The sequence below is a fragment of the Agrilactobacillus composti DSM 18527 = JCM 14202 genome (genome assembly GCF_001436375.1).
Classification (GTDB): domain Bacteria; phylum Bacillota; class Bacilli; order Lactobacillales; family Lactobacillaceae; genus Agrilactobacillus; species Agrilactobacillus composti.
On record NZ_AZGA01000016.1, the window covers coordinates 1 to 115,343 of the forward strand.

General features: G+C 42.1%; 113 protein-coding genes and 1 other annotated feature (1 of these 114 running past the window's edge). Of the genes, 35 read left to right on the top strand and 78 right to left on the bottom strand.

The features are described from left to right. Positions 1 to 79 precede the first annotated feature (79 nt). From FC83_RS04215 to FC83_RS04225, 3 genes are read right to left on the bottom strand one after another with little or no spacing between them, the layout of a single operon-like run. Positions 80 to 1,384 (bottom strand): MFS transporter, encoded by a 1,305-nt coding sequence (locus FC83_RS04215; RefSeq protein WP_057002435.1) that lies wholly within the window; start codon positions 1,382 to 1,384, stop codon positions 80 to 82. Between the two features lie 28 nt (positions 1,385 to 1,412). Continuing rightward, on the bottom strand, positions 1,413 to 2,318 hold the full coding sequence (locus tag FC83_RS04220; protein ID WP_057002436.1) for an isocitrate lyase/PEP mutase family protein: 906 nt from the start codon (positions 2,316 to 2,318) through the stop codon (positions 1,413 to 1,415). Next, positions 2,305 to 3,036: an isocitrate lyase/phosphoenolpyruvate mutase family protein gene (locus tag FC83_RS04225; protein WP_052004761.1), complete on the bottom strand. Its 732-nt coding sequence runs from the start codon at positions 3,034 to 3,036 to the stop codon at positions 2,305 to 2,307. Before FC83_RS04225 ends, FC83_RS04220 begins: the two co-directional genes overlap by 14 nt. 396 nt (positions 3,037 to 3,432) lie before the next feature. Between FC83_RS04225 and FC83_RS04230 the strand changes: the two genes are divergently transcribed. The 3 genes from FC83_RS04230 (at position 3,433) to FC83_RS04240 (ending at position 6,843) form a co-directional block, all read left to right on the top strand. After that, positions 3,433 to 4,971 carry a multicopper oxidase family protein gene (locus FC83_RS04230; protein ID WP_057002437.1) on the top strand — a complete coding sequence of 513 codons (1,539 nt, stop codon included), beginning with the start codon at positions 3,433 to 3,435 and terminating at the stop codon, positions 4,969 to 4,971. Between the two features lie 128 nt (positions 4,972 to 5,099). Next, entirely contained in the window at positions 5,100 to 5,687 is a 588-nt protein-coding gene (locus FC83_RS04235; protein WP_035453635.1) for a TetR/AcrR family transcriptional regulator, read from the top strand. A gap of 58 nt (positions 5,688 to 5,745) precedes the next feature. Then, a complete protein-coding gene (locus FC83_RS04240) occupies positions 5,746 to 6,843 on the top strand; it encodes an Mbeg1-like protein (protein ID WP_052004760.1) in 1,098 nt (365 codons plus the stop codon). Between the two features lie 69 nt (positions 6,844 to 6,912). Here the strand turns inward: FC83_RS04240 and gltA are convergent, their stop codons facing one another. Both gltA and FC83_RS04250 read right to left on the bottom strand, forming a co-directional pair. Beyond that, positions 6,913 to 8,331, bottom strand: a complete 1,419-nt coding sequence (gene gltA / locus FC83_RS04245; protein WP_057002438.1) for an NADPH-dependent glutamate synthase — start codon at positions 8,329 to 8,331, stop codon at positions 6,913 to 6,915. Between the two features lies 1 nt (position 8,332). Next, entirely contained in the window at positions 8,333 to 9,166 is an 834-nt protein-coding gene (locus FC83_RS04250) for a sulfide/dihydroorotate dehydrogenase-like FAD/NAD-binding protein (RefSeq protein ID WP_035453634.1), read from the bottom strand. A gap of 371 nt (positions 9,167 to 9,537) precedes the next feature. Here FC83_RS04250 and FC83_RS04255 point away from each other — a divergent pair, with 371 nt between their 5' ends. Genes FC83_RS04255 through FC83_RS04265 form a run of 3 tightly spaced genes read left to right on the top strand, consistent with a single transcriptional unit; the run spans position 9,538 to position 11,829 of the window. Next, a complete protein-coding gene (locus tag FC83_RS04255; RefSeq protein ID WP_057002439.1) occupies positions 9,538 to 9,918 on the top strand; it encodes a VOC family protein in 381 nt (126 codons plus the stop codon). 23 nt (positions 9,919 to 9,941) lie between these two features. Next, the gene (locus tag FC83_RS04260; protein WP_035453633.1) at positions 9,942 to 10,412 is read left to right on the top strand and encodes a PH domain-containing protein; all 471 of its coding nucleotides are present in this window, start codon (positions 9,942 to 9,944) and stop codon (positions 10,410 to 10,412) included. Continuing rightward, positions 10,405 to 11,829 (top strand): PH domain-containing protein, encoded by a 1,425-nt coding sequence (locus FC83_RS04265; RefSeq protein ID WP_035453632.1) that lies wholly within the window; start codon positions 10,405 to 10,407, stop codon positions 11,827 to 11,829. Before FC83_RS04260 ends, FC83_RS04265 begins: the two co-directional genes overlap by 8 nt. Here the strand turns inward: FC83_RS04265 and rfbB are convergent. Beyond that, a complete protein-coding gene (gene rfbB, locus FC83_RS04270; RefSeq protein ID WP_057002440.1) occupies positions 11,805 to 12,767 on the bottom strand; it encodes a dTDP-glucose 4,6-dehydratase in 963 nt (320 codons plus the stop codon). The two genes, FC83_RS04265 and rfbB, sit on opposite strands and share 25 nt — an antisense overlap. A 106-nt stretch (positions 12,768 to 12,873) precedes the next feature. Here rfbB and FC83_RS04275 point away from each other — a divergent pair, with 106 nt between their 5' ends. Continuing rightward, positions 12,874 to 13,788: an AEC family transporter gene (locus FC83_RS04275; RefSeq protein ID WP_035453630.1), complete on the top strand. Its 915-nt coding sequence runs from the start codon at positions 12,874 to 12,876 to the stop codon at positions 13,786 to 13,788. Between the two features lie 42 nt (positions 13,789 to 13,830). Then, positions 13,831 to 14,286 carry an NUDIX hydrolase gene (locus FC83_RS04280; protein WP_035453628.1) on the top strand — a complete coding sequence of 152 codons (456 nt, stop codon included), beginning with the start codon at positions 13,831 to 13,833 and terminating at the stop codon, positions 14,284 to 14,286. A gap of 44 nt (positions 14,287 to 14,330) precedes the next feature. Here FC83_RS04280 and FC83_RS04285 read toward each other — a convergent pair whose 3' ends face one another. Beyond that, the gene (locus FC83_RS04285; protein ID WP_035453626.1) at positions 14,331 to 14,804 is read right to left on the bottom strand and encodes an S-ribosylhomocysteine lyase; all 474 of its coding nucleotides are present in this window, start codon (positions 14,802 to 14,804) and stop codon (positions 14,331 to 14,333) included. Between the two features lie 199 nt (positions 14,805 to 15,003). Between FC83_RS04285 and FC83_RS04290 the strand changes: the two genes are divergently transcribed. Next, positions 15,004 to 15,705 (top strand): AzlC family ABC transporter permease, encoded by a 702-nt coding sequence (locus tag FC83_RS04290; RefSeq protein WP_035453624.1) that lies wholly within the window; start codon positions 15,004 to 15,006, stop codon positions 15,703 to 15,705. A 226-nt stretch (positions 15,706 to 15,931) separates the two neighbouring features. Here FC83_RS04290 and FC83_RS04295 read toward each other — a convergent pair whose 3' ends face one another. Next, entirely contained in the window at positions 15,932 to 17,254 is a 1,323-nt protein-coding gene (locus FC83_RS04295) for an IS1380 family transposase (RefSeq protein ID WP_052004758.1), read from the bottom strand. Between the two features lie 157 nt (positions 17,255 to 17,411). Between FC83_RS04295 and FC83_RS04300 the strand changes: the two genes are divergently transcribed. The 6 genes from FC83_RS04300 (at position 17,412) to trpA (ending at position 22,596) form a co-directional block, all read left to right on the top strand. Further along, positions 17,412 to 17,720, top strand: coding sequence for an AzlD domain-containing protein (locus FC83_RS04300; protein ID WP_035453622.1), 309 nt, complete (start codon positions 17,412 to 17,414; stop codon positions 17,718 to 17,720). A 496-nt stretch (positions 17,721 to 18,216) separates the two neighbouring features. Continuing rightward, positions 18,217 to 19,242, top strand: coding sequence for an anthranilate phosphoribosyltransferase (trpD, locus tag FC83_RS04305; RefSeq protein ID WP_035453620.1), 1,026 nt, complete (start codon positions 18,217 to 18,219; stop codon positions 19,240 to 19,242). Continuing rightward, positions 19,239 to 20,030, top strand: coding sequence for an indole-3-glycerol phosphate synthase TrpC (gene trpC, locus FC83_RS04310; RefSeq protein ID WP_057002441.1), 792 nt, complete (start codon positions 19,239 to 19,241; stop codon positions 20,028 to 20,030). The genes trpD and trpC overlap by 4 nt, the downstream gene beginning before the upstream one ends. Continuing rightward, positions 20,023 to 20,607, top strand: a complete 585-nt coding sequence (locus FC83_RS04315) for a phosphoribosylanthranilate isomerase (RefSeq protein ID WP_035453618.1) — start codon at positions 20,023 to 20,025, stop codon at positions 20,605 to 20,607. The genes trpC and FC83_RS04315 overlap by 8 nt, the downstream gene beginning before the upstream one ends. After that, the gene (gene trpB, locus FC83_RS04320; RefSeq protein WP_057002442.1) at positions 20,607 to 21,812 is read left to right on the top strand and encodes a tryptophan synthase subunit beta; all 1,206 of its coding nucleotides are present in this window, start codon (positions 20,607 to 20,609) and stop codon (positions 21,810 to 21,812) included. The genes FC83_RS04315 and trpB overlap by 1 nt, the downstream gene beginning before the upstream one ends. Beyond that, a complete protein-coding gene (gene trpA / locus FC83_RS04325) occupies positions 21,805 to 22,596 on the top strand; it encodes a tryptophan synthase subunit alpha (RefSeq protein ID WP_035453615.1) in 792 nt (263 codons plus the stop codon). The genes trpB and trpA overlap by 8 nt, the downstream gene beginning before the upstream one ends. 158 nt (positions 22,597 to 22,754) lie before the next feature. Here the strand turns inward: trpA and FC83_RS04330 are convergent, their stop codons facing one another. The 8 genes from FC83_RS04330 to FC83_RS04365 all read right to left on the bottom strand — a co-directional run bounded on the left by FC83_RS04330 (position 22,755) and on the right by FC83_RS04365 (position 32,636). Further along, positions 22,755 to 23,555 carry a 2-keto-4-pentenoate hydratase gene (locus tag FC83_RS04330; protein WP_035453614.1) on the bottom strand — a complete coding sequence of 267 codons (801 nt, stop codon included), beginning with the start codon at positions 23,553 to 23,555 and terminating at the stop codon, positions 22,755 to 22,757. Positions 23,556 to 24,069: 514 nt separating this feature from the next. Next, entirely contained in the window at positions 24,070 to 25,449 is a 1,380-nt protein-coding gene (locus tag FC83_RS04335) for an amino acid permease (RefSeq protein WP_035453612.1), read from the bottom strand. Between the two features lie 316 nt (positions 25,450 to 25,765). After that, positions 25,766 to 26,674: a lactate/malate family dehydrogenase gene (locus FC83_RS04340; protein WP_035453610.1), complete on the bottom strand. Its 909-nt coding sequence runs from the start codon at positions 26,672 to 26,674 to the stop codon at positions 25,766 to 25,768. 75 nt (positions 26,675 to 26,749) lie between these two features. Beyond that, the gene (locus FC83_RS04345) at positions 26,750 to 27,631 is read right to left on the bottom strand and encodes an aldose 1-epimerase family protein (protein ID WP_035453608.1); all 882 of its coding nucleotides are present in this window, start codon (positions 27,629 to 27,631) and stop codon (positions 26,750 to 26,752) included. A gap of 11 nt (positions 27,632 to 27,642) precedes the next feature. Further along, positions 27,643 to 29,061: a glucuronate isomerase gene (uxaC, locus tag FC83_RS04350; RefSeq protein WP_035453607.1), complete on the bottom strand. Its 1,419-nt coding sequence runs from the start codon at positions 29,059 to 29,061 to the stop codon at positions 27,643 to 27,645. Positions 29,062 to 29,229: 168 nt separating this feature from the next. Then, positions 29,230 to 29,877 (bottom strand): bifunctional 2-keto-4-hydroxyglutarate aldolase/2-keto-3-deoxy-6-phosphogluconate aldolase, encoded by a 648-nt coding sequence (locus FC83_RS04355; RefSeq protein ID WP_035453606.1) that lies wholly within the window; start codon positions 29,875 to 29,877, stop codon positions 29,230 to 29,232. Between the two features lie 40 nt (positions 29,878 to 29,917). Next, positions 29,918 to 30,991: a mannonate dehydratase gene (gene uxuA / locus FC83_RS04360; RefSeq protein ID WP_035453605.1), complete on the bottom strand. Its 1,074-nt coding sequence runs from the start codon at positions 30,989 to 30,991 to the stop codon at positions 29,918 to 29,920. Between the two features lie 28 nt (positions 30,992 to 31,019). Then, positions 31,020 to 32,636, bottom strand: a complete 1,617-nt coding sequence (locus tag FC83_RS04365; protein WP_035453604.1) for a mannitol dehydrogenase family protein — start codon at positions 32,634 to 32,636, stop codon at positions 31,020 to 31,022. A gap of 204 nt (positions 32,637 to 32,840) precedes the next feature. Here FC83_RS04365 and FC83_RS04370 point away from each other — a divergent pair, with 204 nt between their 5' ends. Continuing rightward, on the top strand, positions 32,841 to 33,500 hold the full coding sequence (locus tag FC83_RS04370; protein ID WP_035453602.1) for a GntR family transcriptional regulator: 660 nt from the start codon (positions 32,841 to 32,843) through the stop codon (positions 33,498 to 33,500). A gap of 59 nt (positions 33,501 to 33,559) precedes the next feature. On the opposite strand, the gene FC83_RS04375 is transcribed toward FC83_RS04370, so the two are convergent. The 8 genes from FC83_RS04375 to FC83_RS04410 all read right to left on the bottom strand — a co-directional run bounded on the left by FC83_RS04375 (position 33,560) and on the right by FC83_RS04410 (position 43,026). Further along, positions 33,560 to 35,686 (bottom strand): ATP-dependent Clp protease ATP-binding subunit, encoded by a 2,127-nt coding sequence (locus FC83_RS04375; RefSeq protein ID WP_035453600.1) that lies wholly within the window; start codon positions 35,684 to 35,686, stop codon positions 33,560 to 33,562. 255 nt (positions 35,687 to 35,941) lie between these two features. Then, on the bottom strand, positions 35,942 to 36,862 hold the full coding sequence (hemH, locus tag FC83_RS04380) for a ferrochelatase (protein ID WP_035453598.1): 921 nt from the start codon (positions 36,860 to 36,862) through the stop codon (positions 35,942 to 35,944). Further along, positions 36,852 to 38,240, bottom strand: coding sequence for an MFS transporter (locus FC83_RS04385; protein ID WP_035453596.1), 1,389 nt, complete (start codon positions 38,238 to 38,240; stop codon positions 36,852 to 36,854). Before FC83_RS04385 ends, hemH begins: the two co-directional genes overlap by 11 nt. Next, the gene (hemQ, locus tag FC83_RS04390) at positions 38,237 to 39,004 is read right to left on the bottom strand and encodes a hydrogen peroxide-dependent heme synthase (protein ID WP_035453594.1); all 768 of its coding nucleotides are present in this window, start codon (positions 39,002 to 39,004) and stop codon (positions 38,237 to 38,239) included. The genes FC83_RS04385 and hemQ overlap by 4 nt, the downstream gene beginning before the upstream one ends. A 283-nt stretch (positions 39,005 to 39,287) precedes the next feature. Continuing rightward, complete coding sequence (locus FC83_RS04395) at positions 39,288 to 40,472, bottom strand: pyridoxal phosphate-dependent aminotransferase (RefSeq protein WP_035453592.1); 1,185 nt, start codon at positions 40,470 to 40,472, stop codon at positions 39,288 to 39,290. A 32-nt stretch (positions 40,473 to 40,504) separates the two neighbouring features. Continuing rightward, complete coding sequence (locus tag FC83_RS04400) at positions 40,505 to 41,167, bottom strand: methionine ABC transporter permease (RefSeq protein WP_057002443.1); 663 nt, start codon at positions 41,165 to 41,167, stop codon at positions 40,505 to 40,507. Continuing rightward, positions 41,164 to 42,186, bottom strand: coding sequence for a methionine ABC transporter ATP-binding protein (locus FC83_RS04405; RefSeq protein ID WP_035453589.1), 1,023 nt, complete (start codon positions 42,184 to 42,186; stop codon positions 41,164 to 41,166). Before FC83_RS04405 ends, FC83_RS04400 begins: the two co-directional genes overlap by 4 nt. A gap of 12 nt (positions 42,187 to 42,198) precedes the next feature. Then, complete coding sequence (locus FC83_RS04410; RefSeq protein ID WP_035453588.1) at positions 42,199 to 43,026, bottom strand: MetQ/NlpA family ABC transporter substrate-binding protein; 828 nt, start codon at positions 43,024 to 43,026, stop codon at positions 42,199 to 42,201. 522 nt (positions 43,027 to 43,548) lie between these two features. Between FC83_RS04410 and FC83_RS04415 the strand changes: the two genes are divergently transcribed. The 4 genes from FC83_RS04415 (at position 43,549) to FC83_RS04430 (ending at position 49,203) form a co-directional block, all read left to right on the top strand. Then, positions 43,549 to 44,481, top strand: a complete 933-nt coding sequence (locus tag FC83_RS04415; protein WP_035453585.1) for an L-lactate dehydrogenase — start codon at positions 43,549 to 43,551, stop codon at positions 44,479 to 44,481. Positions 44,482 to 44,817: 336 nt separating this feature from the next. Continuing rightward, positions 44,818 to 46,203 carry an amino acid permease gene (locus tag FC83_RS04420; RefSeq protein WP_035453584.1) on the top strand — a complete coding sequence of 462 codons (1,386 nt, stop codon included), beginning with the start codon at positions 44,818 to 44,820 and terminating at the stop codon, positions 46,201 to 46,203. Between the two features lie 191 nt (positions 46,204 to 46,394). Then, positions 46,395 to 47,615 (top strand): MFS transporter, encoded by a 1,221-nt coding sequence (locus tag FC83_RS04425; protein ID WP_057002444.1) that lies wholly within the window; start codon positions 46,395 to 46,397, stop codon positions 47,613 to 47,615. A 202-nt stretch (positions 47,616 to 47,817) separates the two neighbouring features. After that, positions 47,818 to 49,203 carry an amino acid permease gene (locus tag FC83_RS04430; RefSeq protein WP_420805619.1) on the top strand — a complete coding sequence of 462 codons (1,386 nt, stop codon included), beginning with the start codon at positions 47,818 to 47,820 and terminating at the stop codon, positions 49,201 to 49,203. 169 nt (positions 49,204 to 49,372) lie between these two features. Here FC83_RS04430 and FC83_RS04435 read toward each other — a convergent pair whose 3' ends face one another. The 3 genes from FC83_RS04435 to FC83_RS04445 form a co-directional block, all read right to left on the bottom strand. Continuing rightward, entirely contained in the window at positions 49,373 to 49,687 is a 315-nt protein-coding gene (locus FC83_RS04435) for a carboxymuconolactone decarboxylase family protein (RefSeq protein WP_035453581.1), read from the bottom strand. Between the two features lie 12 nt (positions 49,688 to 49,699). Next, the gene (locus FC83_RS04440; RefSeq protein WP_035453579.1) at positions 49,700 to 50,443 is read right to left on the bottom strand and encodes an SDR family oxidoreductase; all 744 of its coding nucleotides are present in this window, start codon (positions 50,441 to 50,443) and stop codon (positions 49,700 to 49,702) included. Between the two features lie 93 nt (positions 50,444 to 50,536). Next, a complete protein-coding gene (locus FC83_RS04445) occupies positions 50,537 to 50,956 on the bottom strand; it encodes a MerR family transcriptional regulator (protein ID WP_035453577.1) in 420 nt (139 codons plus the stop codon). Positions 50,957 to 51,276: 320 nt separating this feature from the next. Between FC83_RS04445 and FC83_RS04450 the strand changes: the two genes are divergently transcribed. Next, positions 51,277 to 52,659 carry a sugar porter family MFS transporter gene (locus FC83_RS04450; RefSeq protein ID WP_035453642.1) on the top strand — a complete coding sequence of 461 codons (1,383 nt, stop codon included), beginning with the start codon at positions 51,277 to 51,279 and terminating at the stop codon, positions 52,657 to 52,659. 85 nt (positions 52,660 to 52,744) lie between these two features. Continuing rightward, positions 52,745 to 53,569, top strand: a complete 825-nt coding sequence (locus FC83_RS04455) for a TIM barrel protein (protein WP_057002445.1) — start codon at positions 52,745 to 52,747, stop codon at positions 53,567 to 53,569. Between the two features lie 56 nt (positions 53,570 to 53,625). On the opposite strand, the gene FC83_RS04460 is transcribed toward FC83_RS04455, so the two are convergent. Further along, a complete protein-coding gene (locus FC83_RS04460) occupies positions 53,626 to 55,062 on the bottom strand; it encodes an NAD-dependent succinate-semialdehyde dehydrogenase (protein WP_057002446.1) in 1,437 nt (478 codons plus the stop codon). A gap of 221 nt (positions 55,063 to 55,283) precedes the next feature. Between FC83_RS04460 and FC83_RS04465 the strand changes: the two genes are divergently transcribed. Continuing rightward, complete coding sequence (locus FC83_RS04465) at positions 55,284 to 55,904, top strand: hydrolase (RefSeq protein WP_035453575.1); 621 nt, start codon at positions 55,284 to 55,286, stop codon at positions 55,902 to 55,904. Positions 55,905 to 55,949: 45 nt separating this feature from the next. Here the strand turns inward: FC83_RS04465 and FC83_RS04470 are convergent, their stop codons facing one another. From FC83_RS04470 to FC83_RS04485, 4 genes are all read right to left on the bottom strand, one after another. Further along, a complete protein-coding gene (locus tag FC83_RS04470) occupies positions 55,950 to 56,879 on the bottom strand; it encodes a magnesium transporter CorA family protein (protein ID WP_057002447.1) in 930 nt (309 codons plus the stop codon). After that, positions 56,876 to 57,724 carry a hypothetical protein gene (locus FC83_RS04475; RefSeq protein WP_035453569.1) on the bottom strand — a complete coding sequence of 283 codons (849 nt, stop codon included), beginning with the start codon at positions 57,722 to 57,724 and terminating at the stop codon, positions 56,876 to 56,878. The genes FC83_RS04470 and FC83_RS04475 overlap by 4 nt, the downstream gene beginning before the upstream one ends. Positions 57,725 to 57,954: 230 nt before the next feature. Beyond that, the gene (locus tag FC83_RS04480) at positions 57,955 to 58,365 is read right to left on the bottom strand and encodes an iron-sulfur cluster biosynthesis family protein (protein WP_035453567.1); all 411 of its coding nucleotides are present in this window, start codon (positions 58,363 to 58,365) and stop codon (positions 57,955 to 57,957) included. A gap of 127 nt (positions 58,366 to 58,492) precedes the next feature. Then, positions 58,493 to 59,491 (bottom strand): ketopantoate reductase family protein, encoded by a 999-nt coding sequence (locus tag FC83_RS04485; RefSeq protein WP_035453564.1) that lies wholly within the window; start codon positions 59,489 to 59,491, stop codon positions 58,493 to 58,495. A gap of 78 nt (positions 59,492 to 59,569) precedes the next feature. Beyond that, positions 59,570 to 59,815 (bottom strand) — a binding site (T-box leader). A gap of 194 nt (positions 59,816 to 60,009) precedes the next feature. Here FC83_RS04485 and nrdI point away from each other — a divergent pair. Further along, positions 60,010 to 60,456 (top strand): class Ib ribonucleoside-diphosphate reductase assembly flavoprotein NrdI, encoded by a 447-nt coding sequence (gene nrdI / locus FC83_RS04490; protein WP_035453636.1) that lies wholly within the window; start codon positions 60,010 to 60,012, stop codon positions 60,454 to 60,456. A gap of 54 nt (positions 60,457 to 60,510) precedes the next feature. Here the strand turns inward: nrdI and FC83_RS04495 are convergent, their stop codons facing one another. Next, positions 60,511 to 61,242, bottom strand: a complete 732-nt coding sequence (locus FC83_RS04495; protein ID WP_035453560.1) for a DUF4811 domain-containing protein — start codon at positions 61,240 to 61,242, stop codon at positions 60,511 to 60,513. Beyond that, complete coding sequence (locus FC83_RS04500) at positions 61,242 to 62,705, bottom strand: MDR family MFS transporter (protein ID WP_035453558.1); 1,464 nt, start codon at positions 62,703 to 62,705, stop codon at positions 61,242 to 61,244. Before FC83_RS04500 ends, FC83_RS04495 begins: the two co-directional genes overlap by 1 nt. Before the next feature lie 149 nt (positions 62,706 to 62,854). On the opposite strand from FC83_RS04500, the gene FC83_RS04505 reads away from it, so the two are divergent. Then, entirely contained in the window at positions 62,855 to 63,295 is a 441-nt protein-coding gene (locus tag FC83_RS04505) for a MerR family transcriptional regulator (RefSeq protein ID WP_035453556.1), read from the top strand. Between the two features lie 50 nt (positions 63,296 to 63,345). Here the strand turns inward: FC83_RS04505 and FC83_RS04510 are convergent, their stop codons facing one another. Beyond that, positions 63,346 to 63,825: a low molecular weight protein-tyrosine-phosphatase gene (locus FC83_RS04510; RefSeq protein WP_035453554.1), complete on the bottom strand. Its 480-nt coding sequence runs from the start codon at positions 63,823 to 63,825 to the stop codon at positions 63,346 to 63,348. Between the two features lie 195 nt (positions 63,826 to 64,020). On the opposite strand from FC83_RS04510, the gene FC83_RS04515 reads away from it, so the two are divergent. After that, positions 64,021 to 65,385, top strand: a complete 1,365-nt coding sequence (locus FC83_RS04515) for a DUF2252 domain-containing protein (RefSeq protein ID WP_035453552.1) — start codon at positions 64,021 to 64,023, stop codon at positions 65,383 to 65,385. Positions 65,386 to 65,431: 46 nt separating this feature from the next. On the opposite strand, the gene FC83_RS04520 is transcribed toward FC83_RS04515, so the two are convergent. Further along, positions 65,432 to 65,689 carry a hypothetical protein gene (locus tag FC83_RS04520; protein ID WP_035453550.1) on the bottom strand — a complete coding sequence of 86 codons (258 nt, stop codon included), beginning with the start codon at positions 65,687 to 65,689 and terminating at the stop codon, positions 65,432 to 65,434. 111 nt (positions 65,690 to 65,800) lie between these two features. After that, positions 65,801 to 67,483, bottom strand: coding sequence for a glycerol-3-phosphate dehydrogenase/oxidase (locus tag FC83_RS04525; RefSeq protein ID WP_035453548.1), 1,683 nt, complete (start codon positions 67,481 to 67,483; stop codon positions 65,801 to 65,803). A 183-nt stretch (positions 67,484 to 67,666) separates the two neighbouring features. Here FC83_RS04525 and FC83_RS04530 point away from each other — a divergent pair, with 183 nt between their 5' ends. From FC83_RS04530 to FC83_RS04550, 5 genes are all read left to right on the top strand, one after another. Further along, the gene (locus tag FC83_RS04530; RefSeq protein ID WP_035453265.1) at positions 67,667 to 68,230 is read left to right on the top strand and encodes an ECF transporter S component; all 564 of its coding nucleotides are present in this window, start codon (positions 67,667 to 67,669) and stop codon (positions 68,228 to 68,230) included. A 151-nt stretch (positions 68,231 to 68,381) separates the two neighbouring features. Continuing rightward, positions 68,382 to 69,194 carry a transporter substrate-binding domain-containing protein gene (locus FC83_RS04535; protein WP_035453262.1) on the top strand — a complete coding sequence of 271 codons (813 nt, stop codon included), beginning with the start codon at positions 68,382 to 68,384 and terminating at the stop codon, positions 69,192 to 69,194. An 81-nt stretch (positions 69,195 to 69,275) separates the two neighbouring features. Then, entirely contained in the window at positions 69,276 to 69,977 is a 702-nt protein-coding gene (locus FC83_RS04540) for an amino acid ABC transporter permease (protein WP_035453260.1), read from the top strand. Continuing rightward, positions 69,974 to 70,711, top strand: a complete 738-nt coding sequence (locus FC83_RS04545) for an amino acid ABC transporter ATP-binding protein (RefSeq protein ID WP_035453259.1) — start codon at positions 69,974 to 69,976, stop codon at positions 70,709 to 70,711. Before FC83_RS04540 ends, FC83_RS04545 begins: the two co-directional genes overlap by 4 nt. 180 nt (positions 70,712 to 70,891) lie before the next feature. After that, complete coding sequence (locus tag FC83_RS04550) at positions 70,892 to 72,469, top strand: putative polysaccharide biosynthesis protein (RefSeq protein ID WP_057002448.1); 1,578 nt, start codon at positions 70,892 to 70,894, stop codon at positions 72,467 to 72,469. A gap of 33 nt (positions 72,470 to 72,502) precedes the next feature. Here FC83_RS04550 and FC83_RS04555 read toward each other — a convergent pair whose 3' ends face one another. After that, complete coding sequence (locus FC83_RS04555; protein WP_035453257.1) at positions 72,503 to 73,138, bottom strand: SDR family oxidoreductase; 636 nt, start codon at positions 73,136 to 73,138, stop codon at positions 72,503 to 72,505. Between the two features lie 16 nt (positions 73,139 to 73,154). Continuing rightward, positions 73,155 to 74,435: an SLAP domain-containing protein gene (locus tag FC83_RS04560; RefSeq protein ID WP_057002449.1), complete on the bottom strand. Its 1,281-nt coding sequence runs from the start codon at positions 74,433 to 74,435 to the stop codon at positions 73,155 to 73,157. Positions 74,436 to 74,599: 164 nt separating this feature from the next. On the opposite strand from FC83_RS04560, the gene FC83_RS04565 reads away from it, so the two are divergent. Next, positions 74,600 to 75,478, top strand: a complete 879-nt coding sequence (locus FC83_RS04565) for a polyphosphate kinase 2 family protein (protein WP_057002450.1) — start codon at positions 74,600 to 74,602, stop codon at positions 75,476 to 75,478. Positions 75,479 to 75,806: 328 nt separating this feature from the next. On the opposite strand, the gene FC83_RS04570 is transcribed toward FC83_RS04565, so the two are convergent. From FC83_RS04570 to FC83_RS04725, 32 genes are all read right to left on the bottom strand, one after another. After that, positions 75,807 to 76,229, bottom strand: a complete 423-nt coding sequence (locus FC83_RS04570; RefSeq protein ID WP_035453253.1) for an Hsp20/alpha crystallin family protein — start codon at positions 76,227 to 76,229, stop codon at positions 75,807 to 75,809. Positions 76,230 to 76,287: 58 nt separating this feature from the next. Then, the gene (locus FC83_RS04575; RefSeq protein ID WP_035453251.1) at positions 76,288 to 76,938 is read right to left on the bottom strand and encodes a TetR/AcrR family transcriptional regulator; all 651 of its coding nucleotides are present in this window, start codon (positions 76,936 to 76,938) and stop codon (positions 76,288 to 76,290) included. An 11-nt stretch (positions 76,939 to 76,949) separates the two neighbouring features. Further along, positions 76,950 to 78,563: an ABC transporter permease gene (locus FC83_RS04580; protein ID WP_035453248.1), complete on the bottom strand. Its 1,614-nt coding sequence runs from the start codon at positions 78,561 to 78,563 to the stop codon at positions 76,950 to 76,952. Beyond that, a complete protein-coding gene (locus FC83_RS04585; RefSeq protein WP_035453246.1) occupies positions 78,560 to 79,486 on the bottom strand; it encodes an ABC transporter ATP-binding protein in 927 nt (308 codons plus the stop codon). The genes FC83_RS04580 and FC83_RS04585 overlap by 4 nt, the downstream gene beginning before the upstream one ends. 175 nt (positions 79,487 to 79,661) lie before the next feature. Further along, positions 79,662 to 79,874 carry a heavy-metal-associated domain-containing protein gene (locus FC83_RS04590; RefSeq protein ID WP_035453243.1) on the bottom strand — a complete coding sequence of 71 codons (213 nt, stop codon included), beginning with the start codon at positions 79,872 to 79,874 and terminating at the stop codon, positions 79,662 to 79,664. Between the two features lie 19 nt (positions 79,875 to 79,893). Then, positions 79,894 to 82,413, bottom strand: a complete 2,520-nt coding sequence (locus FC83_RS04595; RefSeq protein ID WP_057002451.1) for a heavy metal translocating P-type ATPase — start codon at positions 82,411 to 82,413, stop codon at positions 79,894 to 79,896. A 117-nt stretch (positions 82,414 to 82,530) separates the two neighbouring features. Beyond that, positions 82,531 to 84,585, bottom strand: coding sequence for a heavy metal translocating P-type ATPase (locus FC83_RS04600; RefSeq protein WP_420805620.1), 2,055 nt, complete (start codon positions 84,583 to 84,585; stop codon positions 82,531 to 82,533). A gap of 267 nt (positions 84,586 to 84,852) precedes the next feature. Further along, complete coding sequence (locus FC83_RS04605; RefSeq protein WP_035453238.1) at positions 84,853 to 85,293, bottom strand: CopY/TcrY family copper transport repressor; 441 nt, start codon at positions 85,291 to 85,293, stop codon at positions 84,853 to 84,855. Positions 85,294 to 85,334: 41 nt separating this feature from the next. Further along, positions 85,335 to 85,964 carry an NAD(P)-dependent oxidoreductase gene (locus tag FC83_RS04610; protein ID WP_035453235.1) on the bottom strand — a complete coding sequence of 210 codons (630 nt, stop codon included), beginning with the start codon at positions 85,962 to 85,964 and terminating at the stop codon, positions 85,335 to 85,337. A gap of 67 nt (positions 85,965 to 86,031) precedes the next feature. Continuing rightward, positions 86,032 to 87,054: a matrixin family metalloprotease gene (locus FC83_RS04615; RefSeq protein ID WP_035453232.1), complete on the bottom strand. Its 1,023-nt coding sequence runs from the start codon at positions 87,052 to 87,054 to the stop codon at positions 86,032 to 86,034. Between the two features lie 42 nt (positions 87,055 to 87,096). After that, positions 87,097 to 87,768, bottom strand: a complete 672-nt coding sequence (locus FC83_RS04620; RefSeq protein WP_052004689.1) for a type 1 glutamine amidotransferase — start codon at positions 87,766 to 87,768, stop codon at positions 87,097 to 87,099. Between the two features lie 21 nt (positions 87,769 to 87,789). Next, positions 87,790 to 88,554, bottom strand: a complete 765-nt coding sequence (locus FC83_RS04625) for a YibE/F family protein (RefSeq protein ID WP_057002452.1) — start codon at positions 88,552 to 88,554, stop codon at positions 87,790 to 87,792. Then, positions 88,538 to 89,638 (bottom strand): YibE/F family protein, encoded by a 1,101-nt coding sequence (locus FC83_RS04630; protein ID WP_057002453.1) that lies wholly within the window; start codon positions 89,636 to 89,638, stop codon positions 88,538 to 88,540. Before FC83_RS04630 ends, FC83_RS04625 begins: the two co-directional genes overlap by 17 nt. A gap of 127 nt (positions 89,639 to 89,765) precedes the next feature. Continuing rightward, positions 89,766 to 90,341 carry a hypothetical protein gene (locus FC83_RS04635; protein ID WP_035453229.1) on the bottom strand — a complete coding sequence of 192 codons (576 nt, stop codon included), beginning with the start codon at positions 90,339 to 90,341 and terminating at the stop codon, positions 89,766 to 89,768. A 20-nt stretch (positions 90,342 to 90,361) separates the two neighbouring features. Then, positions 90,362 to 91,591 carry an ABC transporter permease gene (locus FC83_RS04640; protein ID WP_035453227.1) on the bottom strand — a complete coding sequence of 410 codons (1,230 nt, stop codon included), beginning with the start codon at positions 91,589 to 91,591 and terminating at the stop codon, positions 90,362 to 90,364. Continuing rightward, positions 91,588 to 92,274 carry an ABC transporter ATP-binding protein gene (locus tag FC83_RS04645; RefSeq protein WP_035453225.1) on the bottom strand — a complete coding sequence of 229 codons (687 nt, stop codon included), beginning with the start codon at positions 92,272 to 92,274 and terminating at the stop codon, positions 91,588 to 91,590. The genes FC83_RS04640 and FC83_RS04645 overlap by 4 nt, the downstream gene beginning before the upstream one ends. Continuing rightward, the gene (locus FC83_RS04650; protein ID WP_035453222.1) at positions 92,264 to 93,361 is read right to left on the bottom strand and encodes an efflux RND transporter periplasmic adaptor subunit; all 1,098 of its coding nucleotides are present in this window, start codon (positions 93,359 to 93,361) and stop codon (positions 92,264 to 92,266) included. Before FC83_RS04650 ends, FC83_RS04645 begins: the two co-directional genes overlap by 11 nt. A 189-nt stretch (positions 93,362 to 93,550) precedes the next feature. Then, entirely contained in the window at positions 93,551 to 94,252 is a 702-nt protein-coding gene (locus FC83_RS04655; protein WP_035453219.1) for a helix-turn-helix domain-containing protein, read from the bottom strand. Positions 94,253 to 94,775: 523 nt separating this feature from the next. Beyond that, entirely contained in the window at positions 94,776 to 95,039 is a 264-nt protein-coding gene (locus FC83_RS04660; RefSeq protein WP_035453216.1) for a hypothetical protein, read from the bottom strand. A gap of 78 nt (positions 95,040 to 95,117) precedes the next feature. Further along, on the bottom strand, positions 95,118 to 96,503 hold the full coding sequence (locus FC83_RS04665) for an amino acid permease (RefSeq protein ID WP_035453214.1): 1,386 nt from the start codon (positions 96,501 to 96,503) through the stop codon (positions 95,118 to 95,120). Beyond that, on the bottom strand, positions 96,500 to 96,973 hold the full coding sequence (locus FC83_RS04670; protein WP_035453212.1) for a hypothetical protein: 474 nt from the start codon (positions 96,971 to 96,973) through the stop codon (positions 96,500 to 96,502). Before FC83_RS04670 ends, FC83_RS04665 begins: the two co-directional genes overlap by 4 nt. Before the next feature lie 226 nt (positions 96,974 to 97,199). Beyond that, entirely contained in the window at positions 97,200 to 98,393 is a 1,194-nt protein-coding gene (locus tag FC83_RS04675; protein WP_035453283.1) for an acetate/propionate family kinase, read from the bottom strand. A 16-nt stretch (positions 98,394 to 98,409) separates the two neighbouring features. Next, entirely contained in the window at positions 98,410 to 99,420 is a 1,011-nt protein-coding gene (locus FC83_RS04680) for a class I SAM-dependent methyltransferase (RefSeq protein ID WP_035453210.1), read from the bottom strand. Between the two features lie 158 nt (positions 99,421 to 99,578). Continuing rightward, positions 99,579 to 99,917: a hypothetical protein gene (locus tag FC83_RS04685; RefSeq protein ID WP_035453207.1), complete on the bottom strand. Its 339-nt coding sequence runs from the start codon at positions 99,915 to 99,917 to the stop codon at positions 99,579 to 99,581. Next, complete coding sequence (locus tag FC83_RS04690) at positions 99,914 to 100,387, bottom strand: competence type IV pilus minor pilin ComGF (protein ID WP_035453205.1); 474 nt, start codon at positions 100,385 to 100,387, stop codon at positions 99,914 to 99,916. Before FC83_RS04690 ends, FC83_RS04685 begins: the two co-directional genes overlap by 4 nt. Further along, positions 100,374 to 100,652 carry a hypothetical protein gene (locus tag FC83_RS17175; RefSeq protein WP_035453203.1) on the bottom strand — a complete coding sequence of 93 codons (279 nt, stop codon included), beginning with the start codon at positions 100,650 to 100,652 and terminating at the stop codon, positions 100,374 to 100,376. Before FC83_RS17175 ends, FC83_RS04690 begins: the two co-directional genes overlap by 14 nt. Next, the gene (locus FC83_RS04700) at positions 100,639 to 101,094 is read right to left on the bottom strand and encodes a hypothetical protein (protein ID WP_035453201.1); all 456 of its coding nucleotides are present in this window, start codon (positions 101,092 to 101,094) and stop codon (positions 100,639 to 100,641) included. Before FC83_RS04700 ends, FC83_RS17175 begins: the two co-directional genes overlap by 14 nt. Further along, positions 101,075 to 101,437, bottom strand: coding sequence for a competence type IV pilus major pilin ComGC (locus FC83_RS04705; protein ID WP_035453199.1), 363 nt, complete (start codon positions 101,435 to 101,437; stop codon positions 101,075 to 101,077). The genes FC83_RS04700 and FC83_RS04705 overlap by 20 nt, the downstream gene beginning before the upstream one ends. A 1-nt stretch (position 101,438) precedes the next feature. Next, positions 101,439 to 102,386: a type II secretion system F family protein gene (locus FC83_RS04710; RefSeq protein ID WP_162260640.1), complete on the bottom strand. Its 948-nt coding sequence runs from the start codon at positions 102,384 to 102,386 to the stop codon at positions 101,439 to 101,441. 40 nt (positions 102,387 to 102,426) lie between these two features. Then, positions 102,427 to 103,404 (bottom strand): competence type IV pilus ATPase ComGA, encoded by a 978-nt coding sequence (gene comGA, locus FC83_RS04715; RefSeq protein ID WP_052004679.1) that lies wholly within the window; start codon positions 103,402 to 103,404, stop codon positions 102,427 to 102,429. Positions 103,405 to 103,507: 103 nt separating this feature from the next. Further along, positions 103,508 to 104,251 (bottom strand): YebC/PmpR family DNA-binding transcriptional regulator, encoded by a 744-nt coding sequence (locus FC83_RS04720; protein WP_035453195.1) that lies wholly within the window; start codon positions 104,249 to 104,251, stop codon positions 103,508 to 103,510. Positions 104,252 to 104,314: 63 nt separating this feature from the next. After that, positions 104,315 to 104,818: a VanZ family protein gene (locus FC83_RS04725; RefSeq protein WP_035453193.1), complete on the bottom strand. Its 504-nt coding sequence runs from the start codon at positions 104,816 to 104,818 to the stop codon at positions 104,315 to 104,317. 64 nt (positions 104,819 to 104,882) lie between these two features. On the opposite strand from FC83_RS04725, the gene FC83_RS04730 reads away from it, so the two are divergent. Continuing rightward, the gene (locus FC83_RS04730; protein WP_035453191.1) at positions 104,883 to 105,500 is read left to right on the top strand and encodes a L,D-transpeptidase; all 618 of its coding nucleotides are present in this window, start codon (positions 104,883 to 104,885) and stop codon (positions 105,498 to 105,500) included. On the opposite strand, the gene FC83_RS04735 is transcribed toward FC83_RS04730, so the two are convergent. Together FC83_RS04735 and glmS are read right to left on the bottom strand one after the other, a co-directional pair. Beyond that, on the bottom strand, positions 105,497 to 106,264 hold the full coding sequence (locus FC83_RS04735) for a class I SAM-dependent methyltransferase (protein WP_057002454.1): 768 nt from the start codon (positions 106,262 to 106,264) through the stop codon (positions 105,497 to 105,499). The two genes, FC83_RS04730 and FC83_RS04735, sit on opposite strands and share 4 nt — an antisense overlap. 73 nt (positions 106,265 to 106,337) lie before the next feature. Further along, complete coding sequence (gene glmS, locus FC83_RS04740) at positions 106,338 to 108,152, bottom strand: glutamine--fructose-6-phosphate transaminase (isomerizing) (protein WP_057002455.1); 1,815 nt, start codon at positions 108,150 to 108,152, stop codon at positions 106,338 to 106,340. Positions 108,153 to 108,555: 403 nt separating this feature from the next. On the opposite strand from glmS, the gene FC83_RS04745 reads away from it, so the two are divergent. Next, the gene (locus tag FC83_RS04745) at positions 108,556 to 109,704 is read left to right on the top strand and encodes an ArgE/DapE family deacylase (RefSeq protein ID WP_035453185.1); all 1,149 of its coding nucleotides are present in this window, start codon (positions 108,556 to 108,558) and stop codon (positions 109,702 to 109,704) included. A 51-nt stretch (positions 109,705 to 109,755) separates the two neighbouring features. Here FC83_RS04745 and glmM read toward each other — a convergent pair whose 3' ends face one another. The 3 genes from glmM to cdaA are packed head-to-tail and all read right to left on the bottom strand — an operon-like array spanning position 109,756 to position 113,118. Continuing rightward, a complete protein-coding gene (gene glmM / locus FC83_RS04750; RefSeq protein WP_035453183.1) occupies positions 109,756 to 111,114 on the bottom strand; it encodes a phosphoglucosamine mutase in 1,359 nt (452 codons plus the stop codon). 27 nt (positions 111,115 to 111,141) lie between these two features. After that, positions 111,142 to 112,281 (bottom strand): CdaR family protein, encoded by a 1,140-nt coding sequence (locus tag FC83_RS04755; protein WP_035453181.1) that lies wholly within the window; start codon positions 112,279 to 112,281, stop codon positions 111,142 to 111,144. A gap of 3 nt (positions 112,282 to 112,284) precedes the next feature. Continuing rightward, the gene (gene cdaA / locus FC83_RS04760; protein WP_035453178.1) at positions 112,285 to 113,118 is read right to left on the bottom strand and encodes a diadenylate cyclase CdaA; all 834 of its coding nucleotides are present in this window, start codon (positions 113,116 to 113,118) and stop codon (positions 112,285 to 112,287) included. 157 nt (positions 113,119 to 113,275) lie between these two features. Here cdaA and FC83_RS04765 point away from each other — a divergent pair, with 157 nt between their 5' ends. Next, the gene (locus FC83_RS04765) at positions 113,276 to 113,941 is read left to right on the top strand and encodes a DUF1361 domain-containing protein (RefSeq protein ID WP_052004677.1); all 666 of its coding nucleotides are present in this window, start codon (positions 113,276 to 113,278) and stop codon (positions 113,939 to 113,941) included. Between the two features lie 48 nt (positions 113,942 to 113,989). Here FC83_RS04765 and FC83_RS04770 read toward each other — a convergent pair whose 3' ends face one another. Beyond that, on the bottom strand, positions 113,990 to 115,063 hold the full coding sequence (locus tag FC83_RS04770) for an ABC transporter substrate-binding protein (RefSeq protein ID WP_057002456.1): 1,074 nt from the start codon (positions 115,061 to 115,063) through the stop codon (positions 113,990 to 113,992). Then, positions 115,060 to 115,343 carry the final stretch of an ABC transporter permease gene (locus FC83_RS04775; protein WP_057002457.1) on the bottom strand. Its footprint extends 538 nt past the window's final position, so 284 of the gene's 822 nt are visible here — the last part of the coding sequence; the start codon falls outside the window, past its right edge — the gene reads right to left on this strand; it ends in the stop codon at positions 115,060 to 115,062. The genes FC83_RS04770 and FC83_RS04775 overlap by 4 nt, the downstream gene beginning before the upstream one ends.

The window sequence follows — 115,343 nt, forward strand, 5'->3', positions numbered from 1 at the left end:
CGAAATAAAAAAGACAAAGTCTTCTAAAAAGATTACTTTGTCTTCAATCTGAAATCCCGCATAACGGGATTTTTTTGGATTAACCAATAATCTTTTGCTTGGTCTCAGGTCCGAAAATGGCCACAACTAACGCTGCAATCAATGTCAAAGCCGCGATAAAGTAGAAAATTAAGTTTGGATTAAAATTCTGAATGGCCCAAGCCGCCATATATGGTGTGGCAACGGTCAATAATTTGGCAGCACCATTGGCGATACCCGCACCGCGAAATCTAAAGCTGGTGGTGAATAGTTCTGAGATATAAACCCCAATGGCCGAAGCCATCAAGATATAAAAAGTCATTGTAAGTAAGAAACCTAGAATTAAAACACCAGTTGTCGAATCTTGGCGGGCATAAATCAAGCCAAAAATTGCTGCCAAAACAAAGGTTGGCACAATAATTTTCTTACGACCAATGCGATCAACCAACAAAGCCCCAATCAAGGCCCCTACTGGCGCACCGATCATCATAATGGTGGAAAAGCCCAAAGAATGGACAACGTTAATACCTCTTTTTACCAACAACGTTGGGACCCATGATGTAAAGGTATATTGGGCTAACATGATAGCTGAGGCCGCTACAATACCCACAAATAAGCCACGGCCCTTACTAGTTTTAACTGCATTTTTAGCCAAATCGCTATCATCCTCAGGTGCAAATTCAGCTTTATTGTAAGAACCGTTAACTTCCAATTGTTCAATGATGGTGTCCGCTTCTTGCAAACGGCCTTTAGTAATCAACCAACGGGGGGATTCCGGAAAATGGCGCCGCAGATACCACAGAACCAAAGCCAATACACCAATCAATAAGAACATTGACCGCCAACTAAAGCGGGGAATCATAAAGGTTGCTGCTAACAAGGCTAATGGTGCCCCTAAGTTGGCAATCACTGCTGTGGCCCCACACCAACGTCCTCTAGTTTTGACAGGGGCAAATTCATTGATCAACGCATACCCGGTTACGATCTCAGCACCTAGGCCACAGGCTGCAATAAATCGCGTGGCAATTAACAACGGCATATTGGGCATCATGGCGCCAGCCAAGGTGAAAAGCCCAAACAACAACAAATTAACTTGATAGGCCCGCTTGCGGCCATAAAAATCCCCAATAATCCCGGCGGCAATTGACCCGACAAACAACCCTAAAAATCCTGCGGACAAAAATATGGAACTTTGGGCCATGGATGCAAAACCGGTATTTAACATGTCAGTATTGACTGCACTGGCCATATAAACATCCCCAGCATCTAAAATCATCCCGCCGGCGATCAAGCCAAACACCCGGTAAAACATTGGGGTTTCCTTAGCCGTATCCAAACGCATCTGTAGTGTCATATCACTTCTCATATAAAAACCTCCCATGTATTTAATAATTCTATTTGCCAATCAACGCGGCAATTTTTTCTGGTGTATATCTAGCCTCCACGGCATTAACCTTGTCTAAACCAATAAATTGATTAAATTTATCAAACGTCACCATATGCGCCTTAGCAGCGTCAGTTGTGCCCGTGGCTTTTAGATTTTTCAAAACCTTTTCGTCAATAAAAGTCTGCGCGTACGTTAACGCAGTGGGATGAACCACAATACTAAAGCCCATTTGGCCTAGCACTTGCGTGGGTAAACTTGGCGTTGCCCCATCTTCAATCATGTTGGCCATTAACGGGACATCTGGAAAAGCTGCGGCAATCTGTTGCAACTCAGCAATGCTCTTAGGGGCTTCAATAAACACCATATCCGCACCAGCTTCGTGATAAAGTTTGCTGCGTCTGATGGCCTCATCCAAATCATAGACTTGCCGGGCATCAGTTCGGGACATGATCAAAAAATCATCATGCTCCCGAGCAGCAACGGCCGTGGCAATCTTTTCAGCCAAAACCTCAGGCGCTTCCACACTTTTACCCGCCATATGGCCACAACGCTTGGGCCACTTTTGATCTTCTAAAAATAACCCACAGGCGCCAATCGCTTCATAACTACGAACTGTTCGCCGAACATTGGTTAAATTGCCATAGCCAGTATCCGCATCCGCAAATACCGGGATATTAACGGCGTTAACAATTTCTCGACATTTATTTAACATAATACCGAAATCGGCAATTCCCCGATCTGGCAGGCCTAAATTGCTAGCGCTGGTGGCATACCCGGCTGCAAAGATTGCCTTAAATCCCACACTTTCGGCAACCCGGGCTGATAAACTATCTGGCGCAACAATCATTGCTAAGGCTTGTTGCTTTTGGAACACAGCTTGTCTAAATGCTTGGCGCATTTTATCTGCTTTCATGAGCGACCTCCTTAGTTGAAATGGCGCGTTGGGCTTGAATAAACTGGTCTAATTTTGCTTGATAACTTGTCCGCGCTTTAAGCGTAACTTGTGTATCAATAATGAATGCCGGTGCTAAACTTGCAGCCATCTCAGGGCCAATACCTTCAGGCTGTAGTAACAAGCCTAAATCAGGATTGTGGGCAAATATCAATGCTAATTGTTTGGCAGTTGCCTGTTGCAATGCCCCCAAAGCAATTTGTTGAATGCCTAACCGGTGTAACGTATCAATTCGGTCCTGTACCCCTTGAACACCATAAATACTGATCCCATCCAACTGCGCCATGATTGCGGTAGCCGGATTTTCCCGGGCATCTAAGCTGGCCTGAATTTTCCCAAAAAAGTCTAAATCAGAGGTGACCTCTAATGTTGTCAAATTCATAGGGTACGTCTGATCGCCTAAAAGAATAGCATTAGCCCCTGAGCGCTCTAGTTCCTGAACAGCATAGTAAGTATTCATAGGGTTCCCAAACCCAGATTGCCCATCAGCAATAATTTGGGCGGTGGTGGTCAAACGAATGTAACGGAGATAATTGGCATATTCTGATAAGCTCAACAAAGACTTCTCATCGTCTTCTAATAAGGTACCCGCAATTAATTGCCCATCCAGATAAAACCTATTACCAGCTAACTTAGCTTTAATTAAAAATGCGTCAGATAACGCAGGAATGTAATCCATCGAAAAACCCCTTTCTTGAAACAAAAAGACGCCCTCTGATTGTGTTCAAAGGACGTCTATGACGTGGTACCACCTAACTTTGCGCGTAAAAAGCCTGCGCGTCTCAAATTCCAAGATAATGGTTGGAAAACCAATGAATACTCAAACGTATTCACATTGCTACTGGCATTTACGGCAAAACACTTACCTTGTCTCAGCACTTCCAAGGTTCTCTGAAAAATGTTAGGTTGTAATTCGTCTGCATGGATAAAATCTAATTAGTATTTAATTTATATGTTATCTTAACTCATTTAATTCTAATGTCAAGCCTTTTCAGAAAAGTTCCCAAAAATAAATCTGCGCCATAAGCGTTATAATGAAATTGTGCCATAATTTGAAAGGTTGGGAGACTTGAGAATGGATGATAAAATTTATCAAAACTATTTCTTCGATGAACCGGCATTCAATACCCATGATGGTGGTTATGTCCCTTTAGTACCAGCAAATATTGAACCACAACGCTTACGCATCCCTGAAATTGCAAAACCGGACAAACGTGACGGCCAGGATGTGTACTACACCCTAACAGCCCAAACAGGCGAAGTGCAACTACTACCAGGTGCCAAGACCAAAACCTGGGGCTATAATGCACCGCTTTTGGGCCAAACCTTTGTCTTCAACAGTGGCGAAACCATTCACATGCATTTGGTGAATGAATTGCCTGAATTAACCACTTTTCACTGGCATGGACTAAATATCCCCGGTCCAATTGAAGATGGTGGCTGTCATGCCCCGGTCTATCCTAAAGGCAGCCGAGATGTAACCTTTACGTTGCATCAGCCAGCGGCCATGACCTGGCTGCATGCTCATCCGTGTCCAGAAACTGCTGCGCAAGTCTGGCATGGCTTAGCTGCGGCAGTCATTGTTAAAGATGATCATGAAGCAGCCTTGCCGCTACCACGACATTACGGTGTTGACGATATTCCTATCATTTTGCAAGACCGGCACTTTCATGCAAATAATCAGTGGGACTACCGGGCTGACTATGATCCAGATGGTGTGCAAGGCCCAACACCGATGTTAAATGGCACGATCAATCCTTACTTTGACGTGACAACTCAAAAGTTAAGACTGCGTTTTCTAGATGGAGCCAATCGGCGCGAATGGCGGTTACATTTTTCTAATGATTTACCATTCACTCAAATTGCCGGAGATAGCAGTCTCTTGCCCCATCCCATTAAATTGACCCATTTGATGATCACTTGTGCTGAACGACAAGAAATCGTGGTAGACTTTAAAAACTACCACGCTGGTGATACGGTCCAATTATTCTCCGATGATGTGCCAATTTTGACCTTGAGGATTCATGATTTTAAACCTGATCAGCAAATTATTCCTGAAAATCTGTTCACCTTAAAAACACCGCCAATAGATCCCGAAGAGCCTGTCAAAACAGTGACAATGTCCGGCATGGACGAGGGCGTTTTATTAGACGGCACTAAATTTCAAATGCAACGCATCGACTACACCATGCCGATGCATCAAGTGCAGATCTGGGATATCGTTAACTCGAATAATACCCGTAATGGGATGATTCATCCCTTTCATATGCATGGTTTATCTTTTCAAGTCTTGTCTAGAAATGGCAAAGCCCCATATCCCAATGAAACTGGTCTAAAAGATGTGGTCAGCGTCAATCCAGAAGAACATGTCCGCATCAAAGTGTGGTTTAATGTGCCTGGTATTTTCATGTATCATTGTCATATTTTGGAACATGAAGATGGTGGTATGATGGCTCAGATCAAAGTTGTGGATCCTAAACACCCAGATGTCCATTATGATCTAATGGACCATATGACTTTAATGTCAGCTTTTGCCAAAGAGCGTGGCGTATCTATGGCTGATTTGTGGCTGGGCGGCATGCAATCTTATCAAGAAATGGGTATGGATATGTAATTACCTAAGTAAAGGCCTCAAGAATGCAAATATTCTTGGGGCCTTTTAAGATAAACATTGAAATAAGTAACACTTGTATAGTAAAATGAATTTATATTGTAAATCTCAATCACACATAGGAGTTTGCCATGGCCGACACCAAAATTGATCGTCGAATTTTAAAGACGAAAAAAGCAATTCGTACTGCGCTAATTGAACTACTGACAACACAAACGCGGGATAGTATCAGTATTACCAGCATCGCCAAGGCGGCTCATATCACCCGTAAAACTTTTTATATCTATTACGCCAATGTTCAAGATGTTATCGCCGAAATTGAAGCTGACATTGTTGCTACCTTTGAACAAGCGCTTAACAAAATTACCATTGGTGACCACTTGGAAGATGCCCATTTGATTTTTGAAACACTCACGCAAGTCATTAACAACGATTTCTATGACTATAAAACGTTGGTGACAGCCCATAATTTAGATGATACAAACCTAATCCGTAAAATCACAGATTGTTTAAAAAAACGTCTCATAAAAATCACACCCAGTGATTACTTTAATAATGAGCAAACTTTTATGCTAACGGTGAATTATGTCCTTGCAGGAATCATGTCAGTTTATCAGGAATGGTTTCGTAATTCTCAAACCATTTCAATTGAAGTCTTATCCAAACAGCTCAACACGCTGACCATGTCTGGCGTTGCCGGCATCCTCAGTACCTCTTAATCCTTTGCAGTTAGTGCCATGATTCTTGTCATTCTAAAATAAGTTAAGGAAAGTGCCCATGAATCCACTTTTGGAATATGTTACCAATGTAGGGAATAAATCATTTGTCCAACAACCATTTACTGAAATAGATGCTGCCCTCTTTGCCCAATTGGCCTATTTAGATTATGATTATTTGATTCAACATAACCAATTGCAGTTTTCAGATCTACAGTCTGATGCAGCCTTAAAGGGTGCTACCAATTGTACCTGGTCTATTGAACTGCACCAACAGATTTTAAAGGTAATGCGGACAAAAATTCGTTATCGCAGCGTCTCCTGGCAAACTTGGTCTGATTTCACTGATGCCAAAACAGAAGAACAATTTTCCGCCATCACTTTCCATTTACAACAAGATGATTACTGTATTAGTTATCGGGGTACGAATGATACACTGGCTGGCTGGAAAGAAGATGCCAATCTGTTTTGCATGCCGACAATTCCAGGACAACAGCGGGCTTTGAAATATGCAACGCAACAAGTCCAAACCCATCCTGGTAATTATTTCATGACGGGCCATTCTAAGGGCGGCAATCTGGCCATCTTTAGTTTTGTGAATTTAGCTCGTGCTTTACAAAATAAAATCGCCCATGTCTTTAATTTTGATGGCCCGGGCAATAGCCTCATTGATCCCCAGTTACAAAACCGGGTCACTAAGATCGTCCCTGAAACATCATTTATAGGTACGTTAATGGAAAATCAAGCCATTTTACAAGTCGTTAAAAGTCAAGCCCATCTGTTTTGGCAACATGATGTTTTAACTTGGCAAACGACTGATTTGAAATTTCAACGTAGTACCCGCCTAAATTGGTTATCAAGACGTATTCGCAAAATCACCACCAGGTGGTTAACCAATACCCCTGAAGCCGTTAAAACTGAATTTTTCAACTGTATCTATCGCTTGTTACAAGCTAATGATGCCAAGACTCTAACTGAAATCAAACGCAGCCTACCCCGGGCACTGCCCAGTTATTTCATAGCTTTAAGACGGGTGGATCCTAAGACTCGACGTCAAGTTTGGCTGGGTATTCACGAATTACTGTCAGCTATCGTTTTATCTTTTGTTATCAACGACAAACCAGCAGTCAGATCACGGATCTCAAAACAAATTATATAGCGTTACTCCCAAACAAAAAACGTGTTGGTGAAATGCATTTTTACTGCATTTCACCAACACGCTTTTTATTTAAGCTGAATGACTCGTTTTTTTAGCTGTTTTATTTGTGATGTACTCGTCAATTTCTTTGGCGGCAATCTTACCGGCACCCATGGCTAAAATAACCGTGGCTGCCCCCGTCACAATGTCACCCCCGGCAAAGACGCCAGGCACTGAGGTAGCACAAGTTTCTTCATTGGCATCCACATACCCCCACTTGTTGGTCTTCAAGTCAGGGTAAGTATCCAACATCACCCGATTAGCCCCTTGACCAATCGCTTCAATAGCGGTTGTGGCCGGAATGATAAATTCACTCCCGGCAATTGGCACGGGCCGACGCCGACCAGACTCGTCAGGTTCACCCAGTTCCATCTTAATACACTTCACACCGGTCAATTGGCCATTCTCATCGCCAAGATAAGCCACGGGGTTGGTCAACCAGTGATATTGAATGCCTTCTTCAACGGAATGGTGGTATTCTTCAATTCGGGCCGGCAATTCCTCTAAAGAACGTCTATAAATTACACTGACGTTCTCTGCGCCTAAGCGCATCGCTGAACGGGCTGAATCCATAGCCACATTCCCACCGCCAATAACCACAACCTGTTTGGCGGGTTCAATTGGCGTGTCATAAGTTGGAAATTTATAACTGTGCATCAAGTTGATCCGCGTCAAATACTCACTGGAAGAATAAACCCCCATCAAGTTTGTCCCAGGAATCGACATGAAGTGTGGTGCGCCGGCACCAACACCAACGTAACAGGCATCAAAATCGTCAACCAATTCAGACATGGTAATGGTCTTACCAATTACCACATCAGTTTCAATTTTAACCCCAAGATCTCTGATGCGATCAATTTCTTTTTTAACCGTAGCTTTAGGTAATCTGAACTCTGGAATACCATAGATCAAGACCCCACCAGGTGTGGATAAGGCTTCAAAAACAGTAACTTCGTACCCCTTAACAGCCAAATCTCCAGCTACTGTCAATCCGGACGGCCCCGAACCAACGACGGCAACCCGGCCTTTATCATGGGGGATTACTTTAACAGGTTCTGGATTATCCAGATCCCAATCAGACACTAAACGTTCTAGTTTCCCAATCGCAACTGGTTCAAACTTTTTAGAACGCCCTAAGGTACAAGCCATTTCACATTGTTTTTCTTGCGGACAAACCCGTCCACAAATAGCCCCCAAATTACTGTATTTCGCAATAATTTTACGGGCACCATCCATATCGCCATCTTCAATTTTTTTAATAAATCCAGGAATGTCGATCATGACGGGGCAATGCAACATACAGGGATGATTCTTACACTGCAAACAACGACTAGCTTCCAAACGACCTTCATCCAAACTATATCCTAAAACCACTTCATTAAAGTTATGCGAGCGAACTTCAGGATCCTGCGCTTTAATTGGTGTTTGATTATAACTGCGTTTTACCATGTTACTGCACCTGCCTTAGCTGTTCATATTGCTCAAATGCTTGCTTTTCTTGAACTCGATATTGACGCATCCGCTGCATAAAGCTATCCCAATCTACGCCCGCACCTAAAAATTCTGGGCCGTCCACACAAGCAAATCTAATATGGTTGTCAACTGTAACCCGACAGCAACCACACATACCCGTACCATCAATCATGATAGGATTGAGGGATACATAAACCGGCACGTCATGTTTGGTCGCAACTTGCGTACAAAAACGCATCATAATACCGGGTCCAACGGCCCAAGCCTGGTCGATTTGTTCTCGATTAAATACATCCTCCATAGCTTCTGTAACTAACCCTTTACGACCGATAGAACCATCATCTGTCATCAAAATGAGTTCATCAGAGTATTTGGCACATTCATCGCGAAGAATCAAAATATCCTTGCTCTTAGCGCCTAAAACAGTGATCACCCGGTTACCAGCTTGCTTTAACCCTTTGACAGTAGGGTACAGGGCAGCAATACCTACACCTCCACCAACTAGCAATACGGTCCCATAATTTTTGATAGCGGTGGGTGTCCCTAAAGGACCCACCACATCTAACAGTTCTGACCCAGTTTTAAATTCTGCCAACTCGGCAGTTGATTTACCAATAACTTGAAAAATAATGCGAATTTGACCATCTTTGGGATTCGTCTCACAAATTGTCAATGGGATTCGTTCGCCTGTTTCATCCATGCGGATGATTACAAATTGACCAGGTTTTGCTCTAGCAGCAATTCGCGGCGCGTCAATCCAAAGTTGATACTCGTTTGTTGTCAGGCGTTCATAAGCGGTGACTTTAAACATATTAATGCCTCCCTGATCCTATTGTCCCTTGCGCCAATTCCATTTTGAGATATCTAAAAAACTGGTGCGATCGACCTAGTGTCATAACATATAACCATAATAGGAATTTAATTTAAGGCGAGAAAACGTTTTCTCTGCTCAGATTAAGATTAATTTAATCTAATTGTATTGTCAATAGAATTTCGTTAATTTGTGAAACAAATAACATTTTGTAACCGACGCATGGCCCTATTCAGTGATTAAAAATGTGGGTCGTTGTCAAATGGTTCACATCTTAACTTCTATTAATTGCGACAACAAGGCCATTTTGAACGTGGTCATCACTTTTGTGGTATTATTCGATTAAATAAATTACTATGAGGTGTATTATTATGAGAATCGAACATATTGCCATTTGGGTCCAAGATTTAGAAAAAATGAAAACTTTTTATACTACCTTTTTTAAAGCTACTAGTTCCGAACTTTATCACAATCCCAAAACTGGCTTTAAATCTTATTTTTTAGGATTTGATTCTGGCAGTCGCATAGAGTTGACCACAAAACAATTTTTATCTCCACGAATTAGTGACAGCTTAGGTTACACTCATTTGGCAATGGCTTTAGGTACCAAAGCCGATGTAGATGCCTATGTGGCCAAGTTTCTCAAAGCTGGCTACCCGCTGGTCAGTGGGCCACGAACCACTGGCGATAACTATTACGAAGCCGTGATTCAAGACCCCGAAGGAAATCTAATTGAATTGACCACTGATTAACATCTTAGAATGGAGATTGGATCATGCCAAAACTACAACAATTGCCACCACAAATTAAAACTACTTGGCGTGTTTCAGCTTTATTAAACGCTTTGTGGTTGCTGTTACCATTAGCCGGGGCAATCTTAGCCAACCTTTTTTGGCATTGGCATTTTATTTTCATCATTATCACAGCTATTTTGTTGATTGCCATCCCCGCCGTACAACTGGCCCTGATTCCTTACCGTTATCATTTCACTGGTTATGAAATCACACCGGAATTTGTGATTTTACAAACTGGTTTTATTTTTAGAAAACAAGATACAATTCCCACTGCCCGCATCCAAAACGTCACCTTAGAGCAAGGACCCTTGCTGCGTTGGCAACACCTCCAAGCCGTGCGTATTGTGACAGCTGCCACGACCCACACTATTGAAGGCGTCGTGCTTGATGTCGCTGATAATTTACGCGAAACGATTGTTCATTTTGCCAGTGAGGTGCAGGCCGATGCCTAAACATTTACATCCTTTAGCAATTCTTGCCAAGCTCATTGACTTGGTGCGCCAATTTATTTTACCTTGGATCTTTGTACTATGGACTCAGCTGCACAGTCCCCGACTCCCTTTGCTGCTCATTTTAGGGGCGTTGTTGTTAATTGGCATCGCACTTTTAGACTATGCCTTATTTACCTATGAATTTGCCGATCGAGCAGTCATTATTAACCATGGCATCATTAAGCGCCAACATGAACACATCCCTTATGACCGGATTCAAACTATTCAACAAAATCAAGCCTGGTACATGCGTCCTTTCGACCTCATGCAGCTACAAATTGAAACTTCAGGCCATGATAAAGACCGACCTGAAGCAGTTTTACCTGTGGTAACGGCAAGTGTCTATGCTGCTTTATTAAAACGGCGTAACACCCTTCAAAATGATGCCACGCCTGCCATAACACCCAGCCAACCCGCAACCACTTATCATATCAAATCTTCGGATTTAAATACCTATGCCCTCACATCCCAAGGCATTATTCCGCTATTGGCTGTGATCGGCTGGCTGCAAAGCCGGCTACAACAATTAGACAATTTTCTCCCGGCACGTTTTACCAATGGTTTGAACCAGCTTATGCAGCGCTCTACTGTAGCTGGTGTCTTATCCTTGATTATCTTCGTTTTGCTGATCAGTCTGATTATTTCTTATTTTCGAGAAATTATGCGCTTTTATCATTTCACCCTAAGCCGCCAAGAAATGCAGCTTACCACCAGTCGTGGCCTGTTGTCTCGCAACGTTGTGTCCACATCGATTACCAAAATTCAGGCGGTGGCCGTCAGTCAAACTTTGATTCGTCAACTTTTCCATTTAACCACGCTTCAAGTCCTACTTGCTTCTAATGCGGCCAGTGATGAAGCCCAGCATAACTTAGTCCTTATTCCGGTTTTAAAACAAAATAAAGTTTGGTCTGAGATTTCTCGTTTCACCAATCTTAACGCCATTAAACAACCTAATCTGTCCACCATCAGCCGCGCCGGTTATTGGCGTTTTGTTCGTAACAGTTTGTTATTGAGTTTGCTGGTGGTTGGCCCTTGTTTGATGTGGCTGCGGCCTTGGGGTTATTTAAGCTTGTTATTGTTCCCCCTTGCCTATGGGTTAGGGGATTATGCAGCACGTAATACTGGTTTTGAAATCTTACAATCAGACAACACCATTTTCCTACAGTATGGCAAACAGGCACAGCGGCGTTTGTTTATTGTTCGCCGCCAAAAAATCCAGGCCATCAGTCAACGACAAACCATTTGGATGGCCAAACGACAATTGAGCCACCTCAATGTTTTTATACGCAGTGGCAACCACGTCGAAGTCGTCCAACTGCGCTATTTAACCCGCCAACAAAGTCAACAAGTTGCTCAGTGGTTTGAGGTCGTTAAATAATCCCGATGGTTTAAATACCACGCTAATGTCAGTTGCATGCCCTTTTGAAAAGAAACCTGTTTTGTCCAACCTAATTGTTGTTGAATTTTACGAGCATCCATGGCATAGCGCCAATCATGTCCCGGCCGATCTGCCACCAATTCAATCAAATCTTTTTGATGCAGTGCTTGTTGGATCCAGTTGGCAATTTCAATATTTGTCTTTTCCCCATGGCCACCGATGTTATAAATTTCACCGGCACGGCCTTTTTTTAATACCATGTAGAGGGCATGACAGTGATCTAAGACATAAATCCAATCGCGAATATTTCCCCCAGTGCCGTATATTCGGAATTTTTCTTGCTTTAATGCCCGAGCAATCAATTGAGGGATTAGCTTTTCAACATTTTGATAAGGCCCATAGTTATTAGAACAACGGGTCACATTCACCGGTAAACCATAAGTTCTATGATAAGCTAGCACAAACTGATCGGCGGCAGCTTTTGAAGCCGAATATGGGCTACTTGGTTGAATTGGACTTTTTTCAGTAAAGTACCCACTAGCGCCTAAGGTCCCATAAACTTCATCTGTGGAAACCTGTAAAAAGCGCTGTATCTTATTTTGTCTTGCCACGTCCAACAAGTGCACGGTCCCTAAAACATTCGTTGTTACAAAAATATCTGGATTAGCAATGCTACGATCCACATGAGACTCAGCCGCAAAATTAATCACCGTATCTAAATCATAGGTTTGCACTAATTTTGTCACCAACTTCGTATCATTAATATCGCCTTGAACGAAAAAATAATTATCATACGCTTGAATATCCGCTAAAGATGCTAAATTACCAGCATAAGTTAATTTATCAAGATTCACCACAAAATCAGCTTGTGTCTTTAGGATATAATGAATAAAATTGCTACCAATAAAACCAGCACCGCCTGTCACTAACATACGCATTGGCTTAAACTCCTTTATCTAATTTTTATGATATTTTAATTGCTTTCTAACAAATTCAGCGTTACGCTTTGCTGATAAAACATACATTAAAAGAGGTCACGCCACCATGATTAAAACGCTAATCTTTGCATTATTACCAATCATTGTTACTTTAGGCATTGGGTATTGGTCTGCTTGGCGACAAATATTTGATGACCATGATGCCCAACGCTTCGTCAAACTCATTATGGACTTCACCTTGCCCATGAGTATATTTGCTGGTATTTGGGGCACGTCTCGAAAAATTATCTTGGCCAATGTCCCCATGGCGGCTTGGCTGTTTGGGGCCATGTTGGGTGCCTACATTATTTTATTTGCGATTTACCGCTATGTCGCCGGCAATGCCGCTGGTCTGGCAGCCCTGCGTGCCATGAGTGTCGCGGATCCATCTGTTCCCTTTGTGGGGACGGCGATTCTGGGATTGATTTTTGGCAATAGTCTCAGTGCCATCGACGTGGGCGTCAGCAGTTTAATCATTAATATTTTTATTTTGCCTTTGGTTTTTGGTGCGTTGTCTGGTGAAGAGTCCGCCATTAAAGACCGCCTCATATCAACCTTGAAAAAGCCTTTGGTTATCGCTGCCTTAGCGGGTTTTATCCTGACCTTATTAGGCTCTCATATTCCCACCGAATTGGAGAACTCCTTCACGTTACTGGGTAAAGCATCTGGTGGGGTAGCATTATTCGCGTCTGGGATTGTTTTAGCCACCCGCAAGCTTAGAATCACTAAAAATGTTGTTTTAAACGTCTTCTTAAAAAATCTTTTATTTCCCTTGATCATCTGGGCCTGCATGTTTGCCTTACATTTCCCCCAGACCGTGCAACGGATCGTCATCTTGACCTTGGCCATTCCAACGGCTACCATGCCTACTTCGTTAGCGATTCAATATCAAACTGCCGAATCCGAAATGGCCTCGACGCAATTTCTAAGTACCATTTGTTCATTTTTCACCATGGCTGGGTTCATATTACTGATTGGATAGGCTAAAATAAATGGGTACCTAAATTTGGAAAGGTGTGATTTCTTGGCTGACTATATTCAAGCAATTCGTGCAAAGGTTGCCCATATGCCCATTATTTTAAACGCAGCGGCTGGGGCGATTGTTAAAGATAATAAACAAATCCTCCTTCAAGAACGGACAGATACCCATAATTGGAGCTTACCTGGGGGTTATATGGAATATGGCGAAACCTATGAACAAAATGTGCTGCGGGAAGTAGCTGAAGATAGTGGTTTCCAAGTCAAAATAATCGCCCCCATTGGGTTATTTGATCAAGGCTTTACCACCTATCCCAACGGTGATCAGTGTCAGGTAATTTCACGATTATTTTTGGTGGCGCCCATTGGCGGTAAAATGATTGTCGACCCCACTGATGAGACCCTCAGTCTGAAATACTTTGATTTCAATAACTTACCTCCCTTATTAAATACGCAAACCAAAGACATGATTGCGGCTACTCAAAAATTCGTTCAATCCTAAAAAAATCGCAAACCACGGTGAATTGTGGTTTGCGATTTTTCATTTTATACAGGATGGCGTTCAAAAGGATCTGAACTAATCCCTTCACTTACAATCTTCTTAGACCATTCTTTCGCGCTAAACAATGAATGGTCCCGGTAATTACCACAAGAATAAATAGTGGTACCTGGCACATCTTCCCACTTAATATCATTGGCAATGGCTTCTAAGGAACTCTTTAACGCCTTAGCCACTTCAGTGGTACTATGTTGTCCCCACATAATCAAATGAAAGCCAGTACGGCAACCAAATGGGGAACAGTCAATGACCCCATCCATCCGATCTCGCAATAAACTGGCTAATAAATGTTCAATGGTATGTAACCCTGCGGTTGGAATGGCATTTTCGTTTGGTTGGACCAAACGTAAGTCATAGTTAGAAATCAAATCACCCTTTGGACCGGTTTCTTCAGTAATTAAACGCACATAAGGTGCTTTAACCTTGGTATGATCCAAGGTGAAACTTTCAACTTTAGCCATTAAAAAACTTCCTTTCAAATTTAATAACTATCCAAACAGCTTAGAATGAATGCTATTTTTTGTCAATTCGCTGCAATTTTTGCTACAAAACCCTAACATTTACTGTTATGATAGAAATTATTATGTTTCACTCATTAATTTATCATAACTATGTCAGATTGCAACTCACAATTGGCATATTTTTAAGGGGGCAATACAGATGGATGACCAACTCACCTATCGTAGTGGTTTCAAAGATGTTTTACCAACTGTATTCGGTTATATTGGCGTCGGCATCGCTTTTGGAATCGTGGCAAAGACGTATCATCTTTCGGTTTTGATGGTCTTATTGATGTCGTTAATCGTTTATGCTGGCTCGGCGCAATTTATTATTACCGGTATGCTAGCCGCCGGTAGTCCCATTGGGGCGATTGTTGTCTCAACTATTTTGATCAATGCTCGGATGAGCCTGATGAGCATGACCGTGGCGCCTTATTTCAAGGATAAATCTTTTGGTGAAAATATTGGCGTGGGCTCTTTATTAACTGATGAAACTTTTGCATTGTCCATGAACAAATTAAATTTCACCGATCATAAATTAAATGGTCCTTGGTTAAATTCTGCAAATATCGTTGCTTATTTAGTTTGGGCTTTAGCCACTGTGGCTGGCAGTTTGATTGGCGGGCTGATTCCTAACCCCGAGTCGCTTGGTTTAGATTTCGCCGTGGTGGCCATGTTTATTGGCTTATTGTATCTGCAAATCATTACAGATCGCTCGCGGCCGTTACTGAAACACCTTCAAGTATTTTTGTGTGTGGCCATTCTCATGATTATTTTGATGCGATTTATGGCTGGCAATTCAGCGATTCTTTTGGCCACTATTTTAGGTTGTCTTTTTGGAATGGCGGTGAATCGTAAATGACGGCAAAAGTTTATATTACCCTGAATTATGCATATGCATCAAATTGATTGGCCAAATTATCAGTTTTACGTAATTTCTCTATATTCACGACTTGGGCTAGTCATGACTAGCCAAGTTTGACTTAATTTAGTTAGTTTGATTAGTTTTCATACTTGATCGCGTCAAAAAAGTAGCCACTAATCCCTTGGTCAAACACAATAATTTTAAAAGTAACTGCGCTATTTTCTTAGTTGGTCACTAAGGGGCTTAACGTGTGAATGTTAGCTAATAAGGCTTCGATCTGCTGGCTAAAGACGTTGCTTTGCGCCAGATGAATGATTATTTTTCCGGCGTGACGGGCTAGTTTTCCAGCAACGTGAAAGATTTGAAAGCGTAGTGTACTAATGGTCGTGTTGCGCTGCTCTTTTGGTAAGGCCATTAACTTCATCAAGGCAATCAAGTTATAGGCAATGCCGCTGATAGTTGCCCGCGCGGCATTGGTAGTAAAGGTGTGGCTATTCGTCTTATCCATAAAAAAGCCGGCTTTACTTTCTTTGATCAGGTTTTCCATGGCCCCACGCTTTTGATAGGCTAAGTACAATAATTTGACCCCGGCTTCAGTCATATTAGTGACCACATATTGCCGTTCAAAGAATAGTTCGCCTACTTGATGCGTCGATTTTACTAGGACGCGCCGATCAATCGACCAGCTCTTGGCCGCGTAGTTGAATTCACCATAGATGACCGAATTCTGATCAAAATGCTTGGGCACTACTGGTGTGAATTCATCAGCTAGTTGGTCTAAAGCGGCGTTTCGCTTCAGGCGGATCACATATTTTACATCATAAAATTCGCAGAGCGTATAAAGCTCAGGCGTCGCAAAACCACTATCACCGCGTAAAATCAACTGAACATCAAACGGCAATTCGCAAAAAGCCGCAAAGATCGGGGCTAAGAATTCTTTGACACCAGTGCTGGTGTACTGATTGCCTGGACGTTGCTTGATTCCTAAAAGCAAATTCAGCTGCGCGATATAGGCCACTAGCGGATGGAAACCAGTAACCCCATAATGCGCATTGAAACTAGCAGCTTCTTGATGACCAAAGGTATCACAATGCGTCGAATCAACATCAAGCATGACCGTGTCAATATGGTTAGTCCTGATATAATCGAGCGCCAAGGTTAAAATCAAACGGTTCAAGTGCAGAACATCATCACAAGTTAGCGCACTTAAAAAACGAGAAATAGTCGTTTGGGGTGCTAAATCAGTCGTCCCATGGACCTGTTTCATGACTGGGTCGTGTTGTAGCGCGTCGGCCGCGACATCATTGCCGTAACCGGCAATATTCAGTTCCAGCATTTGATTGAGTAAGCTAGTTTTAGAATAATGAGGGCCAATACGTTTTTCGCTTAATTGTGCCGCCGCTTGATCAATAATTTGGTCAAGACCAGCTGCGTGCTTAAATTCGGCGTAAAACAACAGGCCTGCGTTATTTGAAAGTTGAACATCATCAGTCTTAATTTTGATTTTAGGGTTGAATCGCAGTTGGGTTTCGTGTAAGTTAGTCATGAGGCATCTCCTGTGTTCGTTATTGTTTGGTCGCTATAACAATAACACGGAAGGTGCTTTTTTGGTACACCATTTTGGTGAAACCCTCAATCAAAGATAAAACGATGGTGTAGCAACATTCTCGTTAAGGTTTAGGAAAAGATATGCATAATTCAGGATTACCATTATTTTATGTGGCCTAGTCACTTGGCTGATTCGAGTCATCCCCTTTGCGCTGGTCAAAAATTTCAAGTTACCCGGTTGGCTCACCCACTTTTTAAGTTTTGTACCTGTGGCTATTTTAAGTGCTATTTTTGTGGAAAGCCTACTGGTCCAAAAAACTGGCCATTTTCCTGGCTTAAACTTTCCTAATTTTTTAGCTTCTATTCCGGCTATTATTACAGCAGTTATTTCTAAAAGTCTTTTGGCCGTTGTTGTCGTTGGCGTCATTGCCATGGCAGCCATTCGATTCTTAGGTTGGGCTTAGTTTTTCAAACTTTTTGATTAAAAAGTGTTGACAAGTTTCTTTGGATACTCTAATATAAGTTTCATAAATTAATTCGTCCATAAACCGTTGAAGTGGAGATCAAGATTATCGTGCCCGTGAAGAGAGTTGCTAGTCGCTGAGAATGCAGCCGAACGCAGATAGTTAAATGGACCACTGAGGGTTCTTCTGAAAGCTTAGGCAAGTATGGAGAAACGTTAGGTATACGTCAGTTACCGGAGGGGTGTTAGCCCCTTGTCGAGGGTGATTAGTCTAGCTTTTAAATATATCTATTTAGCATAGACTAATCAAATTAAGGTGGCACCGCGGAAATTCTATCCGTCCTTAACAATTCAACTTGTTATGGGCGGATTTTTTTATACAAATTTTGGAGGTGTCCCAAATGACGACAATTAACAAACGATGGCGATTGAATAACCACTTTGACTTAAAACGGTAAATACATCTCAACAATGCTCATTACCAGGAGGTAATCGCCATGATTAAAGAAGCAATTGAAAAAATGATCAACCAACAAAATTTAACTTTCTCTGAGAGCCAAGCAGTTTTAAATGAAATTATGACCGGTCAAGTTCCCGATATCCAAATCGCCAGCTTACTGACTGGCTTGACCATTAAAAATCCCACCCCAGATGAAATCGCCGGGGCGGCCAGTGCCATGCGTCACCAAGCCTTAGCTTTTCCAAAAGTTGATGACGTGTTAGAAATCGTTGGTACTGGCGGTGATCATTCCAATTCCTTTAATATCTCATCCACCAGCGCCATCGTCGTTTCGGCTGCTGGGGTCAAAGTTGCCAAACACGGTAACCGGGCGGCCAGCTCTAAGAGTGGTGCCGCTGATGTCTTAGAAGCCCTGGGTATTAACATCAACCAGAGCCCAGAAGTTGGCTATCAAAGTTTAGCCGACAATAATTTCTGCTTCTTATTCGCCCAAGAATATCATAAATCCATGCGTTTCGTGGCCCCGGTCCGTAAGGCTTTGGGCTTTAGAACCATTTTCAACATCTTGGGGCCGCTAGCTAATCCAGCGCATCCCCAAATGCAACTATTTGGCGTCTATAATGCTAACTTACTAGAACCCATGGCTGAAGTGTTAAACAAACTAGGTGTGGCGAGAGCCATGATCGTCCACAGTGAAGATGGTTTAGATGAGTTAACCACCACCGCAGCCAACCAAGTGGTGGAACTAAACCAGGGTAAGATTACCCATTATACGCTAACACCTGAAGAACTGGGCTTTAAACGGGCTAAGCATGAAGACCTAGTGGGTGGCACCCCGGCCGAAAATGCGGCCATCACCCGGGAAGTTCTTAAGAACGTGCAAAGCCCTCGCTTAGACGCCGTTTTATTAAATGCCGGTGCGGCTTTACACTTGGCTAAACCTGAATTAACAATTGCCCAAGGTATCGACTTAGCCCGGCAAACCATTGCAACTGGTAAAGCCCAGGCCCAATTAACGAAACTCGTTAACTTCTCACAAAATGCGGAGGATGTTGTGGCATGATTTTAGATGACTTAGTCGCTGCAACCAAGCGGCGCTTAAAAATTGAAAAACAGACGAACAGTTTAAAAGCGGTGCAGCAGTGTGCGAAGGTCGCCCTTAAAACCTTGCCGGCAATCGACTTTGCAGCCCAACTCAAACAACCGGGTCTGCACATTATTGGTGAATTAAAGCAAGCTTCCCCTTCTAAGGGCCAAATCGTTACTGATTTCCCTTATATAGCCATTGCCAAGGCCTATGATGAAGCTGGTGTGGATGCCATCTCAATTTTAACAGAACCAGCTTACTTCAAGGGTTCGTTAACTTACTTGGATAAGGTCAGTAAAATCACCAAGCGGCCCTTACTACGCAAGGATTTCACTATTGATCCTTATATGATCTATCAAGCTAAGGCTAACGGCGCCGCCATTATTTTATTGATCGTCGCCATTTTAGACGACCAACAGCTTAAGGACTATCTTCAATTGGCCCATGATTTGCAACTCAATGCCATTGTTGAAGTTCATAATGAAGCCGAAGTTAAGCGCGCCCTAGCTGCCGGTGCCAAGATCATCGGCATCAATAATCGTAACTTAAAAAATTTCACAGTGAATGTGGCCAATAGCCTACAATTAAAAAACTTGATTCCAGCAGATGTAGCCGTCATCGCCGAAAGTGGTTTAAAAAAACCGGCGGACTTGATTCCCTTAAAACAAGCGGGCTTTGACGGGATCCTGATTGGTGAAGCCCTAATGCGTGCTGAAGACAAAGCAAAGATGGTCCAACAATTTAAAGAGGTTGCTTATGGTTAAAGTAAAAATTTGCGGTCTGATGACCAACTTAGACGTCTTAGCAGTGAATGAAACGGCCGCTGACTTGGCTGGCTTCGTCTTTGCACCCAGCCGCCATCAAATCCAGTTAGCCCAGGCTTTAAGCCTAAAAGCTCAATTAAATCCTAACATTCAAACAGTCGGTGTCTTTGTCCATGAAGATTTTGCTACCATCAAAGCCCTATATGATGCCGGTGCCATTGACATCGCCCAATTACATGGGGCTACTGACCCGGTATTAGTGCAACGTTTACAAGCTGTCGGTCTAAGGGTCATTCAAGTCTTCCAAAATAAAGCCATTGATGCCACATCCCCTGCCGATTACTTAATGGTAGATAGTGGTCAAGGTAGTGGCCAAACCTTAGCTTGGAAACCACTGCCCCAATTAGAAAAACCCGTTATTTTAGCCGGTGGTCTAACAGCCACAAATGTGGCGGAAGCCATCGTTATCACCCAACCAGACATTGTCGATGTTTCCAGCGGCGTTGAATCTGCTGGTCATAAAGATCCCCAAAAAATTAGCGCATTTGTTGAAAATGCTAAAGGAGTACGAATTTAATGAAAAATATGGTAGAAAAAGAAAAATTAGGTCGCTATGGTAAATTTGGCGGACAATATATCCCTGAAACTTTAATGAATGAATTAGAAATCATTGCAGCTGAATATCATAAATTAAAAGATGATCCGGCATTTCAAAAAGAATTGAAAGATTTACTGGTGAATTACGCCAATCGCCCTTCGCTTTTATACTATGCTGAAAACATGACTAAAGATTTAGGCGGTGCCAAAATTTACTTGAAACGGGAAGATTTAAATCACACCGGGGCCCATAAAATTAATAACGTGATCGGCCAAGCACTAGTGGCTAAGCATTTAGGTAAAAAACGGCTTATCGCTGAAACTGGTGCCGGCCAACATGGTGTGGCCACTGCCACCATTGCCGCTTTAATGGGCTTGGAGTGTGAAGTCTTCATGGGTAAAGAAGATACCGAACGCCAAAAATTAAACGTTTACCGCATGGAACTCTTAGGTGCTAAAGTCCATGCCGTCACCAGCGGCTCGATGGTCTTAAAAGATGCCGTGAACGCCACCATGCAAGAATGGGCTAGTCGGGTGGATGACACCTTTTATATCTTAGGTTCTGCTGTGGGACCTTATCCGTTCCCAGAAATGGTCCATGACTTCCAAAGTGTTATCAGCAAAGAAGCTAAAGTGCAACTACAAGCCCAAGAACACACACTACCAGATATGGTGGTGGCCTGTGTGGGTGGTGGTAGCAATGCCATCGGGACTTTTGCCGACTTCATTGATGATCCTAGTGTCCAATTAGTCGGTGTGGAAGCCGCTGGTAAAGGTGTCGACACCAACGAAACCGCCGCAACCATTGAACGGGGCAGCATTGGCGTCTTCCATGGCATGAAATCCATGTTCCTGCAAGACAAAAACGGCCAAATCGATAAAGTTTACTCTATCTCTGCTGGTTTAGATTACCCCGGGGTTGGCCCCGAACATGCTGCCTTAGCCGATGCCGGGCGGGCGCAATATGTGGGGATCACTGATGATGAATCCGTTCAAGCCTTTGAATACATTGCTAAAACTGAAGGCATCATTGCCGCTGTGGAAAGTTGCCACGCCATTGCCTATGTGGAAAAAATCGCCCCAACAATGTCTAAAGATCAAATTATTATCTGTACCCTATCCGGCCGGGGGGATAAAGACGTGGCCAGCATTGCTAAATATAAAGGAGTTTCTATTGATGAGTAATTTAAAAACCGTTTTTAACAACCATAAAGCTTTTATTCCCTTCGTTGTCGCCAACGACCCCGATTTTGACACCACGGTTCAAAACGTTTTAGCCTTAGCGAACAACGGCGCTGACATTGTAGAATTAGGGATTCCTTTCTCTGATCCCGTGGCTGATGGCCCTGTGATTCAAGATGCGGACTTACGGGCTTTTGCTGCCGGCGTTACCCCTGACAAAATTTTTGATATCGTGGCTGAAATTCGCAAGCAATCTGATGTGCCCCTAATCTTTTTAACCTATTTAAATATCGTCTTTAAATATGGCTATGATGCTTTTTGTAAAAAGTGCCAAACCCTAGGAATTTCTGGATTAGTGATCCCCGACATGCCCTATGAAGAACGGGACGAATTAGCACCTTTTGCCGATAAATACGGCATCGACTTAGTGCCGTTAGTGACCCCTACCAGTGGCCATCGAATTGAAAAAATCGCCAAAGCTGCCACCGGCTTCATCTACGTGGTCTCTTCACTGGGAATCACCGGGACTCGGGATAGTTTCTCCCAAAACTTAAATGAACTGATTGCCGATATTCGCAAATACACAGCTGTCCCCACAGCGATTGGCTTCGGGATCCATACGCCGGAACAAGCCTATGAAATGGCTGAAATTGCTGATGGCGCCATCATTGGTAGTGCCATTGTAGATTTAGTCGCCAAGCACGGCCAAGATGCGCCAAAATACTTAGGCCAGTATGCCAAAGAAATCCGGACAGCTTTGGATAACCAAGCCCAACAAGCGGTCTAATCTGTCTTAGATCACATTAAAACCCCACCGATGATTGCTTTCGGTGGGGTTTTAATATGTCATTGTAATGGCTGAATACAAAGACAGGAGGCTATTAGACTGCAATTACATGTTCAGGTTTTGGATAAAGGTCGTTATGATCATTGGTTTACTAACGGTTATTCTACATCTAAATTAACATTGCCTAAGTTATGGCTAAACTTAGCTTCCCACTTACCAGCGGTTAATTTCTCAGGTAATAAGAAGGTCCCCGTTGAGACCCGTTGGCCCGCTGTTAGACGCAAGCCTTGGCTGTGTAATTTCTCAACTAACCATTTCAAAGAGTTTAACGGATTGCCTAATACTTCGCTGGCCTGCCCATCTTTCAACTTTTTACCGTCATGAAATAATTCAGTAGTGACTTGGGCTAATTGATCCACGGTGAAGTTCGTTGCATCAACTTCTTGGCCATAGACCACATAGCCGCCAACAGCCGCATCGGCCATTACTAATAATTTAGGTAAAGCCGGGAACCAATCTTTAAAACGGGCATCGGGTACTTCTACCCCTGGGGCAACTGTGGTTTTATGCCATAAATCAGTGAGAGAATCTTCTGGGGATAAATCGACTTTGGCTTTAAAGACTAATTCTACTTCGGCTAAGGGTTCCATAACCTTAGTTAATGGCACTTTAGCTGGTGATGTTAAGAAGTGACTTTGTACTTGGGCCCCATACAAGGGCTCGGTAGCATCAAACATTTTTTGGGTCTGGGTACTGGTTAAGCTGACTTTATAGCCCCCAACAGGTTCTTGTTTCAATTCAGTTAATCGGCGTTGCACGCGGTAAGCTGAATCATCATCTTTTAAAACATCTTTGTATTCATTTAAATCTAAAGGTTTTTGGGTCTGCCAAGCTTCAAATAACGTGTTGGCTAATTTGGCTTCTACTGCGCTTAATGTAACGACATTGGTTGTACTCATAAATATCCGCTCCTTAATTTGTGTTAGAACCCTGCGGATAGCCTCCGTGGTGGTTCAACTATTAGCATTGTTGTATTTGACTTCGTAATCTGAATCTGACCATCGTCATTGGTAGCCATAATACCTACTTTCAAGTCAACCACCTCACTTCAATTTTAAATTTAGATAAAAAAACGTCCCTAAGACCCATTGCTGGAATCTTAAGGACGATCACTGTCGTGTTACCACCTTATTTTGTCAAACAATCACTTGCTTGACCTCAAAACGCACGGCTTTCGCGATGCGCTGACGGGGTAACGGCCGTATTGCCGGTAGAGCCTACTTCATTCAGCCTACAACCTATAGAAGGATCACCATCATTACCCTTGGTCTTCGTCTCAACAATCCGAAGCTTTCTGTACCAATCTGGCAGTTCAGTGTTTTCTAATTTTAGGTTATCTGTTTTTCATCTAAATCTAATTTATATTTATGAGTATACTCATTTATTTTTAGAATGCAACCCTTAATTGAAAAATTATTCTTCAGGATTCTCTTCAACAGCTGGCTTCTTGCGATAAATGAAATGATAGGCTAAAAACATCACGGCCATCGCAATAACTGAAATGGTCATGGCCAATCTGGTTTCGGAATCAATAAATAAGAACACTAAAATCCCGGCAAAAAATAACAAGCTTAGATAATCACTAACAGGATATAGGGGCATTTTAAAGGCGGCTACACCTTTGGGATTTTGTTGACGGTACTTCACATGAGCCCAGAGTAAAATCAGCCAAACCACCACAAAATTAATGGTAGAAACCCCGGAAACTAAAGTAAAGACGCCAGCCGGCATGAAATAGTTCAAGATGACAATGATCAACAAAACTAAGGTTGAAAAATTTAGTGAAATATTAGGAACGCCATTTTTACCTAATTCTGAAAACCGCTTAGAGGCATTGCCGCCGTTAGATAACGCATGTAACGTTCTAGAAGTACTGAACAGACAGCTATTGGTCGCGGACATGGCCGCCGTTAAGACCACAAAGTTCAAAATACCCGCTGCCCCGGCAATGCCGATTCCAGCAAAGACTTGTACAAAAGGACTAGCCGTCGTGGTGATTTTATCCCAAGGATAGACACTCATCACGGCAATCATGGACCCCACATAAAATAGGCCAATTCTAATGGGCAAACTATTGATAGCTTTCGGTAAATTAGCCTCCGGATTGTCAGTCTCACCAGCTGTTAAGCCCACCATTTCAATCCCTACAAAGGCGAAAACCACCATTTGAAAGGACATTAAAAAACCATAACCACCCTTTGGAAAGAAACCACCGTGATTCCACAGATGGGCAAAACTAGCCGTAGAACCGCTGGTCTTCACGTGAAAAATAGCTAAGGCAAAACCCACCACGACTAAGGCAATAATGGCAACGACTTTAATCATTGAAAACCAAGATTCCATTTCTCCAAAGAGCCGGACATTTACCATGTTACTAGCAAATAATAAAATTAAAATAACTAACGGTGCCACCCACTGGGGGATGTCTGGAAACCAATACTTAATATAAATACCAGTTGCTGTCAAATCAGCCATGGCTAAACTGATCCAACAAAACCAATAGGTCCACCCGGTCACAAATTCCCAACGGTCACCTAAATAGATTTTGACAAAATCTAGAAATGAATGTTTGTTGGTATCAGATAATAACAATTCACCAATGGCCCGCATCATGAAGAAACAAAAGATACCCACAATAAGATACGATAAAATAATTGACGGCCCGGACGTATGGATAGCGGTCCCAGATCCTAAAAATAAACCCGTCCCAATGGCGCCACCAATAGCAATCATTTGAATATGGCGGCTTTGTAGTGACCTTGATAGCTGACGTTTGTGCTGTTGTTCTTCCATGGTTTCCTCCTGTGATATGTCTCTAAAAAAACGAAGTAACTAAAAAAAGCGCCCCTAGTACATTGCTGTACTAGGGGCGCTTGATAACGCGGTTCCACCCTTGTTTTACAGAACTCTAACCTAGAGTTCTGTCTTTATGCGCTGATATAGGTCGCGACCTCTTGTTGTTTCTGCCATCTAACGTAGTTGACTCTCAGCTTCGTTCAACTTCTCTGTCTTTCATTGAAATCTAGTATACCAACTGATATGTCAGTGTCAATAGTAAAGTTAAAATAAAATGAGAGAATTATTGAATTCAAGCGCGTCACATTAGGATTTAAAGCAATTTTAATTTTTCAAAATTAGTTTGAATATAATCTGCTGAAGCCTGGTATTTGGCTTGCTCAGTTGAAGTCAAAGCCACCTTCACCGGTGCCATAATCCCCCGATGGCCAATTTTAGCCGGATGACCAATATAAGTCCTCATCTCAGGGTCAAAATAAGACAGGGAGAAAGTTGCTCCACTATCACTCAAGATAGCCCGAATTAATACAAGGGCGACCATGGCAATCCCATAATTGGTGTAGTGCTTGCCTTCATAAATCGTCCAGCCACCAGCGCGGGCTTTGGTTTCAAGGTCAACTTTGTCCAGCGTCTCTAGTGTAGCCTGATTTTGATTCAATAAAGTCACTGTGGACCAAGCCGTAAACTGGGACTCGCCGTGTTCCCCCATATTAAATCCTTGTACATCAGCGGTGTTGAGACCTAATGCTTGGGCCACACCCCGCCGCATTCGGTTCGTGTCTAACATGGTTCCCGTGCCAATAACTTGGTTTGACGGCAGCTGTAATATTTCCTGCCAATAAGCCGTGATCACATCACAGGGATTGCTGATATTAACCAAAACACCCTTAAAACCTGAGGCAATCAGCAGTGGTGCGACTTCATCTACGGCTTTTTTAGTGGTTTTCATCTCACTATTACGATCGCCATCATCGGTTGAATCCCCCTGCCCAGCGGCAAAAATCACCACATCTGCTGTTTTTAATGCTGCATAATCATTCATAATAATCTGACAGGTTGGGGTCACTGCGCTTTGACCGTCCACTAGATCTAAATATTCTGCATCGGCGCGAACTTGATTATTTTCAATCAAAATCAACTTATCACAGACTTTTTGGGCCAACAAATTAAAAGCAGTGGTCATCCCCACGTGTCCTAAACCAATAATACCAACTGAACGCATTACTTTACCTCCTAGACTAAAAAATCTAATCCTAGCTTACCATTTTTTGGCAAAGGGGATTAGATTTTTTGAAACTTAGGCTAGCGTGATATCATAATCAAATTGCTTGGTTTTATTAGCAGCAAGCACATTGTTGCCATCTTTGGTCATAATAGCCACTGGGTCGCCGTAAACATCTGGTAAACCTTCAAAGGGTTCAATACATAAGAATGGCGCATCGGCACCCTCCTTGGTCCACAGACAGACATAACGAAAATCTTCTAAGGAGACTTGAATACTGTGGGGACTCTTTGGAGAAGATAGGGTTAAAGCAGTTAGCCCAGGATTTTCCAAAATGATCAAGCCTTTGGCGAACATATCATAGTCTAAGTGGATCACACCGTCTTGATAATTTGGCACGGCCGAAGTGGTCCCAGATCGGAACGGATAGGGTTTTTTCACGATATCAAATTGGGTCAATTTAGTCACTTTGGGTTCAACTGCTAATTGATAATCTGAAAAACTGCCGTCGTTAGCAATCGGCACGTTAAAGGCCGGATGTGAGCCCAAGGCAAAGGACATAGCTTGCGCGCCTTCATTAGTCACCACAAAGTTTAAATGTAAGCCAGTTGCCTGCAAACTAAAGGTCACGGCCAAGACAAAATCAAAGGGATAAATCTGTTTGGTTTCAGGCGTAGCTTTGAATTGCAAGGTCACTTGATCAGGTTGTTTATCTGTCACTTCAAAGTCATAATCGGACACAAAGCCGTGTTGGGGCATGTCATATTGTTTGTCATGATACAAATAACTATCGTCATTGGAGCGACCAATGGCTGGGAATAGCACGGGTGCATGTTTGGGCCAGATCCCATTATTCCAAATATAGTCATAACCGGTATCTTGGCGATATAAGTGGGTCAATTGCGCCCCTTTTTCGTCAATTTCTGCTTTAAATTGAGTATTTTCAATGATTTGCATGTTTGACTCCCTTATTTAAAGAAACCGAAGTAATCATGGGCATTGTTATATGAAATGTCTTCGACGATTTGGCCTAGATACGCTTCATCATCTGGTAATTGTCCTCGCTGGACTAATTCACCAATATAATCGCATAATACCCGCCGGAAGTATTCATGGCGTGGATAAGATAAGAAACTCCGGGAATCCGTTAACATCCCCACAAAATTAGCTAGTAAGCTTTGTTGAGCCATGATCCGTAGTTGTTCCCGCATACCTTCGCGGGTATCGTTAAACCACCAAGCACAACCTAACTGCAGTTTTTGCGCGTCGCCCTCGTAAAAGTCACCCATACCAGTCGCTAGTTGCATCCAGTCGTTTGGATTCAAAGAATACAAGATTGTCTTAGGAATATTATCTTCATTTTGCATGTCCGTCAACAATTTCATGATTTCTTGGGCAATATCTGGTTGCGTCCCCATGGAATCAAAACCAGTATCCGCACCAATCTTTTTAAACATCGGTTTATTGGCACTGCGAATGGCATTCATGTGATACTGCATGGTCCAGTTATATTTCTTGTTCAACCGCATCAAAGCCTCAATCAGCCCAGTAGCATAAGCATCGATGTCGTGTTGGGTCAATGGTGCGTTCTCAGCACCCTTGGCAATGATCGTATCTAATTCGGATTTTGAAACCTTGACAAAATGGAAAGTATTCAGGCCATGATCAGACAGGCGACCACCTAAACTTTCAAAGTAAGCAAAGCGGGTATCAAAAGCTTTAACTAAGGAATCATAATCCTTGATATCAACCTTTGAAATAGCGCCCAGTTCTTTTAAATAGGCCCCATATGTATCTGCTTCAATGGCAAATGCTTTATCAGGCCGCATAGCTGGCAATACTTTGAAACCATTTTCAGCTTCCTCGGCTTTTAATAACTTGTGATATTTCAAGTCAGAGGCTGGATCATCGGTGGTACAAACTACTTTGACGTTCATATTTTTAATCAGATTTCTCGGTTTGAAAGCATCTGTGGCTAATAACTGGTTGGCTTTGTCCCAGACACTTTTGACATTCTTGCTGGTGAAGGGTTCGTCAATATGGAAGAAGCGTTGCAACTCCAGGTGGGTCCATTCGTACAAGGGATTGCCGATAGCTTTTTCAATCGTCTTGGCCCAAGCCACTAATTTTTCATACTCGTCGCCATCACCGGTGATCAATTCTTCAGGTACACCATTGGCCCGCATTAAGCGCCATTTGTAATGATCGCCAAAATTACCGTCATTGATCCAAATCCGCGTTAAATTAGGGTAATTTTTATTCTCATAAATTTCTTTGGGCACCAGGTGACAATGGTAATCGATGATGGGCATGTTAGCCGCATGATCATGAAATAATTTTTTACCCATTTCATTCGTCAGTAAGAAATCTTTGCTTAATAGTGTCATAAAATATAACCTCTTTTTTTATCTATTGTTGTTAAGCCGGCTGTTTGATGTTAGAGAATTATAGTTTCAAAAAGTCATCAGAATAATATCTGCAAAATGTCGTGATGCACTGAACAATCCAATGCGAAGAACAAGGCAAAACGAATGTCTTGCCTTGCCATTAAATTATTATTGTTGTTGTTTAATCTTAGCAAATTCTGCCATATACGCTTTAGCATTGGCGGTTACCCCGGCAAAATCATCATGATCGGCAGGTTTAACCATGCCGCTCCCAGCACCAACGACCACGACACCAGCAGCAAACCAATCTTTCATGTTATCCAGATTGACACCACCGGTTGGCATGATACTGACCTGTGGTAATGGGGCTTTGATAGCTTTCACGGCGCCAGGACCAGCTAAGGAGCCTGGGAAAAGCTTAATAATATCAGAACCATATTTTAAGGCTGTGGTAATTTCCGTAATACTGTAACAACCAGGCAGATAAGGCACTTGATATAAATTACACATCAAGGCTACATCTTTATCAAATGCTGGGCTAACAACGAACTGCGCACCAGCATCAATGGCCAGCCGGGCAGCTGCCGCATCTAGGACTGTGCCAGCGCCAATCATGACATCTGTACCAGCATATTGATCCGTTAAATCACCAATGGCTAAATCGGCATGGGGAACGGTAAAGGTTAATTCAATCCCCTTCACACCGCCGTCTACGCAGGCTTGGCTGACCTTGACTGCTTTTTCAGCAGTTTCGGCACGAACAACTGCAACGACACCGGCTGCTTTAATTTTTTCTAAGGTTTCTACTCTTTTCATATCGATAAAGACGCTCCTTTGAATTTAAAGTTCGTTTTTATTAGTTGTTAGACTTTTGAATAGCTTCCCATAAACCGTTTAAGTAAGTTGCCCCTAAAGCACGGTCATATAAACCATAACCCGGACGACCATCTTCACCCCAGATATTGCGACCATGGTCTGGGCGAACATAGCCATCAAAGCCAGAATCATGCATCGCTTTCATGATTTCATACATGTCTAAGGAACCTTCACTGGATAGATGTGGCGCTTCGTGGAAATCACCGTTGCCGTGCATAAACTTAATATTACGGGCATGGATGAATGGCGCCCGATCTTTTTTAACAAATTCCCGAATGATTGCTGGGACATCATTCTTAGGATTTTCACCTAAACTACCGGTACAAATGGTAAAGCCGTTATATTTTGATTCATGGAGTTCTTCGATTTTAACCATGTCATCGCGATTTTTATAAATTCTTGGTAAGCCAAATAATGGGCGTGGTGGATCATCTGGATGCATAGCCATCCGGACATCGCATTCTTCACAGACCGGAATGATCGCATCTAAGAAATACTTCAAATTCTCAGTCAACTTGGCAGCGTCTACATCTTTATAGGCGTCAAACAAGCGTTGAATTTCAGCCAAGCGATCTGGTTCCCAACCAGGTAAAATATAGCCTTTAGAATTATTCTTAATGTTTTGAATCATTTCTTGAGGATCATCAGTGAGCTTATCTGCTTCAAAAGCTAAAACATTCGAATTGTCAGCTAGCTTGTAATGCAGGTCTGTCCGTAACCAGTCAAAAATTGGCATGAAGTTGTAGCAGATGACCTTAACACCATATTCAGAAAGATTGCGAATACTTTGTTTGTAGTTTTCAATATATTGATCCCGACTGGGTTTACCGATTTTAATATCATCGTGGATATTCACGGATTCAATGACATCCATTTCCAAACCTGCATCGTTGATTTGTTTTTTCAAAGCAGCAATTTTTTCCTTAGGCCAAACATCGCCCACTGGGACATCAAACAAAGCTGCAACGACTTGTTTGACTCCTGGAATTTGTTTAATCTGCTCCAATTTGATTGGATCATCGTCAGACCCAAACCATCTAAAACCCATTTGCATGAAAATCTTTCCCTTCGTTTATAAATCTTTAAAGTGCGGCTAAAGCTTGTTTGATAGCACCAGGGCCAGCGTTTAATGTCTTGAAGTCAGCTTCAACTTTTGGTGCTAAACCAATGGCATATAAATCATTGGCGAAGATATTTTTATTGCTTAAGATTGGTTGTAACGCTTGATGAATTTGGGCGTCGTCTTGATTACCCAGTTGAATATCAGCCAACAATTTTTGTAATTGATCTAATTGCGGGTCCCGACTTGGGGTGAAGGCATTGCCTGAATCATCCACAGCCAAGAGGTAACGGCACCAGCCGGCTAAAATAAATGGGATGTACTTCAAGTTTTTAACATCTTTGGTAGGATCATCTAAGTAATGCTGAATGGTGACCCCATAACGAATTGGAATTTTTTGTGAGGTATCACTGGCGATCCGTTGGGGTGTGTCAGGAATATTTTTGTTAGGCAGACGTTTGTTGACTAATTCATTGATGAAGTCAGTTGGATTGATGATCTTAGGATCCTTAACAACTGGTAAATCTTCATCAAAGCCTAAACCGCGAATCAATTTGACTAAATCTTTATTGGTCATTTCTTCAGCAATTGAGGTGTAACCCAGTAAATTGCCAAAAATAGCTAACGCGGTGTGTAATGGGTTCAAACAAGCAGTGACTTTCATTTGATCGGCATCGTTGACAGTTTCTCGATCCGTCAAAATTACACCGGCATCTTCTAATCTTGGCCGACCGTTTGGAAAAGCATCTTCAATGACCAAATAATGGGTCGCTTCAGTATTCCCGAAGGGTGCAATGTTAGTATGTTTGCGGGTATGCAAAATTGTGGTATCAGCTAATCCTTTGTCAGCTAAAATCTTCGCAACGGTTTCCGAAGGATTAGGGGTGATCCGGTCAATCATGGACCATGGGAAGGTTACTTTTTGTGTATCTTGCAAATAATCCACAAAGCTTTCAGGTACCAAATTATGTTTCGTCCAACCCTTGGCAATGGTCAAAATTTCTGTTTCAAAACGCTTGCCGTTTTCAGAGAAATTATCGGTACTTACCATGGCAATTGGGAAAGCCCCAGCGTTATAACGGGCTAATAACAAGCGGGCAATGGCTCCCATGTTAGTAGCAGCTTGTTCAGGATCACTTTCGATATCCGTCTTAGCCTGAGCGGTTAAATTTCCATCTAAATCTCTTAAGGCATAACCCTTTTCAGTGATGGACATGGTGACAAATTGGAGGGATGGATTTTCAAAAATTGCTTTTAATTTATCCCAGCCACTTTGATTGGCCTTGTTGTAATAAATACTATCGGCAACACTGGCAATCAAAGTTTGATCGTATGTATTGTCTTCTTTCATAACAACTTGTAACATCCGGTTTTGATAAGGATGGTACATATCATCGATAACCTGTTCATCATAAGTTTCAGCTACAACGACACCACTGGTTAATTCACCTTTATCTAGTAAGTCTTGGGCGATTTTAGCATGGAAACATCTAAATAAATTCCCCCCGCCAAAATGAACCCAAATTGGATCTGCTGCAGTTGTCTTTGTCATTGCTGCTTGAGAATATTGTGGTACCGTAATGTCGGCAGCCGCAAAAGCTTTGGCATTGCTGACATAATCATCTTTAATGCTGACCATAAAATTGTCTCCTCCTAAAACTGATATACTAGGATATTAGATTTACAAGTTCAATGTATCACCTGCTGAAACCGTTGTCAATTATTTTCGTGATGTTTTCGAATTAAAAAAAATACCTAACTTTATCGAATAACTCTTGCTTGAATATTCACTATCAAACAATTAGACTACAAGATGAAGTACTTTTGTACCGGGGGATTGAATATGGAGAATTTACAAGATCAAGTTTATCATCGCTTGTTCCGGGCTATCTTAGAATTAGAATACATTCCAGGACAGCGAATCAATGATAAAGCGCTTACCGAAGAATTAAATGTCAGCCGGACACCAATCCGCGAAGCTATCGTCCGTTTAAAAAAGGATGGTCTTTTAGTTGTTGTCCCGCAAAGTGGGACTTATGTTTCCAAAATAGATTTACACGCGGCCTTGGACGGTCGCTTTGTTCGCGAGAATATCGAAAAAATTGTTGTCCGGGAAAGTATTAACAACATCACTGCTGAGAATCTAAAAGAGCAACACCGGATTTTAACGGATCAAAGTGATGCCGTTCGTGGTGCTAATCCCAAGGATTTCTTTTATCTGGATAATCAATTTCATCAAAATTTTTACAAATATGATGATAAATCTGAAGTTTGGCGCTGGTTACAAAATATCACTATTCAATTGGATCGCTTCCGCTGGTTGCGGTTAAATAACAGCGACTTGCGTTGGGATTTGTTGATCAAGCAACATACCGAAATTTTAGATGCCATTTCTCGTAAACGGCATTCCCAAGCCGAACAATTGGCTGGCCTGCACATGAATTTAATGCTGGATGAAGAAGATTCCATGTTAAAAGCTTTTCCGGAATACTTTACAGAATAAAAAAACGTGTAATCACACGTCGAAATGTGATTACACGTTTTTTGTTTGCTATTTATAATTTAAGCTTTTTGTTTAGCTTTGACGTTTTCGCTAATGACGATCTTGCCATCAACTAAGTCAGCCTTTAATTGCTTAACTTCTAGATGATCCAAATAGAAGTCGGTAATTTGATCACGAATGTTTTGTTCAATGACTCGCCGTAATGGCCGAGCCCCCATGGCTTCGTCATAACCTTGTTCAATCAACCAGTCTTTGGCAGCATCGGTGACCGTTAAGTGAATATCTTTTTTATCCAAGGTCTTTTGCACATCAGTTAACATCAAATCAACGATTTGACCTAAATCCTTTTTAGTTAAGTGACTGAATTCAACGATACCGTTAAACCGGTTCAAGAATTCTGGCCGGAAGTAAGGGGCTAATTTCGTCATTAAGTCAGTGTCTTTGTCAGATTTACCAGTTAATGCTTCATTCCCAAAGCCAGCATTAGAAGTGGCAATGATCACCGTGTTCTTAAAGCCCACGACATTGCCCTGGCCATCGGTCAAGCGGCCATCATCTAAGACTTGCAATAACAAGGTAATGACTTCTGGATCAGCTTTTTCAATTTCATCTAGCAAGACAATTGCATAAGGATTACGCCGAACTTGTTCCGTCAACGTATTGCCGTTATCGTTATAACCGACGTAACCCGCAGTCGTCCCAATCAACTTAGAAACGGCTGTCTTATCGGAATACTCAGACATATCCAAACGGATAATTGAATCTTTGCTACCAAATAAGTCTAAGGCTAATTGCTTAGCCAATTCAGTTTTCCCAACACCAGTTGGGCCAACAAATAAGAAACTACCAATTGGCCGATTGCCTTCGTCAAAACCAGCCCGGTTCCGCCGAATGGCCCGGACCACCATATTGACGGCTTCGTCTTGGCCAATGACTTTGCCCTTTAACCGGCCAGCCATACCTTGCAAACGTTGAATATCAGAAGTTCCCATTTGGCTAACTGGAATGCCAGTCAAACGTTCAACGGCTTGGGCCACATCATTTGGTTTAGCAACAACCGCTTTGGTTTCGTGGACATTGTCCAACTGTTGTTGTAACTTTTCGATTTGACTTTTGAGATCAGCAGCCTTTTCGAAATCTTCTTGTTTAGCAGCGTCAGCTTTTTGACTGTTCAATGCCTTGATTTGCTTTTCCAAATCGACTTTATCCACAACTGGATGTTTAGCAGCTAAATGGGCAGCCGTCATATCGATTAAATCGATGGCTTTATCGGGTAACGATCTCTGCGGAATATATTGCACAGAATAATCAACGGCTGCTTGTAAGACATCATCTGGCAATTCAACGTGATGATGTTTTTCATACAAACTCTTAACACCCTTTAAGATAGCAACTGTTGTTGCTGGGCTTGGTTCGTTGACTGTAACGTCATTAAAACGCCGTGCCAATGCCGCATCTTTCATAATGGTGTTCCGGTATTCATCTTGGGTCGTTGCGCCAATAACGGTTAAATCGCCCCGAGATAAAGCTGGTTTGATAATATCAGCTAAGCCTTTGCCACCATCTTCGCCACCAGTACTACCAGTGCCTAAGATTTGTTGAATTTCATCAAAGAATAAGATGACATTGCCAGCAGCTTTGACTTCCTTGATTAAGTTTTGAATATTTTCTTCAAAAGAACCCCGATATTGTGTACCAGCTTCTAAAGCAGAAAGATCAATGGAATAAATTTGTTTATCCTTGATAGCTTCTGGCACATTTCCTGACACGATTGCTTGGGCCAAGCCTTCTACAATAGCTGTCTTACCAACACCAGCATCCCCAACTAAGATAGGATTATTCTTGGTCCGCCGACTAAGGATTTCAGCTGTTTCTTGGATTTCATGATCCCGACCAATGACGGGATCTAACAATCCATCTTTGGCTTCTTGCGTTAAGTTACGACCTAACTTCTCAAGGATACCGCCTTTTTTAACTGCTTGTTCACCAGTGGTTTCAACCGGGATTTCATTCCCATTACCTTCTGGAAACTTACCAGTAGCCCGGTATTGTGCGAACTCATCTGGGGTCATTTTATGTCCATTTACAACATACTGGGCCGTTTGACCTTCGCCCAGCCGTCTTATCATTTGGTTAAACATATCATCCATATTATTATCGAAAAAAGAATCATTAAAATTTGCCATACCAATAACCTCCCTGATTGACAATTTAAATGCGGTAAAAACCGCAATAAAAAAGGAACATCCAGCATATTCGCCATGTTCCAATATAAAAATTATTCAAATTAGTTGGTACATTGGCGAATTGCTTTTCCTTGATTACGTAATATACTATAACACCATTTTAGCACTCGGTAAATACGAGTGCTAAAATTTTTTCAAAAAATATTGGCCCCAGCGGCTACTGCCGCGAAGAACCAATATTTTGGCTTACTTAAACTAGGCCAAGGCTGCTTCCAGCTTGCTTACGATGGCATTCGTTAGGGCTTCACTATTATTGGGCATCTCCAAGCGCTGTAAGACGCCTCCTAACTTTTCAATAACCTGACGTAATTGAATATCCACGTCATAATTAATTTCCAGATTATTGTTGATGAACCCAATCGGTGCAGAAATAATCGTCGTAATATGTTGCTGCTGAATCAGATCTTGGGCCACATCTAAAAAACTAGGTCCAATCCAAGGCTCACTGGTCCGCCCGGCAGACTGCCAGCCCAGCGTATACTGTGAGGCCTTCAACTCGGCCATCTTGGCAATTTGGGTGGCATTTGCTTTGACTTCATCCAAATATGGATCGCCAGCAGCTATCGTTTTCATGGGCAGGGAGTGGGCAGAAAAGATGACTTTGGTAGTCGCCAGGTCAGTCAAAGCTTTTAAATCACGGATTTGATTAGCCCAAAAATCCAATAAATCCGTTTCATCCCAAAAACCATTAACGGGGTGATAGGTAATTTGCGGATAAGCTTCTAGGGCTACTTCCGCAGTATGATGATAATCATTGGACGAAAATGTTGAGAATTGTGCCGCTAAGGGTAGTCCATAGATTTCATCAAAACCCTGTTCTTGAATTGTCTCGATAACTTCTTCAATAAAGGGATGCGTATGGCGTAAGCCTAAAAATACCGCCACCTGACCATTATAATCATCGGTTAAAACATCAGCCACACTTCTTACCTGATCTAAAGTGATTTGTCTTAGTGGTGACAAGCCCCCAATAGCTTGGTAGCGCTTAGTTAAATCAGCCACTAATGCCGGGCTTGGGGCATGTCCCCGCCGAATATGAGTATAATAAGGCAAAATATCCTCAGCTTCATCCGGTGTCCCAAAGGCCATCAATAATACTGCTCTTTTAGTAGACACGATCTTGAATTCTCCCCTCAAAAGGAATCTTCATAGTTGCCCAAATACACCCCAGTGCAATGAGCACAACGACAATAAACATATTCCGATAAGATGCTAGACCCAATACGCCGTTTTCAGCGCTAAATTGCATGGCAGTAGCAAATACCAATGGTGCGATGGTAATACCAATTTTCTTCATCGTAGATAAGCCACCAATAGCTTGGGCACGGTCATCTGGATCAGCTAGCCGGCCAGCAATAACTTGCAATGGTGCTGACATTAAGCCGCCTAAGCCAATACCTAATACAAATGATAAAATCAAGAATATCGGCAAACTCGCCAGTGTGAAGGCAATGCCTAAGCTCATCACCCCGATCAATGTGCTGGAAACAGACAAGGCAACTCGCATCCCCCGTTTATCTACCAACAAACCTCCCAAATATGAACCAATGACACTCCCTAAGCCGGTGCTAACCAATACCATGCCAGCCAAACGAACTGGTAAACCAAATGTCGTATGAACATAAGTTGGAATATAAACAAACAATGAGAAGAGGCTACCACCCAGTGCACCGAGTAAAATTGTTAACCGATAGGCGGGTTGTTTCAATAAATGCAATGGTAAGAAAGGCATCTTTTGAGCTGTTAATTTCTTTTCAGTTCGAATAAATAATTCCCCGCAAATAATACCCACCACTAATAATGGGATGATCATCAGCAAATATTGATTGAAATGTTGGGCCAAGGTAATGGCTAACATCAAGCTAGATAAAGCAATCGTGAAAGTAATAATACCCAGAAAATCTGTTTTTTGGTGCCGATCTTGGGTAGTATTATCTAAGAATCGCCAAGACAATAGGAACAAAATAACCAATAAGGGCATCATGAAACCATAAAAATTGCGCCAATCTTTAGTTATTCCTAAAACTAGCCCCGCGATAATAGGCCCAAAAATAGCAGACAACCCCGAGATAACCCCAATTGTGGAGACTTTGCGGCCTTGTTTATTTTGCTTAGCCACTTGTAAAATGGCATTGATGGATAACACGATAATGCCGCCATCCCCTAATGCTTGGACTAAACGACCTAGTAACATGAAAACATAATTGGGCGACACAAAAGTTAGCAAGCTCCCTAAAAACCATAAAATAAGTTCGGCTAAAAATACTTTTTTGGTACCATATAAATCCGCAAAATTAGCAGCAATCGGCGTCCCAATGACTAAGCCCAAAGTATATAAGCCAGCCACCCAAGATGCACTCATGGAGCTGATACTATAGGTTTGACTAATAGAATGCAGCATCGTAGAAATTGCGCCACCATCCATCTGCGTGATAAATACGGCAATGCCATACAGCCAAATTGGTGGTCGGCGTTGTTCAACAGCTTTAGTCATTCGTCATCGCCTGCCATTTCATCTAAGAGTAAATGGTCTAATTTATCGTCATTTAAATAAGTCCCAATAATGAAATAAGGAAATTCGCCATAAACAGAACTTGCTTCATAATAGCGCATTTCTGTAATGATTTTTTTAAACATTAAGGGTGTATCCGCAAATAAGGTCACACCCCATTCGTCATCATCTAAGCCAATGGCTCCGGTAATGAACTGCCAAATCTTGCCAGCATATTTCCGACCCACAGCACCATGATCATGCATGAATTGCTGTCGTTGTTCATAGGTTAATGTATACCAATTTGCGCCTGGAATACGCAATTTGGACATCGGGTAAAAACAAATATAGGGCTTTTCAGGCAACGCAGGTTTTAAATGGGCATTCACATAAGCCCAACCCCGGTCCGTCTTAGGTTTCCCGGTATATGTACCAACTTCAGTGATCGACACAAAGGAATGCGTTTTAGTCAAATACTGATTGAACGGTAATTTGGCAATTTTAGTTTCAACTTCATTGAGTTCGTCTAAAGTTGCCCGTAAAATCATTAATCCTAAATCAGCCTTGTGCCCTGACACATTGAATAAATAATGACTCCCTTGCCCTTGGTCTTCTACTTTTGTTTCAGCAGTCAAGTAAGCCTTAAAGCCTTGGACCAACTTGATACGATCTGGCTCCGGACAAGTTTGCCATGCGGCCCAATCCAAATCCCAAAATAAATGCAAACAATACCAACCTTCTAATGTATCTACCGGTTTTTCTGGCATATTGCTTCCCCCATTGTGCTCTAAAGTTAAGATTAGTCGGTGTAGACGAACACATTAAAATTAGAGCAATTTTTATGAGCACATACTTAGCGGCTGTACATTAAACTCATGATTAAATTCTAGACTTTCTAATAAAACAATTCAATGAAAAGGTACCATGGATTCACTATTTTGAATGTTATTCTATTTAAAATTTTATATTAAAAAGACTGATAACCTAAAAATTTAACAGCAATTTTTATTGCTGAAATTCTCAGTTACCAGTCCATGATTACGATGTAATTTAACTATGTTGTTTGGTAAAAAGATGTAATTTATCAATCCGTTGGCAAGCCTCGGTAAATCTTGGCTCATCAATTAACAGACCAACCCGCACGTAACCTTCGCCACCAGCCCCAAAACCAGTCCCGGGTGCTACAGCCACCCCAGCTTCATTTAAGAGTAAGTCCGCAAAGGTTTCACTGGTATAGCCCTGGGGGACAGGCATCCAAGCATAAAAGGAACCGCCTGACGGATAGGGCTGCCAACCAATGGCTTTGGCTGCTGTCCAAAACTCATTGCGCCGCTTTTCATATAAGGCCACCAGTTGCTTCACGGAGCTTTGATCACTCTGGAGTGCGGTAACCCCAGCATCTTGAATCGCCGGGAACACGCTGACAAATAAATGATCCTGGATCAAATTGATGGCTTCAATAATCTCCGCATTCCCGGCCGCAAAAGCAATACGCCAACCAGCCATGTTAAAGGACTTAGACAAGGTGTACATTTCGATACCCACTTCTTTAGCCCCTGGGGTTTGTAAGAAGCTGACAGGTTTTTGACCATCAAAACCGATGGCCCCATACGCAAAATCATGGACGATGCCAATATCTTGCGCTTTGGCAAAGGCCACGGTGTCCTCAAAAAATTGCGGGGTGGCCACAGCCCCCGTGGGATTATTGGGATAATTTAAGTACAAGAACTTTGCAGCGGCAGCTACCTCAGGATCAATCTCCGTATAATCGGGCAAAAAGTTATTAGCTGCCTTCAGGCGAAATAATGCCAGCTTGACTTGGGCCAATGTTACCCCAGATAAATAATCCGGATACCCAGGATCAGGCAATAACAATGTATCCCCAGGGTTCATTAAAGCCAATGGCAATTCCACCAGGCCTGTTTTAGAACCGCCCAAAACAGCAATTTCTTTTTCAGGATCTAAATCAACGTTATATTCCCGCTTGTAAAAGTCAGCTGCGGCTTGCTTAAAATCAGGCATGCCCCGGAATAAGGAGTATTTGTGATTCATTGGATTCGCGGCAGCTTGTTGCAGGCTTTGGACCACAAATTCTGGGGTAGGTTGATCGGGATTACCCTGGCCTAAATTAATCACATCGACGCCTTCTGCAATCTTAGCGTTGACTTTTTGCACTAAATTTGCAAAAAACTGTTTTGGTAACTGCTGTAAAATATTTGATTCTGGAAAATTCAATATGTTGCCTCCTATAATTCATAATTCAATAATCAGGCGTGGGTAAAATGACTGGCGAACTTATCGCCAATCCACTGGATCAATTGCACGATGACGACCAAAATGATAATAACGGCAATTAACACACCTGTTTCATAACGGTTATAACCATACTGAATGGCTAAATTCCCAATGCCACCGGCCCCAATGGTCCCCACCATGGCCGAATAACCCAATAAACTGATCAAGGTCAAGACAAACCCCCGAATAAGGGCAGGTAATGCTTCTGGGAATAAAACTTGTCTAAAAATCAAACCAAACTTGGCGCCCGTGGAGCAGGCAGCTTCCACAATACCCGCGTCCACATCGGTAAAGGCCCCTTCAGCCAAACGGGCATAAAAAGGAATGGCCGCAATGGCCAAGGATACCGTCCCACCCATGGGAGTATAGGGATCCCCAGTCAAAATTTTAGCCAGTGGAATCAAGACAACCATTAAAATTAAGAATGGGAATGAGCGGATGGCGTTAATGATAAAACCAAAGGTATTATTGACCCAGGGCTTTAATGAAAATAGCGGATTGGAGAAATAATACAAAATAATCCCCAATAAGGTACCAAATACCACGCCAATGACACCAGAGATAACCACCATTTCAGTGGTTTCCCACAGGGCCTGGCCTAAATTCTGCTGTAAAATTTGAATTGTTTCACTCATAAGGCCACCTCCGAAACTTGATCAACAGCTTGTTTGAAGGCCGTGATAGCTTGGGTAATATTAGGAGCATCCCCAGTTAAAAACACGGCTAATATGCCAATAGCTTTATTTTGAATGTATTCAATGCGGCCTTGTAAAATATTGACTTCTACGCCAGTCGCTTTAGCAATTTTTGTGATAATTGGATCCAATGAGTCTTCGCCTTGGTACCGCAAAGATAAGAGCTGGCCCGATAATTGTTTGAGTTTAAACAACACTTCATCCGGTAACTTGGTATCTAAGAAGGTGCCCACTAGCCGTTGCCCCATTTGGGACTTGGGGTCAGCGAACAAATCATAAACTGTGGTCTGTTCCACGATACGGCCATCCTCCATCACGGCTACCCGGTTAAATAAACTTTTGGCCACTTCCAATTGATGGGTGATGAACACAATGGTAATGTGTAACCGAGTGTTAATATCTTTTAAAATTGTCACAATTTCTTCAGCTGTTTCCGTATCCAGCGCACTGGTCGCTTCATCACACAATAAGATATCCGGATTGTTGGCCAAAGCCCGGGCAATCCCCACCCGCTGCTTTTGCCCACCAGACAACTGTTCAGGATAGTTGTCCTTGCGATCCGCCAAACCCACCATGCCCAGCAATTCTTCAATGCGTTGTGCTTGCTGGTCTTTTTGATAATTGGCCGCCGTTAAGGCAAAGCCGATATTTTGGGCAATCGTTCGATTGTTGACCAAATTAAAGTTTTGAAAAATAAAACCCATCTTCTGGCGTGCCGCCGCTAGTTGTGGCTTGGAGGCTTTGGTAATATTCACCCCATCCACGGTCACCTCACCAGTCGTGGGTTGTTGCAAGCCATTGATGGTGCGCACCAGAGTTGATTTTCCGGCGCCAGATAACCCGACGATGCCAAAAACTTCACCCTTTTGAATGCTTAAGGAAACGCCACTGACAGCATGAATATCTTTTTGCTTCGCTTTAAAAGTGACCGATACATTTTTAATTTCAATTTGACTCATGGTTAAAACTCCCTACTTCCAGCTGGCTGGTTTTTGGAAATCTTTGAATTTTGATTTAGCGATGGCATCTTTAAAAGCTTTACTCTTCAAGACGCTGGTAACGGCCTTCCCAAATTTAGAGTTCTTGTCTTGGGTGCGAACCACAAAGACTTCCATGTAGTCATTTTTAAGTTTTTCCAGGGCTAAGGCGCTAGATGGCTTGATATTAGCATTCCAAGAATAATTTCCAGGAATCAAGGCAATATCCACGGTGCTGCGAGCTTGTGGTAATTGGGCGGCATCAAGTGTTTTGAATTTTAATTGTTTCGTATTTTGATCCACATCGGCCACGGTGGCTTTAGCCACATTGACATCTTTCTTCAAAGTGATCAATTTATTAGCTGCCAGCAATTGTAAAGAACGGGCCAAGTTTGAAGGGTCATTGGCAATCGCCACAGTGGCCCCGGATTTAAGGGATTTTAGAGATTTTATTTTTTTAGAATAGATACCCATGCCTAAGGTTGGTGTTTGCCCCACAGCAGATAGTTCTAACTTATTAGCGGCTGAAAAAGTTTTAAGGTAGGCGGTGTGTTGGAATAAGTTGGCGTTGATCGAACCAGAATTCAACGCTTTGTTTGGTTGCACATAGTCATTAAATTCTTTGGTCTTTAACGTGAAACCCTTCTTTTTCAACAGTGGGCCTAACACCTCGGTGGTCATATCCCCATAAGGGCCAGGTGCTACCCCAACGGTTTCCGTGGTGGCCGCTTGTGCAGTGGTGCCCTGAGTTGTAAAGATACCTAACGCGATTGTCCCGATAAACGCTGCCGCAATTAAACCTAATTTTTTATTCAACTTCATCTTAAACACTCCCATAAAATTTTTATGTCATCAAATGCTAAAAAAAGCCCCATGTTTTCTATCACAAGATCATAGAAAACATGGGACGAACTTTTTCGTGTTACCACCCAATTTCGTGTCGCAAAGACACCTCAAAGGCACAATATGCCTGGATCATTAACGGGATCGACCGTACTTTGGACTTGCATCCGCCACAATGTGATTTGGAGCTCATCTTCACTTAAGCTTAAACCTATCCTTGCAGCTATTAGATAGTCTCTGAGTGATTAAACTTAACTTACTCTTCTCCGCGACACGAATAATGTGTGTTTGATGACATTCTCAATATTTTCTAATATTAATCTAATGCCGAGAACTTGTCAATCAAAAAAACTCAATTTCAGCCGGCAAAAAATGTTAATTTTATGTTTTAGCCTAAATTCTACTTGCCCAATGGTTATCCCGTGAGATTTAAGACAATCTATTGTACAATTTAGAAGAAATGAAGTTTATCACAAATTGAATAGTTAGGAGGCTTTTATTTTGAAGAACTCAAAAAATATCATCTTAATTGGTGATGGTGCTATCGGTTCTAGTTACGCTTTTAATTGCTTGATGACCGGCGTTGGTAAAAGTATCGGGATCATTGACATCAACATGAAACGGGTTCAAGGTGATGTGGAAGATTTACGAGATGCCTTGCCTTATACCTCGCAGCAAAATATCTATGCGGCTAACTACGCCGATTGTCGTTACGCTGATTTAATTGTGATCACAGCCGGCTTACCGCAAAAACCCGGTCAAACACGTTTGGAATTGATTCAAAAAAATGCTGTCATTATTAAAGATATCTCCAACCAAATCATGGCCAACGATTTTGATGGCATTATTGTCATTGCCAGTAACCCGGTAGATATCTTGACTGAACTCGTTTTTAAGACCACTGGCTTGCCCCGCAACCAAGTCATTGGCTCTGGGACCGCATTAGACAGTGCTCGGCTACGTTCTGAAATCAGCCAACGTTTTAATGTTGATGCCCGCAGCGTCAGTGGTTATATCTTAGGTGAACACGGCGATTCTGAATTCCCAGTTTGGGATTTCACTACCATTGGTGGCCAACCTATCCGTAAATGGATCCCGGAAAATCGCCAAGATGAAGTTCTAGAAGAAATCGCCACCACCGTCAAAGATGCCGCCTACAGTATCATTAGCCAAAAAGGCGCCACTTTTTATGGCATCGCTGCCAGCCTCACTCGTATTACCCAAGCGATTTTAAACGACGATTTAACCCCATTTGCCCTATCCATCCATCTAACAGGTGAGTATGGCTTAAGTGATGTTTCCATTGGCGTACCGGCCATTATTGGGGCCAATGGGCTGGATCGAATCATCGAATTGGACTTGAATGAAGAAGATGCCAAAAAGATGAGCGATTCTGCTAAGTTGTTAAAAAACATGGATATTCAAAATAGCTAAACTACGCTGACTAATTTTTCAATACATCAGCCCCCCAATTAGTGCCGCAGCCTAATTGGGGGGCTTTTTTTACATGGCCAATTTTTGATGACACCACCGCAACACCCTTAAAACTGACTAAGACGTAAAATATTTGAACAAAATAATGTTTTCTGGGCCAATGGTTTCAATCCTGAACCACCTATCAACTTTAATTAATGTTATCTAAGTGGCTTCGTATTTTTTATTAGGGCTCACCAAAATAAGCCACGCCTGTAAAATAAAGGCCAACTTTAAGGCACTGAATTTGTGTGTTATATTTTATCACATATTCAAAAAAGAAAGGTCTTGGTGGTAATGGCAAGTAATCCAATTAATGAAGATGGCACCAAACGCAGTTTACAAAATCGGCACGTGCAAATGATCGCCATTGGCGGCACAATTGGCACTGGTTTGTTCTTAGGGGCAGGTAATTCCATCGCCAAAACCGGCCCATCGATCATTATTGTTTATGCAGTTTTGGGAATGTTCTTCTTTTTGATGATGCGGGCCATTGGTGAAATGCTTTATGCCAGTCCGGAAGAACACACCTTTGTAGCCTTTATCGCCAAATACTTAGGTATGGGGCCAGGTGTATTTGCCGCTTGGACCTACTGGCTGGGCCTCATTTTTGTGGCCATGGCCGAATTGACCGCTATTTCTACTTATGTCCAATATTGGTTCCCCACTTGGAACACTAGCCTCATTCAGATCGTCTTCCTGTTAGTCTTGGGTTCCGTCAATCTAATTGCCGCTAAAATGTTTGGTGAAGCGGAATTTTGGTTCGCCATGATCAAAATCATTGCCATTATTGCCCTGATTGCCGTTGGTTTGATGATGATTTTCACCGGTTTCAAAGATGCTTCCGGAGTCCAAGCCAGCTTCGGCAATATTTTCCATCATTTCCAGATGTTTCCCCACGGTATGAACGCCTTTATTGCCGCCTTTCCCATGGTATTCTTCGCCTTTCAAGGCATCGAATTTGTCAGCATCACCATCGGCGAAACCAAAAATCCCCGGAAGGTCTTGCCCAAGGCTGTTAATCAAACTATCTACCGTATTTTAATTTTTTACATTGGGGCCATGGTCATTATCATGAGCATTAATCCTTGGCAAGAAATTAATCCGGCACAAAGCCCATTTGTTCAAGTCTTCAAATTGGCTGGGCTACCGGCAGCCGCTGCCGTCATTAACTTTGTAGTCTTAACCTCTGCCGCCTCTGCCCTAAACAGTGCCATTTTTTCGGCTGGTCGTCATCTGTACACCTCAGCTATGGAATCAGAAGCCGCCGCTTTAAAACCTTTCCGCCATGTGTCTAAAACCGGGGTTCCCAGCGGTGGTATTTTCTTATCCGTGGCCTTGATGTTCGTTTCCCCAATCATCAGTGCCCTGCCACAAATTACCAGTGCCTTTGAATTTGTGACCTCAGCTTCCAGTGATTTATGTATCTTGGTCTATGCCTTAGCCATATTAGCCCATCGTCAATATAAAAAGTCCCAAGATTTCTTAAGTGATGGCTTCTTGATGCCAGCTTATAAAATTACCAGCCCAGCAACGATCATCTTTTTCGCCGTCATTTTCATCAGTTTATTCTTCAACCCCGGCTCAGTGATTCCGGCTGTTGGCGCCATTATCTGGTGTATCGGCTTTGGGGGTAGCGTTTGGCTACGTTACCGCAAGCCAGCCGAAGTGCCTGCCAAATAATAACTACATTTAAATATTGCCTCACCTTTAAAAGGATATTACTTTCAATTTTATGAAGGCAATATCCTTTTAATTTGCCAATGACGCTCGGCACCGTCTAATAATTCCTGACAATTTGTGTTATGCTAATAATTGTGTCTTTTTATTGCTGACTTATTTACATATTATTTTGCATCGAGGTATTTATATTCATGGATAGTGAAACAAGAAGAAATGGCCCTTGGCGCCGTAATCTAACGGTGCTTTGGTTTTGTACGTTTGTAGCTGGTGTAGCTTTTAGCGAAATCAGTCCTTTTTTATCTTTATATGTTAATTCAATGGGCAACTTCACCAAGTCCCAGGTGACGATCTATAGTGGGCTAGTCTATGGGGCTGATTTTTTAGTCAACGCCTTAGTATCCCCTTTATGGGGGAAACTAGCCGACAAAAAGGGCCGTAAAATCATGCTCTTGCGGGCAGCCTTTGGCATGACTATCACCTTTGGTTTGATGGGTTTAGCGCAAAGTGTTTGGCAGATGATCTTATTGCGGGCCATTCAAGGTATCTTTGCCGGCTATATCCCTAACGCCCAGGCCCTAATTGCCTCCCAAGCCCCGCTGGAAAAAAGCGGTATGGCCTTAAGTACTTTAACCACCGGTTATACCAGTGGCTTCTTGTTAGGTCCCATTATCGGTGGGGCCCTGGCTCAAGTTTTTTCCATCCGCATGACTTTCTTCATCACAGCAGGTTTATTATTCTTAACTTTCTTAATGAGTTGGCTCTTGGTCAAAGAAAAATTTACCCCGGTCAGCGAAACTGGCCCAAATGCCGTCAGTTACAGTTTCAAATCCCTCCCCAATCCTAAACTAATTATCATCTTATTGTTCTCAACGCTGATCGTCATGGCGGGTAACTCATCGATTTCGCCCATCATTAGCCTTTATGTTAAGGAATTAATGCACCATGTCGGTCCAATCACGCTGGTAGCTGGGATCATTGCTGCTTTGCCAGGGATCTCCAATATTATTATGGCCCCGAGACTGGGTCGCTATGGGGATAAGCATGGGTCTGGAAAGGTTTTGCTCTTCGGCTTTACCTTTGCCACCATTGTGTACTTCCCCCAAGGGTTAATTTTAAATATTTTTATTTTAGGTTTTTTGCGCTTAATGGTAGGTATTTCCGACGCAGCTTTATTCCCAGAGATTCAAACCTTACTCACGAAAAACACGCCAGTGAATATGACCTCTTATATTTTTAGTTGGAATCAATCCTTCTCTTCATTAGGCGCCATGTTCGGTTCGTTATTAGGTGGCTTTATCGCTGGGATTTTTGATTACAACGCTGTCTTCATCATGACTGCCTTAATGTTGTTCTTAAATTTACTGCTAATTTGGTTCTTTGCCCCAGAAATTCGGCATCTCAAGCGAGCTTAACATCATCGCAATCACTGTTTAGTCGTTCTTAGAACGGCTATTTTTTTGTCATTGCTCACATAAGTTGAAATTAATGCTTACATCTAGCGTTACGATGAAAGCAATTCACCTATACAAGAAAATGTTTCGCTTTATCTCATTAAATTTTAATGTAAAATAACATTACAGAAAATAAACGGAAAGGTTTTGAGGGGCAATGGCAATGAATACGATCAATAAAGATGGTACCAAACGCACCTTGCACAACCGTCACGTTCAAATGATTGCAATTGGCGGTACGATTGGGACAGGATTATTCTTAGGCGCCGGGAATTCGATTGCGAAAACTGGCCCATCCATCATCATCGTTTACGCTGTCTTAGGTTTATTTTTCTTCTTAATGATGCGGGCCATTGGCGAAATGCTTTATGCCAGTCCTGAGGAGCATACTTTCGTGGCTTTTATTACAAAGTATTTGGGCATTGGTCCCGGGGTATTTGCCGCTTGGAGTTATTGGCTAGGTTTAATCTTCTTGGCCATGGCTGAGCTAACCGCAATTTCCACCTATGTTCAGTACTGGTTTCCCACTTGGAATACCAGTCTGATTCAAATCATTTTTTTGATTATCTTAGGTGCCGTGAACCTGATTGCTGCCAAAATATTTGGGGAAGCCGAATTCTGGTTTGCCATGATCAAAATTATTGCGATTATTGCTTTAATTGCTGTCGGTTTGATGATGATTTTTACTGGCTTTAAAGATACTTCAGGCGTGCAAGCCAGTTTTGGTAATATTTTTCATAAATTCCAAATGTTTCCTAATGGTATCACTTCCTTTATTGCGGCTTTTCCCATGGTATTCTTTGCCTTCCAAGGGATTGAATTTGTGAGTATCACCATTGGCGAAACCGAAAATCCTCGCAAAGTTTTGCCAAAAGCCGTCAATCAAACCATTTACCGGATCCTGATTTTCTACATTGGGGCGATGCTGATCATTATGAGCATCAATCCTTGGCGGGAAATTAATCCGGCCCAAAGTCCATTTGTTCAAGTCTTTAAACTGGCTGGTCTCCCCGCTGCAGCCGCAGTTATTAACTTCGTAGTCCTGACTTCGGCGGCCTCAGCTTTAAACAGTGCGATTTTCTCAGCGGGGCGACATTTATATACCCTATCGATGGAATCAGAAGCTGCCATGATGAAACCATTCCGCCATATCTCTAAAACTGGCGTGCCTAGTGGCGGTATCTTGTTATCCGTAGCTTTAATGTTTATTTCACCCATTATCAGCGCGATTCCTCAAATCACAAGTGCTTTTGAGTTTGTCACTTCTGTATCCAGTGATTTATATATTCTAGTTTATGGTTTGGCTATGTTAGCTCATCGCCAATATAAGAAGTCCCAAGACTTTATGAGTACCGGCTTCTTGATGCCAGCCTATAAAATTACAAGTCCCGCAACAATTGTCTTTTTCGCGGTGATTTTCATTAGTTTATTCTTTAATCCTGGATCTATCGTGCCTGCCATTGGTGCAATCATCTGGTGCATTATCTTCGGCGGGGCAACCTGGTTGCGTTATCGGAAAACCCCAGCAGCTGTCGTTAAAGAAAAATAACCATATAAAAAGCTGGCCCAACATTTTTCGTTGAGCCAGCTTTTTAAATACAAAAGACGTTCACCGAAATGAACGTCTCCCTGCCTTTTGTCCAATGACAAAGGTCTTTTTAAAATCTATAGGTTTGGCACCGACAAGAATCATAACATATTCCTTAGCCAAGCACAAATTATTTATAAATCTCTTTGGCATACCCAAAAGCAGACCATGCTTTGGGCCAGCCGGCGTAAAAAGCCAAGTGGGTAATCAACTCAACCATTTCTGTTTTAGTAACACCATTTTCTTTGGCAATCCGCATGTGATCTTTTAACTGGGGGACACCCTGGGTCAATAAGCTAGCGACCGTAATCAAACTACGATCATGGGCGGGCATTTCCGCTGCTCGAGACCAGACTTCACCAAATAAGACATCATCATTTAGTTCGGCAAACTTTGGCGCGAACTCGCCTAAATTATCGCGACCTGCTGTTTGTTTCTTTACCATATATGCTACCACCTAACCTTGTTTTGTTGGATAAATTGTAAATTCACTGACGTTCACATCTTCTGGCTGATCAATGGCAAAATTCACCACGTTGGCCACAGCATCTGGCCCAATACCGACTTGATCATAAAGTTGAGCCATGCCTTTGAGTGTTGCTTGATCAGAAATTGTGCCCATTACTTCGGTGTTAATAGCCCCTGGATATAATGTCACTGCCCGGATATTAGTGCCTTCGGCAGCACTTTCCATGCGGATGACCTCCATGAGGTTCTTAACGGCAAACTTCGTGGCCCCATAGACGCCTGCACCGGGGTAGTTTTTCAATCCGGCCACAGAGGATGTGGTGATGATTTGGCCGTGTTTTTGGGTCGTAAAATCAGGCATCACGGCGGCAATACCGTTTAAGACACCCTTTAAGTTAATATCGATCATGTCATCCCATTCTTTGGTATGCAAAGCACTAATTGGGGAACTCGGGGCAATACCGGCATTGTTAAATAACACATCAATGCCCCCAAATTCCGTCTTGGCTAAAGCCACCAACGCTTGTAGATCCGCTGCTCGGCGCACATCAGTGGCGCGGTAAGCCACTTGGCCCCCGGCAGCACGAATGCTTGCCGCAATCTCTGCCAAGCGGCTCTCGCGCCGGGCACCTAAAATTACTTTGGCCCCATTTTTTGCCAACAATTTAGCTGTTGCTTCACCAATGCCAGAAGAAGCCCCAGTGATCACAACGACTTTGTTTTGAACTGTCATATCAATCTACTCCTTTACTGTTGCGTCCGTGCCACCTATAAGCTTATGCCTACATTACCGCTCACAGTCCCTGGGAAGTCAAGTGATTTGCCTTTATTCAAACCGTTTTAAGTAAGTTTCAAAACTTTCTGTTTCAGCAATACTGGCATCAAGTTTGCCATCATACCAGTCAATTTTATGATTCAACACTTGCAGATTGGCTTGACGTTCGGCAATCTCAGCCTCACAGTCTTTTTGAGCTTGTGCCAATAACGCCCGTCGAGCTGGAATCGTCGCATCCCCAGCTGCCCGCAGTGCCACGTATTCTTTTAACGCAGTAATTTTCATCCCCGTCCCCTTTAGATGCAAGACAAACCCAATCCACTTAATATCTGCCGTTGTGTAATAACGCATCCCGTTGTGGTCCCGATGAGGTTTAATAATGCCCTCATTTTCATAATAACGTAAGGTGAAGGTGGACAATCCCACTAAGCGGCTGAATTCACTAATTTTATACTTTTTAACACGCGTCATTCAACATCCCCTTCCTTTAATTAAATCAATTCTATCATAAGTCTTATAGTACACTCTAAGTCAAGGATTCCTTTAAAAAATAATAATCGAATTACCGCATATTCTTAGTCTTTTATTACATTTATGAAAATAACCTTGTGAAAGACTGCCTTTGCATTATTGAAAACTTTGCACTACAGTAGATATATGTCCAATATTCATAAAAATTTTCATTCTTTTCAATGATTTAAGGAGGAATACTAATTATGGAAAATCATCATGAATTTAGCCATCGCGCAATTAGTTTACCAACCAAATCAGAGAAAACAGTCGCTTCACCTATTTCTAAATCTAAAAAAGATGCCCATAGGCGCTTGAGATTTATCTCTGTTATCGCAACATTTGGTGGTTTACTTTTTGGTTATGATACAGGGGTAATCAATGGGGCACTGCCCTTTATGAGCAAAGCCAGTGAGTTGAATATGAACCCAGTCACTGAAGGCTTGGTCGCCAGTTCGTTAACGCTAGGAGCCGCCTTTGGGGCTATTTTAACCGGTAGAATCGCTGATAGACGGGGTCGGCGTAAAGTCATCATGAGCCTAGCCGTTATTTTTGTGGCAGCTACGATTGCTTCGGCCCTATCGCCCAATGCCAACTTCTTAATTGGCGCCCGGGCTTTATTAGGCCTAGCAGTTGGTGGGGCTTCGGTAACCGTCCCAACCTTCTTAGCGGAAATCGCCCCACCGGCTTTAAGAGGTAGTTTAGTCGTTCAAAATGATGTGATGATCGTATCCGGCCAACTGTTGGCATTTATCTTCAATGCGATCCTCGGGACCACTTTAGGTGCCGTTGCTGGGATTTGGCGGTGGATGATCGTTTTAGCCACAATTCCAGCCATCATTCTTTGGATCGGAATGAACTTTGTACCCGAATCGCCCCACTGGTTAGTAGAAACCGGTAAAACGCAGCGGGCTTTAAAAGTGTTACGGGAAATCCGGGGTGAAGAACAAGCCCAAGTGGAATTACACAGTTTGGAAAAAACCGTTGCCCATTCCAAATCCATTAAAAATATAACCTTTAAAGATTTACGCAAGCCCTGGGTCACCCGCTTAATCATCATCGGGGTTGGCTTAGGCATCATGCAACAAATCGTTGGGGTCAATGTGATGATGTATTATGGCACAACGATTTTACAAAAGTCTGGCTTCGGTCAAAATGGCAGTTTGATCGCCAATATTTTAAATGGGGTCACCTCCGTCATTGCAACGCTGGTTACCATGCGGCTAATGTACCATCATAAACGCCGGCCCATGTTGTTAACTGGCTTGATTGGGACCATGTTCTCCCTATTGGGTATCACCTTAATTAGTAACTTTTTAGCCGCCAGTCCGTTATTGCCTTACCTCACCATTACCTTCACGGTCATTTACTTAGCCTTCTTCCAAGGGGCAGTTGGTCCCTTGACTTGGACGTTACTGTCCGAAATTTATCCGGAGTCCATTCGGGGGTTAGGCATGGGCTTTGCCACATTCTTCTTATGGATCGCCAATTTCTTTGTCGGCTTCTTATTCCCAATTTCAGTGGCTCAGTTAGGTATGACTGCGACTTTCTTGATCTTTGTGGGCTTAAATATTATTTCATTTATATTTGCTTATAAATTCGCCCCAGAAACCGCGGGGAAATCCCTCGAAACTATTGAATCTGAAAGTAAATTGAAGGGCTAATCACCAACAGATTGCCAGCTTTTAACCTAGGCTAGCAATCTGTTTTGCGTTATCCTATAGATAAGTAACAGATAAGGAGGCCACTATGTTCCCTCATTTAGGTTTAAAAGCTAGTACTGATCCGCAACAAGTCAACGAACGCTTACAATATCACCCAGATGTTTTCGAGTTTTACACTGACCGCCAGGATGTGACCGATTCTGGATTGATTCATCTAACCAAAATGATTCGCCTGGTTCAAGATCAAGGTATCCAGCATATTATCATCCACCATCCCATGCGCTTTGGCAAATATCACAATGAACTTTTTGTGGATGCCACCAAAATGTTGGACCAATACAATTTCTTGATGGCAGGTACTGAACGCTTAATCAAACTTGCCGTACAAGAAAATGTCCAATTGCTGGTCCATGGTGCTTACAACGAGCCTTTGGCCTTTATTCAACAATTTTATCCCGATGTTCAAACGGCCCAAGCTCTAGTCTTTAAACGGCTGGATTACTTCTTTGCTTTAGGAGGTGATCACATTATGTTTGAAAACTCGATTTCTCCAGTTTTTGCCTATGGCGATGCGACCACTGAAGCTTTAGTGATTCAAAAGAAATATCGCTTATGTTTCGATGTCAGCCATGCCTTTATTTACAATCATGGCGATAATGCAAAATTGCAGGCTAGTCTCAAGCGTTTAGCCCCACAAATCGTCCACTATCATCTAGTGGATTCCATGGGTCTAAGCCATGATAGTTTACCCTTAGGTCAAGGTAAAATTGATTGGGCAAAGGTTTATCCCCTCTTAAACCAGCAGGCTACCAATATCTTTGAAATCAATTTAAAAAACCAACTAGATTCAAAAGAAATGCGAGACAGCTACCACTATCTTTTAACCATCCAACAAAATTTAGCGCATTAAAATAAGGTGCCCTGAACAACAGTCGTTGTCCAAGACACCTTATTTAAATATTATTGTTAATCTTGTGGTAATAAGGCTGGTGCTACTAGGCCACCAAATTTATTTTCAGGTAACTTGCCTTCTGGGTCAGGGTTTTTAACCACTAACTCCCGGTTAACGAAACTATAGATACATTCGTCCCCTAATTCACGGCCATAACCAGACATCTTGATCCCACCAAATGGAATTTCTGGCAAGGTGCTTAAGAAGGTGTTGACAAACATCATCCCAGTTTCAATTTTGGCAGCTACTTCAGCGCCATGTTGTGCATCGCCACTATAAACGATCCCACCTAAACCTAAGTGTGAATCATTCGCTAATTCAATAGCAGCTGCTTCATCTTTAACTTTATAAACTTGGGCAACTGGGCCAAACATTTCTTGATAGTAAGCTGGATTATCTTTGGTAATATCTGTCAAAATAGTAGGTTGGAAGAATTGGCCATCTAAATCAACGGGTTCATTACCATAATAAACTTTTGCACCAGCCGCAATGGCTTCGTCAACTTGTTTTTGAAGTTTATTTTTGTTCTTTTCAGTACACATTGGTGCCAATGTTGTTGTTGGATCCATGGGATCCCCCATTTTAACATTTGCAAATTGTTCTGCTAAGTTCTTGATAAAACGATCATAATTCTTTTCAGTAACGATGAAGCGTTTAGATGAAGTACATACTTGCCCACAGTTGTAAAGCCGTGCAGCAGCAGAGACCTTTTCCACTTCATCCATGTTCGCATCATCTAAGACGATAAAGGCATCGTTACCGCCTAATTCCATCGTAGATTTCTTTAAATTCTTACCAGCTTCTGCGGCAACGGCTTTCCCGCCCCGTTCAGAACCAGTCAAACAGACACCTTGAATTCTTGGATCAGCGATAACATCAGCCACTTGATCATAGCTTAGGAATAAGTTCTTAAAGCTACCAACCGGTGCACCGGCTTTTTCAACAGCTGCTTCAAAAGCCAAAGCAGAGCCTGGTGTGTTCGCAGCATGTTTTAAGACCATTGGATTCCCAGCAGCAAAGTAAGGGGCAAAGACCCGCATAATTTGATAATAAGGGAAGTTCCATGGTTCAACAGCCATCAAAACCCCATAAGGCCGATTCAAGATTTGAGCTTGTCCAGATAATGTTTGGACAGACTCTGGTGCCAGTAAGCGTTCTGCATTAGCGGCATAATATTCGGCGATATCCGCGCAAATGGCAACTTCACCTAAAGCTTCATTGTAAAGCTTGCCCATGTCTTCAACGAGCGGTTTTGCTAATTGCTCAGCATCTTTAATAAAAATTTGGCTGAGTTTATGTAAAATTTTTGCTCGTGGAGCGACGGGGTCATCACGCATGGATTTGTATAAGTTATAAGCATTTGCCAAAGTTTGTTCAATTTCATCTGGGGTACTGTTATCGTATTGCTTTACGATCTCGTTAGTATAAGGATTCACTGTTGCATAAGCCATTATAAAACCTCCAAAAAATTGATTATGCCAAAAAACGTTTTTTAAAGCGCTTACCTGACAAATTTATTGTAACAACTACCCCTACTTATAGCAACTATTTTTTTCAAAAAAGTACGTAAATATTGCGGTCTAGACAGTAAGGCATATTTCAACGCGAACTGAAAAACTTGTGGTAGACTATTGGTGAAATATTAATCTAGTTATTAAATGGAGGGTTTATTATGGCAAGTTATCCACGTCGTGATCCTGAAACTGATTCATTGATTACCCCTGAAAATAGTGTCTTGTTAATCATTGATTATCAACCCACCCAAATTAATTCTATCAATTCCATGAATCACGCCCAATTAATTAAAGAAGAAAGTCTAGTTGCCCAATTAGCTAAGGCCTATGATGTCCCCATCGTATTATCGACGGTCAATGTTAAAAGTGGTCGCAACCAAGACACTGTGCCCCAACTCAAGAAAATTTTAGGTGATATCCCATCTTATGATCGCTCTTCTATCAATGCTTGGCAGGATAAAGACTTTGTAGAAGCCGTTAAAGCTACCGGCCGTAAGAAAATCTTGATCACTGCTTTATGGACAGAGGCTTGTCTCACGTTCCCAACGTTAGATGCCTTAAAAGAAGGATATGAGGTTTATCCTATCGTGGATTCCGTTGGTGGCACTTCTCCAGTTGCCCATGAAACAGCCCTACGCCGGGTTGAACAAGCTGGTGCCCAATTAATCAGCTTTGCGCAATTGGCTTGTGAATGGCAGCGCGACTGGAATCGAACTGAGTATGTGCCGGGCTTTGTCCAAGCACTCATTGATGCTGGTATCTTCATTAACTTATCTTAAATATCAAATAGACCTGTCTACACACAAAGTAGGCAGGTCTATTTTTTATAAGTCGCTATTGCGATAAAAACGCCAGATCAACAGGCCAATGGCTAACAAACTCCAAATAATTGTCAAAATCCAGGCAAAAGGTCCATCAGCTAAGGGCAACTTCACGTTCATGCCATAGAATCCCGAGACAATCGGTGGAATCATTAAAACAATAGACCAAATCGTTAAAAAGCGCATGGTTTCATTCAAGCGATTGTTCAACATATTATTGTAGGCATTCTCCACCCGATCCACAATATCCGTGGCAATTTGGGCCATTTGCAAAGCTTGACTGACCTCAACGATGGCATCTCCCAGTCGCGCTTTTTCCTTGGCATTCAAAACCAATACATCTTGTCTAGAATCTGAAGATAATTGCAATTGCCGCAGGGCAATCAAGCTGTTATTGGTGGCTGTTGTAATATAAATTAAACTTTTGCTTAAATTGGTCAACTGTGTGATTTCTTTATCAGTAGGTCGGCCGGATATATCCTCTAAACTAGTGCGAGCATCATCAATGGCATCTATCGCATCAAAATAAGCCGTCACCATCCGCAAAATATAAGCACACAGTAATTCAAATGTGGTATCGATACGGTGGTCTTGAATTTCTTGGGTCAGTTCTGGTATGGCCTGATCCGCATAATGGGCCGGCTTGATGCTAGCCGTGATAAGTTGTTTTTGATTAAATACAAAAGACATGGGTAAGGTTTCATATTGTTTACCAGATAAGGGGTAAATTTCTCGAAATATCAATAACCAAAATCCGGTGATCTCATCATACTCTAAGCGAGCTCGCTCTCTTTTATCGTTCATATAACCAATAAACTTAGCTGGTAATTTAAAATCTTGCGTTAACGCCCCAATCGTCACTGGGTTTAAATCAGCGACTTGTGTCCAAGTTTGCTGATTATCCAAAGTTATGGTTGTAATGCCAGTGGTCACACTTTATCCCGCCTTTTTAAAATGCCAAAAACAACGACTAATATTACCCCAACTAACGCCACAGCAGAACTGGTTAATAATAAGTTATGGTTGGCTGCTTTGACCCAGTTTTGCGCCACTTCTTGCAAATCCCGACCATACGTCGCCACTAAGGACATTTGGTCGTTTAACGCGATGACGCCATAAGCTATCAAGTTCAATACGCCGGTCCACAAAATACCCCAGCCAATATATTGTAGCCCAAATAAGCGGGCCCGGGATAAAATCAACATAATAACTGCTAACAGAATACTTATAATGGCTGTGATGATCGTAGTCAGCTTGGCCGTTTTCTGCAACATCGCCATTTGTTGACTCACTTGTGTAGCTTGCCCCTGCACATTACTATCCAAATACTGCTTCACATTTTGATTCAGGGCATCGATGACACCATCTAAAGAAATACCCAGACTCGTGGGTAGCAAACTATTGATCTTAGTTTTAATGGTACTTTGAATCAGGCTGGTGGGAATTGGATCAGCTTTACCTTGATAAACGTTAATAACGGTTTGATCCACCACGCGATTGACAGTCTCATCATCTAACAGACCTTCAGCGACTTGGTTTGGCACCCCATTTTGTACACCTGTTTGGGTAATGGCGCTACGAATAGTTTGGGCAATGGCCGTTTTATTTTCGGGCTGATCCACAATGTTTTGTGTGAAAGTTTCATTTAAAACTGTCGCACCTAATGTATAACTAATCAAGCACCCACTAAAGGCAATCGCCAAGAGTAAGGTTAAGAAGCGCAGCAACCCCTTATGGTTTTGCGGCGTATTTTGTAAATGTTTTGCTTTTGTGTCCATAAAATACCTTCTTACTTTCTGAATATTACTTTCAGTATAACATTTGAATGAAAACTACGCTGTGATACCAGTTAATTTAAATGGTATAATAAAGTTCCTTGGCAGGGGCATTATTGCGCCTTAGCGCGCAAAAATAGGGCATTGCTCAAATATTGATTTGAGCAATGTCCTATTTCATTTATTCATATAACGCTATTCAATTTAAAATGTTATCATTTGCTTGATGAACCTTAGCAAATCTTCTGACCCAGCGTTTGCATTTCATCACGGCGCCGGTCATCGTCTTTGGCGACAGCGGCTTGATTCAAGGCAGTCACTGTAACACCACCGTCCAATAGGCCACTATCGTCACTTAAGACTAAGCCAGCGTTTTTGTAAGCCAAGCTTAACCCGTTGCCTAAAAAGGTCTTTTCGCCATCTGAGATAAACAATCGATAGCCTGCATTATTAACCAGCGGGGTTTGATAGTCAGCATCGGCCGTCGTGCTCACAACCAACTGAAATTTATTGCCAATGGCACAAGAGCCACCCAATTTTGAAAACTTGCTGGAACCATCATCTGTTGCTAAAAAGATGTAGGCCTCAGCTGGCAATTTATCTTTTAAATAGGCTTGGGCAGTGTCTTTAATATTGATTTGCATCATATTGCCTCCTTTTGACAAAACTGGGATACAACAGTTGTAAACAAATTGTGTACAATCTATCTACAAACTTATTGTATGCCAATCGGCGCTAAGAAGCAAGACCAGCGCTCAATATTTTGCTGGATTAAGCCAATTCCTGTTGTTCAACGGTATCTACTGCTGGGCTTTGGGTGACATTTTGTTGCCGGGTATGTTCTGCTAAATGTACCAAATGGGTCAAAAAGGCATGGGTTTTGGCTTCATAGTGACATGCTTGACCCATTTTAACGATGTAGCCATTGATATAATCAACTTCTGTTGGACGATTATGGGTCATATCTTGATACATGGATGGATAATGTAACGGATTAGCAACTTTACTGACGTAATTGATGGAATCCATCTCTTCTTGCCGAGTATTCAACATGGTCACGTTCATCCGTTCGGCCACATCATAAGCTTCGTCCACTAATTGGCGCGCCAAGTCATCTGCACCTTTATAATCGGCAAATTCACCCATAGTGATCTCAAATAAGGTACATAATGTATTCACAACTGAATTGAAAACAACTTTAGCCATTAAGGTCCCCATGAAGTTGGTCGTTAACGTTGGGTTAAAATGACCCTTGGTTAACTCAGCCACCACGCGCTGGGTCATGTCATCGGGTTTTTCAGTATAATTAGCCAAGTTCATAGTTCCTGCACCAACTTTACCCACAAAGTCCACTTCACCAGGACCATCTAAGATGGTAGCCACTAAAGCCGTACCTGCAATCACGTGCTGCGGCTTGAAGTATTGTAACAATTTATCCACATGCCCCATCCCATTCATACAGGTCAATACATATTGTTGATCATTAAAGAAATGGGCGCAGCGTTTCAACATATCGCTAAGTTGCATTTGCTTTAAAAAGAAGATTAAAACATCCCGGTCTTGCTTGTGGTATTCCTCTGGATAATAAACATTTACGGGTACCAAGTGACGATCTTCATGATCGCGGGTCACATAAACCCCGCCATTGGCCCGCATCGCAGTAACATGGGGTTCCCAAGCATCCACAAAATCCACATCATTACCTGCTGCTTGCAATAATACCCCATAACGTAATCCCATTGCACCGGCACCAACTACTGTAAATTTCATATTCATCAATCTCCCTTTTATATTAAATCTCATTGCAAATAAAAAAGTCCTTTATATAGCCCATCAAAATAGGACTACATAAAGGACGAATCAGCGTGATTACCACCTTTGTTCATCGGTACCTCACGATACCGACCTCTGTAAGTACGAGCGACTCCCGTCGTGAATACCCGGACGTGATAATGGTCGTCTGCCATTGTGATTTACTAAATTCATCACACTACTCGAAGCTGATTTTCATTTTGAGTTAAATAACTTCCTCACACCTCACGAAGCTCGCTTTAAAATAAACTCATAATTACTCTTGCTTTTCACAGTATTTATTAATTGATTTGCAATTCTTGTTGTTTACAATAACCCAAAATATCCCTTGCGTCAACACCTTTGTTAAAAAAAGCACTTTTCTTTTCTCATTTTCAAAAGACAACTGCCGTGACTGCGGCTTTGCTGGGCACCTTAACTTTCCGTGAAATTATTGTTATAGTTAACCTACTCCAAGAAAAAGGTGACGAATCGTGATTAACATTTTATATATTTCAATCTCTGGTAATACCCGCGCTTTTGTGCAGAATCTAGTGGCCTATGGTGAAAAACAGCACGCTGGAAATACTGCTGCACCTTTGATCCAAGCTAAAGAAATCAGTGACGCCTCCCCAGATTTTCAAGAAACAGCTAAATTCTTTTGTTTCGTACCGACTTATCTCGAAGGTGGCAACGGGGTGGACAATGGTACCCAAGAAATCATGACCAATGCCATGCGGGAATATCTGGAATATGGCACCAATGGCCAACTTTGCCTAGGTGTGATCGGTAGTGGCAATAAAAATTTCAACAATCAATATTGTCTCACTGCCAAACAATACGCGGCAGAATTTGGCTTTCCCTTTATTGCTGACTATGAATTACGGGGAACGCCTAGCGATGTGCAGCGAATTTATCAAACCTTGCAAGATCACAGTAAGTAGTTGACTTATAAAAAAATCCCTGCGAGCGCTTCAGCTCGTGGGGATTTTTGAATGCTATTTCAAAGACATTTGTAATAATGTGGCTTGAACCTGTTGTGCCATTTGTTTTTTGGCCGCAGCTTCAATGGTTTTTACCAACTGTTGCTGTTGTTCAGCACTCATATTGGGATCTTTGGCCTTAGCTGCTTGAACTTGTGCAGCAACAGCTTGCTCAACTTTAGCTTTAGCCTGTTTTTGGGTCGTTTTAGCTTGCTTTTGCAAGGTTGCCACTTGATCTGTGCTTAAAACTGCCCAATTTTCAGGAACCTTAAACTCATTGGCTTCTTTGATAAACCGGTCATCACTGTTAGTCCCAGCAAATAACAAACGGTAGAAACTGTTCTTATAGGAATATTGGTAGCGGGTTCGTTCCAAAACAGGATTTTGCACCGTATCACTGCGTGTTAATTGATTCGTTGTGGTGACGTCTGCTTTAGTTGTTTTAGGCTTTTTTTGTTTGGCATTGGTTTTATAAATAGTGATTTTTTCTTTGCCATTGCCTAAACGCTTATACAATAAAACGTTTGTACCTTGAACCGTCGCTGCAGGGGCCAATGGCCGATCATCAACAACAGTGTTTTCAATCATGCCCCAGTGACTAATGTCATTGCCCAAAAACATTACAATTGACCCTAAGCTCACGACCAAAGACAGACAGATCAACATATATTTAGCCACACTACGGGGCATACCGATCATAACGATTGCAAAGGCTAAAATGCCTATTAATAATAGAAAAAGAAGCATTAGTTATGAACCTCCTCAGTTGTGTGTTTGTCTTTCAACAAGAAACTGACCACTAGGCCAACGGCACAAAATAAGACAGCCACTAAGAATGCCGCCCGATAACCACCTAAGACGGCGCTCATGGCATTGTTCTTATATTGCAATGGCAAAGTCTTTAACAAGTGTTTGCCTGGCATGGCATTAGTAGTGGTATTTGAGAGGACACTGATTAAAATCGCAGTTCCCACTGAGCTGGCCACTTGCCGTACCGTATTATTAACAGCCGTGCCATGACTGATTAAATCATAGGACAAAGCGTTCATCCCAGCTGTTGTAGTCGGCATCATGACCATGGAAATCCCAAACATCCGAATGGCATAGAAAATAACAACTTCGACCATCGGTGTATTTTTGGTTAAGAAAATAAAAGGTGCCGTCCCAATGGTCAATAGGGCCATGCCGGCGATCCCTAAACGTTTGGCCCCAAGCCGGTCAAATAATTGTCCCGTAATCGGACTCATGACCCCAATCAGCAAGGCACCAGGTAATAGCGTTAAGCCAGAATGAAAGGCTGTTTCGCCCCGGACCGTTTGGATATATAATGGCAAGACCATTTCAACACCGACCATGGCCATATTGACCACGGAACTCAAAACTGCTGAAACTGTGAAGGTGTGATTTTTAAAAACGCGTAATTCCAAGAAAGGATGTTCCAAATGCAACTGGCGGCGCCCAAATAAGAAGATGAAAATCGCACCGACCACAATAAAGCTCAAAACAATTGGACTACCCCAACCTTTGTCCCCAACTTCAGAGAAGCCATATAATAAGCCCCCGAACCCTAAAGTCGATAATACAACTGAAAGAATATCCAAAGATGGATCAGATGTTTTCAATACTTTTTTCAACGTAAAGAATGAGGCCACAATCACTAAACCGGCAATTGGCAAAATCATGCCAAACAATGTCCGCCAAGTATAGTTGTCAATGACCCACCCTGATAACGTTGGACCGATAGCCGGCGCTAAACCAATAGCTAAACCCGCCATCCCCATGGCGGCACCACGGCGCTCTGGGGGGAAAATCGATAAAGAAATCGTCTGCATTAAAGGCATGGACATCCCCACACCAATTGCTTCGACTAACCGGCCGATCAACAAAATAGAAAATGATGGTGCCACATAACATAGCCAAGTCCCGATAAAAAATACCGAGATAGCAAAGATATAGAGATACTTAGAGTTAAAACGATTGATCAAATAAGCGCTGACTGGAATCATGATCCCATTGACCAATAAAAAACCAGTAGTTAACCATTGAACCGTAGAAGTGGAGATATCGAATGCTTTCATTAAGGTTGGGTATGCGGTTGCCAACAGTGTTTGGGTCAACACTGTGGTAAAAGTCCCAACAATAACAGTGATCAATAACAACATACGATTGTATGGTTTGCCATTGGCGTCGGTTACTTGTGTATTTGCCATGAATTTTGCCCTTCTTTTCAAAAAGTCTGTTGATTACTATAATCCTTTCAGAAACCATTGTCAACCAGATTGACAACTAAATTACCCTAGTTGACATTAGTCGTAATTTAATTATAATAATTGGTAGCCATCCGAAGGGACCTAATCTTATGAACGAAGTACTCCATTTTTCAATGTTTAACGATGAAAACTTCATCTTTGGCATTAGTGAGGCCAGTAAAATGACCAACGTTTCCACCCGCCAACTCCGCTATTGGGAAAAGCGGGGCTATATCAAATCACTCCCAAAACAAACCGGCGAAAGCCGACAATATAGTTTTCGCACTTTAATTAAGATCATTGGCATAAAATACTTTTTAGATGAGGGCTATACGTTACAGGCAGCTTCGAAAAAAGTCATTCAGTATACCCAAAATGCCCATTTACTCAAACAATTTGTTCAGCAACGGTTTAAACGTCTTACTGAGATTGACGGCCTGCCAGCCATTGACTTGGGTAGTCCTGAAGAACATCCTGATCAAAAAATATACGGCATCATGGATCATGGCAATGCAAAAATCGTCATTCGCCCAACTGCTTTAGATGCATAAAAAAACCATAACTTGGTTAATTCACCAGCTATGGTTCTTTTAGTGTTGTTTTAAACTTCGACTGTTAAATCTTCGCGGATCCGCGCCAGCCATTTGGGCAAAATATCGGCTAATTCTTGATAAGTTCGTTTGAAATCATTGGTGTACCAAGGATCTGCAATTTCAAAGGTACGATTATCTGGTAACACTTCAGCGGCAAGATGGATTTTTCGCTTCGTAACGTCATCAGGCGCCAAGCGTTCCAACGTGCTTATATTTTGAAAATCCATACCAATAATATAATCAGCTGCTTTAAAATCAGCTGCTTTAATTTTACGTGAAATGTGCGTCTTGCAAGGCACATTATGTGCCTTGAGTTCCTTAACGGCACCCAAGTGCATGGTATTGCCGGCCTCAAAGTTGGAGGTAGCCACCGAATCCACTTGAATCACGTCCGCTAAATGCGCTTGCTGCAACATCTGTTGGAACATTTTTTCAGCCATTGGGGAACGACAAATATTACCTAAACAAACAAATAATACGCGTGTCATTTTGATCTCCTTTGCATGTTGTGTCGCCTTTGCGACACTTATCATCGTGTAATAATAACACGATACGTGAAAAAGTAAACAGCTTTGAAATTAATTTTTTACCATGTTCCTCAGCTAACTCTAATGCAATAGATTTGTGACCTAACCTAATGTTTTGTATACTAGGCTTTAAAAACAAAGTGAAGCGAGAATCTTATGAGAAAAGGCTATAATTTAGCACGTGTTCAAGTTCAACAAACCATCGCAGAACTCAAAGAAGATGGCCAACAACAGGCGAAGTTCGTCCCCTATGATCAACTAGCCAGCTATCAATTTAAAAACCGGGATAGTTTAAGAATTATGGGCCGGGTTCGGGAAATGTTGATTCCTGAATTAATTCCCCTGCGAAATCAACGCATGTTGGCCAGTAAATTCGCATTTTTCCGGGGCAGTGTTGAATTGATGGATTATGACTTAGTCCATGGGACCAACACTGGTTTACCCGCAATCATCTGTGGGGATGCGCACATTGGTAATTTCGGCTTTTTTGCCTCTCCTGAACGCCAATTGTTATTTGATTTAAATGATTTCGACGAAGCCGGTATTAATTTTTGGGAGTGGGATTTAAAGCGCCTACTGGTCAGTATTCTATTAGCCGGCGAAAATAACGGCTTTGATGCTGATAAGTTGGCCAAACTGTTACTGAAAACCAGCAAAGAATACCGCAAAGGTTTGCAAAATGTTTTCGAAATTTCAGCGTTAGATCGCTATTATCCCAAACACAGTATCAATCAATTGATAACCGTCGTAGATGACGATGATAACCGGGAATTATTACAAAAAATCATTGCCAAAGCCCAAGAACATAACTCTGAACAGGTGGTAGCAAAATTCACCGAAACAGATAAAATGGGCCGGACATTCTTCAAGGAAAATGCCCCTAAATCGGTTCGACCTAAAAATGCCGTGATCAAGCAATTGACTAAACAATTTGCCCAATACCGGGCTACTGTCCGCCCAGATGTGGCTTTATTGTTATCTTCTTACCACTTTACGGATGTGATTCGTCATAGCGTAGGGGTTGGGAGTTTTGGCACGCTATGTTACTTGATTCTCTTGACCAATATTGATGGCAGTCACTTGGTCTTACAAGTCAAAGAAGCCCTCCCGGCCCGTAAATTACGGGCCACCAACCATGCCAGTTTAACCTTAGAACTAGAAGCCTCCCAGGGTCAGCGCATCATTGACTGTCAAAAAATATTGCAGTCGGCTTCAGATCCCTTTTTGGGTTACTTCCAAACTCAAAACAAAAGCTTTTATGTCCGCCAATTTCGGGATATGAAAGAATCAATTGATTTAACGAAATTAAACTGGCAGCAGTTTAAGACCTATGTGAAAACTTGTGCCTTGATCCTCGCCAATGCCCATAGTCAAAGTCCTAGAAGTGCAGCTATTTTAGGCTACGTGGCTGCTGGCAAAGCCTTCGATGAAGCCATTGCCACATGGGCCAAAAGCTACGTGCAACAGGTTTCAGCAGATTATGCCGTCTTCCAAAACGAGTTTGGCAAAGCCCAGGGTTAAAAAAGAGACATCGTCAGCGAAAAACTGGTGGTGTCTCTTTGCTATTTTAAAAACTTGTGATAAAGTCCTTAACGGCCCGGAAGAGCGGTCTTCTTTGCTTTGTGGGCAATCCAATTGGCTGTTCAGCCAGCCCCCCGCACGGCGCAGGTTCTGAAATGTCCACTCGGGACGTATAACGAACTTGCTGAATACGATAGGCGATATCATCCAAGTTCAAAGCCGTATGCCATTGAACCAGATCAAACCGACAGCTGAGACAATGCTGATTGCTGAGATTCAAAGTACCGCATTTTGGACATTTCATAGTGATTACCTCCACTTAAATAATTGTTTAATCTAATTATAAGAGGTTGTCCAAAAGTTTAATAGGTCGCTGACTAAATCCCTTACAGGACTGGTGTTTTGACTGATTTTGTTAAATAACGTCATTTATTTTATCCTTGAAGTTTTGGCGCAATTTGACTTGGGCGCTCACTTCTGATGTCATGGCTAGTGTTGTCGCTTCAGACCAATTAAAGTAACGCCGCATCTCAGCAATGACCGCTGGCGTAATGGCTTGCATATGGGCATAATCAAACAATAATTCGCCACTGCGCCGCAGTAAAAAGTCAATTGGTCGCAAAACTAATTCATTTTCTAAACCATAATGCAGCTGCCCATAATCCAGTGGCGATAAGGTGGTATCGGCGCTGGCGGCTTGCTTCACAAAATCAAAAACTGCGTCCGCATTCGTGCCATAATGGGCCACAACTACCTTAGCTTGTGCTTTAGTCAGCCCAGCAGCAACACCACGACCGATGGCACTATAAGCATAGACTTTAAAGCCATCACTGCCTAGCGGATCTCCACCAGCAAGGGGTAAGTGTTTGGTTTGTGTGGGCTGATAGCGATAACTTGAATCAGCGGTGGCAATATCTTTAGCAACCTTATCCATAATTTTTTCAGCCATTTTGCGATAACCGGTCAGCTTACCCCCAGCAATGGAATAAAGACCAGATTCAGAGTGAAATATTTCATCTTTTCGAGAAATTTCTGAAGGTGATTTACCAGCTTCTTGAATCAATGGCCGCACGCCGGCCCAAGCGGATTCCACATCATCAAAGGTCAGCGGCGTAATGTCAAACATGCCGTTGACTGCGTCCAAAATATAAGTCACATCACGGGCATCAATCGTGGGTTCTTTAGGATCCTTGGTCCAAGTGGTATCTGTCGTGCCAAAATACGTTTTTCCAGCCCGAGGAATAGCAAACATCATGCGCTTATCCTTAAAAGGGGTATCGAAGAACACAGCATTATGCAAAGGAAACTTGGCACTGTCTACAACTAAATGGACCCCCTTGGTTAAATGCAAGTGTTTACCAGCATCAGAGCCATCCAGCTTGCGAATGGTATCCACCCAAGGTCCCGCCGCATTAATGACTCTTCTAGCATGGATCACCCCAGAATCACCGGTGATTTGATCCACAAATACCACACCATCCACTTGTCCGGCCACATTATAAGTCAGCTCGGTAGCTTTTACATAATTGGCTACAAGTGCGCCCTTAGCGTGAGCTTTTTTGATGACTTCAATTACCAAACGAGCATCGTCGGTACGGTACTCTACGTATACACCAGCCCCGAGTAAGCCCTTAGCTTTCAAGTAGGGTTCACGGATCAAGGCTTGATTGGCATTTAACATAAATTTGCGTTCATTCTTTTTAACCTGCGCCAAATGATCGTAAACATCTAATCCTAAAGCAGTGGTGGCTTTGCCAAAAGTCCCATTTTTATAAAAGGGCAACATCATCCATACCGGTGTCGTCACATGAGGCGCATTTTCATAAACAATTGCCCGCTCAGAACCAACCTCAGCCACTTCATGCACCGCCAGTTGCTTTAAATAGCGTAAACCACCGTGAACCAGCTTGGTGGAGCGGCTGGATGTCCCAGCAGCAAAGTCTTGCATTTCAATTAAGCCTGTCTTTAACCCCCGTGTCTGGGCGTCTAAACTAATGCCGGCACCAGTGATACCACCGCCGATAACCAACACATCCAGCGGGTCTGCTTGCATTTGGGCTAAATCGGCCCGCCGCGTCTTGTGATTTAATTTTGTCATTGCAAAGCCTCCAATCCACATTAAGAAAACGATTACTACTTATATCGTATCAGTTCCCGGCAAAAAAACAATTAATCCGCTGCCCATATAAAAAATATTTTTTATAAAAATTAATTTTTAGAAAGTATTGTATTATTTCTCTAATGATTTTATAATTAATACATTACTTTGGGGGTGTTTTATTTGACAGAGAATCAAGGCAATTTACGCCGTTTGATTCAAACCGCATTATTTGCCGCATTATGTTATATTTTTGCACTATTTCAATTTAGGATCCCAGCACCTGTGGGCCACCCTTTCGTGGACTTAGGGTTTACCTTTGTGGCGTTAGGCGGCCTTTTATTAGGCTGGCGTTACGGCTGTTTAGCCGGTGTCATTGGTCTTGGGTTATTTGATTTAACCCAAGGCTATGCCAATCACGCCTACCTCACAGTACTAGAAGTGATCGTCTTAGTGACCGTTGTTTACTTGATTGCTAAGGCCGTCTCACACCTGAATAGCGTCACAGCCATTATTATTATTGCGCTCTTTGCTGGCGTCACCAAAGGCGTGACTGGTTACTTCCGATATGTGACCGAGGGTTTGGTGGACTTTGGTTTGACCGTTCCCCGAGCTTTACAACAGGCATTGGTGAGCTTTCCAGCTGATGTGATCACCGGCTTATTGATGGTCATTGCCTTACCGGTTATTTATTTAGCGCTACGACCGGTTTTAAAGCGCACGGGCATGACCACAAACCTTCATTAAAATACGCTAAGTGTACCTTATTCGTGTTTAGGATAAGGTATTTTTTTATGCATTTTGACCTAGGTCACTGCGTTGACAATAAGTTAGTAAAATGCTATCGTTTACTACTGTGCGTAGGTGTCAAGTCAAAATATTAAGGGTGAATAATATAATGAAAAAATTACTAAAAGTTGTTAGTTTGTTAGCACTATCCGTGGGACTCGTCGGCGCATTAAGCGCCTGTGGCAATGCTCAAAAAACCACAAAAAGTTCGGATTACACTTCTGAACTAAAAAATAAAAATAAATTAACCATTGGTTTAGAAGGTACGTTTGCCCCTTACTCTTATCGGGAAAATGGCAAGCTGACTGGTTTAGAAGTTGATTTAGGCAAAGCCGTTGCTAAAAAATTGAATGTTAAAGCCGAATTTGTACCCACGCAATGGGATTCTTTGATCGCCGGATTGGGCAGTAAAAAATTTGATATGGTTTTAAATAATATTACCGTCACCCCTGAACGCCAAAAACAATACATCTTCTCTACTTCTTATATCTACTCAAGAAGCGTGTTGATCACTAAAAAAGATAATACTAGCATTAAGTCGATCAACGACGTGAAAGGTAAAAAGTTAGCTGAAGGCACAGGTACCAATAATGCCGATACTGCTGAAAAGTTTGGTGCTGAAGTTACACCTTCAAACGCCTTTGAAAATTCTTTAGCTTTGGTGCGCCAAGGCCGGGTTGAAGGCACTATTAATTCCAGAGAAGCTTACTTGGCTTATATTAAAGAAAATGGCGCCAAAGACTTAAAATATCAACTGATCCCTACGGATAAAGTACCAGCTGCTAAAATTTCCGCGATGTTCAATAAACAATCACCAGCCCTGCAAAAGAAAGTCAATCAAGCTTTGAAGTCTTTACGGGCTGATGGCACGTTAACAAAATTGTCCCAAAAGTACTTTGGTGAAGATATTACCAAGAACTAGCAATTAACCGGCAAAACCGGCTGAATATTCCTTAAGGTTGGCTTTGATAATGCCAACCTTTTATTTTAGGAGGTTTTTAATTTGTTGCAGACAATTACCAGTTCTTTACCTGAACTATTCAAGGCTGGCTTTATGTATACGATTCCTTTAGCCTTGATTTCATTTGCTTTTGGATTGATATTGGCCACCATTACGGCAGTAGTCAAACTTATTCCTAAACCAGAACAAGCTGTTGCAAAACTGGGTTGGGGTATTTTACAGGCCATCTTTGGTTTTTATGTCTGGTTATTCCGGTCGACCCCGTTATTGGTCCAATTATTTATTATTTTCTTTGGCCTACCCAATTTGGGAATCCAGTTTCCAGCATTTCTGGCGGCAATCATCACCTTCTCCTTGAATACCGGAGCCTATGCGTCTGAAACGATTCGCGGGGCAATTTCATCCGTGCCCCAAGACCAATGGGAAGCAGCTTACACTTTAGGAATGAAAACACCACAAGTTTTGGCCCGCATTGTCTTCCCTCAAGCCATGCGAATTGCAATCCCACCATTATCAAACTCATTTATTGGGTTAGTCAAAGATACTTCCTTGGCTAGCTCGATCACTATTCTAGAAATGTTTACGGTGAGCCAACAAATCACCGCAAAGAACTATCAACCCCTTTTGATGTATACCATTGTGGCGGCGATTTATGCCATTTTCTGTAGTGTATTAACTTACCTACAGCACCGTTTAGAAAAACGCACTTCCAAATATATTGCCAAAGAAGGTGGCATGAATTGATTAAGTTAGAACATATTGACAAAAAATATGCGGATCACCATGCTTTAAAGGATGTTTCCTTAACTTTTCCAGAACATGAAACGACGGTCATCATCGGCCCTTCTGGTTCTGGTAAGTCCACCTTGCTGCGGGCAATCAATCTTTTAGAAAAACCGGAAATGGGTCAATTACATTTTGACGACTTGACCGTTGACTTTAGCCAACCTATCAGCAATAAACTGCGCTTTGCTGTGCGTCGAAAATCGGGGATGGTTTTTCAAAATTGGAACCTCTTCCCCCATCTGACAGTTTTAGAAAACATCACCGAAGGGCCTCGGGTTGTATTAAAACAATCTAAAGCAGCTGCCAATCAACGCGCTGAGGAACTCTTGGCTTTAGTCGGACTGCCAGATACTGGTCAACGTTATCCCAATCAATTATCCGGTGGCCAACAACAACGCATCTCCATCTGTCGTGCCCTAGCAATGAATCCGGAGTATCTCTTATTGGATGAACCCACCAGTGCCCTTGATCCAGAATTAGAAGCCCAAGTGCTCCGGGTTTTAAAAGACCTGGCTCAAAACAAGCAGTCCATGATTGTGGTGACCCATAACATGGAGTTTGCAGAGCTTGTAGCCGATCGTATCGTTTTTTTTGAAGCCGGTGAGGCTATTTATGATGGTCCTTCAAAGACATTCTTTGAGCATCCTTCTGCCCGAGTTCAAGAATTTTTAAATGCTATTTCACTGAAATAACATTATGCCCCCAGCCTTAACTAGTCCAGGCTGGGGGCTTTTTGCACTTGTTTTAGGTTTATTTTTAAGCTAGCTCTAAATTTCTAATTGAATGCCCTTCAAGAATAGGATAAAGTTATAACTATCGGTTTTGTCCTTTTTAAGACCAATCGTTCAATATTTCGCAATTGAGGTACTTTTATGAAACGTAAAATCTTAACCGGCACCATTTGGATGTCCTTTGGCAGTATCTTTTCCCGGGTATTAGGGGTTATTTATATCATTCCTTGGCTGATAATGCTGGGCTCCAAAGCTAACCAATTTACGGCCCAGGCTTTATTTAACACGGCTTATGTGCCTTACAGTTTGTTCTTATTGTTGGGAACATCAGGGTTCCCTTCAGCGATTTCTCGCAAAATTGCCATTTATAATGCCCAGCACCGCTTCTTTGATAGCCGCAAAATATTCAAGCATGCGCTAATTTTCATGACCTTGTCAGGCGTAGTCTGTGGGTTGTTGTTCTTTGGCAGTGCGCCAATTATCGCTGCAAATTCACCAATTGTGGATAAAGCCGCCGCTACAGTGATCATTCGAGCATTGGTCCCAGCCTTAATTATTTTACCAGTGATGAGTGTCATTCGCGGCTGGTTTCAAGGCTTTCAAGATATGAAGCCCTTTGGGGTCTCCCAGTTTATCGAACAATTGGCCCGGGTGATCTTTATTCTGTTAGCCACTTATATTGGCTACCAAATTTTAGACCTCTCGTTGACCGCCGTCATTGCCTTAAGTACTTTTGCGGCCTTTATTGGGGCCATCGCCAGTTTAGTTTATCTTTATGGCCACTATCAGCGCCAAGCACCGCTCTATACCCAACTACAACAAACAAGCCAACCCCTGACGCCAAACAGTACCCTACATATTTTTAAAACCCTGTTTCAAGAATCATTGCCCTTTATCTTTGTGGGTTCTGCGATTATGCTCAACCAACTGTTAGACCAGTTTACCTTTAAACAAATTCTAACCGCGACCACCAATTTAAATGGCACCGCCATTCAAAATATGTTTACTCAGTTTTCCGCCAACCCTGGCAAAATTACCACCGTTATCATCTCCTTGGCCCTGGCAATTTCTGAAACTTCCTTACCTATTTTAGCCGGGGCCCAGGGTGATCATCAACAAGAGGCCACGATTATTGAAGATAATTTTCGCTTGTTATTGATTATTTTAACGCCTGTGGTGGTGACTTTGACGTTATTGGCGGGCCAAGTCAATACCATCTTCTTTGGTTTTGACAGCCGCGGGGGTAGTTTGATGGGTGTGGCCATCGCCATGAGTTTTGTCTTATCCCTATTTGTGGATGCCCTCGCCTTATTGCAATCCCTAGGTAAGCATCGGTTAGCCGTCTATCTAGTGGGTATGGCCTTGGTGCTCAAAGTCCTCTTACAATACCCCTGCGTTCGTTATTTCAAAGACTATGGTGCCCTTTATGCCACGGCCATCGCCTTTGGCGTCCCCGCAATACTAGGTATTTATTATTTGCTTAGCCGATACAGTTATCATGCAAATTTTGCCGATATTCGTTTGATTTTAAAAGTTAACGGGTTCTACCTGGTGGGCGTCGTCTTGTTGTACTTTGGCTTCCAATTATTTAATTTTAGCGACACCAAACTAAGTGCGTTATTGTTTACAGCCAGCTTCAGTCTGGTGGCTTTGGCTTATTATTGGCTCATTAGTTCCAAATTTGGGCTATTGCAGCGCCTGTTTCCTGAAAAATCTTAAAAAATTAAAAAATCCCCCATTTGGAGGATTTTTTTAGTTTAAAATTTCAGATAACTGGTTAGATCCATTGACGATATCATAAGCTTGATAACTGGTGGCTGGTTTTGCCAATACCCCATTAATAAACTGCGCTACATCGCCGCGGGTGATCTGCTTGGACCCTTTGTCGCCAATGCCCAACTGATACAACCCGGTCTCTGGGTCATTGGTCAACATCCCTGGGCGCACGATGGTGTAGGCTAAGCCGGATTGGACCAAGGCCCGGTCTGCATAAAACTTAGCGGCCATATAAGGTCGAATCACATCACCCCAAGTTTGTCGGTGATTACTGGCTGCAGAACTAACCATGACATAACGCTTAACCCCAGCCATTTTAGCGGCCTCCATGGATTTTACTGCCCCATCCAAGTCAATCAACAAGGTCCGATCATAACTGCCGCCACCAGCACCGGCACTGAATACAACCGCATCCATGCCCTGCAAGGTCTGTGCCATTTTAGTGACCGGCCCTAATAGATCAAAGCTCACCGGCGTAGCTCCTAACTGTTCAATAGCCGCAGTTTGGGCGGTATTATGAATCCCGCCGTAAACCGTATGCCCTGACTGAACTAATTTTGGGATTAATAACTGGGCCACTTTGCCATGGGCACCAATGATAAATACTTTCATTAAAATAAACCTCCTACTAAGCGTTGATCAGCTGACCGTTAGCGACAGAGACCCATTGATTGCTGCCAACTAAAGCCCAGGCCTGACCATTATACGTTTTTAAATCATTCACTTTCCAATCTGTATTGGCTTGTAAACTTTGACCAATCAAACCGCCCCCAGCAGGCACTGGGGCACTATATAGTTGGGCTGCTGACGTCAAATGTAAGATCTGATTACCACTGCCTTGGGAAACACTGACGTTGGTGGAATCGTCATAGGCGATGGTGGTCGAACTGACCCATTGATTACCACCTAATTGATACCATAAGCTACCACCAACAGTTTTAGCGCCAGTCACTTGCCAAGTGGTCCCGGCGTCTAACCAACGCAAGATATTGCCATTAGGCGCATCCCGTAAATTGGCCCCAGTGGCACTGATTGTCACATGCCCACTAGCCGTTTGTTCAGTCCCCGTACTGCTATCGCCAGTTGTGCTGCCACCAGTCGCAACGTTAGTTTGGCTGGCATTAATCCATTGATTGGTGCCTACTTCAAGCCAAGTCGCCCCATTAGCGCTTTGGGTACTGGTATAGACCCATTGGGTGTTTTCCCCTAATAACTGACCAGTCAATTCCCCAGCAGGGGCATCAAAAACCGGTGTTTTTTCGGTGGTCGTCGCAATTTTATTTTGAGTTGGTGTTGTTGTGCTGCCCTGCCCTGGTGTCGTAATCGTACCAGTACCTGAGTTGCTATCAACTTTAAATACATAATCGTTGACCCAAATATTGGGTCCAATTTCATAATAAGTACCTTGTCCAGATACTGTTTGAACCTGTCCATATTGCCAGCGGCTGCCATTGGGATAAGTTTGCCCAGCAATTACATTGCCGGCAGGCCCATCGTACGCATAAACCGGCGCATTGCCTTGTGGATTCACGATGGTTCCAACACCAGCTTGCGTCGTAGTTGTCGGCGTGGTAGGTGTTGTCGGTGTCGTGGTTGAACCACTGGCGCCTGTGGCCTTAAAGGCATAATCATTGATCCAAACATTTGAACCAATTTCATACCAAGTGCCACGGCCACTGACTGTTTGGACGGCCCCAATTTGCCAACTAGACCCATTAGGCAAGGTCCGACCAGAAATCACATTGCCATTAGGCGCATCGTAAATATAAACTGGCGCGTCCCCAGCTGGATTCACGACGGTCCCCACACCATCAGCCTGAACAGCAGTCGTCTGTTGCCCCGCCAAAACCACACCGCTCAGTGCCACGGTGGTAAAAGTCATAATTTTCAATAAGTTTGAACGTTTCAAAGCAATATCCTCCTGTGAAATTTGCGACGACATAATGTATTACTCACAATCATAAGCCGAAACATCAGATAAAAATCAAATTTACGAAATTTTTAACAAAATCTAAAGATTTCAACAAATACCTGAAATAGACTATAATCATCAAAAGAACAGGAGGTTTTAAGATGGATATCAAACCATATCAATACACCAGCAATACCTTTGACATCAAAAATGCACCCACGGCAATTCCAACAGTTTATGCCGATCAAAAAGATGTGATCAAGGCAAAGATCGCTGAAAACATTAAGAAATTATCAAAATATCAAAAAAAATTATACGCGCAGCGTAATTATGGCATCTTGATTATCTTCCAAGCCATGGATGCTGCCGGTAAAGATAGTATGATCGCCCATATTATGTCTGGGGTCAACCCCACCGGCTTTAAAGTTGCCAACTTCAAACAGCCCACTAGTGAAGACTTAGCCCATGATTATTTATGGCGTATCAACCGTAATCTGCCAGCCCGTGGTGAAATTGGCGTATTTAATCGCTCCTATTATGAAGATGTTTTAATTTCTAGGGTCCACCCGGAGATATTATTACCGGCTAAGCTGCCTTTGATTAAAAAGGTTGGGGATGTGACAGAAAAATTCTTTGCTGGACGTTATGAAGATATGCGCCAATTCGAGAAATATCTAACCCGAAATGGCTTTATTATTATGAAGTTTTTCTTACACATTTCAAAAGCAGAACAAAAGAAGCGCTTCGAAGCACGGATCAATATTCCGGACAAAAACTGGAAGTTTTCCGAATCAGATATTGCCGAACGCCAATATTGGAACCAATACCAAACGGCCTATGAAAAAGCAATCAATGCGACAGCGACACGCTATAACCCCTGGTACGTGATTCCTTCAGATGACAAATGGTACTCCCGCTTAGTGGTCTCAAACATCATCAACCAACGCCTACGCTCGTTGCCACTGGCTTATCCAGAAGTCACAGCGGAACAAAAAAATGCTTTATTCGATGCCTTGACCCAGCTTAACAATGGGGATTAATGCAAACCCTTTGCTTGATGTTTGCCAATAAAATTGCTATATTTAGGTTGGAATCTATAAGTCGAACGTTCGCGGATTCCACACTGACCCAGCAAGCTTTATAAATAATACAGTTGTGATTATTTGAAAGTATGTTTGTATTTTTAAATTTCCTATTGTCTGTATTTTTGTATTACTGATTTTAGTGTCATTGCCTGAGCATATGGCTAATGTCCTGACTTGTGAACGGTTTATGATTGATCTCACTGCTTGTTGGGTCTTTCTTTTAACAACAAAAATCCTTGCAACACCAGATTAAAGCCGGTGCTGCAAGGATTTTTTTAATTATCTAATCAATTGTAATCTCATTGTTATTGCCGCCACTTTGTTTTGGCAAAGTAACTGTTAAAATGCCATTATCATAAGCAGCCTTGACTTGATCCACGGCCACATTAGGTACGCGATATGAGCGGCTGACCCGACCAGTGGTCCGTTCTTGCATGAGTAACTCACCGGCTTGATTTTCATGATCATTAAATTCATCGCGCTGTGCTGAAACTGTCAAAATACCATTATCATAATTCAAATGGATATTTTTCTTGTCAAAGCCTGGTAAATCAACTTTTAAAGTGTAATCTTTATCAGTCTGGGAGATATCCGTTTTCATAATTCTTGGGAAACGGCCACCCCGCCGATCTGGTGCAAAAAAACCATCGCCAAAAAAGTCATCAAAAAATCCATTGGGCCGATTTGGTAAATTATTGTTAGCCATGAAATCCACTCCTCTTCCTTTGATACTTTCATTTTATCATTTATAAATATTCAAACAATTAATTTGACTCAGGCGCCACAATGCCATGTTCCATCATATCCATGAACTGCTTGATTTCACTGACAATTGGGCCCATATCCGCCATGGTTTTGATTTCCGGATGATGCATCATATAATCCTGGGTATAAGCCATCATTTGTTGGACGTATAATTGCACAAACTTTTCTAAAACGGACTTAGAAATATCCTGGCGCAAATGCAGCCGAGCCACAATTGGATCCACCAATTCAGCTACGTTTTGCGCTTGCCACTTATCAAAAATCGCTGTGGCCGCTGTGGCTAATTTCTTTGGTATTGTAGCATCACCGCGGTAAACCGCCAGCAATAAGGTGAACTCGGCTGGATATTGATGGGACAGCGTCGTTTTATATTGGGTGGCTCGTAAAATCATACTGACTAAATCGGCTGAATCTGTCCAAACTTTAAAATCAGCCACGGATTTTAATCGGGCAATCGCCATATCAATCGTTTTGAAATACAAAGTTTTTTTATTATCAAAGTATCTGAAAACCGATCCCTTTGAAACCGCTGCTTGATCGGCAATATGCTGAGTGCTGGCCTTGTAGTAGCCAGCAGCAGCAAATTCCTGTAAAGCTGCATCCAAGATACGTTGAGCTTTTTCAGGATCCCAGGCTTGTCTTTTGGCCATATGTGCCTGCCCTACCTTTCTTGTAAATCCCGTTTTTGATAGCCGATATAACCCCCAATGAGTAAAACCACGGCTACTAGTAGCACGCTGATAAAATGAGTCATGTTTAGATCATGAAGCGGTGCTTGGTTCAACCAATTAAAGGCCGAAAAGTTCAGACTCCAATCTGGTAAATTCATGATCTTACCGAAATAAGAGATGAAAAAGCTCAACATTAACCAGATCCACACAATACCATGAAACTTTGGCGCTAGGCCAATGAATGCGGCGTTCAAAGCCACAAACAGCAAAGCCACAGCTACCATGCTGATAAACACATCATTAAAGTAGTGATAAGCCAACGTATGGGTCAAAACTGCATTACCAGCCACCATTGTCCCCATTAGACCAGCCCATAGCAAGATGGCCGTGAAAACCAAGCTATAAAGCGTATAAGCCCAAAACAGCTTTGTTCGGCTAATGGCTCGGGTTTGGATCAAAGCCAGATAACCAGCACGTTCATCATTAAATAAATGATTTAAGACCATGGTACCGCCCAAGACGGCCACTAAAGCAAAAATCATGCCAAGAATGCCAACAAAACTTAGTAACTGTTGTGTGGCTAAATGTTGCAGACCACCTGAACCTAACAGTTTTTGAATCATTGGTGTGGTATTGGCAATTTTACCAATCGAGTTGAAAACAGCCCCATACATTGCCCCGAATATAAACAAACCAACCAGCCATAATAGGCTGCTGACCCCGTGCAATTGCCAGAGTAAACTCAAAGGCCCCCGCAAGAAGTGGCTGGTTTTTTTACCGGAACGAATATGAATCAAGCCAGCCCCTAAATCCCGGGTAACATTGAGCCGGGCAGCAATGCCAAAGGCCACGATTCCTAAAATTAAGAATAACCAAACTGGCGTCCAATGATTATAAGTGTAAATCTCGGCTTTTTCCACCCAACCCATGGGTGACCACCAGGTATAGTCAGGGTTTTTAATATCTGTTACCATCCGGATCAAGTAAACAATGCCAAAAAACAAATAATTGTAAATACCGGCTGTACGGCTATCCGCTACGAGTTGAGCAAATATTAAGGCAATTAAACCAAAAGCCCAACCCACTAAACCTAACACCAAAGCAAAGAGCCAATTGCCCGCTGGATCTATCCCGGGCATGCCCGTGGCACTGACCCCCAGGGCAGTGATAATGGTAAACAGGCCATTGACCACCGTTAGCTCCAAGGCAGCCGCCGTTAGCGGTGCTAACCGCCCCACAGGATAGCCCCCACGGACCAATTCAGTAATCCCATTTTCTTCAGGTATGCGGCTGGCCCCCAGCGCTAAGGAATAATTGAAGATAATCATTAAAATGGCCCAAAAAACCATCATCTCCGAGGCAAAGACGATCCCCGTGTTTAAAGTAACCCCAGTGGGGGTCACCCCAAACAAGGAAACCATAGCCGGGGTCATCAAGGTATCACTGATGGTTTTAATTTGTTCAGGTGTGCCATAAATACTTTCAAACTTCGCTGCCACCGCAATAAACACGCCAGCCAATACCAACAACCATACCAGTATCTTCAGCCAATCTTTTCTTAAATTGAGCCATAATAAGGTCCAACTTTGCGCAAAAACACTCATAAGTCCACACCTGCCTTTTGGGTATCTTTAGCGTCATAGTAACGCAAAAACATGTCTTCCAAAGTAGGTGGCGTTGTTTTCAAGGTCACAATATGCTGTTGGGCCAAATAAGTCATGATCGTATTCAACGCCTCCGTATCGGCCCCAAATTCCGCCTTGGTCTGGGTGGCATTGCCAAAGGTCACTTGATGCACCCCGGCAATTTGGGTCAGTTGGGCTAGGGGTTGAGTGGTTTCCACACTCACTTGACTGCGCGTCAAGTGGCGCATGCTGTCTAAGGAACCAGATTCAATAATCTCCCCAGCGCGAATGATCACGATGCGATCCCCCATTTTTTCCACTTCAGATAAAATATGACTGGACAACAAAATACTCTTACCTTGCGCTTTTAAAGCGTGGACTTGTTCTTGAAAGATGACTTCATTTAAGGGATCTAAGCCAGAGGTGGGTTCATCAAAAATATACAGGGGAACATCGGTGGACAAGGCGGCAATCAAAGCTACTTTTTGGCGATTTCCTTTAGAGTATGTCCGATTTTTCTTACCCGTATCTAAGGCAAAGGCTTTGATCAATTGATCAGTACGTTGGCTGTGTTTTTGCTGGGACATATGCAATAGCATATCAATAGTTTGCCCACCGGTAAGGTTGGGCCATAAATACACATCCCCCGGTACATAAGCCAATTGACGATGAATCGCCACGGCATCAGTCCAGGCATCTTTGCCAAACACACTGACAGAACCCGCGCTGGCCTTGATCAGACCTAAAATCGTGCGGATCGTGGTGGATTTACCCGCCCCATTGGGCCCAATGAAGCCTAAAACTTCCCCAGTCCCTAATTCGAAATTGATATCTTTCAAAGCTTCAAATTTCCCAAATTTCTTTTGCAAATGCTTGATTTCAATCATATTTGTCTGTTGCATCTTGCTACCTCCCAAAGGTATTGACTTTGTTCAAATCAGATACAATTCTTAAATTCACCCCCATTATAATCTGAATGACCAGTAAGTCAATAACCATCGGGTCATTTTTAAAAATAAAAAAACTGAATCCAAATAAATGCCTTGAATTCAGTCTTTCCCATTAATTAATGGTTAATTATTTGGTTTCCACATTCACAACGCTGTAATGTGTCCCTGTTAAAGCAGTGGCAAAACTAGCGTCATCCACATCACCGGTGATCTTGGCTTCTTGTTTCTTCAAATTAACAGAAACTTTTTCAACCCCATCTAAAGCGCTGAAAGCTTTATGTACGTTTTCAGCACAACCGTCACATTTCATACCTTCTAGATGTACTATTTTTTTGGTCATAATAATCTCTCCTTTAAATTTATTGGGCGTTTAACCCAGCTGGTTCACTTGATTCAATCGTATTCGCTTGTAATTGCTTGGGCTGATAACGCCGCAAGCGCAAAGCATTCAAGACTACTGATACCGAACTAAAGCTCATCGCTAAGCCGGCAATCATTGGATTTAACAAAGGTCCACCTAATAGATACAACAACCCCATGGCAAAAGGAATGCCTAAGATGTTATAAGCAAAAGCCCAAAATAGGTTTTCTTTAATATTCTTGATAGTATGTTTGCTCAAATCAATCGCTGTGGGCACGCAGCTTAAATCTTCATGCATTAAAACCACATCAGCGGACTCAATCGCCACATCAGTCCCATTGCCAATTGCAAAACCAATATCAGCTTGAGCAAGTGCTGGGGCATCATTGACGCCATCCCCAACCATGCCAACCTTTTGGCCTTGGGCTTGCAAGTCTTTGATCACGGCTACTTTGTCTTCTGGTAAGACATCACTGACGACTTGGATTTCACCCAATTGTTTAGCAATAGCCTGGGCAGTTTGCGCATTATCACCGGTGAGCATCACAACGTTTAAGCCCATCTTTTGCAATTCAGCGACCGTCGCTGCGCTAGATGGTTTCACTTGATCAGCCACTGCGACGATGCCGGCTAATTGGCCGTCAAGAACAACATACATTACCGTCTTCCCTGCTTGGGCCAAGTTGCCTTGAGCTTCAGCTGCTTTGGAGACGGTCACGTCTAAATCAGTCAATAACTTACGATTGCCCACATGCAGCATGTGCTTATCAACATTACCTTGAATCCCAAAACCAGGTTTGGCGTCAAAGGCCGTTACAGATTGCAAATTCAAGTCTTTGGCCTTGGCATCAGCTACAATAGCTTGAGCCAGGGGATGTTCTGAACTGGCTTCTAAACTAGCTGTTAGGGTTTGAACTTCAGTGGCTTCAAAACCAGGCGCGGTCCACCAATCAGTTACTACTGGCTTACCTTCAGTTAATGTCCCCGTTTTATCAAAAACCACGGTGTTTAACTGACTGGCACTCTCCAAAGCTGCACCATTTTTTACTAGAATACCGTTGGCTGCACCACGACCGGTGCCCACCATAATAGCAGTTGGTGTCGCTAAGCCTAAGGCACAAGGACAAGCAATGACCAATACCGAAACAAAAATCGTCAAAACAAAGCTTAAGGATTGCCCACTGATTAACCAAGCTAAGGCAGATAACGTGGCAATGACCATAATTGTAGGTACAAATATCCCGGCAATTTTATCCGCTAAGCGCGCAATTGGTGCTTTAGTGGCTTGAGCGTCTCGAACTAAGTTGATAATTTGTGCCAAGGCAGTATGACTGCCAACTTTGTCAGCTTGCATAATCAATTGACCTGTCTGGTTAATGGTCCCACCAATCACTGGCGCTTTAGCCCGTTTAGTGACCGGCATACTTTCACCGGTAAGCATGGCTTCGTCCACACTACTGGTTCCAGAAATCACCGTACCATCTACAGGAATGCTGGCGCCGGGTTTGATCATGATCAAGTCGCTGACTTGAATATCTTTAACCGGTGTTTCCACAAAATCTTCGCCGACTTGAACCAAAGCTGTTTTAGGTGCAAGATCCATTAGCGCGGTAATAGCAGAGCCAGTTTTATATTTGGCTTTCAATTCAAAGTAACGCCCTAACGTAATCAAGGTCAAAATTGTGACAGCTGCTTCATAATAAAGCTGATCATGAAAAGCCGCACCTTGAAACATAATGAAATAAGTGTTCACCAAACTATATAAGAATGCCGCTGTGGTGCCCACGGCTACTAAGCTGTCCATATTGGGATGGCCCTTCAAAAGGGTTTTAAACCCAACTTGATAATAAGCTCGGTTTAAAACCATGACCGGAATGGCCAGCAGCAATTGCACAATGGCAAACGTGGTGGGATGGGTCATCGGCATCAGAAAATCAGGCAGCCATGCCCCTAACATGTGGCCCATAGAGACGTATAACAAGGGGATAGTTAAAATAGCTGACCAGATAAAACGAATTTTTAAAGACTGGACCGCATTTTGCTTGCGGGCTTCGGCCTTAGCAGCCACATCAGTAGCCGCTTCATCTCCCGCCGCATTTTGTTCATGGGCCCCATAACCAGCGTCTTTGACTGCAGCTTCAATATTGGCCACATCCAAACTGAAATTATCAAAGACCACCCGCATCTCTTCGGCGGCCAAATTAACATCCACAGCTAGCGTCCCTTGTAAATTCTTAACGGCTTTTTCCACCGTCTGCGCACAGCTGGCGCACATCATACCTTCGATGTCAAAATGAGCGGTCGTGGCCATGGCAGTTGCCCCATAACCCGCAGCTTTCACGGCTGCTTCAATATCGCTAACAGGGGTTACTTCAGGGTCGAAATCCACCTGCATTTGTTCGGCGGTTAAATTCACATTGGCTTCCTTAACACCAGCAACACCCTGGGTCGCTTTTTCCACGGTCTGGGCACAGCTAGCACACATCATGCCATCAATGGCAAATCGACACTGCGTCATAATTAATCCTCTTTTCAATCTATTTGGTCGTTCTTCTAAAATTTAAATTATCAATAGCTTTAAAATACCACTATAGTTTACGCATGTAAACCTTTTCTTGAAAGATTGGTCAAAACCCTAATCTAGACGGCCCAATTTCAAGGTTAAAGCATTTAAGGCGACAATCACTGTACTCATGGACATGAGTAATGCCCCCACCATCGGACTTAGGATAAAACCAATCGGTGCTAAGACGCCGGCTGCTAATGGTAAGGCAATAATATTATAACCGGCCCCCCACCAAAGATTTTCCGTCATCTTCCGCGTTGTTTGTTTAGCCAGTTGTAAGAATGCTGTGACATCATTAGGATTACTTTTGACTAGGACCACATCGGCTGATTCAATAGCCAGGTCAGTCCCGCCACCAATGGCGATCCCCACATCGGCTTGTGCCAAGCTGGGCGCATCATTGATCCCGTCACCAATCATTAATACTTTGCCCTTTTGTTGGAATTGGCGCACTAACTTTGCTTTATCTTGAGGTAATAATTTGGCGTGAATTTGATCAATTCCTAAAGTCGTTGCAACTTTTTGAGCAGTTTGTAAATTATCCCCCGTGAGCATGACAGGTGTAATGTGTTGGGCTTTTAAGGCGGCAATAAATTGTTGCGCTTGTGGTTTAACCGTATCGCCCTGAGCCACATAGCCTAATAGTTCTTGTTTGGCGATTAAGAAACTAATTGAATTACCCGCACTGGCCAAGGTTTGGAATTTAGCTTGGTCATAAGTTAACTGTAATTTCTCCAATTGCGCCATGGAAACAATCTCATAGGCTGTTCCGTCAATGTCACCTTTTAAGCCAACGCCGGTAATTTGCGCCACATTGGTGGCAGCAGGGATCTTAATTTTTTCATGTTGGGCCGCTGTTAAAATACCTTGGGCTAAGGGATGTGAGGAACTGGCTTCTAAGCCAGCAAAAAGTGCTAATGCTTGCGCAGCGGTTAAATCGGTAGTTAAACTGTCATATTCATGAACGATAAAGTTTCCTTCTGTCAATGTCCCTGTCTTATCCATCAAGGCATACCGCAAGTCTTTAACCTGCTCTAAGGCGTTACGATTGCGAATCAAGAGCCCATTTTTAGCCGCAATCGATGTACTGCGTGCCACAACTAAAGGCACGGCTAACCCTAAGGCATGCGGGCAGGCAATGATTAAAACAGTAACGGTGATCGGCAAAGCGGTGGTTAACCCAGAATTCACATACCAAATGACAAAGGCGATGATTCCGACGGTTAAGGCGGCATAGAATAACCAACCAGCCACTTTATCAGCTAAGTTTTCTTGAGCCGATTTTTCTTGTTGGGCGCTTTGTACCAATTGCATTACTTGGGCTAAGAAACTATTGGCCCCAGTGCCGGTAACTTGCATCTCAAAGGTCCCAGTGCCGTTCACTGACCCGCCCACAACTTTATCGTTAACAGCCTTAGGCACTTGCTTAGCTTCACCAGTGACCATGGCCTCGTTTACAGCGGTTTCCCCTTTGGTAACTTGACCATCAGCAGGGATTTTTTCACCAGCCTTGACCAGGACAATATCGTCATTTTGAATCTCAGTTAAGGCAACATCCGTGACAGCACCGGTTTGAGGATCTAATTTATGGGCCATACTAGGCAGTAACTTGGCTAAGTCATTTAAAGCTGAGCCGGCACTGGTAATGGCATTCATTTCAACCCAGTGGCCTAGCAGCATAATGTCAATTAGAGTTGCTAATTCCCAAAAGAAATCCATGACGTGGGGTTGATTGGCCAAAAGATTATTGGCCACTACCGCATAAATACTGTAGATGAATGCCACACTGATACCCATGGTAATTAAGGTCATCATTGCCGGTTTTTTGGCTTGCAGTTCCCCTTTTGCTCCGCTGAAGAAGGGCTGACCGCCGTAAATAAATAAGATAATCCCAATTAAAGCCACGACCCAGGTACTACCGGGAAAAACCAGCAGTGGCTTGGTCATACCCATCATGGAAGTCATCAGTAAAATGGGTATGGTTAAAATGATTGAAACCCAAAACTTTTGCTTCAGATTGCCCATGTGCATCATGTGACCACCATGCATCATCATGTCCTGGTGATCCATGTCTCCCATAGCCATCTGATGATTATCATGACCCATATCCATTTGGTGGTCCATGTGTTCATGGCTCATATGGTCATGATTCATATGGCCGTGGTCATCAGTATCATGGTCCATACCTGGCATATCTTTCATGTCTTTCATGTTCTTCATATCTTTTTGTGATGCATCATGATTATCTTTATGTTCCATATTTTTCATTCCGGCACCCTCCTCAAAACAACTTCGAAACGTTAACTCTATTTAAAGTCTACAACTGTAAACGTAAAAAAGCAAATTAAAAAGGTCGTCAGCAGTTTTGCTGTCCGACCTTCAAATTATTGATTAGTCACAATGCCCATCAAAATCCGCTGGTAAACAGTCACAGGGAACCATTTCTGGAGCGGTCTTTAATTTTTCTGCTAATTGGGCCTGTAGTCGCTGGATATCTGTTTGACTCAACGTCAAGTCATCCAGTAAGTTGCTCACAGCTTTTCCTCGGCGCATTTGACACAGATGATGGAAAAGTGAAGTTGTCGCATTATCAATAGCCACTTGTTCTTCAACTTGCGGTTTGTATAAAAAGGCCCGCCCTTGTTTTTCGGGCACTAAAGCGCCCTTCTTCACCAAACGACCGAGCAGCGTTTTAACGGTGCCTGCTTTCCAACCCATCTTTTCGTTTAATACACGAATCAGAACATGACTGGTGGTGGCGCCTAAGGTCCAAACTACCCGCATGACTTCCCATTCTGCATCTGATATCTCAATTTGTGTTTGTACTTGCATTTTTATCACCTACTTACTCAATGGCCTGTTTATAACGCAAATTAGACGTGATGTAAACTAATTTGCTTATTGCGATACTTAGGCTGGGTCATCACAGTTACAAATGCTTGCGCAAAATCTTTATAGCTCAAGAAGCTTTTACCGTCTTCATCAGGGGTAAAAATATCCCCGTTAATTTCATAACGACCTGTCAAACCACCCATAGGTGTGAAATCACTTGCTGGTGATACGTAAGTCCAGTCAAAACCTGAACTAGCCTTTAATAAATCAAGACCCGCTGCCATATTCTCAGCGACAGGTTTAAAAGCATCGGGAAAATCCTTAGTATCTTTAAGCTGCGTCGTGCGTGTGTCGTCCATATACAAACTACCGGCACCACCGACAACCATATAATAAACGCCACTATCTTTTAAGATATCGATCATATGTGCTTGGGAAGTTTTAAACTTTTCAGGATCCGCAAAAAACGCGGTGGCATTGACCACCACATCAAAAGCTTGAATATCAGTTTGCGTTAAGTCAAATAAATCTTTTTGCAGTACTTCATATGCTGAATCCCCATCAGTGGTATGGCGTACGATCGCTGTAACGGCCATATCGCGTACCACTGCGGCCTTAGCAATTAAAGCACCAGCCTTACCATTAGCTCCAATAATTCCTACTTTAAGCATAATGACCTCCTAGAAAACTGTTTTAATTTACATAATTTAATTATCTCAATTATTTTACCATTGTCTGTCAAGAATGCTTCTGAATCTCCTCAAAAAAATCTTGAATTTTATCTGAGTCAACGTTTGTATGGGCCTCAGGATAGGCCAATGGATAATAAGCCTGTAATTGAAAACTTTCAACAAGCTGCTTTAAACTGCTCCGAGCCTGCATAACTTGCGTGTCAGTGGCATCTTGATTATTTTGAATGGCTTTCAAGTTAGTCTTAGCCGTTGCCACCAGATCCTTTTGGGTTTGGGTGGTTGCCTTATTGCCAACATTGCTGATGGTGGACGCCAAACTTGACGCCAGCCCATCTCTGGCGTTATACACCATGTCGTCGATTCGATTGAGATCTGGATAAGGTGTTTGTGCCGCCACTTGCATATAACTGTCGGGGTTCATATTTTGATGCAACGCCGAAGCCATGCGATCAAAGCTCGCCCGTAACGCCTCACGGTCATAAGTAGATGGTTGCTTGGCAACGCCTGTAACGATTTGGCTTGGGGACATAACGTCGTTATAAGATTGTGGTGCATGGGCCAAACCCAACGCATGACCCAGTTCATGAATCAAGACATTTAACGTATCATTGCTATTTTCAGCTTGTTTATAACTAGCCTGATTTAATAATAGCACATGATTAGTCCCCGTTAGACCTGAAAAGCTTAGATAAGGATCATTGACGTATGCCAGGTAAACATCTGCTGTAGCTTGTAAATTTGTCTGCGGTACAATTATTTTTTGCCCAGCTAATTGGTTCCACCAATAAGCAGCGTCATTAACAAGCTGCTGATCATGGGCATTCAAATGAGCAGCATTATAAGTTAGCGTGCCGTTTTGGCCCACCAACCACCAGCTGTTTAAAGACTGCCAACCACTGGGTGCCGCTTTATTAGTGACTTGATTCTCCGCTTTTTGAACTTGGGAGAATATTTTTTGTTGTTGCATGTAATCCGTATATTTATGATAAAGTCGTGGTATAGAGACGGCCATTAAGCCAATCACCACTAACGACGCTAATAGTTTCATTAAACGACTTAATATGCGCATATTTCTCGTCCTTTGGGGCGATTGCCCGTCCTTTGTAAGTCATTAACTGCGGCGCAAAGATTCGTAGACCATTTTCGTGATACGAGCACCATTGCTGTTGCTAATATCAAATTTTTCAATACTTGCTAAACTTTGAACCATTTCACCGGGAGCCTCTAAATAAGCCTTATCTGCCGCCAACAACTGCGTTAAAGTTGTCGTTGTCATTTCTGGATGGAATTGTAAACCATAAACCTTTGCGCCCAGACGAAAACCTTGGGCAGGGCAATGGCTGTTGGTGTAAATCTGATCAGATAAATCTGGCAACTCAATTTTTTCACCATGCCAGTGAAAAACTGTCCCACTTGGCAGGTCGTCCACGGTGGCTTCTACTGGAAACCAGCCTAATTCTTTATGGCGCATAGGTGCGACCTTGCCCCCAAAAGCTTTGGCGATTTGCTGCGCACCTAGACAAATACCCAGTACACGCCCACCTTTAGCTTGGACGGCCTTAATTAATTGCCGTTCATCAGCTAACCAGGGTGTGTCATCATTCACACTGTTTGGGCCGCCCATCACAATCAAAAAATCAATCTCGTCAGCATTCAACGTTTTTAATTGTGTTTGGTCTTCCCAGATTTTATGGTAACGAATGGTATCCCCAAAACTATCAATTACTGTTGCGAATTGTCCCAATGTTTCATGGGGTACATGTAAAACTGCATCGATAATCATTTATCTCATACACCGCCTTATTTATTTCGAACTAATTTGAAATTTTTGTTGCCAATGGACCATCAAAAATGTTGTCAACGGTACAGTTAAGGTCACCGCGATCATTGAAACCAATACCGAGGCTGCTTCAGCAATGAACAGTTTATCATTGATCAACAATGATGGCGAATACTTCAATTCTATGAACCAGATGAATAGGGCCAAATATCCGCCAAAGAATCCGAAAAACAGCGTATTATAAGCTGTTCCCATGATTTTACCCCCAATCTCCACGCCATCGCGATACAAATCACGCCGGTCAAGATCAGGTGTTTGTTCAATCAATTCTTTCAAAGCACTAGCCATGGCAATGCTAGCTTCCGCAATCGCCCCTAGCGCACTTAGTAAAATTGCGGCACTGCTAATGGATTGAAAAGAAATACCAATGAGTAATGAAAAGCCACCCAATTCTTCGTTAGATTCATTGCCAAAACCTTGGAGCTGGCCAAAGTGTTGAATGGGGACCACCAGCGCTACTAAAACTAAGACAACACTCACGGATACTAGGTAAGCTACTAACCCCGTTTTTAAATCTACTGGGCTGAAAAAGATAATCAATGCCAAAATGATCAGTCCAAAAATGAAAGCTGTCAGCAACGGTGAAGTACCTAGACTAATTAAAATAATCACCATAAAAATTAAAATAAAGTTTAAAATCAAGCCCCCAAAGATACTAAAGGTATCTTTACCCGTGACTAAAATCAATAATACCAATAAAACTAACGCTAAACTAGTTATGACGCCCATGGCTACCCCCTAATAAGTGACCGGCTAAAGCACTGGTTAATGGCACAGCCAGAACAATACCAATGGCACTGACAAGAGATTGCACCACACCCAGATAAATTGTCCAATTAAAAGTTTGCGCAATACTATTCCCATTTCTTAAATAAAGCACGGCCATGGGGATCGTATCTGCCATAAAAATCAAAAATAAAATGCTAATTAAGGGCCCGATGATTTGTTTGCCCATATTCAAACCTGATTTAAAAATACGTAAGAACTTAAAATCAGCGTTTTCTTGTTTCAATTGATACATAGCTGAGGTGATATCCGTAGATTCATCCATGATAGCCCCCAATACACCAATCATCACTTGGGCTAAAAAAATATTTTTGGGACCTTGGACAGCATATTCTACCGCCTCATAATGAATGCCCTTTTCTCCTGTTAAATATAACGCTAAAATAAACAGGCCAAAACTTGCAAAGGTACTGACAATTGTAGCGATAGAGGCAATCAAAGTCTCTTGGCTCAGGCCAAAAATTAAAGCAATGGTACAAACTGTAAATAAGACAACCAACATGGCAAAAATAGGAATAATATTTTTGCCATTATGCAACAGTTCGATTTGAATGGCCAAAATGAATAGCAAGACGTTTGCAACCAAACTTAAAATCGCCATGAAACCGCGACGGTGCACAATTATCAAAATTAAACTGATGGTGGCACATATTAAAATTACGATAAAAGTGTCTCGCTTTAAGCCCTGAATTACAATGTTCTTACTTTGCTTGTTCGCCCCACTGATCAACACCTGCTGGCCGGGTCGATAGTTTTGATCCACCGCTTGGGAATCGGTGTATGTATTATGAACTTCAACGACTTTGCCCTTTTGAGCAGTGTTCAGCAGCTTCAACTTGACGCTTTGCGTGGTGGAATAATCAATATTTTTTAAATCATCTTCACTGCGCGTCTTGTGTAAGATCTTGGTAGCTTGTACCTGCGCCACGGTATCGTGGTATAAAAAAGCATCATGACGGGTAAATAAGATAGCAGCAAAGCTAACAATAACAAGTATGATAACCTGAAAAACTGTTTTGTACTTCATTAAGTGACTTCTTTCATTGGAAAATGAGTTAATCTATTATAACGCATCACTTCAACTTACGGCAATATCAGTGGCTTAAGAACGAAAAAAGCCTACCCGAAAGTAGACATTTTCAAAAAAATTGATATTAAAGTACCTGGGCCCCGATGACATAAATAACATGTAACGCTGCCCCAACACCAGCAACCCAAATGGCTTGTTTAGGTTGTTTGGCTAAATACTTGATAAACCCATAAATCAAGCTATAGGTAATTACTATTGTAATGACACTACTAGCAATAACAATCGGCTTGGAAACAAGCGTTTCTTGGTTAATCAGCGTTGTGACGATCATAAACAAGGAACTCACTATGCCAGAAATAGCATAGCTAATATAAAAACCCCGCTTAACTAGTTTATTAGTAGCCTTCACTGCAGTTGTTTTAGTCAAAGATAACACGATGTAATACAACAAGAAGTATAAGTACACCATGACGAACAAGCTGGCAACTAAGCCAACAATACTAGAAACTGCAGAAGTGATTTTAATCAAGTTCTCAGGTGAAGGGCCACCACTCACAGTGGCTTTTTGAACGACATCTTGAACAAGCTTGGGCGGGAACAAGAATACGACAAAGTAAGCATTTAATAATCCCACTAAGTAATAAATAATCAATGCCGTTCTTGTATCCGCAGCACTGGCTTTTGCTAGCCACTTTTTCATGTTAACTACCTCCCTAAGGTTTAACGAATAATATCGATCAAATCTTTTTTAGCAGCACTGGACGCTGGCATTACCCCAAAGACAACTCCTACTAGCGTCGATACCCCAAAGGCCAATATGAAGGAGCTCAAATCAATGCTGATTGGGAATGGTAATGCTAAGCCCACTAAGGCCGCAGCAATAACCCCAAGAATATAGCCAATCAAGCCACCAATAATAGTCAACGTGGCACTTTCTAGCAAGAACTGTAATCGAATATTGCCTTGGGTTGCCCCCATTGCCCGGCGAATCCCGATTTCAGAAGTCCGCTCGGCTACAGAAATATACATCATGTTCATCACGCCCACACCGGCAATGAACAGGGAAATACCTGCAACACAGGCCACAAAGGTGGTAATATTCCCCAAGACATTCCCAATGGCATCGGTGGCCTCAGAAGGATCATTGGCGGTATATTTCCCACTATTACGTTGTGTCCCAGAAGCTTTTAGAGCTTTCACGACGTTGTTTAAAACCTTAGATGTTTTCTCACCCTTAGCCACAGTCACATTCATCAGATTACTGGAAGTCGTGGCCGAACGGTTATAAGCTTGGTAAGCTTTTTTTGGCACTTGAATATTGGCATAGTTATAAGCATCACTGTCAGACACACTGATAGTAAATGAGAAGTTAGACGGGGCCCGCACCCCGACGACTTCATACAATTCACCACCAACATCAATCCCTCGACCTAAAGCAGCTTTTGCTGTACCAAAGACATTTGTGGCAACATCGTTATCGATCACCGCTACCGTCAACCCCATTTGATTATCACTAGGTCTCAAGGCTCGGCCGTACTTAACTTCTGAGCCATCTTTGGCAACAAGGCCAATATATTCATTTTGCATCTTGCCATTAAAATTATAGGTTTGCGAAAAGATAGTTTGATCTGCATTACTTTCAATTTTAGCTTTTTTAACACCAGTTACGCCTTCAGCTAAAAGGACATCGGAATCATTAAAACCTATGTTTGAAATCACATCACTATCATCTTGTCCATTGCTGGCACTAAACGAAATTGAGCCTTGGGTATCCCCGCTGGCATTATTCGTCAATTGGCTAGTGGTCCACTTGGAAAACCCATGTCCGATTGCCAAGATAGTTACCACGGCTGCAATCCCAATGACGATCCCCAACATGGTTAAAATACTACGGCGTTTATTTTTAAAAATCGAACGGATCGAAGTTTGCCAAATCTCTTGAATTCTCATGATTTCACCTGCTTATCATCGGTAATTGCCCCATCAAATATTTGGACTAGGCGTTGACCATATTCAGCCACGTGCTTATCATGGGTAACCACTAAAATCGTGGTATGTTCAGCTTCGTTTAATTCCTTAAAAATCGCCATAATATCCGCGGCCGTCTTAGAATCCAAGGCACCCGTGGGTTCATCGGCTAAAATGAACTTCGGTTGATGCACAATTGCTCGAGCAATGGCCACCCGTTGTTGCTGACCACCGGATAGTTCATTGGGGATTTTATTCGCACTATTAGGTAAGCCAACACGTTCCAAAGCTTTTTCAACAATTGGCTTAGCTTCTTTTTTAGACATGCCACCATATAATAACGGTAATTCAACATTCTCTAAAATGGTGTTATTGGTAATCAACTTAAAATTTTGGAAAACAAAGCCCACGCTTTGATTACGTAATCGTGAAAGTGTCGCATCATCGCTAGTCTCATATACCTGGCCATCAAACTCGTACGTGCCTTCAAACTGGTGATCAATAAAACCTAACACGTTGATTAAAGAAGTTTTACCAGCGCCAGAGGGGCCCATGATTGAGACAAACTCCCCTGCATTGATCTGCAAATTGATATTCTTCAAAACGTGAAATTTATTGGCGCCATTTTGGTAGTACTTATTCACATTTTTCAGATTAATTAGCACTGGCACTAACCTCCTGACCAGATTTGAGCGCCTTATCCGGATTAGCAACAATCTTATCTTTAACACTTAAACCGCTGTCTAAGAAATAGATGCCATTGTCTTGATGTACCCGGACTTGTGTTTTAACTGCCTTGTTTTTAATGACCCGATAAACATAGTACTTGTTACCAGTTTTAACAACGGCACTGTCGGATAAGCGAATCGTATCTTGAGGTACCTTGATTTGAACATTAAAGCCGTTAATTAATTTGCGGTTGATGCGTACAGTAAATTTATAATTGGAGACAGTGCTAGAAGATGCTGCTGCGCCAGTACTGCCTAAAGTACTGATTTGGCCAGATACACCACTATTTTGCGGTGTTGTGGCAATTGATACAATAGTCCCATCTAGTTTGTCATCAGAACTGATCGGCAAGACCTTCACTGCATCTTGTGCCTGGATCTTGCTATAATCATATTCAGAAACCGTCCCGTTAATAATTTGACCATCACTGATGATTTGCATACTTGGTAGTCCTGTGGCAGAAGTCGTATTGTAATTTAAAGAAACAGTCCCTGAAATACTGGCACGAACAGTCGTTGTAACTTTACTTTGCAAATTATTAATTTGCTGTTGCGCTTGCGATACGGCCAATTGGTCTTGGGATAATTGATTTTGAGCTTGACGAACTGCAGCCGCCCCACCTTCAGCAGTTGATTGACTTTGAGCTTGGGACAGATTAGCTTGATCTTGGGAAACTGCTAAATTGGCCTTGGCCAAACTCTGTTGGGCCTCATAAACTTGGTTTTCTGCACTACTGTCATGAAAAGTCATCAATGTTTGATTTTGCGTGACGTGTTGACCATCTTGAACATTGATGCTTTCTAAGGTACTTGTTCCGGCAGATGGTGCAGTGACATCAACGGTATTATCCGCTGCAATTTGCCCTTTTAATAATAATGGTGAATCTTTTTTGACCGTTGTTACCTTGTACTCAGTTGAATTGGCATTGTTCCGGGCCGTTACCACGCCGATCACGGCAATAATGATAACAACAACAACGACCAAGCCAATAATAACGCCACGTTTCTTAAAAACAGACTTCATAATGTATCCTCCACATATTAACGACTAAAATAAATTCTCTTTCAATAAGAGTACCGTATTCACAGCTATTTGTCATACATTTTTCAGAATTTTTCCAATATCTTAAAAAAACATTTAAGCTGCTTTTGACGACACAATAAAAGGCAGATTCACCAATTGGAGAACCTACCCCTAGTTTAAATCAACTGATTAAAACGCGGATTTACCACCTTTAAGCTCTTGAATGTACCGGTAAATCGTTGGTTCAGAAACCTCTAAGGCCTTTGCCACATCAATCACCGAGTACTTCATATTGAAGACACCCTCATCTAATAACTGAGACACAATATTACGTCGATCTTGAGCTTTAAAGTTTTCCTGATCAATGCCATAACTTAAAACAATTTGATCGATTTTTTCACGAACCATTTCGTGAATTTTTTCTGAAAAGCTTAAATCTGAGTCTGCTTGCCCACGTCTTGCCATGGAAATATCACTGCTGAGATTATCAATGGCATCTGTATTCAATTGATACAACTTAGCCAGATTAGCATTGGCCCGCAAAGCGGTGATAAACGGTGTCACATCCGTAATGATGCTTAAGGCTACCTTGGGTGTATCTGCGGCTTCAAAAATAACAACAGAAATGTTCAATGTCTTATGTTTCAAGTTGAACTGTTCGTGATACTGTTTGTTAGGTGTTGCTGTTGCCTGATCAATCCGTATTTTCACAAAGTCTGGTGTACTGTCCTTTTTTCTGGCATCTAAAATACTGCCATTCCGAATAAACTCGATTGGAAAATCATGTTCAGATAAATTAGATAAAACGACATCACTATTTTTACCTTGAATCATACTGATAAATTCAACCAAATTTTGGTAATAAGTGTTTTGTTCAATTGTTAAATCCATAATACTAACCACAACCTTAATAACAGATTTATTTACTGACGATTACTGACAATGCGAAGTGTTTTTTCATTTCTACCAATTATTATTATACCAAATTGAACCGAAAAAAATCCACTCAAAACGGGTTTTTCTAAAAATGAACTAATAAATCTTACAAAACTTAAATTTAAAATAAATTTACTTAACATTACCCGGAAGTCATTATACATCAGCTTTAGTAAAATACCAATAAATTCCTGGAAATATTTAGTATTTTCGGGGAAATAATTTTATCATAACTCTTAATTATGAATTTACCATGGCCTTGCTGTTAATAACCAAAATTAAATAACATTAAATATAATAATCTTGTTGCCACACCAGTGTTTCAGCATCTTTTTAGTTCGATTTTTGAATAAGTTTTTGGTGGTCACCATAATTTTTTTGGCACTGTGTACCATTCCACGATTTTATGTCTTAGAGTAAATAAAAACCGGTCTAAAGATTTGAGCATTCAAATCTTTAGACCGGATCCATATCAATTCTATTTGTGGCCAGCGCTAATTTCTAACTCTTTGACCGTCTCAGTTAATGTATCGTGTAACATTAATTCTGCGCGAATAGCAGTTGGTTTATCAGATTCCATACCATCTAAAAATGCGACGTGCTTGATGGAGAAGTCTTCATGTTCATTCGTATCTTGAATATTAGCACTGAGATCAGTCCGCAGAGCCTTTTCAGCTGCGACCTTGGAGTCATTGAACGTTAAACCGCTCTTATAACCCACGGAGCCTAACCAAGCTTTCAAGCAAACACCTCCTTAAACTTCTATCCCACTTATTATATTCATTTTTGAAAAAAAAGAAAGTCTAAACTACCGATCCCGTTATTCCTCAGATCCCAACTGTTCTTTTTCAAGCACCTTGGTATGACGTCGACCCAAAATGGTCATTAATACCAACCAAGTTAACGAGGCAATCGTTGCTGGAATCGTATCCCGATTTATCAATAAAACTACTAAAACGCCGGCTAAAAACAATAATACCAGCACATCGGTCAAGGGAAATAATGGGGCTTTAAACAAGCTGTGTTGCGCTAATTTTGTGCGGCGATAGCGCATATGAGTCACAATAATACTCCCCCAAATAAATAAGAAACTCGTTGTGGCGATACTGGTGATAAATGTAAATACTGATTCAGGAATAATGATATTTAGTAATACTGCAAAAGCAATCACAATGGCGGAAAAATTTAAAGCAGTTGCCGGGACATGTTGTCGTGACAAGCGACCCAGCGGTTTCAAAATTTTTGATTTCGTATCATAGGTCAGTGAAAACAGCATACGACCAGTGGAAAATATGGAACTATTACAAGCCGACGCAGCAGCGGTAATGACCACGAAGTTAATAATATCAGCCGCAGCTCGGATCCCTACATTTTCAAAAACTAAGACGAAGGGACTTTGGTCAGGTAACACCCGATTCCATGGAAAAATTGAAATAATTACGAATAATGCCCCAACATAAAATAAAATAATTCGAATGGGAATACTATTGATCGCCTTTGGCAAGACAGTCTCTGGATCCTTAGTTTCTGAGGCAGTCAAGCCAACTAACTCCACGCCCACAAAGCTAAAAACAACCATTTGGAATGAGAATAAAAATCCTCTTATACCTTGAGGGAAGAAACCGCCATAATCGACGATGTTGCTAAATTCAGCGTGCCCGACGCTGGTTTTGAAATGTGTGAAAATCATAAACATGCCCACTGTAATTAACAAGAGAATGGCTACAATTTTAATTAGGGCAAACCAAAATTCAGTTTCACCAAAGGCCGCCACCGTGATTAAGTTTAGCGCCAATAAAATACCTAATAAACATAAGCCTGGTAGCCACTGGGGAACATTTGGAAACCAGTAACGAACGTAAACGCCCACGGCTGTGATTTCCGACATAGCAATGGCAACCCAGCAAAACCAATACGTCCAACCAGCCACAAAGCCAGCTGTTTCACCTAAGTATTCCCGGATAAATTCCACATAAGAGTGGTATTTTAGATTAGATAATAATAGCTCACCCAAGGCCCGCATCAAGAAAAAACAGACAACCCCAGTTATGAAATAAGCTAAAATAATTGACGGCCCAGCATAATGAATCGCTTTGCCTGAACCCAGAAATAATCCTGTGCCAATGGTCCCACCAATAGCAATCAGTTGAACATGTCTGTTCTTTAAATTACGTTCCAGTTCGGGTTCGTCTTTATGCTGAATCATTTATCTGCCTCCGTTTTAGGTTCAACTTGAATTGATCTGACTTCAGTTTGCCGCAAAAAGTTTTCGGCCGTTGTCAGATCAGCATTTAATACTAATTTTTGTGTTTGGACAGCGCCAAAGTGAAAGATTGCTCGGGTTTGTTGGTCATTGATAGCCGCTAATTCAACTTGGGATACCAAATTATATGGTTTCAAAGACCGAATACTACCCACAATACCGTGGGAACTTAAACCACTGCGCCACAGGGCAAAAATGAAGAAGAAAACGGCAATGAAAACACTGCTACTGGTACCCGCTGCGTCTGTGGTCAAAACTTTGGCACTATAAGCGGCAATAGCAGCCAATAAAAGGCAAATTCCAACACGCCACCAATTAAGCTTTGTTCTTATTTTCACCATGCGCCAATCAAAGCCCAAGGCCACAATCAGCAGGGCACTCAAAGTCAGGTACACAATACTCATCAAATTCATATAAATCATCCTATCTCAAATGTTAACCGTTAATAAGCTTACATTAATTTCATAAATATTTACAGTCTTATACTTTCACAATATGACCTCATTCCTGATTTGACAAGGTTTTGGTTTAGATGAATCTTATTCAGTTTAAAAAGAATACAGCTCACTTTCAGGAAATGGCAGCAAAAAAGCATTCAATTTTCATTAGCGTACAGAAATTGAATGCTTGAGATTAAATCTATTTAATTTTGCCTAACTCAACGGTATCTCGGGCAATCATTAATTCTTCATTAGTTGGGACTAAAAGCACCTTAATTTTAGAATCGTCTGCGGAAATAATCCGTTCTTTCGCCATGACGTCGTTGCGTTCATTATCAATCTTAGCGCCTAAGAAGCTTAATTTGTTAACGATTCGCGCCCGCATTAATTTATCGCCCTCACCCATACCGGCTGTGAAGACCAAGGTGTCTAAACCACCCATGATGGCCACATACGAACCGATGTATTTAATCATTCGATTGACAAAAATATCGATGGCCAGCTTAGATTCAGGACGTGTATCGATGCTGTTTTCCAGATCCCGCATGTCTGGTGACAAGCCGGAAATACCTAGTAAGCCAGACTTTTCATTTAAGATCTTGATCATATCTTCTGGATCATCAATGCTCAGTTTTTGCATCAAGTAGGCTACTAAAGAAGCATCAATATCCCCAGACCGAGTACTCATCGTAACCCCAGCCAGTGGTGTAAAGCCCATGGATGTATCTAGTGACTTGCCATCTTTAATAGCCGTCACAGAAACACCACTACCCATATGCAAAGTGATCATTTTTTGAGAAGCCAAAGGGACATCTAAAATTTCAGCCGCCCGGTTGGATACATAACGGTGGCTAGTCCCATGGGCGCCGTATTTACGTGCCCCATACTTCTTGTAATATTCCATTGGAATGCTGTACAAGAAGTTTTCTTCAGGCATGGTCGTATGGAAAGATGTATCAAAAACCGCAATTTCTGGTACGCCTGGTAATATTTTAGAAAAAGCTTCAATACCTCTAGCTTCAGCAGGGTTATGCAAAGGTGCGTATTCTGCTAATTCCTTAATTTTAACCAAGTTCTCTGGTGTAACAACGGCAGAAGTTTTAAAGAATTCACCACCAGCAACAACCCGATGTCCAACCCCATCAATTTCTGAAAAATCTTTGATAATTTTCAAATCTGTTAAGGTGCCCATTAATTTATTAACGGCAATTTCTTGAGTTGGAATATCCCCAATTTCCTTAGTTTTCTTACCATTAAACTTAACGGAAAAAACGGAATCTGACAGACCAAGGCGATCAACCATCCCCTCAGCAATAACTTGTTCTTCAGGCATTGTGAATAATTTCCACTTCAGGGTTGAACTACCGGCATTAATTGCTAAAATCTTTGACATTTTGAATTGGTCCCCTTTACTTTTTAAAATAATTTTGACGCCATTTTTGTAATTCTTGGATAAATTGCTGTAACGCAGCTTGATCATTAAAATCTGGTAAATCCCCAAAGAGCACTTGTTCAGCCTGGGCAGCATTTGCCCCATGTTTTTGCAGTACCAAGATGGACTTTTGCGCAGCCTCACTGGTAAACATTTTAGCCGGTAAGTTTAATAGACCTTGGAAGTAGGCAACTGATGTTAACCACTTCGTCAAATCAGCAGCCTCATCACTTTGAAAAATAGTCGTTGGGATGACGAATAATCCCAAACTGCCAGGTTTTAAAGCCCGTAAGCTTTGTTCAATTAATAAATGATGGGTAAACGAATGGCCTTGTTTCGCCCGGGTTTCATATCCTTTTGTTTGCGCATCCACAGGATAATAGCCCACTGGTAAATCTGAAACTACCAAATCTAAATCATGGACCAATAAAGGCATAACAGCATCTTGGTGAAATAATTCTAGATCCAACTTCAACCATTGACTAGCTACTGCTGCCAATTCCAGGAGTTGATCATCATTATCAATACCAAAACCCCTTAAATTAATCCCTAGCCCCTGTGATAATTGCGCCATGACCGTCAGTATTAAATTACCGGTGCCAACTGCCGGATCCAGTATGCGACTATCGTCTTTTAAATCGGCCAGTTCCTGTACCAAATAACCAATGAAATAACCAATGGCATCTGGCGTCAATTGCTTGTTAGGTTCAACTTTGTCCACTTGCATCCCTCTAAGCAAGATCAATTGTAGTACTTGTCGCCGTGTGCTGCGATCATATTGACTCAAATCGATATCCTGATAAAGCGCTTTAATTTTGTCGATAGTTGCTGCCGTGGGTCGATCGTTTTCCACCTTAATGTGCTGATCGATGATATTCCCAAGATTTTCGGCTAAAGCATCTAAGTAAGATGTGTTTAAATCACTTTGCAGAATAGTCGTACTTTTGTCTAACAGGTCAAATAGCCCTTTTACCGGACGTTCAGACAAAACTATCACCTCAATTACTAAATATTACTTTACAATTGTAACGATAGAAACCAATATTCGCAAGAAAAAATCAGTTAACTTTTACTGGGATATTTTAAACGGCAATGAAACTATGTATGAAAAGAACCAATCAACTTTACGATTGGTTCTAACTGTCATCAAGACTTTGTTTGAGTCACACCAGGAACAACATCTACGGGCACATACCTAAATACTTCAGAATAGCCATTAGCTTGAAGTTTAACGGTGCAAGCCACACTTTGCGCCTGAATTTGATAGTCAGCCGTGCCTAAATTCGTTCGATAAGCTGACCGCTTTGTTTTCTGGAAATGCGGTCGAGTAATATTATAAATCATGGCTGCCTGGGCATGATTATTAAAATGTCGGAGAGTCATCATTTTTTCTTTATAGTGTGCCAATGTGGTATAACTCAGCCATAAAGTGAAACTCAAACACAAAAGCGTCAAAACTAAGACATAAGCTGGTTTTCGTTTCACGCTTTAAGACCTCCTTTGCTGGCGGGACAATAAAAACGGTGGTGAATCGGTTGTGCCACATTTTCTAAAGTCAATTTCATGTCAATGTATGATCCGATACGTTTAAATGTAACGTGATTTACCCCATCTAATAGCGGCATATAGCCTTCGTTTGAAATACTTTGAAGTTGTAATATATCACTATTAGTTCTTATATTTCTAGTTTGATAAACCCCATCCTGATCACGATGGATCACGATTAAACGTTGATCCAAGTCATTGCCATCTATATCTCTAAAGATACTTTTTTGAAGATAATGGTCCAATTGTAAAATTGCCTGACTCATTTTCGTTTCAGAACTGACTTTAAAAACAGCGCGCTGACTATCTTGAATCAAGGTTGGTATTTGACTAAACAAAAATATAACTAGTGCAAAAATAAGCAAGCTGACAATCATTTCAATGAATGTGAAGGCTCTAACTTTCCACACAACAAGACACCTCAAACCCATCTGGCCAACTAACCTTAATGGCCGTTTCACTTTGTTGAATCCTTGCACCCTCGTACACCGGTAATTCCGGGTTAGCTCCCTGTATCAGTTGTTCAACTGCCATGTAATAACGAACTTGTTTAGTCTGTTGGCGTAGCTGAAATTGACAAAAGCTGAACAACCCGGCCAATGTCACGATTGCCGTCGCAAAAATATAAAGACTGGCCATATTTTCCATGAGTAAAAAACTATTACAGCGTCTCAACGCGTAATCGCCCCCAACCGAATTGAATGTGATAGATATAAGTCTTATCGGTATTGGTAGATTTAAAATAAATTGTTGCTGGTGTAATAATGCCTTCATCAGAAACATAAATCTTTTTGGATGCACCGGGTATAGATAATCCTTTTGGTAGGATTATCTCATTGATATAAGTGCCATTTGTCACAGTCGGATAGGTCAAGACCACTCTTTCTCCCATAGTCTTAATCAGACCACGCTCATTGCGAAACATAGCCTCATTAAGCAGCCGCTGATAACTACTTTCAAACTCATTAAAAAACTGTTTCTCAGCTTGCCGTGCTTGAATTGAAGGCCAAACTAAGAAACTTAGACTGACCAATAAACTCAACACAAACAACACTGAGATCATTTCGATGAAGGTGAAGGCTGACTGGCGGCCAGGCCTATGCCGCGCCGTTGTCATTGTCTAAACCCGGGGCATGTACCTGTTCATTATCATCAATGGTAATTTTGGCATTGTTGATTTTTGCCAGTTGTTTTGCTGTCAGATAGCCTTCAGTTTGCATGGCTTTAAAATCAACCTGGATATCCTGTAATTGAGCGCCGGCATCAACCTTTTTATCGACGTATAAATCAACTTGGGTTTGCACTGTATTCACAAAGGCCTCGCTGGCTTTTTTATCCGCACTGTTTCTAGAACTGGTAAGTGAAGGTAGGAACAGTATGATCAATAACGCGATCACAAATATGACAGCGACCATTTCCAAAAGCGTAAAACCGCGGCGTTTCTTAAATATTCTTTTCATATTAAATACTCCCCATCATGTTATAAATTGGCATTAATAACTGTAAATACATTAATAGAATCAGACTGGCAATCACCATAAATGCCAAGGGTTGAACCTTTAACATCAACCGGTTTAGATCTTCAATCAACTTATTAAACAATAACTGGCTGAAAATACGCATTTCTTGCGCCAATAGTTTCAGATCAGAACCACGATGAATAAAGGTTAATAATTCTGTGGGCAAAATTCGGTTGTTCTTAATGATGCTATCTAAGCTTTGTCCTTGTTGCAGTTGACTTTCAATTTGTTTAGCCAGTGCACTTAAGAAGCTTTTGGGCGGTAATTTTTGCAACGCTTGCAAAATCTCTGCCAAATTAAGCCCATTGCTTAAATAAATGGCTAAATCTGTACAAATCAAGTAGGCATAATATTTCTTGAAAATACCGCCCATAACAGGTAAGCGGCATTGCAAGGCCACCCGTCGCAAAGGAGGTGCCCGGTGCCATTTAACCCAAAACAAGCCCAGCAACAATCCACTTAACAGGCCTGTGGTGATCAGTCCCACGATGACACCAGTGGGCAGTTGGTATGTTTTACCACCAAAATCCTGCAATTGCGGTTGAATATAGATCTTCATGGCCAGATAAAACCCGCCTAATAAAATACCCAGCAAAATAGGATAATTCAACATCCCCTTTAACTTGGTCATCTGCTGGGCCTTCATCTGTAGACTTTTAACCAATTGTTCTAAACTGCTGACTAATTGCCCATGTTGTTGGGCAATGGCGATTTGATCCACCAATTCTTGTTTGATATGACTTTCTTCTAACGCTTGAATTAAAATCTTCCCTTGGGCTAACTGCCGCTGTAGTTGACAGATCCAAGTCTTTTCTTTAGGTAAAAAATTAATCATAAAGGCCAAGGCCTGTTTAATGGAAAACCCATTGCCCAACATTTGTGCTAACACTGTAAAAAATAAAATTTGGCCGTTCAATCCTAACTTGACGTTAACCTTCTTTGAATGTCTGATAGGTCTGTTGATCAATCAATTGATACTGCAAAAGTAATTTCATATTGCTTTGCCAATCGACAAATTGTTGCTTTGGTTTTTGCAAACAAGCTCGTAAATCCTGAGCCATCATAACATCGCATAGCACTCGGGGGATTTGCTGGCAATCTGTAAATAGCCGCTGATAACAAATAGCTGTCAGCGTGTTTTGCAAGACAACTTCTGACAAGTTAAGATCCAATAGTCGTTCCACCACCCCACCGGAAGACCGGGCATGGAGCGTAGTCAACACTAAATGACCACTTAAAGCGGCTGTAACAGCGGCTTTGGCAGTTTGGGCATCACGAATTTCACCAATAATCAATGTATCTGGTCGATGACGCAATACACCACTGATCAACTGGGTATAGCTCATGTCGGCTGCATCATTGACTTGCAACTGCAAAATTTCCGGCGCGCGAATTTCCACTGGATCTTCGATGGCAATCACAGTTTCTTCAACCGCTACCTGCTTGGCTAACTGGTACAGCGTCGTAGTTTTACCAGAACCAGTGGGCCCAGAAAACACAAATAATCCCCGTTGGTATAAATTGGCTGCAACCAGCTGCATTTGATCTGGAAAATAAAAATTTAACTGTCCCGTATCCTGATACAGCAGCCGAATAACCAGGGATTCTTCATTTTTATAGTTGCCAATTGAAGATAGCCGCAATTGAATCACTTCAGTGGACAATTCAAAATCCAAGGTGCCGCTTTGGGGACGGCGGTTCTCACTAATATTCATTTGGGCACTATACTTCAGAAAACTAATCAAACCCAACATTTCTTTTAAATCTTTTTGAGCGACCAACTGACGCTGGCCGTGAATACGAATATAATAGTCATAGTAATCCGTTTGGGGAATGAGATAAATATCTGAAGCCTTTAAGTCATAAGCATAACCGATGATATCCTGAGCGATTTTTCGAATGATCAACTTCTCACCTCCTTACTAAAATTAAATACGCCAAAAAGCGCAAAAAAATAGCAGACCCTAAACTTTTTTGTTTAGGATCTGCTATTAATTAAAGACAGTCACCTTAGTTGGCTTCTGTGCCTTCAGGTAATTCAGCGGCAGTATAGACATCAGACACATCGTCATTATCCTCAAGACGATCAATTAAATGTTCATACTGTTCAATTTTATTATCGGGTACAGCTACATAGTTTTGAGGCAACATCGTTAATTCGGCATTGGCCAATTTATACCCTTTTTTCTCTAAACTATCCCGAACCGCGGTGAAGTCAGTTGGATCAGTGTAAATTTCAAAAGCTTCATCACTTGTTTGCAAGTCTTCCCCACCGGCATCCATTACGTCTTCAAGCATTTGATCTTCATCAGCATCAGTTGTGCTGCGGTCAATAGCCAAATAACCTTTGCGGTCGAACATATAACTTACAGAACCAGCTGAACCAAGACTACCCCCATTACGTGTAAAAGCAACACGAACGTCTGAGGCAGTTCTATTTTTATTATCTGTTAAAGCATAAACTAAGATTGGTACACCACCAGGTGCATAGCCTTCGTAAATAACTTCATCATAATGTTCATCCGTATTACCGGAAGCTTTGTCGATTGCGCGTTTAATGTTATCTTTAGGCATGTTTGCTGCCCGGGCTTTATCCATCATCAAACGTAATTGTGGGTTACCGCTTGGGTCAGGACCACCACTCTTTGCCGCCATATATAATTCACGCGAAAGTTTTTGGAAAATTTTACCACGTTTAGAATCCTGCGCGTTTTTACGGCCTTGGATATTATGCCACTTGGAATGTCCTGACATTACGTTTCCCTCTTTCTAATTAGTCATAGTTATACGCATAATAGTATAGCAAAATGGCCCTCTTTATTCAATTGATGCCTGCAATTTTTTAGATTTTCTGTGTAAAAATAGCCAAGCCAGTAAAATACCTAGTAAACTAGCGATACTATCTAACATCACATCTTGAAATAGCGGCGTCCGATCCCCAGTCAACATCTGATGAAACTCATCAGTGGCCGCAAACCCGGTAGCCGCGAGCCAAAAGAGTATCGCAGCAAACCAACGTCCCCGCACCCGATCGGCCAAGCCAAACATGGCACTCAAACCTAATACAAAGTAAGTCAGAAAATGGGCGCCTTTACGTACGAAAAATTCAATAAATTTAAAGTAACCACTAGCTTGAATTGAGATGACCTGTCCGCCATAATTGAAGTGAATCCCAGTTAGTTTGTTATAAAAGGGTTTATGGGCTAATAATTGTTGTAAAATAGGAACAGAGGTCTGCTGCCGGTAGGTCATTGAGCTGCTGATCAGCAGTGTCAAACAAATTCCTAAGAGAATTATGATAAATAACCGTTTATGCTTGATATAATCGCCTGATTTCTAGTATTATTGGACGTAATCAATATTTTCATTGGGAAAGGATAGTTCCATGCTGAAGCATAAAAAAATCTGCTTAGCTGTTTTGGCTGGTGTTTTAATTATTGCAGCACTAGCCATCTTTATTCCAAAGCAGTTGCACGACCAAGCATCTGCAGAGGTGTCAAGTAGTCAAACCAAACGTCAGGTCAAAAAGAACAATGCTGCTGTTAAGACTGCTGCCAAGCGACCTAAGGACTTTTGGCAGCGGCCTTCTGAATCAAAACCTTATCCTGATTTAACACGTTACCCAAACGTTAATATTGACGTGTCGATCCCTAAGCAACGTGTTTACATTAAAGATGGTAAAAAAACATTATATACCATGCTCGCCTCAACGGGTAAAGATGATGGCACGCCCAAGGGTCATTTTAATATCCAACATGAACGCGGCCTGCAATTCTTTAATGAGGGTTCTAAGGAAGGCGCCAAATTTTGGGTTTCGTTTAAAGACCATGGCATTTATCTTTTCCACTCCGTACCAATCAATGGCCAAGGCGATTTTGACGTCAAACAAGCCGAAAGCTTGGGCGGTGAAGCCAATTCCCATGGTTGCATTCGATTGAGTGTCGCTGATGCCAAATGGTTTTTCGAAAATGTCAAAGAGGATACACCGGTTTATATCCACTAATTTGGTTGCCAAAAAATCAATTCATAAGTGTAGTCGATCCTATCTAATAGGATCGGCTTTTTTTGATACATGGCGTTAAGCTGACGCTGTAAGGCAGTCGTTTGGTCGGGCTTGATTCGATCGGCTAAGTCAGCTAACAATAAAGCTTTGGCCACAGATTCTGTGGTTTGAAATTGAAAAGTTTTGGTTGCAAACCGTTGGCCCAGTGCTTGTAGGCTTAATTTACGCTGCTGGTTAATTTGATCTGTATAAACGCTCGGTTCTGACCGTAAAGCGATAGCCTGGCTAATTTGCTGATCCAATTGACTGCGCCGAGCAGTAAATTGACCTAAGACAACACTTTTTTTGGCCAGCTGACTTAACTGCCCCATGGCTAAAACATCGCGGGGTACCCCAAACATGTTGGCAAACACCACGTCTGCCACTTGATATTGGTCAGCTAAGCTTGACCAAGGAGCATGACTGAACGTAATGTTATTTAATTGCTGTTTTTCAGCAAGCTGACGGCCATATCGCAACATCTGTGCAGAGATATCCAAAGCTATTAAATTAGTCACCAGCGGGCTAAAAACGCCGAAGAAACGGCCACTACCTGCCCCCAAGTCTAACAGACTGTCTGCGGGTAGTAAGTGCTGCGCTTTTAAAAAAGCTGCGATGGTTTGGGGCAATGGGATTTCACTAACCTCTTGAATAGCGACATAATCATCCGCAAAGTCATCCCAATAAGCTTCAGCAGCCATATTTTCTTGTTTAATATTTGTCATAATATCATCATATCAAACTCGCCATTACAAAAAAAGCCGCCAGCATTTTTGCTGACGACTTCAGGTTAATTAATTATTCAACGGTAACACTCTTAGCTAGGTTTCTTGGTTGATCCACATTATAGCCCCGTTGCAAGGTTGCATAATAGGCTAATAATTGGGTTGGCACGATGCTAACCAGTGGCGATAAAACGGTATCCAAAGTTGGCACGACAATTTGGTCACCAGGTTTAGCTAAATCTTCACTGACGATCTTCAAAGTCTTAGCCCCCCGAGCTTCAACTTCTTGCACATTGCCCCGAGTATGAGAAGCTGTTTCCTTATCTGTGATAATCGCAGCAACAGGTGTCCCATTTTCAATCAAGGAAATTGTCCCGTGCTTCAATTCCCCAGCGGCAAAACCTTCAGCTTGGATATAAGAAACTTCTTTCAGTTTCAAAGAGGCTTCCAAACTTGCCCAGTAGTCGATCCCCCGCCCGATATAAAAGGCATTACGGGTATTGGCAAAGAATTCATGGGCTAATTGTTCTAGGTCTGCTTTGGCGTCGACAATTGTTTGCATACCATTAGCTGCTAAACTCAATTGATACTTCAAATCGAAGTCTTCAGCACCAGGAACATTGTTGACAACCGCCAAAGCTTTAGCGAGCATTGCTTCGATCGTAATTTGAGCTGTATACGCTTTTGTAGAAGCCACAGCAATTTCAGGACCAGCATGTAATAAGATGGTGTAATCTGCTTCCCGAGATAATGTAGAAGCTTCCACATTCGTGATGGTCAAACTTGGGTAGCCCAGTGCATTGGTCTTAACCAAAACTTGACGGCTATCAGCTGTTTCACCACTTTGCGTCAAATAAATGAAGAATGGTTTTTTAGACAACAAAGGCATGTGATAACCAAATTCAGAAGCTAATTCCACTTCAACAGGAATCTTAGCAACTTCTTCAATGATTGGCTTGCCCACTAACCCAGCATGGTAACTGGTCCCAGCGGCAACAATATACAGTTTATCAGCTTCACGTAGGGCTTCAATTAATTTTGGATCAAAATTGAAACTGCCATCTTCATTCATATATTCAGAAACTAAGCGCCGTAAAACGTTTGGTTGTTCGTCAATTTCTTTGAGCATGTAGTATGGGTAAGTGCCTTTAGAAATATCAGAAGCATCAATATTAACCGTGTAAGGTTTGCGTTCAACCGGTTGGTTGTTTTCATCAGTGATACTGATTTTGTCTTTGGTAACGACAACCATTTCACCATCGTGTAATTCCACGAAATCCTTGGTTTGGGCAACCATTGCCAGGGCGTCTGAACATACCACGTTAAAGCCATCACCCACACCAATTAATAATGGGCTCTTGTTCTTAGCTACAAATAATTTGTCAGGTTGTTCCCGATCCACTAATAAGAACGCGTAAGACCCATCGATCAAGCTCAAAGCTTTGCGGAAGGCACTTTCAGTATCCATGCCGCCATCTTCAACTAATTCAGCAATTAATTGAACAGCGACTTCCGTATCTGTGGAGCTGACAAAATGTACACCCTTTAAATATTGGGCTTTAAGATCTTGATAGTTGTTGATAACTCCGTTATGCACGAGGTAGAAACGACCACTGGCAGATACTTGGGGATGGGCATTATCATGGCTTGGTTCACCATGGGTTGCCCAACGTGTATGGCCAATACCCATTGTGCCTTGAACTTCAGGGCCAACTGCTTTATCAAGTTCAGCAATTTTGCCTTTTTCTTTGACTAAATAGTCATGGCCAGCTTGGTCATTCACGTAAATACCAGCTGAATCATAACCACGATATTCCAATTTTTGTAACCCATTCAATAAGATTTCAGTTGTATCCTTTTTACCAATTACGCCAACGATTCCACACATATTTTAAACATCCTCTTCAGTTATTATTTTAAAAGTTGTCAAATCGTTTCCAATCGCTGACCAACATTCTGTTCAGGCTTTACAGCCTGTTTTTGTAGTTAGTCTTTAGAGTGCGAACCCTTGAGCCACCCGCCGAATCTTTCGATAAGCTCATTCCTCGTCATCCAATAAAATTGGACCAGGCGCTGTCCTTTAACCTAAATTGGTATATGCCTCTTTCCTCGGTATTATTTTTGGAAACACTGAGTATAATACCCGCTTGACTAACAAGTGTCAAGTTTTTGTATTTATTGGTCTATATGAAAAGCTAACATTGGTCCGTTCCTTAATTATTTCAGCGAATACCTTGCCACAGCGAGTTTTTTTTGAGACCATTAGGTGAGTTGTTGAAAGAGGGAAAGGTATGTCTGAAGAAAATCGTATTGAATTATTAAGAAAAATTTTAAAAATAGCATCTGTTAATGATAAAGAGAGTCAAGTGGCCAATATCATCCAGGATTTTTTGGGGGATCAGCCAAACATCACCTTTAAACGGGTCCAATATGCGCCTGGTCGAGAAAACTTAATCATTGATGTTAACGCGCCCACCACCCAAAAACGGGTCCTAGGCTTCAATGGTCACATGGATGTGGTGGACCCCGGGGATACAGATCTATGGACTTACCCGCCCTTTGCGGCGAAGATTACCAAGAGCCGCATTTACGGTCGGGGTACATCCGATATGAAGGCTGGCGTGGCGGCCATGGTCAGTGCCTTAAAAGAACTATTGGCAGAAGATTTTACATTTAATGGCGGTTTACGCCTACTGCTGACGGTGGGTGAAGAAATCGACAACTTTGGCGCCCGGCAATTAGCTGACTTGGGCTATGCCAAACCGTTAACTGCTTTGATCGTGGGTGAACCCACTAATCACACCATGTGGTATGCCCACAAAGGGATCATTGATTTTACGGCAACCGCCTATGGCAAAAGTGCCCATGGCGCCATGCCACAGTTAGGAATCAATGCCATTGATCATTTGTTTGATTTTTATGCCCAGGCCAAAAAAATGATGGCCCCTATCTTAGCCACAACAGACCCCGCCTTGGGCCATACAACGTTTAATGTCACCTTGATCAATGGGGGTAATCAAATCAATAGCATCCCCCAAGCCGCCCGTTTACGGGGCAATATCCGCACGGTAACCGCCGTTTCTAACCAAACTATTCAAGCTACCTTGCAGCAAGCCGCCGCAGTCACTAATAAGCTACCAAAACACAAAATTGATTTGAGTATCGATTCCAGTATTGACGCGATTGCCAGTGATGCCCATTCAGAAATCATTGAAATCGCGCAAGCTGCGGCTAGGGCTAACGATTGGCCTGAAGTCGTGACCACTGGGGCACCAACCACCGATGCTTCCTTATTTAAATCCAAATGTCCGAATCTGCCCTTTGTCATTTTAGGCCCAGGTAATAATACAGCTCATCAAGTAGATGAATATGTGACGCTGGAGGATTTTAACAAAATTACCGCTATTTATAAAAACATTATCCAACAATATTTAAGTTAACAAAAGGCGCTGAAAATCTTGGTTATTCAAGATTTTCAGCGCCTTTAATTTTTAAGCTTCGCCCATGGCGTTGCGGACAACGTCGGCGATACGATCCACGTAATTATTCACTTTTTCTTCAGTTGCGGCTTCACCCATCACCCGTAATAAAGGTTCTGTGCCACTCGGCCGGACTAATATGCGACCATCGCCAGCCATCTCTTTTTCAACCGTATCAATTGCTGCGGTGATTTCAGGATAATTCTGCCAGTTTTTCTTATCGCGCACTTTGATGTTGACCAACTTTTGTGGATAAGTATGCACTTCACCGGCTAATTCTGATAACTTCTTACCAGTGACTTTCATGACATTTAACAATTGCAGCCCAGTCAACATGCCATCCCCAGTATTATGATAGTCAAATAAAATGATGTGGCCGGATTGTTCGCCACCTAAATTGTAACCATTTTTACGCATTTCTTCTACGACATAACGGTCACCTACGGCCGTTTGCACGGATTTCAAGTTATTGGCCGCCATAGCTTTATATAAGCCAATATTACTCATCACCGTGGTGACAATAGTTTCTTGTTTTAAACGTCCCTTGGCGCTGAAATACTTGCCTAGGATAAACATAATTTTATCCCCATCGACAATATTGCCTAATTCATCGACGGCAATGCACCGATCGCCGTCTCCATCAAAGGCCAGCCCGGCATCGGCATTTTGAGCCACCACTGTTTTAGCTAATTGTTGGGGATGAGTCGAGCCAACATTTTTATTAATATTTAACCCATCTGGCTTTGTGGCAATTGTGGTGAAGTCCGTTTCCACATCAGCAAATAACCGACTAACTAAGTTAGACGTTGAACCATTAGCCGCATCTAGCACAATATTTAAACCGGATAAATCATCAGGTAACGTCTGGGCTAAAAATTGTAAGTATTTTAAAGAGCCTTCTGGATAGTCCTCAACAGTTCCTAACCCAGCAGCAGAAGGTCTCGGCAAGTCATCAGTTGGGGCATCGATATAGGCCTCAATTTCTTCTTCAGTTTCATCAGACAACTTATAGCCATCAGAGCCAAAGAATTTGATGCCGTTATCTTCTGCAGGATTGTGGGAAGCAGAAATCATGATCCCAGCATCGGCATCTTGGACCCGAATTAAATAGGCCACAGCCGGTGTTGTGATCACCCCTAGATCTAACACTTCGATTCCTACTGATAATAGGCCCGAAATCAACGCGTCTTTTAACATGGGCCCGGAAATCCGCGTATCTGTTGCCACTAATACCCGGGGTTGTTTATTTTTGTCCGTATTGTGCTGGGTTAACACATAACCACCAGCGCGCCCCAATTTAAAGGCCATTTCTGGTTTTAAACCCTTGTTGGCAATGCCACGAACACCATCAGTTCCAAAATACTTTGTCATTTTTATACCTCTCAACTATCTAATTAATTATTGATCGTCGCTACTGTCTTGAGACGACTGTTGTGTACTACTAGATGAACTGCTTGAACTCTTGGTAGACGATGAACTAGCTGTTGACTGTGCATCGCTTGTTGCCGACTGCTGGGAAGTACTTTGACTACCTGCAGTACTAGCACTACTTTGTTGGGAATCACTCGTGTCACTACTGCCTGTCTTCGTCACCTTAATGATCACCTGAATACTGTTTGGATCCACACTGTCCAAACCCGTATCCTTTAAATTAATCTTAACAGTTCGGTTAATCGTCCCCGTGGCCCCAGTAACATCCACAGGTACGGTCAATTTCTTGAGTTTATCTAAAACACTTTGAACCCCATAGACTTTGACCGTCTTAGAATCACTGGAGAAATCGTAATGGGCCGTTTTATCGGCTGTGCCAGTTTGGCTAAAGTCTAGTGCCACATTTTTACTAGGCAAATAGATTGGAATATTCACATGAACGGTCTGAGGATCTAACAAGACATTTACAATTTTGCCGGCACTATCCACAGCTTGCAGTAAAACTTCTTGATCCACATCCGTCTTACGACCCTTAGAAACACTAACGTTGGCAATCACTTGACTGACCTTGCTGATATCTGTTCTAGATCCAGTAGCTGTCACAGTTTCTTGACTCAATCTAGCGGTGCCGATCTTATAACCCTCAGCAACACTTTCTTGATTAAATTGTAACTGGATCGGGAATTTACGAGTTTGTTTTGGCTGGATATCCACCGTAATATACTTCGGGGCAATACGATAAGCCAATTCCTTATTGATGCCCTGCTGGGTCAATTTAACCACATGCTTCCCCACACTTAAATTACGCAAATCGGCAATCACTTTAAAATTTTGCGTGTTCACCGTAGTGGTAACCAAAGCACTGGGCCCTTCTAAATGAACAGTTACTTTTTCAGGATATCCGGTAATAAAATACCGATTCGTATCACTTTGAACCTCTAAGGGCACTTTCACAGACGCCTTTTTAGTAGCCAAAACCTGTTGATTATTTTCAGTAGACCCCCGGGTAGTGGACAAGCGACCCACATTGACATAAGCAAATAGGCCTAGGGCAAATATTAGTGAAATGACTTTGTAGACCCATGGTCGGTTAAACAAATTGTTCACGTGCTAGGCCCCCCTTTTGAAGACACCGTCAATAAATTCGCGAATGCCATTTTTTTCGGTTGGCTCAGGTATTAATTGCGTATTCAAATACTTCAAATAGTCTTTTTGCGTCAAATCTCTGAGTAATTCGCTGTTCTTTGTGATGGTCACCCCGCCAGTTTCTTCAGAAACCACAATGGTCAAGGCATCAGTAACTTCACTGATACCCACAGCGGCCCGATGTCTAGTCCCTAATTCTTTGGGGATCATATTGCTTTCTGACAAAGGCAAGTAAGCCGCGGCCACAGCGATTTTGCCATCGCGAATAATCACCGCACCATCATGTAACGGCGTATTGGGGATGAAGATATTGATCAACAACTCCCCGGTGACATCCGCGTCTAGCGGAATCCCAGTTTCAATATAATCCTCTAGACCGGTGGACATCTGAATGGTGATCAAAGCCCCAATACGGCGTTTTGACATATACTGAATCGCCTTATCTAAGCCCTTGATCATGTTCTCGGTTTCTTGATTGATATCTTGGCCATTGCGTCTAAACAAGGCACTACGCCCGATATGTTCCAACCCCCGACGGATTTCTGGTTGAAAAATCACAACCAGCGCCAAGACACCCCAATTGATGACCTGATCCATGATGTAAGAGACCGTCTGCAGATTCAAAAACCAACTGATCAATTTGATGGCGATAATTACTGCGATCCCCTTCATCAGCTGTACTGCCTTGGTGCCCTTCATCAACATTATTAACTTATAAATAAAATACCAGACCACTGCAATGTCAATGACATTCATTAAATTTTGCAACGTCCAAATGCTTGACCAATTAATTGACATCCGGGACCTCCTAAAAAAATCATCCGTGTTATTATACCATGAAACCTGGTTCATGTTGAATGTTCAATCCAGCCCACAACATAAATATTAACCAATTTTTGGAAAAGTTTGGTAGAATGAATACAATTGTTTGAATCTTATCATTGGAGTCTTAATTTTGAAAAAAACCCAATTACAGTGGCTGATTCGCTTGGCTTATGGTTTCTTTTTACTGTTTGCATTCTTCTTTATCACCGAGCCTTTCGACTTTATCTTTTTAAACACCCTACTAGCTTATATCCCAATTGAATTAGGTTTTCATTTGGGTAACGGTCACCCCAAACATAACGGCTTATTTTTAATCATCAGCATTTTGTGGTTGCTATTTTATCCCAACAACCCCTACTTAATAACGGACCTCTTTCACCTGTCCTTGTTACACCCTTATAATCCCGTGACCTTACTGATCAGAGAAAGCCCCCATTTGTGGTTGTACTTCGCCTACCTGGTGGGGATTGCCTTGGTTTCTACCATCATCGGTTTTGCCACCTTAAAAAATGTGGCCCACCAAATTGCCCAACGTTTCTTTAAAGCCAGCCTTAAAGCTAGGTTCATCGTCTTAGAACTCATTTTATTTCTAACCAGTATTGGCATTTATATTGGCCGCTTCTTACGTATCCACACCGTTTATCTACTGGATCCTAAAGCCATTTTAAAACCCATCGCCAATATGTGGCAATTAAACAGCTGGCTGTTCTTCTTAACCATTTTCATTCTGTGCAATTGCATCTATCTAAGTATTTATATTTTTGGTAAATTAACTGATAATTCTACAGACAATTAAAAAAGTATTGATTGCTATGAAACTTTAGGCAATCAATACTTTTTTATTTTAACTATGCATCTTAAATTCCAAGAACAGGTCATTGTATTGTTGGACCCATTTGGTGCCTAGATCCGCATACACTTCAAGGTGTTTCATCGCGGCAGCTGGGGGATAAAATTGGCGATCTTCCCGAACGGCCTTAGGCAATAAAGCTTTGGCTTTATTATTGGGAGTGGCATAACCGATGTATTCCGCATTTTGCGCCGCATTTTTAGGTTCCAACATGAAATTGATAAAAGCATAGGCGGCCTTTTGATGTTTGGCCGTTTTTGGCATGACGATATTGTCAAACCATAAGTTACTGCCTTCTGTTGGTACCACATAATGCAAATGGCTGTTGCCAGCCAGCATTTCTGAGGCTTCCCCGGACCAAGTTACAGCCAAGGGGGCTTCGTTGGCAATCATGTACATTTTGATTTCATCGGCCACCACGGCTTTGGTGTTCGGGGCCAGTTTGTTCAAGGTCCCCGCGGCCTGTTGCAGTTGACTGAGATTCGTGGAATTCATACTATAACCATCCCGGACCAAGGCAAAACCCATGATATCCCGGGCACTGTCCACGAGCATGATACTATTGCGCCATTTAGGATTCCAGAGATCCTGCCAATGCTGCATCTCATCAGCCCGGACGTATTTATCATTATAAATAATGCCCAGTGTTCCCCAAAAGTAAGGGACAGAATAACGATTATCGGGGTCAAAGGATTGATTCAAAAATTGTGCGTTAATGTTGCCCAACCCCTTTAGTTTGCGGTGGTCAATGGGTAGTAACAATTTAGCCTTCCGCATTTTTTGAATCATGTAGTCACTGGGCACGGCAATATCATAAGCAGTCCCCCCTTGTTGAATCTTGGTAAACATGGCTTCATTGCTATCGAAGGTTTCATATTTTACTTGGTAACCAGTCTGTTTCTCAAATTTAGAAATCAGGGCTGGATCAATATAATCCCCCCAGTTAAAAATAGTCAACGTCTTAGCCGCATCGCCTTGGCCAGAAGCTTGATTTAACTGGTGCACTCCCAGTCCCAATAACGCACTGATAATAACGATCACGATGGCAAATAATCCAAAACGTTTCATTTGAGATAAGCCCCCCCTCTTTGACGTTTGTTACGTCGCGATTGGGTGTAATGGTTAATAAAATAATAACCCACAATTAAAACAATGGAGAAAATAAACATTAAAGCTGATAAAGCGTTGATTTCCAGATTAATACCTTGTCGCGCTCGGGAATAAATTTCCACAGATAAAGTGGCAAAACCATTCCCGGTAACAAAGAAGGTGACTGCAAAATCATCTAAAGAATAGGTAAAGGCCATGAAATAGCCTGAAAAAACACTAGGTAAAATAAAGGGTAAAA

Bases quoted from the DNA above. Each gene is read 5' to 3' on its own strand.
- FC83_RS04215 (WP_057002435.1), bottom strand. From the start codon at position 1,384: ATGAGAAGTGATATGACACTACAGATGCGTTTGGATACGGCTAAGGAA.
- FC83_RS04220 (WP_057002436.1), bottom strand. From the start codon at position 2,318: ATGAAAGCAGATAAAATGCGCCAAGCATTTAGACAAGCTGTGTTCCAA.
- FC83_RS04225 (WP_052004761.1), bottom strand. From the start codon at position 3,036: ATGGATTACATTCCTGCGTTATCTGACGCATTTTTAATTAAAGCTAAG.
- FC83_RS04230 (WP_057002437.1), top strand. From the start codon at position 3,433: ATGGATGATAAAATTTATCAAAACTATTTCTTCGATGAACCGGCATTC.
- FC83_RS04235 (WP_035453635.1), top strand. From the start codon at position 5,100: ATGGCCGACACCAAAATTGATCGTCGAATTTTAAAGACGAAAAAAGCA.
- FC83_RS04240 (WP_052004760.1), top strand. From the start codon at position 5,746: ATGAATCCACTTTTGGAATATGTTACCAATGTAGGGAATAAATCATTT.
- gltA (WP_057002438.1), bottom strand. From the start codon at position 8,331: ATGGTAAAACGCAGTTATAATCAAACACCAATTAAAGCGCAGGATCCT.
- FC83_RS04250 (WP_035453634.1), bottom strand. From the start codon at position 9,166: ATGTTTAAAGTCACCGCTTATGAACGCCTGACAACAAACGAGTATCAA.
- FC83_RS04255 (WP_057002439.1), top strand. From the start codon at position 9,538: ATGAGAATCGAACATATTGCCATTTGGGTCCAAGATTTAGAAAAAATG.
- FC83_RS04260 (WP_035453633.1), top strand. From the start codon at position 9,942: ATGCCAAAACTACAACAATTGCCACCACAAATTAAAACTACTTGGCGT.
- FC83_RS04265 (WP_035453632.1), top strand. From the start codon at position 10,405: ATGCCTAAACATTTACATCCTTTAGCAATTCTTGCCAAGCTCATTGAC.
- rfbB (WP_057002440.1), bottom strand. From the start codon at position 12,767: ATGCGTATGTTAGTGACAGGCGGTGCTGGTTTTATTGGTAGCAATTTT.
- FC83_RS04275 (WP_035453630.1), top strand. From the start codon at position 12,874: ATGATTAAAACGCTAATCTTTGCATTATTACCAATCATTGTTACTTTA.
- FC83_RS04285 (WP_035453626.1), bottom strand. From the start codon at position 14,804: ATGGCTAAAGTTGAAAGTTTCACCTTGGATCATACCAAGGTTAAAGCA.
- FC83_RS04290 (WP_035453624.1), top strand. From the start codon at position 15,004: ATGGATGACCAACTCACCTATCGTAGTGGTTTCAAAGATGTTTTACCA.
- FC83_RS04295 (WP_052004758.1), bottom strand. From the start codon at position 17,254: ATGACTAACTTACACGAAACCCAACTGCGATTCAACCCTAAAATCAAA.
- trpD (WP_035453620.1), top strand. From the start codon at position 18,217: ATGATTAAAGAAGCAATTGAAAAAATGATCAACCAACAAAATTTAACT.
- trpC (WP_057002441.1), top strand. From the start codon at position 19,239: ATGATTTTAGATGACTTAGTCGCTGCAACCAAGCGGCGCTTAAAAATT.
- FC83_RS04315 (WP_035453618.1), top strand. From the start codon at position 20,023: ATGGTTAAAGTAAAAATTTGCGGTCTGATGACCAACTTAGACGTCTTA.
- trpB (WP_057002442.1), top strand. From the start codon at position 20,607: ATGAAAAATATGGTAGAAAAAGAAAAATTAGGTCGCTATGGTAAATTT.
- trpA (WP_035453615.1), top strand. From the start codon at position 21,805: ATGAGTAATTTAAAAACCGTTTTTAACAACCATAAAGCTTTTATTCCC.
- FC83_RS04330 (WP_035453614.1), bottom strand. From the start codon at position 23,555: ATGAGTACAACCAATGTCGTTACATTAAGCGCAGTAGAAGCCAAATTA.
- FC83_RS04335 (WP_035453612.1), bottom strand. From the start codon at position 25,449: ATGGAAGAACAACAGCACAAACGTCAGCTATCAAGGTCACTACAAAGC.
- FC83_RS04340 (WP_035453610.1), bottom strand. From the start codon at position 26,674: ATGCGTTCAGTTGGTATTATTGGTTTAGGACACGTGGGGATGACCACT.
- FC83_RS04345 (WP_035453608.1), bottom strand. From the start codon at position 27,631: ATGCAAATCATTGAAAATACTCAATTTAAAGCAGAAATTGACGAAAAA.
- uxaC (WP_035453607.1), bottom strand. From the start codon at position 29,061: ATGACACTATTAAGCAAAGATTTCTTACTGACGAATGAAATGGGTAAA.
- FC83_RS04355 (WP_035453606.1), bottom strand. From the start codon at position 29,877: ATGAAAAGAGTAGAAACCTTAGAAAAAATTAAAGCAGCCGGTGTCGTT.
- uxuA (WP_035453605.1), bottom strand. From the start codon at position 30,991: ATGCAAATGGGTTTTAGATGGTTTGGGTCTGACGATGATCCAATCAAA.
- FC83_RS04365 (WP_035453604.1), bottom strand. From the start codon at position 32,636: ATGGTCAGCATTAAAGATGATTATGTCAGCAATGCCAAAGCTTTTGCG.
- FC83_RS04370 (WP_035453602.1), top strand. From the start codon at position 32,841: ATGGAGAATTTACAAGATCAAGTTTATCATCGCTTGTTCCGGGCTATC.
- FC83_RS04375 (WP_035453600.1), bottom strand. From the start codon at position 35,686: ATGGCAAATTTTAATGATTCTTTTTTCGATAATAATATGGATGATATG.
- FC83_RS04385 (WP_035453596.1), bottom strand. From the start codon at position 38,240: ATGACTAAAGCTGTTGAACAACGCCGACCACCAATTTGGCTGTATGGC.
- hemQ (WP_035453594.1), bottom strand. From the start codon at position 39,004: ATGCCAGAAAAACCGGTAGATACATTAGAAGGTTGGTATTGTTTGCAT.
- FC83_RS04400 (WP_057002443.1), bottom strand. From the start codon at position 41,167: ATGAGTGAAACAATTCAAATTTTACAGCAGAATTTAGGCCAGGCCCTG.
- FC83_RS04405 (WP_035453589.1), bottom strand. From the start codon at position 42,186: ATGAGTCAAATTGAAATTAAAAATGTATCGGTCACTTTTAAAGCGAAG.
- FC83_RS04410 (WP_035453588.1), bottom strand. From the start codon at position 43,026: ATGAAGTTGAATAAAAAATTAGGTTTAATTGCGGCAGCGTTTATCGGG.
- FC83_RS04420 (WP_035453584.1), top strand. From the start codon at position 44,818: ATGGCAAGTAATCCAATTAATGAAGATGGCACCAAACGCAGTTTACAA.
- FC83_RS04425 (WP_057002444.1), top strand. From the start codon at position 46,395: ATGGATAGTGAAACAAGAAGAAATGGCCCTTGGCGCCGTAATCTAACG.
- FC83_RS04430 (WP_420805619.1), top strand. From the start codon at position 47,818: ATGAATACGATCAATAAAGATGGTACCAAACGCACCTTGCACAACCGT.
- FC83_RS04435 (WP_035453581.1), bottom strand. From the start codon at position 49,687: ATGGTAAAGAAACAAACAGCAGGTCGCGATAATTTAGGCGAGTTCGCG.
- FC83_RS04440 (WP_035453579.1), bottom strand. From the start codon at position 50,443: ATGACAGTTCAAAACAAAGTCGTTGTGATCACTGGGGCTTCTTCTGGC.
- FC83_RS04445 (WP_035453577.1), bottom strand. From the start codon at position 50,956: ATGACGCGTGTTAAAAAGTATAAAATTAGTGAATTCAGCCGCTTAGTG.
- FC83_RS04455 (WP_057002445.1), top strand. From the start codon at position 52,745: ATGTTCCCTCATTTAGGTTTAAAAGCTAGTACTGATCCGCAACAAGTC.
- FC83_RS04460 (WP_057002446.1), bottom strand. From the start codon at position 55,062: ATGGCTTATGCAACAGTGAATCCTTATACTAACGAGATCGTAAAGCAA.
- FC83_RS04465 (WP_035453575.1), top strand. From the start codon at position 55,284: ATGGCAAGTTATCCACGTCGTGATCCTGAAACTGATTCATTGATTACC.
- FC83_RS04475 (WP_035453569.1), bottom strand. From the start codon at position 57,724: ATGGACACAAAAGCAAAACATTTACAAAATACGCCGCAAAACCATAAG.
- FC83_RS04480 (WP_035453567.1), bottom strand. From the start codon at position 58,365: ATGCAAATCAATATTAAAGACACTGCCCAAGCCTATTTAAAAGATAAA.
- FC83_RS04485 (WP_035453564.1), bottom strand. From the start codon at position 59,491: ATGAAATTTACAGTAGTTGGTGCCGGTGCAATGGGATTACGTTATGGG.
- FC83_RS04495 (WP_035453560.1), bottom strand. From the start codon at position 61,242: ATGCTTCTTTTTCTATTATTAATAGGCATTTTAGCCTTTGCAATCGTT.
- FC83_RS04500 (WP_035453558.1), bottom strand. From the start codon at position 62,705: ATGGCAAATACACAAGTAACCGACGCCAATGGCAAACCATACAATCGT.
- FC83_RS04505 (WP_035453556.1), top strand. From the start codon at position 62,855: ATGAACGAAGTACTCCATTTTTCAATGTTTAACGATGAAAACTTCATC.
- FC83_RS04510 (WP_035453554.1), bottom strand. From the start codon at position 63,825: ATGACACGCGTATTATTTGTTTGTTTAGGTAATATTTGTCGTTCCCCA.
- FC83_RS04515 (WP_035453552.1), top strand. From the start codon at position 64,021: ATGAGAAAAGGCTATAATTTAGCACGTGTTCAAGTTCAACAAACCATC.
- FC83_RS04520 (WP_035453550.1), bottom strand. From the start codon at position 65,689: ATGAAATGTCCAAAATGCGGTACTTTGAATCTCAGCAATCAGCATTGT.
- FC83_RS04525 (WP_035453548.1), bottom strand. From the start codon at position 67,483: ATGACAAAATTAAATCACAAGACGCGGCGGGCCGATTTAGCCCAAATG.
- FC83_RS04535 (WP_035453262.1), top strand. From the start codon at position 68,382: ATGAAAAAATTACTAAAAGTTGTTAGTTTGTTAGCACTATCCGTGGGA.
- FC83_RS04550 (WP_057002448.1), top strand. From the start codon at position 70,892: ATGAAACGTAAAATCTTAACCGGCACCATTTGGATGTCCTTTGGCAGT.
- FC83_RS04555 (WP_035453257.1), bottom strand. From the start codon at position 73,138: ATGAAAGTATTTATCATTGGTGCCCATGGCAAAGTGGCCCAGTTATTA.
- FC83_RS04565 (WP_057002450.1), top strand. From the start codon at position 74,600: ATGGATATCAAACCATATCAATACACCAGCAATACCTTTGACATCAAA.
- FC83_RS04570 (WP_035453253.1), bottom strand. From the start codon at position 76,229: ATGGCTAACAATAATTTACCAAATCGGCCCAATGGATTTTTTGATGAC.
- FC83_RS04575 (WP_035453251.1), bottom strand. From the start codon at position 76,938: ATGGCCAAAAGACAAGCCTGGGATCCTGAAAAAGCTCAACGTATCTTG.
- FC83_RS04580 (WP_035453248.1), bottom strand. From the start codon at position 78,563: ATGAGTGTTTTTGCGCAAAGTTGGACCTTATTATGGCTCAATTTAAGA.
- FC83_RS04585 (WP_035453246.1), bottom strand. From the start codon at position 79,486: ATGCAACAGACAAATATGATTGAAATCAAGCATTTGCAAAAGAAATTT.
- FC83_RS04590 (WP_035453243.1), bottom strand. From the start codon at position 79,874: ATGACCAAAAAAATAGTACATCTAGAAGGTATGAAATGTGACGGTTGT.
- FC83_RS04595 (WP_057002451.1), bottom strand. From the start codon at position 82,413: ATGACGCAGTGTCGATTTGCCATTGATGGCATGATGTGTGCTAGCTGT.
- FC83_RS04600 (WP_420805620.1), bottom strand. From the start codon at position 84,585: ATGGACCACCAAATGGATATGGGTCATGATAATCATCAGATGGCTATG.
- FC83_RS04605 (WP_035453238.1), bottom strand. From the start codon at position 85,293: ATGCAAGTACAAACACAAATTGAGATATCAGATGCAGAATGGGAAGTC.
- FC83_RS04610 (WP_035453235.1), bottom strand. From the start codon at position 85,964: ATGCTTAAAGTAGGAATTATTGGAGCTAATGGTAAGGCTGGTGCTTTA.
- FC83_RS04615 (WP_035453232.1), bottom strand. From the start codon at position 87,054: ATGCGCATATTAAGTCGTTTAATGAAACTATTAGCGTCGTTAGTGGTG.
- FC83_RS04620 (WP_052004689.1), bottom strand. From the start codon at position 87,768: ATGATTATCGATGCAGTTTTACATGTACCCCATGAAACATTGGGACAA.
- FC83_RS04625 (WP_057002452.1), bottom strand. From the start codon at position 88,554: ATGGGCGTCATAACTAGTTTAGCGTTAGTTTTATTGGTATTATTGATT.
- FC83_RS04630 (WP_057002453.1), bottom strand. From the start codon at position 89,638: ATGAAGTACAAAACAGTTTTTCAGGTTATCATACTTGTTATTGTTAGC.
- FC83_RS04635 (WP_035453229.1), bottom strand. From the start codon at position 90,341: ATGAAAAAGTGGCTAGCAAAAGCCAGTGCTGCGGATACAAGAACGGCA.
- FC83_RS04640 (WP_035453227.1), bottom strand. From the start codon at position 91,591: ATGAGAATTCAAGAGATTTGGCAAACTTCGATCCGTTCGATTTTTAAA.
- FC83_RS04650 (WP_035453222.1), bottom strand. From the start codon at position 93,361: ATGAAGTCTGTTTTTAAGAAACGTGGCGTTATTATTGGCTTGGTCGTT.
- FC83_RS04655 (WP_035453219.1), bottom strand. From the start codon at position 94,252: ATGGATTTAACAATTGAACAAAACACTTATTACCAAAATTTGGTTGAA.
- FC83_RS04665 (WP_035453214.1), bottom strand. From the start codon at position 96,503: ATGATTCAGCATAAAGACGAACCCGAACTGGAACGTAATTTAAAGAAC.
- FC83_RS04670 (WP_035453212.1), bottom strand. From the start codon at position 96,973: ATGAATTTGATGAGTATTGTGTACCTGACTTTGAGTGCCCTGCTGATT.
- FC83_RS04675 (WP_035453283.1), bottom strand. From the start codon at position 98,393: ATGTCAAAGATTTTAGCAATTAATGCCGGTAGTTCAACCCTGAAGTGG.
- FC83_RS04700 (WP_035453201.1), bottom strand. From the start codon at position 101,094: ATGACAACGGCGCGGCATAGGCCTGGCCGCCAGTCAGCCTTCACCTTC.
- FC83_RS04705 (WP_035453199.1), bottom strand. From the start codon at position 101,437: ATGAAAAGAATATTTAAGAAACGCCGCGGTTTTACGCTTTTGGAAATG.
- FC83_RS04720 (WP_035453195.1), bottom strand. From the start codon at position 104,251: ATGTCAGGACATTCCAAGTGGCATAATATCCAAGGCCGTAAAAACGCG.
- FC83_RS04730 (WP_035453191.1), top strand. From the start codon at position 104,883: ATGCTGAAGCATAAAAAAATCTGCTTAGCTGTTTTGGCTGGTGTTTTA.
- FC83_RS04735 (WP_057002454.1), bottom strand. From the start codon at position 106,264: ATGACAAATATTAAACAAGAAAATATGGCTGCTGAAGCTTATTGGGAT.
- glmS (WP_057002455.1), bottom strand. From the start codon at position 108,152: ATGTGTGGAATCGTTGGCGTAATTGGTAAAAAGGATACAACTGAAATC.
- FC83_RS04745 (WP_035453185.1), top strand. From the start codon at position 108,556: ATGTCTGAAGAAAATCGTATTGAATTATTAAGAAAAATTTTAAAAATA.
- glmM (WP_035453183.1), bottom strand. From the start codon at position 111,114: ATGACAAAGTATTTTGGAACTGATGGTGTTCGTGGCATTGCCAACAAG.
- cdaA (WP_035453178.1), bottom strand. From the start codon at position 113,118: ATGTCAATTAATTGGTCAAGCATTTGGACGTTGCAAAATTTAATGAAT.
- FC83_RS04770 (WP_057002456.1), bottom strand. From the start codon at position 115,063: ATGAAACGTTTTGGATTATTTGCCATCGTGATCGTTATTATCAGTGCG.